Annotated in this window: 108 protein-coding genes and 4 tRNA genes (2 of these 112 running past the window's edge); 49 read left to right on the top strand and 63 right to left on the bottom strand. The window is 66.7% G+C overall.

Annotation, left to right across the window (positions count from 1 at the left end; translation table 11 throughout):
- The 4 genes in view from gpJ to AC4PTB_RS14725 are tightly spaced (at most 9 nt apart) and all read left to right on the top strand, a layout consistent with a single transcriptional unit that may run on beyond the window.
- Window positions 1–319, top strand: the final stretch of a protein-coding gene (gene gpJ / locus AC4PTB_RS14710; RefSeq protein ID WP_492190622.1) for a TipJ family phage tail tip protein. 3,023 nt of this gene lie to the left of the window's left edge; the window shows 319 of its 3,342 coding nt (coding positions 3,024–3,342); its start codon lies beyond the left edge, outside the window; it ends in the stop codon at window positions 317–319.
- Window positions 319–1,338: a pyocin knob domain-containing protein gene (locus AC4PTB_RS14715; protein WP_492190623.1), complete on the top strand. Its 1,020-nt coding sequence runs from the start codon at window positions 319–321 to the stop codon at window positions 1,336–1,338. Before gpJ ends, AC4PTB_RS14715 begins: the two co-directional genes overlap by 1 nt.
- Before the next feature lie 2 nt (window positions 1,339–1,340).
- Window positions 1,341–1,754, top strand: a complete 414-nt coding sequence (locus AC4PTB_RS14720; protein ID WP_492190624.1) for a DUF4376 domain-containing protein — start codon at window positions 1,341–1,343, stop codon at window positions 1,752–1,754.
- A 9-nt stretch (window positions 1,755–1,763) separates the two neighbouring features.
- Window positions 1,764–3,830 (top strand): hypothetical protein, encoded by a 2,067-nt coding sequence (locus AC4PTB_RS14725; protein WP_492190625.1) that lies wholly within the window; start codon window positions 1,764–1,766, stop codon window positions 3,828–3,830.
- A 172-nt stretch (window positions 3,831–4,002) separates the two neighbouring features.
- On the opposite strand, the gene AC4PTB_RS14730 is transcribed toward AC4PTB_RS14725, so the two are convergent.
- The 3 genes from AC4PTB_RS14730 to ybaK all read right to left on the bottom strand — a co-directional run bounded on the left by AC4PTB_RS14730 (window position 4,003) and on the right by ybaK (window position 6,032).
- Entirely contained in the window at window positions 4,003–4,404 is a 402-nt protein-coding gene (locus AC4PTB_RS14730) for a hypothetical protein (protein ID WP_492190626.1), read from the bottom strand.
- A gap of 130 nt (window positions 4,405–4,534) precedes the next feature.
- A complete protein-coding gene (locus AC4PTB_RS14735; RefSeq protein ID WP_492190627.1) occupies window positions 4,535–5,446 on the bottom strand; it encodes a lipid A-modifier LpxR family protein in 912 nt (303 codons plus the stop codon).
- 106 nt (window positions 5,447–5,552) lie between these two features.
- Window positions 5,553–6,032 (bottom strand): Cys-tRNA(Pro) deacylase, encoded by a 480-nt coding sequence (gene ybaK / locus AC4PTB_RS14740; protein ID WP_492190628.1) that lies wholly within the window; start codon window positions 6,030–6,032, stop codon window positions 5,553–5,555.
- A 161-nt stretch (window positions 6,033–6,193) separates the two neighbouring features.
- Here ybaK and AC4PTB_RS14745 point away from each other — a divergent pair, with 161 nt between their 5' ends.
- The 3 genes from AC4PTB_RS14745 to ilvD all read left to right on the top strand — a co-directional run bounded on the left by AC4PTB_RS14745 (window position 6,194) and on the right by ilvD (window position 10,125).
- Window positions 6,194–6,961 carry a 3-hydroxyacyl-CoA dehydrogenase gene (locus AC4PTB_RS14745; RefSeq protein ID WP_492190629.1) on the top strand — a complete coding sequence of 256 codons (768 nt, stop codon included), beginning with the start codon at window positions 6,194–6,196 and terminating at the stop codon, window positions 6,959–6,961.
- An 11-nt stretch (window positions 6,962–6,972) separates the two neighbouring features.
- A complete protein-coding gene (locus AC4PTB_RS14750; protein WP_492192644.1) occupies window positions 6,973–8,145 on the top strand; it encodes an acetyl-CoA C-acyltransferase in 1,173 nt (390 codons plus the stop codon).
- Window positions 8,146–8,289: 144 nt separating this feature from the next.
- Window positions 8,290–10,125, top strand: a complete 1,836-nt coding sequence (gene ilvD, locus AC4PTB_RS14755) for a dihydroxy-acid dehydratase (RefSeq protein WP_492190630.1) — start codon at window positions 8,290–8,292, stop codon at window positions 10,123–10,125.
- Between the two features lie 72 nt (window positions 10,126–10,197).
- Here ilvD and AC4PTB_RS14760 read toward each other — a convergent pair whose 3' ends face one another.
- Entirely contained in the window at window positions 10,198–10,881 is a 684-nt protein-coding gene (locus AC4PTB_RS14760) for an exopolysaccharide biosynthesis protein (protein ID WP_492190631.1), read from the bottom strand.
- A 160-nt stretch (window positions 10,882–11,041) separates the two neighbouring features.
- Complete coding sequence (locus tag AC4PTB_RS14765; RefSeq protein WP_492190632.1) at window positions 11,042–11,485, bottom strand: GNAT family N-acetyltransferase; 444 nt, start codon at window positions 11,483–11,485, stop codon at window positions 11,042–11,044.
- Between the two features lie 111 nt (window positions 11,486–11,596).
- Between AC4PTB_RS14765 and AC4PTB_RS14770 the strand changes: the two genes are divergently transcribed.
- Both AC4PTB_RS14770 and AC4PTB_RS14775 read left to right on the top strand, forming a co-directional pair.
- Window positions 11,597–11,791: a DUF4169 family protein gene (locus AC4PTB_RS14770; RefSeq protein ID WP_492190633.1), complete on the top strand. Its 195-nt coding sequence runs from the start codon at window positions 11,597–11,599 to the stop codon at window positions 11,789–11,791.
- Window positions 11,788–12,066, top strand: coding sequence for a ribbon-helix-helix domain-containing protein (locus AC4PTB_RS14775; RefSeq protein ID WP_492190634.1), 279 nt, complete (start codon window positions 11,788–11,790; stop codon window positions 12,064–12,066). The genes AC4PTB_RS14770 and AC4PTB_RS14775 overlap by 4 nt, the downstream gene beginning before the upstream one ends.
- Here the strand turns inward: AC4PTB_RS14775 and olsA are convergent.
- The 3 genes from olsA to AC4PTB_RS14790 all read right to left on the bottom strand — a co-directional run bounded on the left by olsA (window position 11,991) and on the right by AC4PTB_RS14790 (window position 13,917).
- The gene (gene olsA / locus AC4PTB_RS14780; protein ID WP_492190635.1) at window positions 11,991–12,821 is read right to left on the bottom strand and encodes a lyso-ornithine lipid O-acyltransferase; all 831 of its coding nucleotides are present in this window, start codon (window positions 12,819–12,821) and stop codon (window positions 11,991–11,993) included. The two genes, AC4PTB_RS14775 and olsA, sit on opposite strands and share 76 nt — an antisense overlap.
- The gene (gene olsB, locus AC4PTB_RS14785; protein ID WP_492190636.1) at window positions 12,818–13,597 is read right to left on the bottom strand and encodes an L-ornithine N(alpha)-acyltransferase; all 780 of its coding nucleotides are present in this window, start codon (window positions 13,595–13,597) and stop codon (window positions 12,818–12,820) included. Before olsB ends, olsA begins: the two co-directional genes overlap by 4 nt.
- A 140-nt stretch (window positions 13,598–13,737) precedes the next feature.
- Complete coding sequence (locus AC4PTB_RS14790) at window positions 13,738–13,917, bottom strand: DUF3553 domain-containing protein (RefSeq protein ID WP_492190637.1); 180 nt, start codon at window positions 13,915–13,917, stop codon at window positions 13,738–13,740.
- 40 nt (window positions 13,918–13,957) lie between these two features.
- Here AC4PTB_RS14790 and AC4PTB_RS14795 point away from each other — a divergent pair, with 40 nt between their 5' ends.
- Window positions 13,958–14,590, top strand: a complete 633-nt coding sequence (locus AC4PTB_RS14795) for a histidine phosphotransferase family protein (RefSeq protein WP_492190638.1) — start codon at window positions 13,958–13,960, stop codon at window positions 14,588–14,590.
- 27 nt (window positions 14,591–14,617) lie between these two features.
- On the opposite strand, the gene AC4PTB_RS14800 is transcribed toward AC4PTB_RS14795, so the two are convergent.
- The 10 genes from AC4PTB_RS14800 to AC4PTB_RS14845 form a co-directional block, all read right to left on the bottom strand.
- Window positions 14,618–15,883, bottom strand: coding sequence for a glutamate-5-semialdehyde dehydrogenase (locus AC4PTB_RS14800; RefSeq protein WP_492190639.1), 1,266 nt, complete (start codon window positions 15,881–15,883; stop codon window positions 14,618–14,620).
- A gap of 65 nt (window positions 15,884–15,948) precedes the next feature.
- Window positions 15,949–16,025 (bottom strand) — tRNA-Asp (locus tag AC4PTB_RS14805).
- A 170-nt stretch (window positions 16,026–16,195) separates the two neighbouring features.
- Window positions 16,196–16,272 (bottom strand) — tRNA-Asp (locus tag AC4PTB_RS14810).
- Window positions 16,273–16,404: 132 nt separating this feature from the next.
- Window positions 16,405–17,397 carry a sugar-binding transcriptional regulator gene (locus AC4PTB_RS14815; protein WP_492190640.1) on the bottom strand — a complete coding sequence of 331 codons (993 nt, stop codon included), beginning with the start codon at window positions 17,395–17,397 and terminating at the stop codon, window positions 16,405–16,407.
- Window positions 17,394–19,835 carry a putative bifunctional diguanylate cyclase/phosphodiesterase gene (locus AC4PTB_RS14820; RefSeq protein ID WP_492190641.1) on the bottom strand — a complete coding sequence of 814 codons (2,442 nt, stop codon included), beginning with the start codon at window positions 19,833–19,835 and terminating at the stop codon, window positions 17,394–17,396. The genes AC4PTB_RS14815 and AC4PTB_RS14820 overlap by 4 nt, the downstream gene beginning before the upstream one ends.
- A gap of 173 nt (window positions 19,836–20,008) precedes the next feature.
- Window positions 20,009–20,950, bottom strand: a complete 942-nt coding sequence (locus tag AC4PTB_RS14825) for an FAD:protein FMN transferase (RefSeq protein WP_492190642.1) — start codon at window positions 20,948–20,950, stop codon at window positions 20,009–20,011.
- The gene (locus tag AC4PTB_RS14830; RefSeq protein WP_492190643.1) at window positions 20,940–23,147 is read right to left on the bottom strand and encodes a PepSY domain-containing protein; all 2,208 of its coding nucleotides are present in this window, start codon (window positions 23,145–23,147) and stop codon (window positions 20,940–20,942) included. The genes AC4PTB_RS14825 and AC4PTB_RS14830 overlap by 11 nt, the downstream gene beginning before the upstream one ends.
- 23 nt (window positions 23,148–23,170) lie before the next feature.
- Complete coding sequence (locus AC4PTB_RS14835; RefSeq protein WP_492190644.1) at window positions 23,171–23,638, bottom strand: DUF2271 domain-containing protein; 468 nt, start codon at window positions 23,636–23,638, stop codon at window positions 23,171–23,173.
- 10 nt (window positions 23,639–23,648) lie between these two features.
- Window positions 23,649–24,032, bottom strand: a complete 384-nt coding sequence (locus tag AC4PTB_RS14840) for a hypothetical protein (protein WP_492190645.1) — start codon at window positions 24,030–24,032, stop codon at window positions 23,649–23,651.
- A 135-nt stretch (window positions 24,033–24,167) separates the two neighbouring features.
- Window positions 24,168–24,524, bottom strand: coding sequence for a PepSY domain-containing protein (locus tag AC4PTB_RS14845; protein WP_492190646.1), 357 nt, complete (start codon window positions 24,522–24,524; stop codon window positions 24,168–24,170).
- 132 nt (window positions 24,525–24,656) lie between these two features.
- Here AC4PTB_RS14845 and AC4PTB_RS14850 point away from each other — a divergent pair, with 132 nt between their 5' ends.
- Window positions 24,657–25,316 carry a response regulator gene (locus tag AC4PTB_RS14850; RefSeq protein WP_492190647.1) on the top strand — a complete coding sequence of 220 codons (660 nt, stop codon included), beginning with the start codon at window positions 24,657–24,659 and terminating at the stop codon, window positions 25,314–25,316.
- Window positions 25,313–26,650, top strand: a complete 1,338-nt coding sequence (locus AC4PTB_RS14855; RefSeq protein WP_492190648.1) for an ATP-binding protein — start codon at window positions 25,313–25,315, stop codon at window positions 26,648–26,650. Before AC4PTB_RS14850 ends, AC4PTB_RS14855 begins: the two co-directional genes overlap by 4 nt.
- A 45-nt stretch (window positions 26,651–26,695) precedes the next feature.
- Here AC4PTB_RS14855 and lsrF read toward each other — a convergent pair whose 3' ends face one another.
- Window positions 26,696–27,571, bottom strand: a complete 876-nt coding sequence (gene lsrF / locus AC4PTB_RS14860; protein ID WP_492190649.1) for a 3-hydroxy-5-phosphonooxypentane-2,4-dione thiolase — start codon at window positions 27,569–27,571, stop codon at window positions 26,696–26,698.
- Window positions 27,572–27,815: 244 nt separating this feature from the next.
- On the opposite strand from lsrF, the gene AC4PTB_RS14865 reads away from it, so the two are divergent.
- The 4 genes from AC4PTB_RS14865 to draG all read left to right on the top strand — a co-directional run bounded on the left by AC4PTB_RS14865 (window position 27,816) and on the right by draG (window position 33,792).
- On the top strand, window positions 27,816–30,104 hold the full coding sequence (locus AC4PTB_RS14865; protein ID WP_492190650.1) for a methyl-accepting chemotaxis protein: 2,289 nt from the start codon (window positions 27,816–27,818) through the stop codon (window positions 30,102–30,104).
- A gap of 113 nt (window positions 30,105–30,217) precedes the next feature.
- A complete protein-coding gene (locus tag AC4PTB_RS14870; protein WP_492190651.1) occupies window positions 30,218–31,990 on the top strand; it encodes a cation:proton antiporter domain-containing protein in 1,773 nt (590 codons plus the stop codon).
- A gap of 81 nt (window positions 31,991–32,071) precedes the next feature.
- Complete coding sequence (locus AC4PTB_RS14875) at window positions 32,072–32,896, top strand: NAD(+)--dinitrogen-reductase ADP-D-ribosyltransferase (RefSeq protein ID WP_492190652.1); 825 nt, start codon at window positions 32,072–32,074, stop codon at window positions 32,894–32,896.
- Between the two features lie 11 nt (window positions 32,897–32,907).
- Entirely contained in the window at window positions 32,908–33,792 is an 885-nt protein-coding gene (gene draG, locus AC4PTB_RS14880) for an ADP-ribosyl-[dinitrogen reductase] hydrolase (protein ID WP_492190653.1), read from the top strand.
- Here draG and AC4PTB_RS14885 read toward each other — a convergent pair.
- The 4 genes from AC4PTB_RS14885 to AC4PTB_RS14900 all read right to left on the bottom strand — a co-directional run bounded on the left by AC4PTB_RS14885 (window position 33,747) and on the right by AC4PTB_RS14900 (window position 38,181).
- Window positions 33,747–35,003: a cyclin-dependent kinase inhibitor 3 family protein gene (locus tag AC4PTB_RS14885; RefSeq protein ID WP_492190654.1), complete on the bottom strand. Its 1,257-nt coding sequence runs from the start codon at window positions 35,001–35,003 to the stop codon at window positions 33,747–33,749. The two genes, draG and AC4PTB_RS14885, sit on opposite strands and share 46 nt — an antisense overlap.
- Before the next feature lie 101 nt (window positions 35,004–35,104).
- Window positions 35,105–36,427 carry a TRAP transporter large permease gene (locus AC4PTB_RS14890; protein ID WP_492190655.1) on the bottom strand — a complete coding sequence of 441 codons (1,323 nt, stop codon included), beginning with the start codon at window positions 36,425–36,427 and terminating at the stop codon, window positions 35,105–35,107.
- Window position 36,428: 1 nt separating this feature from the next.
- Window positions 36,429–37,112, bottom strand: coding sequence for a TRAP transporter small permease (locus AC4PTB_RS14895; RefSeq protein WP_492190656.1), 684 nt, complete (start codon window positions 37,110–37,112; stop codon window positions 36,429–36,431).
- A gap of 67 nt (window positions 37,113–37,179) precedes the next feature.
- A complete protein-coding gene (locus AC4PTB_RS14900; RefSeq protein ID WP_492190657.1) occupies window positions 37,180–38,181 on the bottom strand; it encodes a TRAP transporter substrate-binding protein in 1,002 nt (333 codons plus the stop codon).
- A gap of 139 nt (window positions 38,182–38,320) precedes the next feature.
- Here AC4PTB_RS14900 and AC4PTB_RS14905 point away from each other — a divergent pair, with 139 nt between their 5' ends.
- The 4 genes from AC4PTB_RS14905 to AC4PTB_RS14920 are packed head-to-tail and all read left to right on the top strand — an operon-like array spanning window position 38,321 to window position 42,983.
- Window positions 38,321–40,294 carry a sensor histidine kinase gene (locus AC4PTB_RS14905; RefSeq protein ID WP_492192645.1) on the top strand — a complete coding sequence of 658 codons (1,974 nt, stop codon included), beginning with the start codon at window positions 38,321–38,323 and terminating at the stop codon, window positions 40,292–40,294.
- Window positions 40,291–40,884: a response regulator transcription factor gene (locus AC4PTB_RS14910; RefSeq protein WP_492190658.1), complete on the top strand. Its 594-nt coding sequence runs from the start codon at window positions 40,291–40,293 to the stop codon at window positions 40,882–40,884. The genes AC4PTB_RS14905 and AC4PTB_RS14910 overlap by 4 nt, the downstream gene beginning before the upstream one ends.
- 36 nt (window positions 40,885–40,920) lie before the next feature.
- Entirely contained in the window at window positions 40,921–42,150 is a 1,230-nt protein-coding gene (locus AC4PTB_RS14915; RefSeq protein WP_492190659.1) for a putative DNA modification/repair radical SAM protein, read from the top strand.
- Window positions 42,150–42,983, top strand: coding sequence for a TIGR03915 family putative DNA repair protein (locus tag AC4PTB_RS14920; RefSeq protein ID WP_492190660.1), 834 nt, complete (start codon window positions 42,150–42,152; stop codon window positions 42,981–42,983). Before AC4PTB_RS14915 ends, AC4PTB_RS14920 begins: the two co-directional genes overlap by 1 nt.
- Here the strand turns inward: AC4PTB_RS14920 and AC4PTB_RS14925 are convergent.
- The 12 genes from AC4PTB_RS14925 to thyX all read right to left on the bottom strand — a co-directional run bounded on the left by AC4PTB_RS14925 (window position 42,980) and on the right by thyX (window position 54,710).
- Window positions 42,980–43,318 carry a lipoprotein N-acyltransferase Lnb domain-containing protein gene (locus AC4PTB_RS14925; RefSeq protein ID WP_492190661.1) on the bottom strand — a complete coding sequence of 113 codons (339 nt, stop codon included), beginning with the start codon at window positions 43,316–43,318 and terminating at the stop codon, window positions 42,980–42,982. The two genes, AC4PTB_RS14920 and AC4PTB_RS14925, sit on opposite strands and share 4 nt — an antisense overlap.
- A gap of 39 nt (window positions 43,319–43,357) precedes the next feature.
- A complete protein-coding gene (locus AC4PTB_RS14930) occupies window positions 43,358–44,704 on the bottom strand; it encodes an IS5 family transposase (protein WP_492190662.1) in 1,347 nt (448 codons plus the stop codon).
- Between the two features lie 118 nt (window positions 44,705–44,822).
- Window positions 44,823–45,449, bottom strand: coding sequence for a lipoprotein N-acyltransferase Lnb domain-containing protein (locus AC4PTB_RS14935; RefSeq protein WP_492190663.1), 627 nt, complete (start codon window positions 45,447–45,449; stop codon window positions 44,823–44,825).
- Window positions 45,450–45,790: 341 nt separating this feature from the next.
- On the bottom strand, window positions 45,791–46,006 hold the full coding sequence (locus AC4PTB_RS14940) for a formate dehydrogenase subunit delta (protein ID WP_492190664.1): 216 nt from the start codon (window positions 46,004–46,006) through the stop codon (window positions 45,791–45,793).
- A complete protein-coding gene (gene fdhD, locus AC4PTB_RS14945; protein ID WP_492190665.1) occupies window positions 46,003–46,791 on the bottom strand; it encodes a formate dehydrogenase accessory sulfurtransferase FdhD in 789 nt (262 codons plus the stop codon). Before fdhD ends, AC4PTB_RS14940 begins: the two co-directional genes overlap by 4 nt.
- Window positions 46,788–49,664, bottom strand: a complete 2,877-nt coding sequence (fdhF, locus tag AC4PTB_RS14950; RefSeq protein ID WP_492190666.1) for a formate dehydrogenase subunit alpha — start codon at window positions 49,662–49,664, stop codon at window positions 46,788–46,790. The genes fdhD and fdhF overlap by 4 nt, the downstream gene beginning before the upstream one ends.
- Entirely contained in the window at window positions 49,661–51,163 is a 1,503-nt protein-coding gene (locus tag AC4PTB_RS14955; RefSeq protein WP_492190667.1) for a formate dehydrogenase beta subunit, read from the bottom strand. The genes fdhF and AC4PTB_RS14955 overlap by 4 nt, the downstream gene beginning before the upstream one ends.
- A complete protein-coding gene (locus AC4PTB_RS14960) occupies window positions 51,160–51,612 on the bottom strand; it encodes a formate dehydrogenase subunit gamma (RefSeq protein WP_492190668.1) in 453 nt (150 codons plus the stop codon). The genes AC4PTB_RS14955 and AC4PTB_RS14960 overlap by 4 nt, the downstream gene beginning before the upstream one ends.
- Before the next feature lie 83 nt (window positions 51,613–51,695).
- Entirely contained in the window at window positions 51,696–52,142 is a 447-nt protein-coding gene (locus AC4PTB_RS14965) for a molybdenum cofactor biosynthesis protein MoaE (protein ID WP_492190669.1), read from the bottom strand.
- Window position 52,143: 1 nt separating this feature from the next.
- Window positions 52,144–52,392: a molybdopterin converting factor subunit 1 gene (moaD, locus tag AC4PTB_RS14970; protein WP_492190670.1), complete on the bottom strand. Its 249-nt coding sequence runs from the start codon at window positions 52,390–52,392 to the stop codon at window positions 52,144–52,146.
- Between the two features lie 141 nt (window positions 52,393–52,533).
- Window positions 52,534–53,799, bottom strand: a complete 1,266-nt coding sequence (locus AC4PTB_RS14975; RefSeq protein WP_492190671.1) for an AAA family ATPase — start codon at window positions 53,797–53,799, stop codon at window positions 52,534–52,536.
- Complete coding sequence (thyX, locus tag AC4PTB_RS14980; RefSeq protein WP_492190672.1) at window positions 53,796–54,710, bottom strand: FAD-dependent thymidylate synthase; 915 nt, start codon at window positions 54,708–54,710, stop codon at window positions 53,796–53,798. The genes AC4PTB_RS14975 and thyX overlap by 4 nt, the downstream gene beginning before the upstream one ends.
- 233 nt (window positions 54,711–54,943) lie before the next feature.
- On the opposite strand from thyX, the gene AC4PTB_RS14985 reads away from it, so the two are divergent.
- The 4 genes from AC4PTB_RS14985 (at window position 54,944) to AC4PTB_RS15000 (ending at window position 59,280) form a co-directional block, all read left to right on the top strand.
- Window positions 54,944–55,936, top strand: coding sequence for a hypothetical protein (locus AC4PTB_RS14985; protein ID WP_492190673.1), 993 nt, complete (start codon window positions 54,944–54,946; stop codon window positions 55,934–55,936).
- Window positions 55,937–55,942: 6 nt separating this feature from the next.
- Window positions 55,943–57,334 (top strand): tetratricopeptide repeat protein, encoded by a 1,392-nt coding sequence (locus AC4PTB_RS14990; protein WP_492190674.1) that lies wholly within the window; start codon window positions 55,943–55,945, stop codon window positions 57,332–57,334.
- Window positions 57,335–57,387: 53 nt separating this feature from the next.
- Window positions 57,388–57,816 carry a VOC family protein gene (locus AC4PTB_RS14995; protein WP_492190675.1) on the top strand — a complete coding sequence of 143 codons (429 nt, stop codon included), beginning with the start codon at window positions 57,388–57,390 and terminating at the stop codon, window positions 57,814–57,816.
- Window positions 57,817–57,915: 99 nt separating this feature from the next.
- On the top strand, window positions 57,916–59,280 hold the full coding sequence (locus AC4PTB_RS15000) for a hypothetical protein (protein ID WP_492190676.1): 1,365 nt from the start codon (window positions 57,916–57,918) through the stop codon (window positions 59,278–59,280).
- Window positions 59,281–59,282: 2 nt separating this feature from the next.
- On the opposite strand, the gene ychF is transcribed toward AC4PTB_RS15000, so the two are convergent.
- Window positions 59,283–60,380, bottom strand: a complete 1,098-nt coding sequence (gene ychF, locus AC4PTB_RS15005; RefSeq protein ID WP_492190677.1) for a redox-regulated ATPase YchF — start codon at window positions 60,378–60,380, stop codon at window positions 59,283–59,285.
- Window positions 60,381–60,529: 149 nt separating this feature from the next.
- On the opposite strand from ychF, the gene trpA reads away from it, so the two are divergent.
- On the top strand, window positions 60,530–61,321 hold the full coding sequence (gene trpA / locus AC4PTB_RS15010; RefSeq protein ID WP_492190678.1) for a tryptophan synthase subunit alpha: 792 nt from the start codon (window positions 60,530–60,532) through the stop codon (window positions 61,319–61,321).
- A gap of 167 nt (window positions 61,322–61,488) precedes the next feature.
- The gene (locus AC4PTB_RS15015; protein ID WP_492190679.1) at window positions 61,489–62,652 is read left to right on the top strand and encodes an alpha-hydroxy acid oxidase; all 1,164 of its coding nucleotides are present in this window, start codon (window positions 61,489–61,491) and stop codon (window positions 62,650–62,652) included.
- Between the two features lie 29 nt (window positions 62,653–62,681).
- Here AC4PTB_RS15015 and AC4PTB_RS15020 read toward each other — a convergent pair whose 3' ends face one another.
- On the bottom strand, window positions 62,682–63,833 hold the full coding sequence (locus tag AC4PTB_RS15020) for an MFS transporter (protein ID WP_492190680.1): 1,152 nt from the start codon (window positions 63,831–63,833) through the stop codon (window positions 62,682–62,684).
- A 229-nt stretch (window positions 63,834–64,062) separates the two neighbouring features.
- Here AC4PTB_RS15020 and AC4PTB_RS15025 point away from each other — a divergent pair, with 229 nt between their 5' ends.
- Window positions 64,063–64,662 carry a 50S ribosomal protein L25/general stress protein Ctc gene (locus AC4PTB_RS15025; protein ID WP_492190681.1) on the top strand — a complete coding sequence of 200 codons (600 nt, stop codon included), beginning with the start codon at window positions 64,063–64,065 and terminating at the stop codon, window positions 64,660–64,662.
- Window positions 64,663–64,838: 176 nt separating this feature from the next.
- Window positions 64,839–65,525 carry an aminoacyl-tRNA hydrolase gene (gene pth, locus AC4PTB_RS15030; RefSeq protein ID WP_492190682.1) on the top strand — a complete coding sequence of 229 codons (687 nt, stop codon included), beginning with the start codon at window positions 64,839–64,841 and terminating at the stop codon, window positions 65,523–65,525.
- A 15-nt stretch (window positions 65,526–65,540) separates the two neighbouring features.
- Here pth and AC4PTB_RS15035 read toward each other — a convergent pair whose 3' ends face one another.
- From AC4PTB_RS15035 to dnaG, 3 genes are all read right to left on the bottom strand, one after another.
- Window positions 65,541–66,386: a Hint domain-containing protein gene (locus tag AC4PTB_RS15035; protein WP_492190683.1), complete on the bottom strand. Its 846-nt coding sequence runs from the start codon at window positions 66,384–66,386 to the stop codon at window positions 65,541–65,543.
- A gap of 169 nt (window positions 66,387–66,555) precedes the next feature.
- A complete protein-coding gene (rpoD, locus tag AC4PTB_RS15040; protein WP_492190684.1) occupies window positions 66,556–68,580 on the bottom strand; it encodes an RNA polymerase sigma factor RpoD in 2,025 nt (674 codons plus the stop codon).
- 124 nt (window positions 68,581–68,704) lie between these two features.
- The gene (gene dnaG / locus AC4PTB_RS15045; protein ID WP_492190685.1) at window positions 68,705–70,669 is read right to left on the bottom strand and encodes a DNA primase; all 1,965 of its coding nucleotides are present in this window, start codon (window positions 70,667–70,669) and stop codon (window positions 68,705–68,707) included.
- Window positions 70,670–70,966: 297 nt separating this feature from the next.
- Here dnaG and AC4PTB_RS15050 point away from each other — a divergent pair, with 297 nt between their 5' ends.
- Genes AC4PTB_RS15050 through AC4PTB_RS15060 form a run of 3 tightly spaced genes read left to right on the top strand, consistent with a single transcriptional unit; the run spans window position 70,967 to window position 74,167 of the window.
- A complete protein-coding gene (locus tag AC4PTB_RS15050; protein ID WP_492190686.1) occupies window positions 70,967–72,910 on the top strand; it encodes a TadE/TadG family type IV pilus assembly protein in 1,944 nt (647 codons plus the stop codon).
- 59 nt (window positions 72,911–72,969) lie between these two features.
- Complete coding sequence (locus tag AC4PTB_RS15055; protein ID WP_492190687.1) at window positions 72,970–73,473, top strand: TadE/TadG family type IV pilus assembly protein; 504 nt, start codon at window positions 72,970–72,972, stop codon at window positions 73,471–73,473.
- Window positions 73,474–73,480: 7 nt separating this feature from the next.
- Window positions 73,481–74,167 (top strand): hypothetical protein, encoded by a 687-nt coding sequence (locus AC4PTB_RS15060; protein ID WP_492190688.1) that lies wholly within the window; start codon window positions 73,481–73,483, stop codon window positions 74,165–74,167.
- A gap of 13 nt (window positions 74,168–74,180) precedes the next feature.
- Here AC4PTB_RS15060 and AC4PTB_RS15065 read toward each other — a convergent pair whose 3' ends face one another.
- Window positions 74,181–74,768, bottom strand: a complete 588-nt coding sequence (locus AC4PTB_RS15065; RefSeq protein WP_492190689.1) for a TetR/AcrR family transcriptional regulator — start codon at window positions 74,766–74,768, stop codon at window positions 74,181–74,183.
- Between the two features lie 96 nt (window positions 74,769–74,864).
- Here AC4PTB_RS15065 and AC4PTB_RS15070 point away from each other — a divergent pair, with 96 nt between their 5' ends.
- From AC4PTB_RS15070 to AC4PTB_RS15090, 5 genes are all read left to right on the top strand, one after another.
- Window positions 74,865–75,062 carry a hypothetical protein gene (locus AC4PTB_RS15070; RefSeq protein ID WP_492190690.1) on the top strand — a complete coding sequence of 66 codons (198 nt, stop codon included), beginning with the start codon at window positions 74,865–74,867 and terminating at the stop codon, window positions 75,060–75,062.
- A 74-nt stretch (window positions 75,063–75,136) separates the two neighbouring features.
- Window positions 75,137–76,435: a homoserine dehydrogenase gene (locus tag AC4PTB_RS15075; RefSeq protein ID WP_492190691.1), complete on the top strand. Its 1,299-nt coding sequence runs from the start codon at window positions 75,137–75,139 to the stop codon at window positions 76,433–76,435.
- A gap of 162 nt (window positions 76,436–76,597) precedes the next feature.
- Entirely contained in the window at window positions 76,598–77,563 is a 966-nt protein-coding gene (gene glpX / locus AC4PTB_RS15080; protein ID WP_492190692.1) for a class II fructose-bisphosphatase, read from the top strand.
- Window positions 77,564–77,759: 196 nt separating this feature from the next.
- On the top strand, window positions 77,760–79,502 hold the full coding sequence (gene recJ / locus AC4PTB_RS15085; RefSeq protein ID WP_492190693.1) for a single-stranded-DNA-specific exonuclease RecJ: 1,743 nt from the start codon (window positions 77,760–77,762) through the stop codon (window positions 79,500–79,502).
- A 158-nt stretch (window positions 79,503–79,660) separates the two neighbouring features.
- Window positions 79,661–79,735: transfer RNA gene (locus tag AC4PTB_RS15090), tRNA-Glu, on the top strand.
- Between the two features lie 20 nt (window positions 79,736–79,755).
- Here AC4PTB_RS15090 and AC4PTB_RS15095 read toward each other — a convergent pair.
- The 4 genes from AC4PTB_RS15095 to AC4PTB_RS15110 are packed head-to-tail and all read right to left on the bottom strand — an operon-like array spanning window position 79,756 to window position 82,152.
- Window positions 79,756–80,481 carry a tyrosine-type recombinase/integrase gene (locus AC4PTB_RS15095; protein ID WP_492190694.1) on the bottom strand — a complete coding sequence of 242 codons (726 nt, stop codon included), beginning with the start codon at window positions 80,479–80,481 and terminating at the stop codon, window positions 79,756–79,758.
- 22 nt (window positions 80,482–80,503) lie between these two features.
- Window positions 80,504–81,022, bottom strand: coding sequence for a terminase large subunit domain-containing protein (locus AC4PTB_RS15100; protein ID WP_492190695.1), 519 nt, complete (start codon window positions 81,020–81,022; stop codon window positions 80,504–80,506).
- 33 nt (window positions 81,023–81,055) lie between these two features.
- Window positions 81,056–81,424 carry an HNH endonuclease gene (locus tag AC4PTB_RS15105; RefSeq protein WP_492190696.1) on the bottom strand — a complete coding sequence of 123 codons (369 nt, stop codon included), beginning with the start codon at window positions 81,422–81,424 and terminating at the stop codon, window positions 81,056–81,058.
- Window positions 81,424–82,152, bottom strand: coding sequence for a helix-turn-helix domain-containing protein (locus AC4PTB_RS15110; RefSeq protein ID WP_492190697.1), 729 nt, complete (start codon window positions 82,150–82,152; stop codon window positions 81,424–81,426). Before AC4PTB_RS15110 ends, AC4PTB_RS15105 begins: the two co-directional genes overlap by 1 nt.
- Window positions 82,153–82,570: 418 nt before the next feature.
- On the opposite strand from AC4PTB_RS15110, the gene efeU reads away from it, so the two are divergent.
- From efeU to AC4PTB_RS15135, 5 genes are all read left to right on the top strand, one after another.
- Complete coding sequence (efeU, locus tag AC4PTB_RS15115; RefSeq protein WP_492190698.1) at window positions 82,571–83,416, top strand: iron uptake transporter permease EfeU; 846 nt, start codon at window positions 82,571–82,573, stop codon at window positions 83,414–83,416.
- A gap of 4 nt (window positions 83,417–83,420) precedes the next feature.
- Window positions 83,421–84,557, top strand: coding sequence for a cupredoxin domain-containing protein (locus AC4PTB_RS15120; protein ID WP_492190699.1), 1,137 nt, complete (start codon window positions 83,421–83,423; stop codon window positions 84,555–84,557).
- Between the two features lies 1 nt (window position 84,558).
- Entirely contained in the window at window positions 84,559–85,857 is a 1,299-nt protein-coding gene (gene efeB / locus AC4PTB_RS15125; RefSeq protein ID WP_492190700.1) for an iron uptake transporter deferrochelatase/peroxidase subunit, read from the top strand.
- A 15-nt stretch (window positions 85,858–85,872) separates the two neighbouring features.
- Window positions 85,873–86,676: an iron uptake system protein EfeO gene (gene efeO / locus AC4PTB_RS15130; RefSeq protein ID WP_492190701.1), complete on the top strand. Its 804-nt coding sequence runs from the start codon at window positions 85,873–85,875 to the stop codon at window positions 86,674–86,676.
- A 120-nt stretch (window positions 86,677–86,796) separates the two neighbouring features.
- Entirely contained in the window at window positions 86,797–88,896 is a 2,100-nt protein-coding gene (locus AC4PTB_RS15135) for a sensor histidine kinase (RefSeq protein WP_492190702.1), read from the top strand.
- An 81-nt stretch (window positions 88,897–88,977) separates the two neighbouring features.
- Here AC4PTB_RS15135 and AC4PTB_RS15140 read toward each other — a convergent pair.
- Window positions 88,978–89,054: transfer RNA gene (locus AC4PTB_RS15140), tRNA-His, on the bottom strand.
- Window positions 89,055–89,173: 119 nt separating this feature from the next.
- Here AC4PTB_RS15140 and AC4PTB_RS15145 point away from each other — a divergent pair.
- A complete protein-coding gene (locus AC4PTB_RS15145) occupies window positions 89,174–89,398 on the top strand; it encodes a DUF6324 family protein (RefSeq protein WP_492190703.1) in 225 nt (74 codons plus the stop codon).
- Here AC4PTB_RS15145 and AC4PTB_RS15150 read toward each other — a convergent pair.
- Window positions 89,395–89,838, bottom strand: coding sequence for an MmcB family DNA repair protein (locus AC4PTB_RS15150; protein WP_492190704.1), 444 nt, complete (start codon window positions 89,836–89,838; stop codon window positions 89,395–89,397). The genes AC4PTB_RS15145 and AC4PTB_RS15150 overlap by 4 nt on opposite strands.
- Window positions 89,839–89,935: 97 nt before the next feature.
- Between AC4PTB_RS15150 and AC4PTB_RS15155 the strand changes: the two genes are divergently transcribed.
- Complete coding sequence (locus AC4PTB_RS15155; protein ID WP_492190705.1) at window positions 89,936–90,283, top strand: DUF6404 family protein; 348 nt, start codon at window positions 89,936–89,938, stop codon at window positions 90,281–90,283.
- 294 nt (window positions 90,284–90,577) lie between these two features.
- Here the strand turns inward: AC4PTB_RS15155 and AC4PTB_RS15160 are convergent, their stop codons facing one another.
- The 5 genes from AC4PTB_RS15160 to AC4PTB_RS15180 form a co-directional block, all read right to left on the bottom strand.
- Window positions 90,578–90,931: a hypothetical protein gene (locus tag AC4PTB_RS15160; RefSeq protein WP_492190706.1), complete on the bottom strand. Its 354-nt coding sequence runs from the start codon at window positions 90,929–90,931 to the stop codon at window positions 90,578–90,580.
- A gap of 127 nt (window positions 90,932–91,058) precedes the next feature.
- A complete protein-coding gene (gene nusB / locus AC4PTB_RS15165; RefSeq protein ID WP_492190707.1) occupies window positions 91,059–91,556 on the bottom strand; it encodes a transcription antitermination factor NusB in 498 nt (165 codons plus the stop codon).
- Between the two features lie 26 nt (window positions 91,557–91,582).
- On the bottom strand, window positions 91,583–92,098 hold the full coding sequence (locus AC4PTB_RS15170; protein WP_492190708.1) for a 6,7-dimethyl-8-ribityllumazine synthase: 516 nt from the start codon (window positions 92,096–92,098) through the stop codon (window positions 91,583–91,585).
- Between the two features lies 1 nt (window position 92,099).
- Complete coding sequence (gene ribB / locus AC4PTB_RS15175) at window positions 92,100–93,233, bottom strand: 3,4-dihydroxy-2-butanone-4-phosphate synthase (protein WP_492190709.1); 1,134 nt, start codon at window positions 93,231–93,233, stop codon at window positions 92,100–92,102.
- Entirely contained in the window at window positions 93,230–93,820 is a 591-nt protein-coding gene (locus AC4PTB_RS15180; RefSeq protein ID WP_492190710.1) for a riboflavin synthase, read from the bottom strand. Before AC4PTB_RS15180 ends, ribB begins: the two co-directional genes overlap by 4 nt.
- A gap of 211 nt (window positions 93,821–94,031) precedes the next feature.
- Here AC4PTB_RS15180 and AC4PTB_RS15185 point away from each other — a divergent pair, with 211 nt between their 5' ends.
- From AC4PTB_RS15185 to AC4PTB_RS15195, 3 genes are all read left to right on the top strand, one after another.
- On the top strand, window positions 94,032–95,318 hold the full coding sequence (locus AC4PTB_RS15185; protein ID WP_492190711.1) for a capsule polysaccharide biogenesis protein: 1,287 nt from the start codon (window positions 94,032–94,034) through the stop codon (window positions 95,316–95,318).
- 74 nt (window positions 95,319–95,392) lie between these two features.
- Window positions 95,393–96,529 (top strand): polysaccharide biosynthesis/export family protein, encoded by a 1,137-nt coding sequence (locus AC4PTB_RS15190; protein WP_492190712.1) that lies wholly within the window; start codon window positions 95,393–95,395, stop codon window positions 96,527–96,529.
- The gene (locus AC4PTB_RS15195) at window positions 96,529–98,544 is read left to right on the top strand and encodes a capsule polysaccharide biogenesis protein (RefSeq protein WP_492190713.1); all 2,016 of its coding nucleotides are present in this window, start codon (window positions 96,529–96,531) and stop codon (window positions 98,542–98,544) included. The genes AC4PTB_RS15190 and AC4PTB_RS15195 overlap by 1 nt, the downstream gene beginning before the upstream one ends.
- Here AC4PTB_RS15195 and ribD read toward each other — a convergent pair.
- The 8 genes from ribD to AC4PTB_RS15235 form a co-directional block, all read right to left on the bottom strand.
- Complete coding sequence (gene ribD / locus AC4PTB_RS15200) at window positions 98,541–99,632, bottom strand: bifunctional diaminohydroxyphosphoribosylaminopyrimidine deaminase/5-amino-6-(5-phosphoribosylamino)uracil reductase RibD (protein ID WP_492190714.1); 1,092 nt, start codon at window positions 99,630–99,632, stop codon at window positions 98,541–98,543. The genes AC4PTB_RS15195 and ribD overlap by 4 nt on opposite strands.
- The gene (nrdR, locus tag AC4PTB_RS15205) at window positions 99,629–100,096 is read right to left on the bottom strand and encodes a transcriptional regulator NrdR (RefSeq protein WP_492190715.1); all 468 of its coding nucleotides are present in this window, start codon (window positions 100,094–100,096) and stop codon (window positions 99,629–99,631) included. The genes ribD and nrdR overlap by 4 nt, the downstream gene beginning before the upstream one ends.
- A gap of 158 nt (window positions 100,097–100,254) precedes the next feature.
- Entirely contained in the window at window positions 100,255–100,692 is a 438-nt protein-coding gene (locus tag AC4PTB_RS15210) for a hypothetical protein (RefSeq protein ID WP_492190716.1), read from the bottom strand.
- Window positions 100,693–100,836: 144 nt separating this feature from the next.
- On the bottom strand, window positions 100,837–100,947 hold the full coding sequence (gene cydX, locus AC4PTB_RS15215; protein ID WP_013068780.1) for a cytochrome bd-I oxidase subunit CydX: 111 nt from the start codon (window positions 100,945–100,947) through the stop codon (window positions 100,837–100,839).
- Between the two features lie 12 nt (window positions 100,948–100,959).
- Complete coding sequence (cydB, locus tag AC4PTB_RS15220; RefSeq protein ID WP_492190717.1) at window positions 100,960–102,117, bottom strand: cytochrome d ubiquinol oxidase subunit II; 1,158 nt, start codon at window positions 102,115–102,117, stop codon at window positions 100,960–100,962.
- Window positions 102,118–102,121: 4 nt separating this feature from the next.
- Entirely contained in the window at window positions 102,122–103,702 is a 1,581-nt protein-coding gene (locus AC4PTB_RS15225) for a cytochrome ubiquinol oxidase subunit I (protein WP_492190718.1), read from the bottom strand.
- A 222-nt stretch (window positions 103,703–103,924) separates the two neighbouring features.
- A complete protein-coding gene (locus AC4PTB_RS15230) occupies window positions 103,925–104,683 on the bottom strand; it encodes an EcsC family protein (protein ID WP_492190719.1) in 759 nt (252 codons plus the stop codon).
- A gap of 52 nt (window positions 104,684–104,735) precedes the next feature.
- Window positions 104,736–105,221, bottom strand: a complete 486-nt coding sequence (locus AC4PTB_RS15235) for a GNAT family N-acetyltransferase (protein WP_492190720.1) — start codon at window positions 105,219–105,221, stop codon at window positions 104,736–104,738.
- Between the two features lie 77 nt (window positions 105,222–105,298).
- Here AC4PTB_RS15235 and AC4PTB_RS15240 point away from each other — a divergent pair, with 77 nt between their 5' ends.
- Window positions 105,299–105,889, top strand: a complete 591-nt coding sequence (locus AC4PTB_RS15240) for a flavin reductase family protein (protein ID WP_492190721.1) — start codon at window positions 105,299–105,301, stop codon at window positions 105,887–105,889.
- Window positions 105,890–106,112: 223 nt separating this feature from the next.
- On the opposite strand, the gene AC4PTB_RS15245 is transcribed toward AC4PTB_RS15240, so the two are convergent.
- Together AC4PTB_RS15245 and AC4PTB_RS15250 are read right to left on the bottom strand one after the other, a co-directional pair.
- The gene (locus tag AC4PTB_RS15245; protein ID WP_492190722.1) at window positions 106,113–107,354 is read right to left on the bottom strand and encodes a glycosyltransferase; all 1,242 of its coding nucleotides are present in this window, start codon (window positions 107,352–107,354) and stop codon (window positions 106,113–106,115) included.
- Between the two features lie 82 nt (window positions 107,355–107,436).
- Window positions 107,437–108,324 carry a DMT family transporter gene (locus AC4PTB_RS15250; protein WP_492190723.1) on the bottom strand — a complete coding sequence of 296 codons (888 nt, stop codon included), beginning with the start codon at window positions 108,322–108,324 and terminating at the stop codon, window positions 107,437–107,439.
- 123 nt (window positions 108,325–108,447) lie between these two features.
- Here AC4PTB_RS15250 and AC4PTB_RS15255 point away from each other — a divergent pair, with 123 nt between their 5' ends.
- Both AC4PTB_RS15255 and AC4PTB_RS15260 read left to right on the top strand, forming a co-directional pair.
- Window positions 108,448–109,326 (top strand): S-methyl-5'-thioadenosine phosphorylase, encoded by an 879-nt coding sequence (locus AC4PTB_RS15255; RefSeq protein ID WP_492190724.1) that lies wholly within the window; start codon window positions 108,448–108,450, stop codon window positions 109,324–109,326.
- Between the two features lie 3 nt (window positions 109,327–109,329).
- Window positions 109,330–109,860 (top strand): adenine phosphoribosyltransferase, encoded by a 531-nt coding sequence (locus AC4PTB_RS15260; RefSeq protein WP_492190725.1) that lies wholly within the window; start codon window positions 109,330–109,332, stop codon window positions 109,858–109,860.
- Between the two features lie 248 nt (window positions 109,861–110,108).
- Here the strand turns inward: AC4PTB_RS15260 and AC4PTB_RS15265 are convergent, their stop codons facing one another.
- Window positions 110,109–110,818 carry the 3' portion of an FAD-binding oxidoreductase gene (locus AC4PTB_RS15265; protein ID WP_492192646.1) on the bottom strand. The gene runs 700 nt beyond the window's last position, so 710 of the gene's 1,410 nt are visible here — the last part of the coding sequence; its start codon lies off the right edge, out of view; its stop codon occupies window positions 110,109–110,111.

A 110,818-nucleotide genomic window follows, 5' to 3' on the forward strand; every position in this document is an offset into this window, starting at 1 on the left:
AATCTACCGCGTCGGGCTGACCGTCTCCGGTCGCACCGGCGGCACGGTGCAGCCCTGCCTCAGCGGTGGCTCGGATCGCCCCGGCACGGTGATCGTGGCCAATGGCCTCGCCCGCGACCGCATCCAGGCGGTCACCGGCAACGCCACCATCGAGCTGCGCGCGAGCGCAGATTTCGCGGGGGCGGTGGATGATGTCGTGGCCTATCTCGAAACCGGTGCCTGCCTGAGCGCGGGCACCCATCACGTCTGGCTCGAGCCGCAAAACGCCAATGGCGCGCCCGGCCCGCTGTCCGGCCCCTACACGCTGGAGATCATCTGATGAGCGGCGATCGCACCACCCAACTGCCATTGGTTAATCTGGCCGACGAGGTCATCGTCAACCGCACTGGCACCACGGCCCGGATCCCGGTCAAATCGCTGGCCACGCAATTCACTCAGGAGGCCTCGGTCTCGCCCACGATCGCTTCGATCGCCACCCTTGGCACGGCGGCGGGTCGGATGCTCTATTCGACAGCGCCGGATACCTGGGCCGAAGCGGTGATCACCGCTGCAGGCCGGGCGCTGCTGGATGATGCAGACGCAGCGGCGCAGCGCGCGACGCTGGGCCTCGGCGCAGTCACCGCCACCGGCGAGGTGGTTGCGGATCTGGACACGATCACCGCCTCGGGCTGGTCCAGATTTGCGCCCGAGGCCGCAAACGCGCCCATCGCGGACAATGCGGGCTATGTGCTGACCATCACCTCCGGCAGTGTCGGCGTGCAGATGGCCTGGGGGCATCTGGGTAGCGCGGCCGATACATTTGCATGGATACGCTGGAGGGGGTCGAGCGGTTGGAGGCCGTGGGTGCGGCTTTACGGGTCGCAAAGCGAGATTCTGGGGCTGGTAGGGGCGGGGCAGAGCGGCACCGTCGCAACCACATCGGGGTCTGTTATTGACTTTGTCAGCATTCCCGCGGGCGTCAATCGTGTCACGCTCTCCATGCAACGGGTGTCGTTGAGCGGATCGTCATACCCCAAGATCCAACTCGGGGCCGGGGCGGTCCAAAGTGTCGGCTATGATACGATCTCCGGGCTGCCCGGATACTACTCGAACGGTGCGGACGCATTCATCATCCGCGCAGGAAACGCGGCCATAGCGCTCACCGGAGCGATCACGTTCAACCATCTCGGCGGCAACATTTGGGTTGGGAGTGGCGTGATGCAGACGAACGAGCCTGGCACGCAGATTGTGGCCGGGAAGGTCGCCCTGACCGGAACGCTTGACCGGATCAGGCTCCGGTCTGCGAACGGGACTGACACGTTCGATGAGGGGTCCATCAACATCTCCTGGGAGCGATAACCATGCGGCTGCGCGAGATTAATGTTCAGAGCGGCGCGGAAACCGAGCGGGACGCCGTCGCCTCTGAAATCACGACACACCCCATGACGGTGGCGGAGATGCTCAGTCAGCTCAAATCGGCGCGCGACGCGGCCATTGCCCGCGGCATCGAGGTCAACGGCTTGCGCGTGCAGACCGACGATCTGAGCCAGAGCCGCCTCACCGCCGCGGCGCTGGCCGCCCAGCTCGACCCGGGGGCAACCGTGCGCTGGAAGCTCGCGGGCGGGGAATTTGTTGATCTGGCCGCGGCGCAGATCATCGCCCTCGCGCTGGCGGTGCGCACCCATGTGCAGGCCTGTTTCGACCGCGAGGCCGAACTGAAATCCCTGATTGAGGCGGCTGAAGACCCCGGCTCGATCAATTTCACAACCTTCTGAGGAGCCGACATGTCAGTTTTGGAATTCATCGTGCAGTCAACGGGAAAATCGCGCGAAGTGACCGACGCGACACCACTGCCCGTCTCCCCCGGCAACGTGAAGTCGAAGTTCCGGGAGGCGTTCGAGGATTTTGATTCCGTCGCCGTCTGGGCGCAAACGCTGTCCGCGGGGGATATCGTGGCGGTCGACGGGAACACGGTCGCGTCGAGCTATCTTGTCATCTCGAAAGACCCGCTCTCAGCGGGCGTCACGACTGTCGAAACACTCGCCTCCTTCCAGATGCCCTATGAGCTTGCAGTCGGCCTTTCGATGTCGCAACGCACGCTTGGGCAGGAATTTGCCCTTGAAATGGTCTCGACCGATGCGCCGCTCGCCGCGCCGGCGGATCTGGCGATTGCCTCGATCCAGCAAGCCACAACGACGCTCACCGTCACCACGGAGACCGCGCACGGGCTCAAGCCCGGCATGCGCATCGGCATCCGCGACGTGGCGCAGAACAGTGCGCTGAACTATCCCGCTCTCGTTGTCGCCACGGCGCCGAGCGAGACGCAGTTCACAGCGACTGCCGGTCCGGGGGGGAACATCCCGAGCGTGACTTCCGGGCCGTTCGCATCGGGCTTCGTTTTCTTCCGTTCTGCGCTCGGCTACGCGACCGACGGCGCCTCGGTCATCTTCGAAAACGCCTCGGCCACCAACGGCTCCTTCTATGTCCGGTCGCAATCCGGGGACGTTCTCCCCAGCGGCGCCTTGGCGGGGAACCATTCGACGACGCTCGGCAGCACCGCATCGGTGCAGGCGATCAACGCGGCTCTGGCCTACGCTTTCCAGCCGACCACGGAATTCCGGCTTTCGGCGTTCGTGGATGGACTGCAATGGACTGACGGCGCGATCGATGCGGTGACCGGGCTCAGCCACCGGCTGCGTCGGTCTCAGGTGGTTCCAGACCACAACAAGAGCTACAAGCTTCGCCTGCGCGCGACGAACAATCCGAGTCGGACCCAGCCGGTGGCGCAGATCGTCTCGGCGACCAAAACCGGCACGACCACCGCCACCGTGGTCACCGATGTGCCGCACGGGCTCACGACCGGCGATGTTATCGTGTGCTACGGCAACCGGGATGCCACCAACTTCGCCAACCTCACCGCGGCGACCACCGTTGCTTCGGTGGTCAACGCAACCATGTTCACCGTGGTTTGGGGCTCGGCCGTCACCGCGACCGGCTATGGCGGCTATGTCGCGCGCGTGAACGGGGGCAACCTGATGTCGGCGCTCGGCGCGGTGGCGCAGGTGGCCCAGAGCGTGAGCCGGACCGACAATGTCGTCGCGCTCGTGGGCAGCGCCGCTTGGGCTGGGCTGCTGATCGGCGACTATGTGAACCTGATCGGTTGCCGCAGCGCGGTGGATGGCAGCACCATCGGTATCGACGGAGCGTATCGGGTGCGGGACATCCAAACCACGACGCTCTACCTCGACCCCATCGGTTCCACGCCGACCGGGGCGAACATCGGCTCGGTCAACTGCGGCGGTGGCGTGATCAAGCGCACCGATATGCGCGTGAGCTTCGCGCGCATTCTCGACTTCGACCGCCAACGCGTCGAGTTCATGCCGCGCCCGGCAAACGACCTGACGGCCGCGCTGCCGGTTGCGATTGCGAACACGCCGAGTGTCGCGCTGGCAGCCAGCACTAACTTGGCCGCCGATGTCGGCGTTCAGTTCGTCTCGGGTCGGGGCTCCGCGCTTGCTGTCGCGCGCCTTCTGTCCGCTGCGTCGACGACAAACGCCACCTCGGTCAAGGCCTCTGCTGGCAAGGTCGCTAAGATCGTCGGGTACAACGCCGCTGCCGCGGTGCGCTACCTCAAGCTCTACAACAAGGCGAGCGCCCCCACGGTAGGGACGGATACTCCGGTTGCGACGATTGCGCTGCCCCCGAACGCCGCCTTCGATTTCGACCTGGGCGCTGTCGGCCTGATTTTCGCAACCGGCATCGCCTACGCGCTCACCACCGGATCCGCCGACGCCGATACCGCTGCCCTGACCGCAGGCGACATCCTCGGCCTCAACATCTTCTACGTCTGACAGGAAGCACCATGTCGTTCCAATTCTCTACCGCGGTCCGGAGCGCGGTAGAGATCGCATGTAACGTGGCGGCTGAGTTGCGCTAGAGACGAATGCAGATGACGGATCGGGCGGAGTGACCGCGTAGCGTCAGGACGGACGGGCGGGAAAAAGTTTTCCTGCCAAAGCTGGTTCAGTTTCCTGCCAAAGCTGATCGCGCGCTACACAGACGCGCCCGCGCCGCGGGCAGTTCGATCAGCGTGATGTCATGGGCCCGAATGCCGTCGGTCACGGTAAAGCTTTGATCGGGAAGCTCGGGCAGATCGGCCCGGGCGCGAAAGGCGGCGCTGTCGCCGCCCTCGATCGCGACGCCCAGAAGGCGGCGCACCACCCGGGCGGCGCGTTGGCGCAGCGCCTCGCTGCCCTCGGCACCGCTCAGGATCAGCAGGTCGGACGGGCCATCGACCCGCACCGCCTCGCCGCTCCAGCGCCAGCATGCCCCCGTCGCAAGGCTGTCGACCGGGGCCCCTGCGGTGCCGTCGATCTCTGTCTGGTCCCACGCGATCACGAAGGTACCCAGATAGCCCGGCTTCATTGCCTGTATGTCCTGCCTCGTTTTATGGACCCTTCGGTCCTTGATTAAGCAAAACCTAACATGGGTGATTCGCCTTGTGAATCCCCCATTTTGACCCAGATCAAGGAAAGGACGATTTGGCGCGAAAAAGTCAGAAGCGCAGCCGCAACCGGACCGAGCCCAGCAGCTGCCCCTCGGGCTGGCCGACAAACTCGCGCGAGAGCCAGGTGAGGCCGTAAAACAGCCCGACCCGGCCCAGCCGCGTCGAGACCCCGGCGCGCAACCGGCTGCGGGTCTGTTCCGGCTGCACCTCCCAGCCGCCCGGCAGATAGGCGCTGTCGAAGACATGCGCGACATCGGCCCCGACGACAAAGGCGGTGCCGCCCGCATCGGTGCCGCCGATGCCGACATAGCGATGGCCGGTGATCTCGTCGCGCCGCCACAGCGCCCCCCGTTCGCGCTGCCCGAAGGCCAGATCGGCCCCGACGCGCAACAGCTTTTCGTCGCCCGCCCGCGCCTCGAGGAAGGGGCGCAACTCGGCCCGCCCAAGCGCCATCGGCCGGGCGATTTCGGCGCTGACCATCGGATAGACGTGGTTGGGCAGCTGCGTCTGGGCGGCGCGCGGCGGGGGCTCGTCCAGCAGGTCATGCAGCGCCCGCTGCAGATCGGAAATCCCGTTCGCCGGGCCGGTCCAGACCAGACCGAAGCCGAGATCGGCCTCGGTGCCCGCACCAAGGGCAAAGGGGGTGTGGATCGAAAACGCGGCTTTGCCGACATAGCGCCGGTCGCCGCGCAGGCTTTTCAGCCGCGAGGGCGCGATCACCGCCCCGCTCAGCCGGTATTCGAGGATCTCGAAGGGCTGCGCGGGCAGCTGCCCCTGCCACTGCGGACCGCGCAGCCAGGACATCGTGTAAGAGCCGGTCTGCCAGCGGTCACGGCCGTCGCCAAGCACGTCATTGTTGAGAAAATGGCCAAAGCCCAACGGCCGGGTCTCGGCCGGGGCGGCGGGGGCAAGGGCCAGAAGGCCAAGCAGGGCAAAAGCAAGCGGGATGAGACGCGGCATGGGGCTCCAGAAGGCGGAAGGGAGGGGTGAACCTTGGTATCGCGGCGAGGATATCACGGCGAATTCCGGCGAAACTGCGACGCGGGCGTGACATCCGGGGGGGCGATCAGGGCGCGGCGATCAGATCCCGGGCCAGACCGCCCGAGACCGCCAGCGCAGCTTCAGGCGCCAGCCGCACCATCAGGCCCCGCTTGCCACCATTGACGACGATCTGCCCCTGCCCCAGCGCCGCGGCCTCGAAGGCCACCGGCACCCGCTTCTTCTGCCCGAAAGGAGAAATCCCCCCGGTGTGAAAGCCGGTCAGCCGCTCGGCCTTGTCGGCGGGCATCATCGTCGCCGCCTTGGCCCCGAAGGCCGCCGCCACCTTTTTCATCGACAGCGTGCAATCCGACGGGATCACCGCGCAGGCGGGCTTGCCGTCGACCTCGACCATCAGCGTCTTCAGCACTTCGGCGGGATCGGCGCCGATCGCCGCCGCCGCATGCAGACCGATCTTGTCCTGCCCGGCGACGTAATCATATTCGATCCGCTCGAACGCCACCTTGGCGGCCTCGAGCGCCCGGGTGGCGGGGGTGGCTGTGCTCATCGGGCTCTCCTTTGCGCTGTCTTGCCAAGCCCCCTGCCCGCCGTCAACGCCTCATCCGCGCCGCAAATTCCGTTGCGTCGCAACCGCAGGATGTCCCGCCTTTGCCGTTGCCAGACCACCCCCGGCCGATAGGATTTGACGTCAGGGAAAGGGAGGAGAAGATGCAGATTTCAGAGAGGGTCTTTGTCGTCACCGGCGGCGGCTCCGGGCTGGGCGCGGCGGTCGCGCGGATGGTCGCAGAGGCGGGCGGCAAGGTGGTGATCGTCGATCTGAACGCCGAGGCGGGGATGGCGACGGTCTCGGATCTGGGCGCGGGCGCGCGGTTTTGCCGCGCCGATGTGACGCTGGAAGAAGACGGCAGGGCCGCCATCGATCTGGCGGTCTCGGTCTTTGGCCGTCTGGATGCGCTGGTCAATTGCGCGGGCATCGCGCCGGGGGAAAAGATCCTCGGTCGCGAGGGGCCGCACCGGCTCGACAGTTTCGCCCGCGCGGTGACGGTGAACCTTGTGGGCACGTTCAACATGCTGCGGCTGGCGGCCGAAGCGATGGCGAAGAACGCCCCCGGCCCGGGCGGCGAGCGCGGGGTGATCGTCAACACCGCGTCCATCGCGGCCTTCGACGGGCAGATCGGTCAGGCGGCCTATGCCGCGTCCAAGGGCGGCGTCGCGGCGCTGACCCTGCCCGCGGCGCGCGAGCTGGCCCGGCACGGTATCCGCGTCGTCACGGTGGCGCCGGGCATTTTCCGCACGCCGATGATGGCGGGTCTGCCGCAGGAGGTGCAGGACAGTCTGGGCGCCTCGGTGCCCTTCCCGAACCGGCTGGGCGATCCGGCGGAATATGCCGCGCTGGTGCGGCACATCTGCGAAAACCAGATGCTGAACGGCGAGGTGCTGCGGCTCGACGGCGCTTTGCGGATGGCGGCGAAATGACGGGGGAGACGATGGATCCGGTGGTGATCGTGGGCGCAGCCCGCACGCCGATGGGCGGCTTTCAGGGCGCGTTTTCGGATCTTGCCGCCGCCGATCTGGGCGCGGTGGCTTTGGGCGCGGCGCTGTCGCGCTCGGGCGTGCCCGTCGAGGCTGTGGACGAGGTGTTGATGGGCTGCGTCCTGCCCGCGGGGCAAGGTCAGGCCCCGGCGCGGCAGGCGGCGCTGAAGGCGGGTCTACCGCTTGCGGCGGGGGCGACGACGATCAACAAGATGTGCGGTTCGGGCATGAAGGCGGCGATGCTGGGCCATGACCTTCTGCTGGCCGGTTCGGCGCGCGTCGTGCTGGCGGGCGGGATGGAGAGCATGACGAATGCCCCCTATCTGCTGCCGAAAGCCCGCGGCGGGCTACGGCTGGGGCATGGGCAGGTGCTGGATCACATGTTCCTGGACGGGCTGGAAGATGCCTATGACCGCGGCCGGTTGATGGGCACCTTTGCCGAGGATTGCGCCGAAACCTTCGGCTTCACCCGACAGGCGCAGGATGATTACGCCATCGCCTCGCTGACCCGGGCGCAGGCGGCGATTGCCAGCGGGGCTTTCGCGGCGGAGATCGCCCCGGTGGAGGCGGGCCGGGCCGGGCTCATCACCACCGACGAACAGCCCGGCAAGGCGCGGCTGGACAAGATCGCGACGCTGAAACCGGCCTTCCGGCCGGGCGGCACGGTGACGGCGGCGAATTCCTCCTCGATCTCGGACGGGGCGGCGGCGCTGGTGCTGATGCGCGCCTCCGAGGCCGAGGCCCGCGGGCTGACGCCGCTCGCCCGGGTGCTGGGCCATGCGACCCATGCCGATGCGCCGAACCTGTTTCCGACCGCCCCCATCGGCGCGCTGACGAAGCTGGCCGGGAAGCTCGATCTGGATCTGCGCCGGATCGATCTGTTCGAGGTGAACGAGGCTTTCGCCGTGGTGGCGATGGCGGCAATGCGGGCGCTGGATCTGCCGCATGAGCGGGTGAACCTGCATGGCGGCGCCTGCGCGCTGGGGCATCCGATTGGCGCCTCGGGGGCGCGGGTGCTGGTGACGCTGCTGGCGGCGCTACAGACACATGGGCTGAAAACCGGCGTCGCGACGCTGTGCATCGGTGGCGGCGAGGCCACGGCGATGGCGGTGGAGCTGATGGCGTAAGGGCGGGTTCGGGCGGAGAAGGAAAGGCCCCGCCTTTCCCCGCCCGACAGCGCCCGGCTGCGACCATGCCGCAAGGCTTCGGGTTGGCATCGCCCCCCGGCCTGCGCTAGAAGGGCCAAATCCAAGCCAGCCCGGAGACGCCAGATGCCGCAGTATCGTTCCCGCAAATCGACCCATGGCCGCAACATGGCGGGGGCGCGTGGCCTCTGGCGCGCGACCGGCATGACGGATGGCGATTTCGGCAAGCCGATCATCGCCGTCGTCAACTCTTTCACCCAGTTCGTGCCGGGGCACGTGCATCTGAAAGACCTTGGCCAGATGGTCGCGCGCGAAATCGAGGCGGCGGGCGGGGTTGCCAAGGAATTCAACACCATCGCCATCGATGACGGCATCGCCATGGGCCATGACGGGATGCTCTATTCCCTGCCCTCGCGCGAGGTGATCGCGGATTCGGTCGAATACATGGTCAACGGCCACTGCGCCGATGCGATGGTCTGCATCTCGAACTGCGACAAGATCACGCCCGGCATGATGATGGCGGCGATGCGGCTGAACATCCCCGTCATCTTCGTTTCCGGCGGGCCGATGGAGGCGGGCAAGATCAGCCCCGACGTGATCGACCACGACCTTGATCTGGTCGATGCGATGGTGGTCGCCGCCGACGACAGCTACACCGACGAACAGGTCGAGGCGATCGAGAAAGCCGCCTGCCCGACCTGCGGCTCGTGTTCGGGCATGTTCACCGCGAACTCGATGAACTGTCTGGCCGAGGCGCTGGGTCTGGCGCTGCCGGGCAACGGCTCGATGCTGGCGACCCATGCCGACCGCAAGGCGCTGTTCCTCGAGGCCGGGCGGCGCATCGTCGACATCACCAAGCGGCATTACGAGGGCAACGAACCGGGCCTCTTGCCGCGTGACATCGCGACCTTCGAAGCGTTCGAGAACGCCATGAGCCTCGATATCGCCATGGGCGGCTCGACCAATACGGTGCTGCACCTTCTGGCCATCGCCTACGAAGGCGGGGTGAATTTCACCATGGACGACATCGACCGGCTGTCGCGCAAGGTGCCCGTGCTGTGCAAGGTCGCGCCCGCCAAGCAGGACGTGCATATGGAAGACGTGCACCGCGCAGGCGGCATCATGGGCATTCTGGGCGAGATGGGCCGTGCGGGTCTGTTGCATCTGAACGCCCGCACCGTGCATTCCGCCTCGATCGGCGAGGCGATCGCGACCTGGGACGTGATGACGGCGAATGATCCCGCCGTCGACAGCTTTTACCGCGCCGCGCCCGGTGGCGTGCGCACCACCGAGGCGTTTTCGACGCAAAACCGCTACAAGGAGGTCGACCGCGACCGGCAGACGGGGGTGATCCGCTCGGCCGAACATGCGTTCTCAAAGGACGGCGGTCTGGCGGTGCTGTTCGGCAATATCGCGGAAAACGGCTGCATCGTGAAAACGGCGGGCGTGGACGAGTCGATCCTGAAATTCACCGGCACGGCGAAAGTCTTTGAAAGCCAGGACGATGCGGTCTCGGGCATCCTGACCGGCAAGGTCACCGAGGGCGAGGTGGTGGTGATCCGCTTCGAAGGCCCGCGCGGCGGCCCCGGCATGCAGGAGATGCTTTATCCGACCAGCTATCTGAAATCGAAAGGCCTGGGCAAGAAATGCGCCCTGCTGACCGATGGCCGTTTCTCGGGCGGGACCTCGGGGCTGTCGATCGGCCATGTCAGCCCAGAAGCCGAGGAAGGCGGGCTGATCGGGCTGGTGGAAACCGGCGATGTGATCGAGATCGACATTCCGAACCGCAGCATCCATCTGGCCGTGGCCGAAGACGTGCTGGAGGCGCGGCGTGCCGCCAAGGGGCCGCTGCCCTGGACGCCCGCGGCGGCCCGTCCGCGCCATGTCTCGACCGCGCTCAGGGCCTATGCGATGTTCGCGTCCTCGGCGGCGAAGGGCGGCGTGCGCATCCTGCCGAAGTAAGCCTTTGCCAGCCAAAGAAAAAGGCCCCCGCCGCGGCGGGGGCCTTTTGCGTTTCAGGGCGCGACAGGCGCCTCAGGACCAGGTTTGCAGCACATGCGCGGCGGCGGCGATCATCGCCCAGATCACCCCATGCACCAGCGCCAGGGCCAGAAGCCCCGCCACCACCCCGGCCAGCACCCAGACGCCATCGCGCTCAAACAGGCCCAGACCGATCAGCGCCAGCGCAAAGGCCGGGCCGACGTTGCCCAGCGGAATCGGCAGCGTCAGGACGATTGCCAGCACCAGCGCCAGCAGCCCCAGCCCCTGCTCGGCCCAGCGCGAGGACATAAAGCTCAGCCGCGGTTGCAGCATCCTTTCGGCGCGCAACAGCCGCGGCACCAGCACCGCCGCCAGACGGGCGAAATCCGCCCGCGCGATCGAGCGGTTGGCGATGAAGGCGGGAAACCGCGGCGGCCCGCCGATCAGCATCTGAAAGGTCAGGAAGATCAGCGGCAGCCCCAGCACGGCCGAGGTGCCCGGCGGCGTCGGCAGCACGTTCGGCAGCGAAAAGATCACCAGCAGCGGGCCGAAGGCGCGCACGCTGAGCCGGTCGAGCAGATCGGAAAGCGCGATCCGCTCACGGCCCTGATCCTCGGCCAGTTCGGTCAGCAGATCCGACAGCCGCTCGGGCCGCGGCTGACGCGCCAGACGCGCGCGCAGTCTCGCGGCAACGGCCCGGGCGCGGGCGCGGGCGGCGGGGCCGGGCATCCGGCTCATGCGCGGCGCCCCGAGGGACCGCCGGACCGGAAAGCGGGGCACATGGGAAATCGACACGTCATGAGCGGGAATCACAAAGGTCAGAGGAGAGTATCTCGCAGATAGGCCGCCCCTCCCGCGGGCGCAAGTCCGCGGCGGCCGAATGTTGCGACCGGGCGGCTCAGGGGGTGATCGCGTAAAGGATGAAGCCCGAGGCCGGGGCATAGCTGTCATAAAGCGCCCGCGCCGGGGCATTCGTTTCTGCCGTCAACCAGCGCACCGAACTGTAACCGCGGGCACGCGCGAAGGCGCGGACATGGTCGATCAGCGCCCGGCCGACGCCCTGCCCGCGCGCCTGCGGCAGGGTGAAAAGGTCGCTCAGATAGACCACCATCCCGCCCGAAAGCGATCGGTGCATCAGCGAATACTGCACGAGGCCAAGCGCGGTTCCGGCTGCGTCACGGGCGATATCGGCCCAATAGGGTTCGGTTTCGGAGCGGATCCAGTCCCAGACCCGGGCCTCGGCGGCGGTGGCGTCGGTGCGGTAAAACGCGGCATAGGCGCGAAACAGCGCCTCCCGCTCCGGGCGGTCGGTTTCGGTGACGGGGGCAATGGTCAGGGGCATCGGCGGTCTCCTTTGGCACAGGAAAGCGCAGGCGGATGGCTGCGGCAAGCCGCCAAAGCGGGCGATCACCGCCCGGATTGCATGAACCGCGGCCCCGTGCGATGCTGCGCCATGGCCGAGATCGTCAATCTGAACCGTTTCCGCAAGCAAGCCGCCCGCGCCGAGGCGAAGGCCGCGGCCGATGCCAATGCCGCCAAATTCGGCCGCACGAAGGCGCAGAAAAAACTGGAGGAGGCCGAGGCGGCCCGGGCCCGCGCCGTGCTTGAGGCGCATCGGCGCGAGGACACCCCCGGGGACGAGGCGTGAGCGAGGCGCCGCGCAAACATTCGCTGACGCTCGGCGGGCACCGCACCTCGGTCTCGCTTGAGGACGCGTTCTGGACCGGCTTCAAGGAACTGGCCGCCGCCCGCGGGCTTGGCCTGAACGAGGCCGCGCGCGAGATCGACGCCAGCCGCGATCCGGGCACCGGGCTGGCCACGGCGATCCGGCTTGCGGTGTTGCGCCACTACCGCGACCGCTGCACCAGCCCCGAGCGCACCGCCGCCTCGCAGGCCGCCGCCAGATCCTTGCGCGAGGGATAATCCGACACATCGAGCGGCGGATGGAACACCACCTCGGCCGCGCCCTGCCGGGCGACCGAGAGCACCTTGGCCAGATGCGCGCCAAAGGTCATGTCGCGCCACCAGCCGTAAAACCGCGGGTCCTCGCCCTCGGGGGCGGTGTAATTCACCGTGACAGGCTGGATCTGCATCACCTTGTCGAGCCCGTGGGTGTAGAAGGCGGCAAAGAGCGTCGTCTTGAACGGCAGCACCTGCAGCCCGTCGGTCGAGGTGCCCTCGGGGAAGAACAGCAGATGATGGCCGCTGCGGATGCGATCCTCGAAGATCGCCTGCTGCGCCTTCGCTTCGCGCGGATCGCGGCGGATGAAGACGGTGCCGGTGGCGCGGGCCAGCCAGCCGATGAAGGGCCAGTCCGCCACCTCGTCCTTGGAGACGAAATAAAGCCGCTGGCAGGCGTTCAGGGTGAAGATGTCGAGCCAGCCGGTGTGATTGGCGACGACGGCGCCGATATGGCGCATCGGCTCGCCGCGCACGCTGTAGCGCAGCCCGAGGATGGCGATGCAGATCCGGCAGACGGCGGTGGTGATCGCCGGGGTCCAGGGCCGGTGCCCGCCATGCAGGGGCTGCTCGATCAGCCGCAGCGCCAGATGCAGGATCAGCCCGACCAGCAGCACCGCCGCCATCGGCCCGCCGCGCAGGATCAGCCGCGCCCGCCCCGCCAGCGTCGCGGGCGTCTCGGGCGGCGGTTCGTCGCCCATCCAGACCGGCCGGGTCATCCGCGCCCCTCCACCCGCCGGGTGTAGAAGTCCCGGTGCTTTTCCGACATCGCCTGCGTATCCATCAGCAGCATGACATCGGTGGTGTTGAAGGGCCGGTCGACAAAGGCGCCCTCGCCGACGAACCCGCCCAGCCGCAGATAGGCCTTGATCAGATTGGGCATCGCGTCGAGCGCCGCGCGCCGGTCCAGCGCCTGTTTCGGCACCAGATCCATGCGTTGAAACTGCCGCGCGCGCGGGCGCAGCCCCTCGGGCGCCAGATGGTGATGATGCAGCCAGGAGAGCGGCTGTTGCAGCGCCGCGACATCGGTGCCGTGAAACGAGGCGACGCCGAACAGGATCTCGATCTCATGCGCCAGAACGTAATCGGCCAGCGCATTCCACAGCATCAGCATCGCCGCACCGCCGCGATGATCGGGATGCACGCAGGACCGCCCCAGCTCGAGTAGCCGCCGCCCCGAGGCGCGCAGCGGCGTCAGATCATATTCCGCATCGCAATAGAATCGCCCGATCTCGGCCGCCCGGTCCGAGCGCAAAAGCCGGTAAGCCCCCACCACCCGGTCCAGATCCGCTTCGGGTTTCGCCGTGTCGATCAGCACGAGATGGTCATAAAGCGGATCGAATTCATCGGCTTCCAGCCGGTTTTCATGATCGATCAGCGGCCCCGCCCCGCCCAGCTCCTCGACGAAAACGGCATAGCGCAGCCGCTGCGAGGCCCTGATCTCCGCTGCGTCCCGCGCCAATCTGACTTCATAAGAAAGCGGTGCTGCCGCCATGCTCAAGCCTTCCGTCTTCGTTCACATTTAAGCGCCCGCGCGCAAGGCTGCAATGACGCGGACCGCATGCCCCGCACGGCGAAACGGATCAGGGCCGCGACGCGGGGCTGTTAACCAATTTTAAAGCTGTTAACCTTTTATCAACCTTGGTCGGGAATAACGAGGGCAAGCTGCACCCGTCGCCCGTCGATCACCTGTTTACCGGCATGTTCGAAATTGACCGTCACCCTGTCGCCGACGCGCGACTGCACCTGCCCCAGCCCCCAATCGGGGGCCTGGGGGTTCTTCACCAGCATCCCCGGTTCCAGAAACTCGTTCATCCTGCCCTCGCTCCGGCGACCCCCGAAAGGGAAATCCACCATGCCCCATGACGCCTTTGCCACCGCCCCCCTGCCCGAGACCATGCCTTCCGAGGCCGATCTGGTCGCTCTTGTCGGGTCGCGACTCTGCCACGACCTTATCAGCCCTTTGGGGGCGATCGGCAACGGGGTGGAATTGCTGACCATGTCCGGGCTGGCCGACAGCCCCGAGGTGCAGCTGATTTCGCAAAGCGTCGCCGCGGCCAATGCGCGGATCAAGTTCTTCCGCATCGCCTTTGGCCAGGCCTCGGCCGATCAGCGCATCGGCACCCCGGAAATCCTTGGCGTGCTTGAAGAAATCTCGCGCGGGGGGCGGGTGAAATACCATTGGCTTGGCGCGGGCGAGCAGTCGCGCCGGGTGGTGAAGCTGATCTTCCTCGGGCTTTTGTGCCTGGAACCCGCGCTGCCCTGGGGGGGCGAGGTGGTGATCTCGGAAGAAGACGGCGAATGGCGTCTGGTCGCGCAAGCCAAGCGCACCAAACCCGATCCCGAGCTGTGGTCGCGGCTTTCGGGCAGCCTTGCCACGGTCTCCCCGGCGCAGGTGCAGTTCCTGCTGTTGCCGCGCGAGGCCGGGCATCAGGGGCGGCGCGTCGTCTGGGAGGTGGCCGAGACGGGCGCCGAGATCCGGTTCTGATCCCTGCGCCCGGCCCCGGGCGTTACCCTACGCCCGGATCGTGCCGTCGCCGCGCACCAGATATTTGAACGAGGTCAGCTGCTCGGCCCCGACCGGGCCGCGCGCATGCAGCTTGCCCGTGGCGATGCCGATTTCCGCCCCCATGCCGAATTCGCCACCATCGGCGAATTGCGTCGAGGCATTGCGCATCAGAATGGCGCTGTCGAGCCGTTCGAAGAACCGCGCCGCGGTGGCGTCATTCTCGGTCAGGATCGATTCGGTGTGGCTTGAACCATGGCGGCGGATATGGGCGATGGCGCCATCAACCCCGTCCACGAGCTTCGCCGCGCAGATCATGTCGAGGAATTCACGGCCGAAATCCTCCTCCGCCGCGGGTTTGGTGCCGGGGATATGGGCGAGATCGGGGCAGACCCGCATCTCGACGCCCTTGGCGATCAGATCCTCGATCAGCACCGCGCCGTGTTGGGCGTAAAACGCCCGGTCGATCAGCAGGCATTCCATCGCGCCGCAAATGCCCGTGCGGCGGGTTTTCGCATTCACCACCACACGGCGGGCTTTCTCCAGATCGGCCTCGGCATCGGCATAGATGTGGCAGATGCCCTCCAGATGCGCAAAAACCGGCACCCGCGCCTCGGCCTGCACCAGCCCCACCAGCCCCTTGCCGCCGCGCGGCACGATCACGTCGATATGGGCCACGGCGCGCAGCATCTCGGCCACCGCCGCCCGGTCACGGGTGGGGACCAGCTGGATCGCCGCTTGCGGAAGCCCGGCGGCCTGCAGCCCCGCGACCATGCAGGCGTGAATCGCCCGGCTGGAATGGAAGCTTTCCGAACCGCCGCGCAGGATCACCGCATTGCCCGCCTTGAGGCACAGCGCGCCGGCATCCGCCGTCACATTCGGGCGCGATTCGTAGATGACGCCGATCACGCCCAGGGGCGTGCGGACGCGCTGGATGTGCAGCCCCGTCGGCCGGTCCCATTCGGCGATCACCTCGCCCACCGGATCGTGCTGGGCGGCGACGGCGCGCAGCCCCTCGACGATGCCGCGCAGGCGGGTTTCGTCCAGCATCAGCCGGTCCAGCATCGCGGGGGAAAGGCCCTTGTCGCGACCAAAGATCATGTCTTCGGCATTGGCGGCCAGGATCTCGTCCTGACGCGCGGCGACGGCCTCGGCGGCGGCCAGAAGGGCAGCCTCCTTGCGCGGCGCCGGGGCAAAGGCCAGCTCGGCCGCCGCGGCCCGGGCCGCCCGGCCCATGGTGTCGATCAGGGTTTTCGCATCCAGCTCGTCGCGCATCAGAGATCCTCCGTTGGGCGCGTGATACGCCACGAAGGGGGAAGCGTCCAGAGGGAGGGGGAAAGTGGCGCGGTTGACGGGGCTCGAACCCGCGACCCCCGGCGTGACAGGCCGGTACTCTAACCAACTGAGCTACAACCGCGCGATGGGCGGGGTGTAGCGGCTGGGGCAGAGGGCGTCAAGCGGGAAAGCGCAGGTGTCTGGCGGAACCCGACAGCAAGCAGGAACGCCCGCATCCCGATCCGCCCGACACGGGCCGGACAGAGCCGTGGAAAAGCAAAAGCCCCCGCCGGGGCGAGGGCTTTTTGAAAGTGGCGCGGTTGACGGGGCTCGAACCCGCGACCCCCGGCGTGACAGGCCGGTACTCTAACCAACTGAGCTACAACCGCGCATTTCTCCCGGGCCGTAACCTCGGGCGTGGGAGGCTTCTACGCATCCACGCCCCCCCCGTCAAGCGGTGAAACGCGAAAATTTCACCGCGACAGGGCTGCAAATTTTCACCGCAGCCGGGCTGCGGATTTTCACAACAGCAGCGCCGCGAACTCCGCCTGCTCCTCTTCGTCAAGCAAAGCCACCGCCGTACGGCTGTCGGTCACCAGATCCTGCAACAGATGCCCCGCCAGCGCCGCATGCAGCGCCACGACCTTGTCGGTCCCGCCCGCCAGACCGATCACCCGGCGGCGCCGGAAGTCGGCCGCGGCGGGCGCCAGCGTGCGGGCGGCCAGCGCGGAGTGCAGCTCGCGGCCCTCCGCGTCGAAGAATCGGCCCAGAATCTCGCAGGCGGCGCCAAGGCCAACGATATCCGCCAGATCCTCGGCGCCGATCAGGCCGAACTGATGCAGCTGGTTTTCCGGCGCGGCGCGACCGATGCCCACCACCCAGACCTCGGCCTGCAGCGCCATTTCGGCGGCCCGCCTCAGCATCGGCTGGCGCAAAAGCTCCGCCGCTTCCTCGGGCGTGGCGGCGTAAAGCGGGCTTGGAAAGGGAAAGGCCTGCGCCCCCAGCCGCTGCGCGATCTGGCTCATCACCACATTCGGATAGGCGGCATGGGCACAGGTCAGCTCGCCCAGAAGCGAGACGAAGCGCAGGCTGCCCACCCGGATCTCGGGCAGTTGCGCCACCATCGCGGCGATGGTCCGGCCATGCGACACCCCGACGATGCCCGGGGCCGAACGCGCCTGCAGCACCCGCATCAGATGCCGGGCGGCGGCGGCGGCGATCAGCGGCCGCGGCTCGGTCTGCTCGCGCGGCAGCTGCGCGATGCAGACGGTGCCCAGCCCGAACCGGTCGCGCAGGCGGCGGGCAAGACGGCGGATCAGCCGCGCCCCCTCGGCGGCGCCCGGTGCCGAAATCGCCTCGCTCGGGCGCTGATCAAGCAGCGCCTGCACCCGCTCGGCGGGCAGGCCAAGCCGCCAGCCGATCTCCTCGACCGAAAGGCCGCCGATGTCATGCAGCCAGCGCGCCCGCGATTCGGGCGTGTCGGGATGGGGCAGCCGGTGCGGCGGTGCGGTCATGCGCCCGATCCTCCGAGAGCGGCCAGAACGATGGCGCGCGGTCGCGATTCCTTGGCCAGATAGCGCGCCTCGAAACTGCGCAAGCCCAGCGGCCGCCCCAGCAGGAAACCCTGCATCGCCGGGCAGCCCTCCTCCTTCAGGATGGAGAACTGCGCCTCGGTCTCCACCCCCTCGGCGATCGCCCGCAGGCCCAGCGCCCCCGCCATCGCCAGGATCGCCCGCATCAGCGCCCGGGCGCGGTCGGGCTCGGGCCCTTCCAGACCGCGCACGAAGGAGCGGTCGATCTTGATTTCCGCCACCGGCAGGCTTTGCAGCACCCCCAACGCCGATTGCCCGGTGCCGAAATCGTCGATCGCGATCTTGTAGCCGACATCGCGCAGCCGTTCGAGATTGCGCCGCTGCCGCAGCCCCGGCGCGGCCAAGCCGGTCTCGGTCAGCTCCACCGTCACCTGTTCGGGGTCCAGCCCGACGCGCAACAGCCGCTCGGCCAGATCGGCATGGCCCGGCGCATCCAGCGTCGTCGCATTGATGTTCACCGCCAGCGGCAGCCGGATCCCCCGCGCCGCCCAGTCGGCCAGCATCGTCCCGGCCAACCGCATCACCTCGAGGTCGATCGCCGCGACCAGCCCGTCCACCTCGGCCACCGGAATGAATTCCGCAGGCGAGATCGGCCCCAGCTCGGCATCGGTCAGCCGCAAAAGCGCCTCGGCGCCGATCAGCCGGATCCCCTCGCGCACGTCGAATTTCGGCTGCAGATGCAGCTCGAAACTGCCCTCCTCCAGCGCCCGGTGCAACGCCTGCGCCACCGCGGTCCGGCGCTCGAACTGCGCCCCGATCTCGGGCGAGAACAGCGTCACCGTGTTGCGGCCCCGCGCCTTCGACTGATGCATCGCCATGTCGGCCGCGCGCAACAGCGCCTCGGCGCAGCCGCCCGGCCCCTCCTGCAGCGCCACCCCGATCGAGACGGTCAGGAAACATTGCCGCCGCGGCAGCCGCATCGGTCGGGCAAAGGCCCGCACGATGTCCCAGCTGCGCGATTCGGCGGCCAGCGCATCGGCCCCGGGCAGCAGCACGACGAATTCATCCTCGCTGGTGCGCGCCAGCAGCGCCCCCTCGGGCAGGCCCTGCTCCAGCCGCTTCGCTGCCGATTTGATCAGCTGATCCGCGGTCTCGTGGCCCAGCGTGTCATTGATCAGCCGGTGATTGTCGAAACCGATGCACAGCACGGCGATCTTGCCGCCCCCCCCGGCGTCAAGACGGGTCAGGCTTTCGCCCAGACGCCGCATCATCAGATAGCGGTCGGGCAGGCCGGTCATCAGATCATGGGTGGCGATGAAGCGGGCATTGTCGATCGATTTCTCAAGCTGCTGGCCCAGATCATGCAGGGTGGTGATGTCCGACAGCGACAGCAAAAGCCGCCCGTCACCGGGATCGCCCGGCAGCGGCACCACATCGACCTGCAACAGCCGCCAGCGCCCGATCCGGCGCGAGCGGATCAGCACCGGGCCGCTGTGGCCGGGCTCCTCCATCGCCGCGGCAAGATCCGCCCGCCCCTCCTCGATCGGCAGCAGCTCGAACAAGGGGCGGCCGCAGACCTCGCCCGCGCCGCAACCCATCAGCGCGCAGGCCTCGGGATTGGCCAGCACGATCCGGTCCTGCGCATCCAGCACGATCTTGCCGCTGGGCAGCGCATCGAGGATCGTCGTCAGCCGGTCGCGTTCGCGCGCCAGCGCGCCCTCCAGCGTCGAGACCGCGGTCATGTCGAGATCGCAGCCCATCAAAACGCTGATCTCGCCCGCGGGGTCCCAGCGCACGGCACGGCAAAAGGACAGGAAAGTGACCCAATGGCCCAGCCGATGCCGCGAGCGCGACAGACATTGCACCAACGCGCCGCGGCGCAGCCGGGCACGCGTCTCGGGGGAATCGAACTCCGCGACATCCTCTGGGTGGCTCATCCGCGCCCAGTCGTCATGGGTCAGCGGCTCGAACGCCTCGGGGCCGTAGCCAAGCCGGTCCTTCCACCAGGCCGAGACATTCAGCGCGCCGCTGCGCAGATCGACACTCCAGGACGAAATGGGGGTGATGCCGGCGTTTTCCAGCGTGTTGCGCGCCACCTGCAGCGCGGCATCGAGGCGCAACAGCCGCCCCGAGGCCGCAGCGCGCGGGCTGACGGCGGAGCTCGCATCCGGTTCAAGACAGGTCAGGATGAAATCCTCGCCGCCGCCGCCCCAGCGCATCCGCAACAGGATCCCCCGCGCCGAGGAGGTTTCGGGCAGGTCCAGCCCCAGCCGCGCCGGAGCCGGGCCAAAGCTCAGGAAGCGGCACAGATCGGCGCGGTCGTCGGGATGGAAAAGCTGCGCGAAAGCGGCCAGATCAAGGGTCAGATCGCCCGCGGCACGGCCCAGAACGATCAGAGGTCCGGCGGCGCCGCTTCGCAACCGCCAGGGTAGCTCTCCGACACAAGCGGACGCCAAAGCGCCGGATGCCGGATCGAAACGGGGGCTGCGAACGACCAATCCTGTCTCCGGTTTCTCCCTTCTGGCTTAAACCGTAGCATTATTTCGCGCATCGGGCGAGTGCAATCACGCATCCCGGACCCGTCTGCCCCGCGTCAGACCGCCTTTGGCAGCGGGGCGCTGCGGTCGGCCCCGGTCAGGCAGATCAGCTCGGCGCCAAAGCGCGCCGCCAGCGCCCTGCCCCGGCTTTCGCCCAGCACCATGCAGGCGCTGGCCAGCGCATCGGCGCGCATGCAGCTCTCGGCCAGCACCGTGACCGAGGCCGGACCGCCAATCAGCGGCGCGCCGCGGGCGGGGTCCATCGTATGGGCCAGATGGCGGTCGCCGACCCGGACCCAGTGCCGGTAATCGCCCGAGGTGGCGATCGCGATGTCGTTGAGTTCGAACATCGCATGAATGGCGCGCTGGCCGAAATCGGGGCGTTCGAGCGCCACCGCCCAGCCGCGATCGTTTCCGTCGCGGTCCTTGGGCGGTTTGCCGATGGCGCGCAGCTCGCCGTCGATCGCAGCAAGCGCGCTGTCAATCCCCGCCGCGCGGGCGGCCGCGATCAGCCGGTCCACCCCGTAGCCCTTGGCGATGCCGCACAGATCAAGGCTCATCTCGGCATGCTTGCAGGCGCGGCCCTGCGCCGGGTCCAGCTCCAGCACCTCGTAGCTGGGGCGGCGCGACTTTGCCATCGCAGCGCGGATCGCGGTTTCATCCGCGGGCACCGGGCCGAAGCCCCAGGCGCGCACGGCATCGCCCATCGCGATCTCGAAGGCGCCGCCGCTGTCGCGGCCGATGACCAGCGCCTCTTGCAGCACCTCCATCAGCTCGGGCGGCAGATCCTGCCAGACCCCGAGCGGCGCCGCATTGAAGCGCATCAGGTCGCTTTGCGGCTTCCAGGTCGACATCTGCGCATCGATCCGGTCCACCTCGGCCTGACAGGCGGCGCGCAGGGGCGCGGGGTCGAAGCCCGGCGCGGGATGCAGCGTCAGCGCCCAGCGCGTGCCCATCGTGGCGCCGTTCAGCACCAGGCGGGCGGTTTCAGTAGACATCTTCGGCATAGCGTCCCTCGGCTTTCAGGGTGGCGGGCGTCTGCCCGAGCGGGGCCAGGATCTCGGTCAGCGCGTCGCGGACCGCCCCGGCCATGTCGCGCCCGCCGCAGACCATGATCTGCGCCCCCGCCCCGATCAGCCGCGCCAGTTCGGGCGCGTCCGTTCGCAGCGCATCCTGCACATAGGTCTTCGGCCCATGGCGGGAAAAGGCGGTCGTCAGTTTCGTCAGCTGCCCCGCCGCCTGCCAGTCGCGCAGCTCGGCATCATAAAGCAGGTCGCTTTGCGGCGCGCGGGCACCAAAGTAGAGGTGCATCGGCCGGTGACGACGGTTGGCGCGCAAAAAGCCCGCCAGCGGCGCGACGCCGGTGCCCGCGCCGATCAGAATGACCGGCTTGCGGCCCTTTTGCGGCCGGAACGCGGGGTTGCGGCGGACAAAGCCCGCGATCGTCGCGCCCGGGACCAGATCGGTCAGCTGCCCCGAGCACAGCCCGCCCGGATGCCGGCGCACGCAGATTTCCAAGAACCCGTCCCGCGCCGAGGAGGCGAGCGAATAGAACCGCGGCAGGTCCGACCCCCGGGGCAGCACGCCGATCAGATCGCCCGCCTCGAACGTCGCAAGCCCCTGCCCGGTCAGCCGTTGCCACAGCGTCGGGCGCGGCAGGGCAAAGCGCAGGATCGAGGTCGGCGCCTGCACCTCGGCGCCATAATCGCGCCGCGAGATCAGGGTGAGCGTGCTGGTCTTCGGCCGCTCGGGCAGATGCGTCAGATCCAGCGGCAGGTTCAGCGCGGCGCCCAGATCGCGGCTCCAGCGGGCGAAATCCTGGGCCGATTGCCGGTCGACGGTGGCCATCGGCAAGAGCTCCGCCCAGCCGATCCGCGCCGCCGCGGCGCGCAGGCTTTGGGCAAAGCCGCAGAACTGCGGGAAGGTGCGATCGCCAAAGCCAAGCACGGCCACCGGCGCCGCGGGGGCGGTTGTCAGCGCCGCGATGCGATCAAGGACGCCCTTGGCGGCGGTCGGCGCCTCGCCCTCGCCATAGGTGGCCGCCAGGATCAGGAAGCGGCGGGCCTTGGCGTGGCGGGCGGGATCGAACCCGGCCAGCGGCGCGGTGTGAACCTTTTGCCCGGCTGCGGTCAGGCCATCGTGAAGCGTGCGGGCAAAGCCCCAGGTCGTGCCGCCCTCGGAGGCCACAAGCACCACGGTTTCGGCGGCATCGGCCCGGGCATTGTGGCGGATGCGACGGTTGGAGCGCAGACCGGCCCACCAATGTTGCGCCCCGCTCAGCGCCAGCGCGGGCACCGACAAAGACATCAGCCCGAGCAGCAGACCCAGCATCGAGGCCCCCTGCCCCGTATGCAGCATCACCATGATTTCCGTGGCTTTTTCAAAAAACCCGGGGGTGGCCGAAGACAGCATCGCCCCGGTGCCCGGATCGATCAGCGCCGCGCCGCCCTCGGTCACCAGCTTGAACGTGTCGGTCGGATCGTCGGGCGAGGGCAGCGAAAGCTCCCGCAACGCATGGGCGGGCGTGTTGGCCAGCGCCGGGATCTGGTCATAGGGCAGCCGCGGCAGGTTCGCAGTCGCCAGCGCCGGTGCAGGCTCGGCCGCGGCATCGGGCAAAAGCGAGAACATCGAGGCGGTCATCCAGAGCGCGGTGACCGAGGACAGGATCAGCCCGCCCACGGCGAACCGCGCCAGTTCCACATGCAGCCGCCCGGCAAAGGAACCGCGGCTGCGGCCAAACCAGCGGCGCCAGCCGCCCATCCGCCGCGCCACCAGCCAGGCCCCCGAGAGCGCCAGCGCCAGCATCAGCGCCGCGCCCGCCGCCGCGACCAGCCGCCCGGCGTCGCCCGCGAACAGCTCGCGGTGCAGACCGGTCAGGAACCGCGATCCGGGCAGCGGATCGGGGCTGCCGATATCGGCGCCGGTCGCGGGGTCGATCACCGCCGCGCCGGGCCTGCCGCCCTCGAACCACCAGGCCACCACCCGCCCCGAGGGCGCGCGGCGGATCTGTTCCAGACCGGGATGGGCCGAGGCCACCCGTGCCGCCAAATCGGCGACCGTCAGCGTGCTTGCGGCCTGCGGCACGGCGAGCCGTTCCAGCGCCGGATAAAGCGACAGCGCCGCGCCCGAAAGCGCCAGAACGAAAACCAGAAGCGCCGCCAGAAGGCCGGGCCAACGGTGCAGAAATCGCAGCACGGGAGTGCCTCCTTTTCAGGGGTTTACTTGGAGATGGTCAGGCTCTGGACGAAGTATTTCCCCGCCACCGGCTTGCCCAGATTGTCCGAGGTCAGCGGGATGGAGACATCCTTGGGCACGTCCGACATCTTCTCGACCGAACTGTCGACATGCAGGACATAGCCCTGGTCAAACAGCGTGTCGGCCAGATCGAGGGTGATCTTCAGCTCGCGCCCGGCCCCCACCGAGGCCCCGGTGATGCCATCGACCTGCGCGGTATTGCCGCCGGTCGCCGCATACCAGCCGCCGAGGTGGCTGTAGTATTTCGCCTTGCCGCCCGCCATCCAGAGCGAGCCGACATAGGCGCCATTCGCATCGGTGACGTAATAGGCGAGATAGGCGCCATCGCCGCCATAATTGCTCATCTGCGTGGTGAAGGTGACCGGGGTGGCCAGAGCCATCCCCGGAACAAGTGCGGTCGAAAGCGCCAGAGCGGTGTGAAACGGTTTCATCGCGGCCCCCTCAGTTCGTTTGCACTTGCGGTTTCGAACCCGGCGCGAAAAGGCCGTTCGCGGGCGGGGCGACCGTGCTCGCTGCCGCCGGGGCCGCGCCGCAGCCGGTCGCGCCGGGCGGGCAGTTGCGGCCGCCACGGTCATCGTCGTCGTCATCATCGTCATCATCGTCATCGTGATCGTGGTGATGGCCGAACCAGCCGAAGAAGCCGTCGTCAAAATCATGATGATGATCATTGTCGGCCAGCTGCACCGGCTGGGCGGCCGGGGCGGCGGCAGGGGCGGCGGGGGAGCCGGCCAGAAGCGGCGCATCGATCGGCGCGGCCGAAAGCGCGCCCACCACGGTCGAAGACAAAAGCGCGGCCAGCGCGATCAGGGGAAGAGAGGATTTCATCTGCGATTTCCTTTGGTTGCATCAGGAACAAGAGCACCCGTCCCGGACTTCGGGTCCGGGGCAAAGGGGATTTCGGAAAAGTGGGCGGCGGCTCCGACCAAGGAAAAACCGCCGCCCTGCCCGGGCGGACCCGGATCAGTCGTCGTGATGGGAGGAACGATCCTGGTCGTCGTGGTCATCGCCGCGACGGCGGTGATGGTCGTCGTCATCATCATCGTCGTCGCCGCGGCGCAGGATCATCAGCGAGCCGGGGTCGAGCCGCATCCGCACCCGCTGTCCGGTCGCATCCCGCGCATCGACTTCGTAACAGCCGTCGTCGATCTTGATGCGCCGCACCGTCAGGCCCTGCCGCTCCACCAGCGCCTGCACCGCCTCGCGCGGTTGCCAGTCGGCCATCGGCACGGTGCAGTCATTGTCATGCGCGGCGGCGGCGGGGGCCTGTGCCAGCACCACCAAGGCGGCGAAAGCGGGCAGGAAGCGGGAAGCGGTCATGAGGTTCTCCAATCAGGATGAGGCGCTTTTGACCCCCGAGTCTGACAACAAGCTGAAGCTTTCGAAAAACCTGCTTCAGCTTCCCGTCAGCTTGGCACAGGATAGGGCAAGGGTGAACAAGGAGCCCCCCGCATGCGTATCCTCATCGTGGAAGACGACACCGTTCTGGGGGCCGCGGTGCGCGATCAGGTAGCGGCCGACGGCCATTCGGTCGATTGGGCGATGCGGCTGGATCAGGCCGCGGATGCGCTGGCGGTGGCGGCCTATGATCTGATCCTGCTGGACCTCATGCTGCCCGACGGCCGCGGCATTCCGTTTCTGAAAACCCTTCGCACGCAAGGGGTTGCGACGCCGGCGATCATTCTGACCGCGCTCGATCAGGTCTCGGACCGGATCGAGGGGCTGAATGCCGGGGCCGATGATTATCTGGTCAAGCCCTTCGATCTGGCGGAACTGACGGCGCGGATCGGCTCGGTGGCGCGGCGCTATGCGGGCAATCCCAATCCGGTGCTGACACTGGGCGAGCTGACGATCGATCTGGCCGCGCGCGATCTGCGCCGGGCGGGCAAGGCCGTCGCGCTGACGGCGCGGGAATGGGCGCTGTTCGAGCTGCTGTTGTCGCGCCCCGGGCAGATCTTCCCGAAACGCGACCTCGAGGACCGGCTTTACAGCTTCGACGACGAGATCGGCTCGAACACGCTGGAGGTGCATGTCTCGCGGCTGCGCAAGAAACTGGGCGCGCGCGTGATCGAGACCGAACGCGGCCTTGGCTACCGGCTGGTGCGCGGATGAAACGGCGGTCGCTGCAATCGCGTCTGGCCATCACGGTCGGGCTTCTGGTCACCGTGCTGTGGATCGCGGCGGCCAGCTTCACCGCCTACAGGCAGCGGTTGCAGATGGATACGATGTTCGACGCCTCGCTGCAGGAAACCGCGCATCGGGTCTTGCCGCTCGTCGTTTCCGACATCCTGAGCCGCGGCGATCTGGTGACGGGCACGCAACAGGTGCCCGCGGTGCGGCCGCATGACGACAGTTTCAGCTACATCGTGCGCGACGACAAGGGCGCGATCCTGATGATCTCGCATGGGGCCGATCCGGGGGCGTTCCCGGCCTGGGACGGAACCGGCTTTCGCTCCACGCAGGCCCTGCGGCTTTACAATGATGCGGCGCTGCAGGGCACGGTGCGCATTTCGGTGGCCGAGCCGATGGAGCATCGCAGGCGCATGGCTTTCGAGGTGCGGATGGGGCTTCTGGCGCCGATCGCGCTGGTGCTGCCCCTGACGCTGGCCGGGATTGCCGGGCTGATCCGCTACGGTTTTGCGCCGCTGCGGCAGTTCCGGCTGCGGCTGGCCCGGCGCGGGGCGGCCGATCTGACGCCGGTCGACGCGAGTGCCCTGCCCGCCGAGGTGCAGCCGCTGGCGCAGACGCTGAACGCGCTCCTGACCCGGCTGGACGACGCCTTTCAGGCCGAGCGCAGCTTTGCCGCCAATGCCGCGCATGAGCTGCGCACGCCCTTGGCCGGGGCGATCGCGCAGGCGCAACGGCTGCGCGCCGAAACCACCGATCCCGCGGTGATCGCGCGGGCGCGCGACATCGAAACCGTGCTGAAGCGGCTCACCCGCCTGTCCGAGGGGCTGATGAGCCTTGCCCGGGCCGAGGGCGGACGGTTGCGCCGGGACACGGCACAGGATCTGCGCCCGGTGGTGCGGATCGTCACCGAGGATGCGGTGCGGCTGGCGGGCGGGGCCGGGGTGGCGCTGGATCTGCCCGAGGTGCCGGTGCTCTCCGATCTCGACCCGGATCTGTTCGGCATTCTGGTGCGCAATCTGGTCTCGAACGCGCTGCGCCACGGCGCCGCGGGGGCCGAAGTGCGGCTGCGGCTGGAACCGGGGCTTCTGCGGGTCGAGAACGACTGTGACCCGCTCGCGCCCGAGGATCTGGCGCGGATCGGCGCACGGTTCGAACGCGCCCCGGGCGCCGGGCGCGGCGGTGCGGGACTGGGGCTGGCGATCGTGCAGACGATCCTGGCCCGCGCCGGGGGCCGGTTGCAACTGACCTCGCCGCTGCCCGGAACCGACCGGGGTTTTGCCGCCGAAGCCCGGTTCGCCCCCCGCCAGCAGGCATGAAAAAGCCCCGGTCCGCGACCGGGGCTTTCGGAATTCCGTGCCGGATCAGCCCTTGAGATCAAGGAAAAGCTGATAGGCCTCCTTGGCGGTGTAGTTTTCATGCACCACCTTCGCCACCGCCTGGATCATCGCCACCGGGGCTTCCGACTGGAAGATGTTGCGGCCCATGTCGACCCCCGCCGCGCCCTGATCGATGGCTTTATACGCCATGTCGAGCGCCTCGAGTTCCGGCAGCTTCTTGCCGCCCGCGATCACCAGCGGCACCGGGCAGCCCGCCGCGACCTTCTCGAAGCCCTCTTCGACGAAATAGGTCTTGACGTAATGCGCCCCGAGTTCCGCGGCGATCCGCGTCGCCAGACCGAAGTAGCGGGCGTCACGCGCCATGTCCTTGCCGACCCCGGTCACGGCCAGCGTCGGGATGCCGTAGCGGGTGCCGGTGTCGATCAGTTTCAGGACGTTGGTGATCGATTTGTGCTCGTATTCCGAGCCGATATAGACTTGCGCCGCCATCGCGCAGGCGCCCAGACGGATCGCATCCTCGATCTCGACCGCGACGGTTTCGTTCGACAGTTCCGTCAGGATCGAGTTGCCACCCGAACAGCGCAGCGCCACCGGCTTGGTGTTCGTCGGCGGCACGGTCGAGCGCAGGGCGCCGCGGGTACACATCAGCACATCGGCATGATCGGCAAGCGGCAGGATGTTCAGATCCATCCGCTCGAGCCCCGTCGCCGGGCCCTGGAAATAGCCGTGGTCAAAGGCGAGCATCACCGTGCGGCCAGTCTTCGGGTTGAAGATCCGCGACAGCCGGTTCTTCATCCCCCAGTCATAATGGGCCGCGCCCTTGAGGAAGAAGCCCTGCAGATCGGCCGGTCGGTCGAGCCCGAAATCCTTGCCTTCCTTGATGTCGTCGAGATCGGCCATGGTCGTTCCTTTCATTTCAGACCGGAGCCGGACCCCGGCCCCGGAGGGGGCAGACGGGGCCGCCCCCGCCTGCGATCGGCGGCAAGATACCGTGCCCCCCGCGAATGTCCCAGCGAAGCAGCAGCCCCGCAGCCGACATATTGCCGCATGTAAAAATGGCAAAAAAATCTATCCGAGGCGCCGTTTACGCAATGTTTCCGCTTCTGCCCTAAGGTCAAAGCCTCTTGGAAGGGAACAAAAACCGATGAAACACCCGCTGAAATCCGTCTCAGGCAAGCTTGGTCTGGCGGCGGGCCTCGCAATTTCTCTGATTGTTCTGGGCTATACGGCCTATAACGGCTGGAAGACCTCGGCCCGGGTCGAGGCTCAGGTGATCGAGACGGCGACCGGCAAGGCCCGATTCGCCGCCGGCGAAGTGGCCCGACAGATGACCGAGGCGGTCGCCACCGTCGAGGCGATCAGCGGCATGATCAGCGGCGACATGCGCAATGGCAAGGCCGACTCGGCCGAGATCATCGCGATGCTGGAACAGGTGCCGATGCGCTACGACAACCTGTTTTCCGCCTGGATGTCGGCGATCCCCGGCGGGCCGACCGACAACTTCCTGACCGGCACCGGGGGGCGCAACGCGGCGGGCGAGTTCTCGCCCTACTGGACCAAGGACGGCAAGGGCGGGCTGACCTTCCAGACCTTCCCGATCGTGCCGGAGGAAATGTGGTTCGACGTGCCGACGAAAACCGGCAAGAGCGTGGCGACAGAGCCCTATATGACCACCGAAGGCTATGTCGTCACCTCGATCCCGGTGCCGATCAAGATCGACGGCCAGCTGGTCGGTCTGGTCGGCGTCGACATCACGCTGGCAGAGATGTCGGAAATCATGGGGAAGATGGAGACCTTCGAGGGCGGGCGGATGATGCTGGTCGATGCAGCCGGCAAATGGATCGCCCATCCCGACAAGGCGCTGTTCACCAAACCCTATGAGGGGATCGGGGCCGATCTGGTCAAGGCCGCGCTGGCCGATGGCAAGCCGCGGGTGATCGAGGGCTTGGCGGATGGCACGCGCCGACTGGTCTATCCTTTCTCCGCCAAGGGGATGAATGTCACCTGGGCGACCGTTCTCGACGTTCCGGGCGCGGTCTTCACCACCCCGGTTCACCATGAGGTGCTCGCGACCACGCTGAGCGGGCTGGCGATTCTGGTGATGACGCTGGGGGTGATCTATCTGGCGGCCTCGGCGCTGGTGCAGCGCCCGCTGGCGCGGATGCTGGCGGCGGTGAACGGGCTGGCGGCGGGGGTCTATGACACCCCGGTTCCGGGCAGCGAGCGGCGCGACGAGATCGGCGCCATGGCCGCCTCGGTCGAAACGCTGCGCCATGTGCTGGCCGACCGCAAGCGGCTGGAGGCCGAGCAGGAGCGGCTGCGCGCCGAAGCCGAGACGCAGCGGCTGCAGCGCGAGGCCGAAGCGGCGCGGATGCGCGACGAACGCGAGGCAAACCGTCTGGCCGAGGCCGAACGCGACCGCCGCGAGGCCGCCGCGCGCGAAGAAGCCCGCCGTGCCGAGGAGGCGCAGCGCGAGGCCCATGCCAAGGAACAATCGCAGGTGGTCGAAAACCTGGCCGCGGGCCTGCGCGATCTGGCGCAGGGCGATCTTTCGGTGGCGATCATGACCCGCTTCCCGCCTGCCTATGAACAGCTGCGGATCGATTTCAACGAAACCGTGGCGCGGCTGTCGGAGGTGATGGGCTCGATCGATGCCGCGACGCGCTCGATCACCGGCGGCGTCGCCGAGATCACCGGCGCGACCACCGATCTGTCACGGCAGGCCGAAACCGCGGCGGCGACGCTGGAAGAAACCGCGGCGGCGCTGAACGAGCTGACCGCCTCGGTGCAATCGGCGGCACAAAGCGCGCGGCAGGTCGACACCATCGTGCGCGGCGCCACGGAAAAGGCGCGGGCCACGACCCAGGTGGTGGAGGAAACCGTGACCGCCATGGGCGCGATCCAGACCTCGTCGGAACAGATCTCGCGGATCATCACCGTGATCGACGACATCGCCTTCCAGACCAACCTGCTGGCGCTGAACGCCGGCGTCGAGGCCGCCCGGGCGGGCGAGGCGGGCCGCGGCTTTGCCGTCGTCGCCTCGGAGGTGCGGGCGCTGGCGCAACGCGCCTCGGAAGCGGCACGGGAAATCGGCGCGCTGATTTCCAGCTCGGGCGATCAGGTGACCACCGGGGTCGCCCTTGTCGGCCGCGCCGGCGAGGCGCTGCGGGTCATCGTCGAGGCGGTCGAGACGATTGCCGGCCATGTCGGCGAGATCGCGGCTTCGGCGGATGAACAGGCCTCGGGCATCGGCGAGATCAATTCGGCGATGAACCAGCTTGATCGGACGCAGCAGCACAATGCCGCCGCCTACGAGGAAACCGCCGCCGCCTGCATGACGCTGAGCGGGCAGTCCCGCGGCCTTGAGGAAATGGTCAACCAGTTCCGCTTCAGTGCCGCAACGCACGACGCGCGCGACAACGCCGCCGCCTGAGCCCCCGCCTGACCGGGCGGACCTCTCCCTGCGGTCGGGTGTCCGGGCGGACGCTCTGCCGCAGGTTTCACGTCGCCTCTGGTGTCCGCGGCGCGGGCGTGGTTGAACGTCGCATGTCCATTGCATCCGAAATCGGCCTCTACCGCGAGGCGCTCGTGTTTCTCGGCACGGCCGGGGTCATCATTCCGCTGATGACCCGGTTCCGCATCAGCCCGGTGGTTGGCTTTCTGGTCGCAGGTCTGCTGCTCGGCCCGAATGCCATCGGCCGCTTTGCCGAGACCTTCCCGCCGCTGGGCTGGATCACCATCAGCTCGCAGGAGGCGGTCGATCAGCTGGCAGAGCTGGGCGTGGCCTTCCTTTTGTTCACCATCGGGCTTGAACTCTCGCTCGACCGGCTCTGGACGATGCGCCGCTCGGTCTTCGGGCTGGGCATGGCGCAGGTGGTGCTGACCACGGCGGCGATCGCCGTGACCGCCTTTGCCTTCGGCAACCCCATCGACGCCTCGCTGGTGATCGGCGCCTGTCTGGCGCTGTCCTCGACCGCGATCGTGGTGCAGCTTCTGGCCGAACAGCACCGGCTGACCTCGGTCGCGGGGCGCAACATCTTTGGCGTGCTTCTGGCGCAGGATCTGGCGGTGGTGCCGATCCTGTTCCTGATCGTCGTCTTCGGCGAGGCCGGAAAGGGCGGCACCGAAACGATCACCCTGCAAACGGTGCTCTCGGGCCTTGGCATCGCGGTCCTGCAGGCCGTCGCCGCGATCAGCCTGATCGTCGGCATCGGCCGGGTGATCCTGCGCCGCCTGTTCCGCTCGGTGGCGCGCACCCACAACCGCGAACTGTTCATGGCGGCGATCCTGTTCGTCGTCGTCGGCACCTCGCTGATCACGCAATTCGCGGGGCTGTCGATGGCGCTGGGGGCCTTTCTGGCCGGGCTTCTGCTGGCCGAGACCGAATTCCGCCGCCAGGTCGAGGTCGATATCGAGCCCTTCAAGGGCCTGCTGCTCGGGCTGTTCTTCATCTCGGTCGGCATGCGCATCGACCTTGCCGCGGTGGCGCAACACCCGGTCATGCTGGCGATGTCGGTGATCGGCATGACCGCGCTCAAGGCGGCGGTGATCGCACTGCTGGCGCGGCTTTTCGGTCTGGCCTGGCCCATCGCGCTCGAGGCCAGCCTGCTGCTGGCGGGCGGCGGCGAATTCGCCTTCCTCGTGCTCAGCCTGGCCAGTTCCTCGGGGCTGACCACGCTTGAGGTGGAACAGTTCATGCTGCTTGTGGCCTCGGGCACGATGCTGGCGACGCCGGTTCTGGCCCGGATGGGGCGCAGCCTTGGCCAGCGCAGCACCCGGGCAAACGCGCCCACCGACATCCCCGCCGACACGCCCGAAACCGGCGCCAACCGTCCGCTGGTGATCGGCGGCGGCCGGGTCGGCAAGCTTGTCTGCGACGTGCTGGCCAGCGAGGGCTACAATTGTCTTGTCATCGACCGCGACGCCGAGCTGGTGGCGCGCGGCCGGGCCGAGGGGCGCGACATCATCTTCGGCGATGCCCAGCGCCCCGGCATCTTGCGCAAATGCGGCATCGAGACCGCGCCGATCGCGGTGGTCACGCTGCATGACGCGGCAATGACCGAACAAGTGGTGATGCTGCTGCATGTGCTGCGCCCCGATCTGCCGGTGATCGCCCGCGCCCGCGACGCCGAGCATGCGGTGCGGCTGTTCTCGATGGGCGCGGTGCAGGTGATCCCCGAGGCCTTCGAGACCGGGCTGGATTTGGCGGGCGTCACGCTGCGCCGCCTTGGCGCCCCGGCCGAGCAGACCCATGCGCTGCTGGAATCCCGGCGCGAGGCGATGCTGCGGCTGTTGCGCAGCGAGCCGGTGCCGCGCTGAGCGGGCAGGAAACGGGCCAGCCCGCGCCTGCGCGCAAACGCACCCTTTCCAGACCCGGAACAAGGCCGCATCATCCCGGGCATGGATGACACCCCGGCACAGAACGGACCCGGCAGCGGCCATTCGACCAATCTGGTCGGGCGGCCCTCGGCCTTTCTGGCCAGCCCCGGCTTCAACGATGCGCCGGTCGCGCTGCAGATCTGGGGGGTGCGGGAAATGAACCCGGCGCTCTTCGCCATGCTCGACCAGGCGGAAACGCTGGCCGAGGCGGGCGAGGCCTTTCTTTCCTATATGGTGGCGATGTTCGGCATCGACCCCGAGCAGCGCGCGGCGGCGGCGGGCAGCCGCAAGCGGTTCCGCTCGTCCTTCCTGCGGCTCATTCAGGGCTGGGGCTTCGACAGCAACGGCCCCGAGGGCGCGGTGCTGAAAGGCTGGGTCGAAAGCCGCTTCGGCATTCCGCCCGGGTTTCACAAGGAGATCATCGCCGACATCCACGGCCCGGTCTGGCAGGCCTATGTGGCGGAACGGATGCAAAGCCGCTTTCATGACAATGCGATCCTCGTGCAGCTCGATCTGCTGTTCGAATTCTGCCAATGGGCGATTTCCCGCTTCGCCTTTCCGGGGCAAAGCCATCTCACGCTTTACCGCGGCATCAACGCGGTCGACCGGCACGGCATTCTGGAACAGCGCAGCCCGCGCGAGGCGGTGATCCGGCTCAACAACCTTGTCTCGTTTTCCTCTGACCGCGAGGTGGCGGACTGCTTTGGCGACCGCATCCTGACGGCCCGGGTGCCGCTGACCAAGGTGCTGTTCTTCCCGGGCCTGCTGCCCGCGCCGCTGTTGCGGGGCGAGCGGGAATTTCTGGTGCTGGGCGGCGCGTTTCGGGTCAGTATCGAGGATATCTAGGGGGTTGCGCGATGGGCGATGTGCAGGATCGGGCGATGGCGGCCTTTCTCGGCTTTGCGCTGGGCGATGCGCTGGGGGCGACGGTCGAATTCCTGACCCCGCGCGAGATTGCCGCGCGGCACGGCCTGCACCGCGAGATCACCGGCGGCGGCTGGCTGAAGCTGAAGCCCGGTGCGGTGACCGACGACACGCAGATGGCGCTGGTGCTGGGGCGCTCGCTGATCGCGCGGCAGGGCTTTGACGCAAGGGACATCTGCGCCGGTTTCGCGGCCTGGCTGAAATCGGGTCCGGTCGATGTCGGCAACACCTGTCGGCGCGGCATCCGGCGGTTTCTGGAGAAAGGCACGGTCGAAGGCCCCTATGCCGAGGATGATGCGGGCAATGGCGCGGCGATGCGGGTGCTGCCGGTGGCGCTGGCGACGCTGGGCCATCCCGAACGCGCCGCCGCCTGGACCGTGGCGCAGGCGCATGCGACACATAACCACCCGCTCTCTGACGCCGCCTGTGTCGCGCTGGTGCGGATGGTGCAGGGGCTGATCCTGGGCGCAGGCAGCGCGGTCATCGCGCAGGAGGCCGAGGCGTTGATCACGCAACACCGCGATTTCCGCTTCACCCCCTATCGCGGGCGCTCCTCGGCCTTCGTGGTGGAGACGCTGCAGACGGTGCTGCATTACACGCTCTCGTCCGAGAGTTTCGAGGAGGTGCTGACCGGCACCGTCAATCAGGGCGGCGATGCCGATACGACCGGGGCGCTGGCGGGGATGCTGGCCGGCGCGCGCGGCGGGATGGCGGCACTGCCGGAGCGCTGGCTGGCGGCGCTTGACCCGGCAGTGACGGCCGAGATCCGCGCTCAGCTGCCGCAGCTGCTGGCGCTTGCGGGGATCAAGGACAGCTGACGCGCCAGATCGGCCTTGCGGGCCAGAAGCTTCTCGGCCAGTGCCGCGCGGCCGTGATGGCGGGCGACGACCTTGCGGATCGCGGCCTCGGGCAGGTCGATCACCACGGTCAGCGCGGCGCGGAGCGCATCCGGCGGCATCGGCCCGAAAAGCTGCGCAGCAAAGGGGTTGTCGGGATCGCTGCGCAGCCGCGTGACCTCGGGCACTTCGGGGCCGAAGGCGCTCCCCTTGGGGTTGCCCTGCGCCCGGAACTCCAGCGCGCCGCCGACATCAAGCGTCGTCACCACCCCGCCGATCACGCCCTGATTGTCGCCCTGAAACCCGGCGGCGTCCCAATTGGCCAGCCAGCAATGCACGCCAAACCAGCGCCAGGCCTGCGCGCGCTCGGCCGCGGTCAGCTGCGACAGCCGGGATTTCTCCAGATCGACGAAAACCGTCGCCACCTGATCGGGCGCCGCGCAGGGCAGATAAGACAGCACCGGCGCCCCGGCCAGACGGTAAAGCGCCGCCGCCAGATATTCGTTCCGCGCCTGCGCCGGGCTTTCCAGCTCCTTGACGTAATACCGCCCGCCCGCCGCATCGGCCCAGATCCCGCCGGGGTTCGAGCCAAGTCGGCCACCCACACGGGTCAGCTGCGCCGGATCGATCCGCGCAGGCTCGGCCAGCGGGAGCGTGGCTCGCACCAGCGCCAGCTGCGCGGGTGTCTCGATCGCGCCGGGCCGGGCCGTCCGCACCGCCTTGACCGCGGTCTTCGGATCCGCACCCAGTTCCACCAGCAGCCGCGCCGCGATCATCCCCGCCCGCCCCAGCCCGCCCTTGCAATGCACGACGACATCGGCGCCACCGCGCAGGGCGGCGCGGATCACCCGCCCCTCGGCCTGCCAGCGCGCCTCGAAAGCCGGGGTCGGCACGGAGTAATCGGCGATCGGCAGGGGATGCCAGTCGATCCCGCGCGCACGGACCTGCGTTCCAAGGTCCGGCACCTTGAGCATGCCCAGTTCCTGCGGCTCGACCAGCGTCACGACATGGGTGGCGCCCCAGGTCGCAATCGCATCGAGGTCAAGGCCCAGATCGCGCGCCCAGGCGCCCGACATCGCGGCGCGGTCGTGCTTGCCGGGGCAAAAGGTGATGCCGATGCGGCCCATGCCCGGTCCGGCCGGAACCTCGGCGATCTGCAGCGGATGGGTAAGGCTGGTGCGGGCGCTGGCCATGATCCCCTCTCGGACGGATCGGCGCAGGATAGGGGCGCGGCCCGGGGCGCCCAAGGCCCGGAACGTCGCAGGGCCGGGAAATCCCCGGCCCTGCGCGAAAGTTACATGCCAAGCAGATTGGGCAAGGCGAGGCTGATCGCCGGGACGTAGGTCACCAGCACCAGGAAGGCGAGCATGGTCAGAAGCCAGGGCCAGACCGCGATCGTCAGTTCGGTGATCCCCATCTTGGTGATGCCGGAAGCGACGTAAAGGTTCAGACCGACCGGCGGGTGGCACATGCCAACCTCCATGTTCACGATGATCATGATGCCGAAATGCACCGGGTCGATGCCCAGCCGCACCGCGACCGGAAACAGGATCGGCGCCATGATCAGCACGATCGACGAGGGCTCCATGAAGTTGCCCGCGGCGAGCAGCAGGATGTTGACGATGATCAGGAACATCCACCACGAGAGGCCCGCGTCGACCATCCATTCGCCCAAGGCCTGCGGAATGCCTTCATGTGCCATCAGGAAGCTGAACAGCACCGCGTTGGTGATGATGTACAGCAGCATCGCCGACATGTTGGCCGAGGACAAAAGCACGCGCGGCACGTCGCGGAGCGTCAGGTCCTTGTAGACGAAGACCGAGATCACGAAGGCATAGACGGCGCTCATCGCGGCGGCTTCGGTGGGGGTGAAGACGCCCGCATAGATCCCGCCGATGACGACGACGATCAGCATCAGCCCCCAGGCGGCCTCGCGGAAGGCGGTCCAGCGTTCGCGCAGGCTGGCCCGGGGCAGGCGCGGATAGCCGAATTTGCGCGCCCGGTTCCAGGTGGTGAAAGCAAGGAAGCCCGCCAGCATCAGGCCGGGAACGACGCCCGCCATGAACAGCTCGCCCACCGAGGCCGAGGAAACGGGTTCCCCGTTCGGCCCCGTCACCACCATCCCCGAGGTGGCGACGGCATACATCACCATCACGATCGAGGGCGGAATGAGAATGCCAAGCGCGCCGGAAGTGGTGATGACGCCCGCGCCGAACTGCTTCGGAAAGCCCTGCTGCACCATTGCGGGCAGGATCACCGAACCGATGGCGACGACGGTGGCGGGCGAGGAGCCCGAGACGGCGGCGAACAGCGCGCAGGCGATCACGCCCGCAAGGCCAAGCCCGCCGTGCCAGTGCCCGACCATCGCGGTGGCGAAGTTGATCATCCGCTTCGCCACCCCGCCATGGGTCAGGAAGTTCCCGGCGAGGATGAAGAACGGGATCGCCATGATCTCGAATTTCTCGATGCCGGTGAAGAGCTTGAGCGCCACCGTGTCGATCGGAACCTGGGTCATGGTGAACAGGAAGGTCAGCACCGTCAGGCCGAGCGAGATCGAGATCGGCATGCCGGTCAGCATCAGCGCGATGAGCAGACCAAAGATGATAAGGGCGCTCATGTCAGTTGTCCTTCGGTTTTTCGACAAGGTCGCGCGGCGTCAGCGGCGAATGCAGCAGGCCATCGCCCTCGACATCGATGCCATCGTGACCGGCGTCGACGCCATCGACATGGCCGTGGTCGTGATGCGGCAGCTCGCCGGTGTGGGCGAAGGACCAGGCCACCTGCAGGAAGCGGAAGCACATCAGCGCAGAGCCCAGCGGGATCGCCAGATAGACCAGCCACATCGGCAGTTCGAGATCGGGCGAGGTCGAGGAGGCGTGATACATGTGCAGCACGAAATTCGCGCCCAGCGTCGCGATGATGCCGGTGAACAGCGCCCCGGCGCCCAGACCCAGCAGGATGAAGAACCCCCGTTTCGGCGCGTCGAGCCGGTTGATCAGCACGTCGATGCCGACATGGATGCCGGTGCGCACCCCGTAAGCCGCGCCGAATTTCGCCATCCAGACGAACAGGATGATGCACAGCTCCTGCGCCCAGACGAGGTTGATGCCGCGCAGCGTCGTGTAAAGGCTTTTCGCGGCGGCAGCGGCCCCGACCATGCCGTGGCTGCGGAAGAAGCCGACGAAATCGGCGACGAAGCCAAGGGTGAAACGATGGGTGACCGAGACGAAGATCAGCACCGTCGCCGTCGCGATGAGCGCGGCGATCAGCACCTCCTCGGCCCGGTCGAGGATGCGCAGCATGGCGGCCCCCGCTTAGGTCGTGAAAGGAAAGGGAAAGGGCGGCCCCGATTGGGGCCGCCCGCAGGTCTTACTCAGCCGTTGCGGCCTTGACGGCAGCGATGGTCTCGGCGCCGATGCGCGCGGCCATTTCGTCATGCACCGGGGTCAGCGCGGCCTCCCAGGCGGCGCGTTCTTCGGCAGTCAGCTCGTGGAATTCGGTCGTGCCGGCGTCTTTCATCGCCTGCAGGGCCTTTTCGTTCTCTTCCTTGGCGATGCCGTTCGCGTAATCGGTCGATTCCGCCATCGCCTTTTCCAGCCCGGTGCGGACATCGGCGGGCAGGCCGTCCCAGAACTGCTTGTTCACGATCACCGCATAGCCCAGATAGCCATGGTTCGAGACGGTGGCGTGTTTCTGCACCTCGTTCATCTTTTGCGTGAACATGTTCGAGGGCGGGTTCTCGGTGCCGTCAACGACGCCGGTCTGCAGCGCCTGATAGACTTCCGAGAAGGCCATGACCTGCGGCACCGCGCCCAGCGCGTTCATCTCGGCTTCCAGCACCTTCGAGGACTGGATACGCATCTTCAGGCCGAGGAAATCATCGGGCGTCGTCAGCGGCGTGTTCGCCGACATGATCTTGAAGCCGTTGTCCCAGAAGGCCAGCCCGGTGATGCCCTTGGCTTCCAGTTTCGAGAGCAGCATCTTGCCCGTCTCGCCCTTGGTCACCTTGTGCAGGGCCTCGTAATCCTTGAAGATGTAGGGCAGGTCGAAAACCTCGAAATCCTGCACGCCAAGCGGGCCGAATTTCGCCAGCGAGGGGGCAAGCATCTGCACCGCGCCCAGTTGCAGCGCCTCAAGCTCTTCCTTGTCCTTGTAAAGCTGGCTGTTCGGATAGACTTCCACGTCCACCGCGCCGTTGGTGTATTTCTCGGCCAGTTCCTCGAATTTCGCGGCCCCCTTGCCCTTGGGCGTGTCGGGGGCGACGACGTGGCTGAACTTGATCACGATCGGCTCGGCGAGCGCCGGAACCGACAGCGCCAGGCTGAGCGCGGTGGCGCCGACAAGGGCGCCCAGAATACGACGGGTCAACATGTGATTCTCCTCCGGTGCCCGCTCTCCACGGCGGGCCGCGGCTTTCATGCGCAAGAATCTTGCGCAACGCTATTGCGGCTTTCCGCAATCGAAAGACATGTTATGACCAAATGAACGGGAGGGATGTGCCATTTCCAAGCTGCGCGACACCATGGGCGACCCTGCGGGGGAGGCGGTCTGGACCGTTCCGGGCCTGCTTGACGCGCGCAAGCTCGACCTTCTGGCGCTGATCCCGCTGGTGGCGATCGTCGCGCTGATGACGCTGGTCGGCGCGCTGCTGTTTGCCGTCGGACAGGCCGATGCCGGCCGCGCCCGGGCGAAACTGGCCACCGATGCGCTTTGGGTCGAACAGACGCTGCGCTTTCAGATGGCGGTGGACGAGGATGTGCTGGTGCGTCTGGCACTGGATGCCAGCGCCGGGGCCTCGCAACAGGCGCTCTCGGCCCGGGCCCGGCTGCATCTGGCGGCGAACCCGGAAACGCTGGGGCTGCGCTGGTATGATGCGAAAGGCCGTCTGGTCGCCGCCGTGCCCGAAGGTCCGGGGGCGGCCGAGGAGGCGCTGGCCCGAAAACTGCTCGCCTCGGGGGCGCTGCCGCCGCGACCGGTCTATGGGCCGGTGCGGGATGGCCGGGTGGTGCTGGCGGAACGGGTCTCGGCCTCGGGGGGGGTGGTGGTGGCGACGGTCTCGCTGCCGATGATGCTCGAACGCCATCTGCCCTGGTGGATCGCGGAACAATACGGGGTGCGGATTTCCGACACCTCGGGGGTGCTCGCGGAACGCGCGCGCCGCCCGATTGCCGCCGAGGCGCCGCGGCACGGCATCAGTTTCGATCCGCCGCTGGCCGGCACGACGCTGGAGATCATGGCCTATGACGCCCCCAATGCCTTTGGCAATGCCGCGCTTCTGGCGGCGATCGGGGCGCTTTCGGTCTTTGCGGTGCTGGCGATGGTGGTGCTGCACAGGAACGCGCTGCGCCGCCGCATGGCCGAGGACCGGCTGCGCGCCGAGATGGCCTTTCGCCGCGCGATGGAGGAAAGCCTGACCGTGGGCATGCGCGCCAAGGATCTGTCGGGGCGCATCCTTTACGTCAACGGCGCGTTCTGCAAGCTGGTCGGGCTGGCGGCCGAGGATCTGGTGGGGCGCCCGCAGCCGATGCCCTACTGGGCGCCCGACATCCTGGAGGAGACCCTGGCGCGGCAGCGGCAACTGATCGAGGGCCAGCCGGTGCCGCAGGCCTTCGAGACCCGGTTCCGCCGCTCGGACGGCTCGGAAATCGAGGTCCAGGTCTTCGAGGCGCCGCTGATCGACGCGGGCGGCAAGCATCGCGGCTGGATGGGCTCGGTGATCGACATCACCCAGGCGAAACAGGCGGCACGGCTGGCCCGCGCGCAGGACGAAAACCTCGCCCGCACCGGGCGGCTGGTGACTTTGGGCGAGATGGCCTCGACGCTGGCGCATGAGCTGAACCAGCCGCTGGCCGCCATCGCCTCTTATGCCGCCGGGGGGCTGAACCTGTTCGACCAGCCCGAGCCGAACCTGACGATGCTGCGGCAAGCCTTTGAAAAGATGGGGGCGCAGGCGCGCCGGGCCGGGCTGGTGATCCGCCGGATACAGGATTTCGTGAAAAAGCGCACGCCGCAGCTGGCGGCGCTGGACCTGTCCGAGGTGCTGGCCGAGGCGCTGTCGATCACCGCCCCGGTCGCGCGCGAGCATCGGGTGAAGCTCGCCTCGCTGATCGAGGGCCGCATCCCCGAGGTGCAGGCCGACCGCATCCTGATCGAACAGGTTCTGGTCAATCTGATCCGCAACGGTGTCGAGGCGATGGCCGAGGGGCCGCGCACCGGCGACGATCTGACCGTGCGGCTGGCCCGGGCGGGGTCCACGGTCACCATCGAGGTGATGGACCGCGGCCCGGGCATTTCCGAGGCTGTCGCGGCAAGCCTGTTCGACCCCTTCACCTCGACCAAATCCGAGGGCATGGGAATGGGGTTGAACATCTGCCGCTCGATCGTCGAGATGCATCACGGCAGCCTGTCGCACGGCCCCCGTGCGGGCGGCGGCACCCTCTTCACCGTCACCCTGCCCGTCCCGCAGGAGGAGGCCCCGGCATGAAGTTCACCGTTCATATCGTCGATGACGAGGAAAGCCTGCGCGACAGTCTGGGGTTTCTGTTCGCCTCGCGCTCGATTGCCACGCGGACCTGGGCCTCGGGGGCGGATCTCTTGGCGGAATGGCCGCTCTCTGATTGCGGCTGCCTGATTCTGGACGTGCGGATGGAGGGGATGTCGGGGCCGCAGCTTCTGGATGCGCTGCAGGCAAGGCCCGAGGGGCTGGTGCCGCCGGTGATCTTTTTGACCGGCCATGCCGATGTGCCGCTGGCGGTGCAGTCGCTGAAGGCGGGAGCCTTTGATTTCGTCGAAAAACCCTTCAACGACAACCACATCGTCGATATCGCGCTGGCCGCGATAGCCGCCCATGAGGGCCGTCTGGCCGAGGCCCAGGCGCGCGAGGCGGTGGCGGCGCGGCGGGCAAGCCTGTCGGCGCGCGAGGCCGAGGTGATGGCGCTGATGCTGGAAGGGCTGATGAACAAGCAGATCGCCGAGCGGCTGGGCATCGCGATGCGCACGGTCGAGGTGCATCGCTCGCGCGTGCTGGCGAAGATGGGGGCGCGCAACATCGCCGATCTGGCCCGGATGACCTGACTTGCTTTCGGCAGAGCGTGAACATAATGTGAACACATGGTTCAACGCACCCTGCCCGAGAAACTGTCGATTCTGGCCGACGCCGCGAAATATGACGCCTCCTGCGCGTCCTCGGGCGGCGAACGGCGCGGCTCGCGCGATGGCAAGGGGATCGGCTCCACCACCGGCGCGGGGATCTGCCACGCCTGGGCGCCCGATGGCCGCTGCATCTCGCTGCTGAAGATCCTGCTGACGAATTTCTGCATCTACGACTGCGCTTACTGCATCAACCGGGTGTCGAGCCGGGTCGAACGGGCGCGGTTCAGCGTCGAAGAGGTGGTCAGCCTGACGCTGGAATTTTACCGCCGCAATTACATAGAGGGGCTGTTTCTGTCCTCGGGCATCATCCGCTCGCCCGACGAGACGATGGCCGAGATGGTCCGCGTCGCCCGCAGCCTGCGCGAGCGCGAGCATTTCCGCGGCTACATCCATCTGAAAACCATCCCCGATGCCGCGCCCGAGCTGATCGCCGAGGCGGGGAGATGGGCGGACCGGCTTTCGATCAATGTCGAACTGCCGACCGAGGCCGCGCTGACGCAGCTCGCCCCCGAGAAATCGGTGCAGACGATCCACGGCGCGATGGCCGAGGTGAAGGCCCGCGGCGAGGCCGCGAAGGACCGCACCGCGCGCGGCACAAGGGCGCCGCGCTTTGCGCCCGCCGGGCAATCGACGCAGATGATCGTTGGCGCCGATGCCGCGACCGATGGCGAGATCCTGCGCAGATCCTCAAACCTTTACAATACTTTCGCGCTGCGCCGCGTCTATTACTCGGCGTTTTCGCCGATCCCCGATGCATCAAGGATGCTGCCCTTGATCCAGCCGCCCCTGGTGCGCGAACACCGGCTGTATCAGGCCGACTGGCTGATGCGGAATTACGGCTTTGACGCCACCGAAATCGCCCCGCCCACCGGCATGCTCGATCTGCAGATCGACCCGAAACTGGCTTGGGCGCTGGCGCATCGCGGGCTTTTCCCGGTCGATGTGAACCGCGCCCCCCGCGAGATGCTGTTGCGCATCCCCGGCATCGGTCCGCGCAGCGTCGAGCGCATCGTGACGGCGCGCCGCCACCGCACCCTGCGCTACGAGGACCTGCTCGCCATCGGCTGCGTTTTGAAACATGCCGAGCCCTTCATCACCCTGCCCGGCTGGTCGCCCCGCGCGCTGCCCGATGATGCGAACCTGCGCGCGCGGTTTGCCCCGGCGCCGGAACAGCTGAGCCTGTTCTGATGCAGATCGCCCTGCCCCGCATCGGCACCGTCACCGCCTGGCGGCAAGAGGTGCGCAAGCTTGCCGCTGCGGGCATCGATCCGGCGGCGGTGATCTGGTCGGTGGGCGAAACGGCGCCCGATCTTTTCGCCACCGCGCCCCCTGCCCCGGGGCCATCGACGCAGCTCATGCTCTCGCGCGAGGCGGTGGAAGGGATCGAGATGGCCTTGATGCATTCCGACCCCGAGCGGTTTTCCCGCGCCCATGCGCTGGTGCTGCGGCTCTCGCGGCGGGAGCTGCGCTGGGGGGATCGGTCTGACCCGTCCTTGCGGCGGCTGCTCGATCAGCAAAAGGCGGTCGGGCGCGAGATCCACAAGATGCATGGTTTCGTGCGCTTTCGCGAGGTGACGCCGCCCGGGGCGAACCGCCGCGCCTTTGCGGCCTGGTTCGAGCCCGACCATCACATTCTGGAAGCCGCAGCGCCGTTCTTTGCCCGCCGCTTTGGCGACATGGACTGGCTGATCGCCACGCCGACCCTGACCGCGCGCTGCGAGGCGGGCGAGATGCGGATCGAGGAAACCGCGGCACGGCAACCGCCGCCTGCGGACGCGACCGAGGAGCTGTGGCGGGTCTATTTCGCCGCGATCTTCAACCCGGCGCGGCTGATGGTGAAGGCGATGACATCGAACATGCCGCAGAAATACTGGAAAAATCTGCCCGAGGCCGATCTGATCCCCGGGCTGATCCGGGCCGCCGAAACCCGGGTGCGGGCGATGCACGACCCAGACACGCTCCCCCCCGAAGGCCCGCCCGGCGGCCGGTTGCGCCGCAAGGCACCGGCAGTCAGGGGCTAGCGCCCCCGGATCAGATCGGAAAAGGGTTTCGTGCCGTCGAACCGCTGCCCAAGCGGGGTGATCAGCGCCGCCGCGTCGCGTTCGGCGGCCGGGGCGGCGGCGATCACGCCCAGATCGGTCAGGTAATCGGGCAAACGGCCCGACAGAACCAGACGCCGGTCCAGCGGCAGATCGGGTTTGAGGCTGCGCGCCAGCCGCCAGACCGCGGTGGTGCAATTCGAGGTCAGGGTGTTGTAAAACCGCGGTTCCTGTTCCAGCTCCTGCGCCAGCGCAAGATAGGACAGGAACATGTCGCGGATCTGCGCGGGCGTCAGATCGACCCGGTAAAGCCGCACCTGTTCCTTGCGGTAATTGGTTCGCCCTGAACAACCCGATCACGCGACCAAGGTGATCTGATCGCGGCCCTCGTCGCCCCTCATCGCCGCGATGACCAGCGCGATCAGGTGCGCCAAAACCGTCCGCAGCCAAGCCAGGATCTTGCGGATATTGTGCCCACAACCGCACAGCACCGCGAAGAGCGCATCACCGATCGTGCCTTTCAGCGGGCTTCGGGCAAGTCGACCATCGGTCTTCATGTGGCCGATTTCGGGCTCGATCGCCGCGCGTCGCCTCAGATCAGCGGCCAGAGCCGGGGTCAATCCGCGTCGGGTGCCGCTGATCAGAACCTGGGTCTTGTCGACGCCGTGGCCGCGATAGCCGCGGTCGACGACCACCAGTTCGGGCAGGCGCTCGGTCAGGATTTCCACCTGTTCGAGCGCAGCCCCCAGCGTGTGGCCGTCGTAGGGATTGCCCGCGAAACTGCGCATGCCGACGACAATACCCTCGTCGAGCGTCGTGGCGATGCTGACCTTGCAGCCAAATTCATACCGCACCCGCGCCTTGCCCTTGGAGATGCAATCGACCTCGGGCTCATGCAGGGCATAGATCTTGTCGCGCCCCTTCGGCTCCTGGCTCAGCAGTTTCGAGACCAGAACAAGCCGGTCCAGGATGCGTTCGCGCAACTCCCCTTCGGGGATGTCATCAAGCTGCCGGCGCAGGTCCCGAAGCACCCGGCCAGTATAACCCTTCAACGTTCTCAATGCCTTGCGCATGCGCTTGAACTGCTTGGCATGGGCATAACGCCCCACCCGCACCGCCAGCCGCGGGGCAAGGCGGGCATAGCTCTGGCGCAGCGACACCCCGGCCTCGGCGGCCAGAGCCACCAGCTGCGCCCGCGCCCGCTCGTAAAGCCGGGCGTCGGTCGGGTGGGCGATGGTCTTCTCCATCACGGTGGTATCGACAGCCACTCGCTTCAAGCTGCCCGGCTCGAGCGCCCCGGCCTTCTGCCCGGCCAGGATCGTCTGCGTCAGCATCCATTCGACACCTTCTTCGCCAATCCGCTGCCGCCAACGGGTCAGCGACGAGGGATCGATCGGCGGGCGATGCTGAAAGAAGGTCTCGCCGGTGAAGTGTTGGTAGTAAGGGTTCTCGACCCAACGCGCGACCACGGCCTCGTCCGACAGCCGAAACGCGTGCTGCAGATAGAGCAGCCCGGCGACCATCCGGGGTGGCGTGGCGGGGCGGCCGGTGCCCGAGGGGAAGAACCCGGACCATTGCTCCTCGAACACCTCCCAGTCGATCAGCGCGGCGAGTTTCACCAGCTCGTGGCGCGGGTCGATCATGTCGATCAGACGCGGGCGCAGCAGGTCGTCTTGTTCCGGCGGGCGGGAGCGATGCTTCATGCGGCGAACCGAAATTGCAGGGTTTCGAGCGGAATCATACGAAACCCTGCAGGGGATGGCGAGGAAAACCGCCTGTTCTGAGCGCGAAATCAAGGGATTCGCGATTGTTCAGGGTGAACTAATTGGTGCGCAGCTTGACGATATCGTCCTCGGTGGCGGCGATCAGCACCTGTTCGAACTGCCGGAAGAAGCCGCCGATCTCGTTGAACTTTTCGCCCTTCTCGCGGCGGATCTCGACCGAGAACACCAGCTGCTGGCCACTGGAAAAGCCGAAGCTGACCAGCAGATGCGCGATATCGGGGCGCGACCAGACCGAGGTGAACATGTCGAGGCTTTCGAGCTGGCGCAGGTCATAGGCCTGCGTGATCCAGCGCGGTGTCGCCGCGGTCTCCGAGGTCCAGTCGAAATCGCGGATGTTCGAGAGCGTCACCCGCTCTCCCTCGATCCGCGCAGTCACGCCGCGGGCAACGTCGATCTCCCAGTCGCGGTCCTGCCGCGGCGTGATCGTCTGATACCAGAGCCCCACCGTGACCGCGGTCAGCCCGACCAGCGCCAGCGCCAGCCCGCGATGATCGCCAAACCAGAGCCCGAGCGCGGAAAGCGCCGACAGCCCCAGAAGCGCCAGCGCGATCAGGCGCACGGGGCCGGAGAGCTGCAGCCAGACCGCCGTGGCGGCCCAGGCGGTGCCCGCGAGGATCAGCGCGACGACAAGGACATGGCCCAGAACATGCAACAGACGGAACATCATGGGTCTCCCAAGGCGGTGGGGCGGGGTCTCCCCGCCGGGGTCGGTTACAGGGGGGCTTGCCCGAAGCTTCGGCCAGCAGACGCCCGGTCCGGGCGTCTTCCGGCATGTTGCAGATCCGCTCGGCCTCTTCCCTGTCGCGCAGGGCTTTCGACAGCGCGGCAGTGGCATAGACCAGCATCAGAGCAGCCATCGCATCGTATCCCTAGCCATCGCATAATATCCCTTGGCGGAAAAGCTGGCTTCGAGCGACCAGATCGCCCCGGCCATCATCCCCGCGGCGATGGGGAACATGATACGGGTGACAAGGGTCCGGCGGTCGAGACCTGCGGGAGGCGCGTTTACGCCCCGACCGAGCGGATCTGCGGCGCGGCGGCGATCACCAGCGGATCGAGCCCGGGGCAGCCCGCCACAACATGCGCCAGCAGCGCCGCCCGCATCGGCGGCGACCAGTTTTCGGAAATATGCGCGGCGATCGAGCCGGCCCTGTCGCCCGGTTGCACCGCAAAGAAATCGGCGATCTGGTTCGCCATCCGGATGATCTTGTCGTCGCTCATTCTGCCTCCGTGTCCGTGTAGAGGGTCGGCCCGCCGGGGCCGCGGGCGATCAGCGCAAGGCCTGCGGCCTGCGCCTCGGCCACGGCCAGCGCGGTGGGGGCCGAAGGCGCGATCAGCACCCGCGCGCCGATCATCGCCGCCTTCTGCACCAGATCGACCGACAGCCGCGAGGTCAGCACCAAAGCCCCCGTCGCCGCGTCGACCCCCTGCCCCGCCAGCGCCCCCGCCAGCTTGTCCAAAGCGTTGTGCCGCCCGACATCCTCGCGCAGCGCCAGCATCTTCGCCCCGTCCCAGAACCCCGCCGCATGCACGGCCCGGACCGCATCCTGCAGGCTCTGCCCGGCCCGCAAGGCCGCAAGCGCGCCATCGGCCAGGGGGGCGGGGGCGCCAAGCGCCAGCTTGGCGCCCCCGCCCCGGGGCGCCCGCGGCAGCGGGCGCAACACAGCCGCCAGGCTGTCGATGCCACAAAGCCCACAGCCGACCGGACCGGCCATCGCCCGCCGCCGCGCGGCAAAGCGCTGCCCGGCAGGCGCCGCCAGCCAGCCCCGCACCTCGATCCCCTGCCCCTGCCGCACCACCTCATGACGCAACAGCTCGGCGCGATCGGCGATCATCCCCTCGGTCAGGGCAAAGCCCAGCAGGAAATCCTCAAGATCCACCGGCGAGGCCATCATCACCGCCTGCGTCACGCCCTCAAAGACCAGCGCCACCGGGACTTCCTCGGCCAGCACCGCCCGGTCGCCACCCGGCAGGGGGACCGTGACGGCCCCGTCGGGCAGGCTCATTCGGCCGCCTCGATCCGCCGCGCGGCCGCCGCCTGCGCCGTATAGTCCCGCTGCCAGTCCGAGGGCCCGTTCGACGCCGCCACCTGCACCGCCGTCACCTTGTATTCCGGGCAGTTCGTCGCCCAGTCGGAATTGTCGGTGGTCACCACATTCGCCTGCGTGTCGGGGTGGTGGAAGGTTGTGTAGACGACCCCGGGCGAGATCCGATCCGTCACCCTTGCCCGCAGCGTGGTTTCCCCCGCGCGGGAGGCCAGCCGCACCCAGTCGCCGTCGCGGATGCCCCGCGTCTCGGCATCGCTCGGGTGGATTTCCAGCCGGTCCTCGTCATGCCAGACGATGTTTTCCGTCCGCCGCGTCTGCGCGCCGACATTGTATTGGCTCAGAATCCGCCCCGTCGTCAGCAGAAGCGGAAACCGCGGCCCGGTCCGCTCGTCGGTCGGCAAGTAAGCCGTGCGGATGAACCGGCCCTTGCCGCGCACGAAGCCCTCGACATGCATGATCGGTGAGCCCTCGGGCGCCTGATCGTTGCAGGGCCATTGCACCGAGCCGCGGGCGTCGAGCATCTCATAGGTCACGCGCGCAAAGCCCGGCGTCGTCGCGGCGATTTCGGCCATGATTTCAGACGGGTGCGTGTAATGCCAGCCCGCCCCCAGCGCATTCGCCAAAAGCTGCGTCACCTCCCAATCGGCAAAGCCCGCCTTCGGCGCCATCACCTTGCGCACCCGGTTGATGCGGCGTTCGGCATTGGTGAAGGTGCCGTCCTTTTCCAGAAAGCTCGAGCCGGGCAGGAAAACATGGGCGTAAGTCGCGGTCTCGTTCAGGAACAGGTCATGCACGATGACCAGATCCATCGCCGCAAGCCCCGCCGAGACATGCCGGGTATCGGGGTCCGATTGCAGGATATCCTCGCCCTGAACGTAAAGCGCCTTGAACCGCCCCGCGACCGCGGCATCAAGCATGTTCGGGATGCGCAGCCCCGGTTCCGAGGAGAGCCGCACCCCCCAGGTCCGTTCGAACAGACCCCGCGTCGCATCGTCGGAGACATGCCGATAGCCCGGGAATTCATGCGGAAAACTGCCCATGTCGCAGCTGCCCTGCACGTTGTTCTGCCCCCGCAGCGGGTTCACGCCAACGCCCGGCCGCCCGATATTGCCGGTCATCATTGCAAGGTTCGCAATCGCGATGACGGTGGTCGAGCCTTGGCTGTGCTCGGTCACGCCCAGCCCATAGTAGATCGCGGCATTCGGCGCCGCCGCATAGGCCCGGGCGGCCTCGCGCAGCAAACCCGCCGGAACCCCGGTCAGGCTTTCCACCGCCTCGGGCGCGTAATCCGGGTTCGCGACGAAGTCGGCGTAATCCGCCCATTCGTCCCAGTCGCAGCGTTCGCCGATGAAGCGGCTGTCGAAAAGCTGCTCGGTCACGATCACATGCGCCATCGCGGTCATGACGGCCACGTTCGTCCCGGGCTTCAGCTGCAGATGCCAGGCCTCGCCCCGGTGCGGCGTGTCCAGAAGATCGATCCGGCGCGGATCGACGACAATGAGCTTCGCCCCCGCCCGCAGCCGCTTGCGCAGGCGCGAGGCAAAGACCGGATGGCCGTCGGTCGGGTTCGCGCCAATGACCAGCGCCAGATCGGTTTCCTCGACCGAGTCGAAATCCTGCGTCCCGGCCGAGGTGCCAAAAGTCTGTTTCAGCCCGTAGCCGGTGGGCGAATGGCAAACCCGCGCGCAGGTGTCGGTGTTGTTGGTGCCAAAGACCGCGCGGGCCAGCTTTTGCACGAGGTATGTTTCCTCGTTCGTGCAGCGCGAGGAGGTGATGACGCCCAAGGCATCGGCGCCGTGGCTGTCGCGCAGCGCCCGCAGCCTTGTGGCGGTGAAGTCAAGCGCCTCGGTCCAGTTCACCTCGCGCCAGGGGTCGGTGATCTTGTCGCGGATCATCGGTTTCAGGATGCGGTCGCGATGCATCGCATAGCCATAAGCGAAGCGCCCCTTGACGCAGCTATGGCCGTGGTTTGCCGCGCCGCCCTTCCAGGGCACCATGCGGACGAGCTGATCGCCCAGCATATGCGCCTCGAAGCTGCAGCCCACGCCGCAATAGGCGCAGGTGGTGACGACTTTCCGTTCCGGCGTGCCGATCTGTTCGACCGATTTTTCAACCAAGGTCGCGGTCGGGCAGGCCTGCACACAGGCGCCGCAGGAGACGCACTCCGAGGACAGGAAATCCGGTGCCGCGGGCGAAATCCTTGCGTCAAAGCCGCGCCCCATCACCGTCAGCGCGAAAGTGCCCTGCACCTCTTCGCAGGCGCGCACGCAGCGCATGCAGACGATGCATTTCGCCGGATCATAGCTGAAATAGGGGTTTGAGGTGTCCTTCGGAATGTAGCGCGGGTTCGGCCCCGTGGCGTCGCGGCGCGCGAAATGGGTGTCTTTCGCCTGATAGCGGACCTCGCGCAGACCGACGGCGCCCGCCATGTCCTGCAATTCGCAATCGCCATTCGCCGCGCAGGTCAGGCAGTCGAGCGGATGGTCCGAGATATAAAGCTCCATCACGCCGCGGCGCAGGTTCTGCAACTGCGGCGTCTGCGTATGCACCCGCATGCCAGGCGCAACCGGGGTGGTGCAGGAGGTCGGCATGCCCTTCATCCCCTCGATCTCGACCATGCAAAGCCGACACGACCCCACCGGCTCCACGCTGTCGGTGGCGCAAAGTTTCGGAATGGAAATCCCGGCTTCCGCCGCCGCCCGCAGCACCGAGGTGCCCGCCGGCACGGTGATCTCGACCCCATCGATGGTCAGATGCACCGGCGCGCCCTCGCGTTTCGGCGTGCCCATGTCCTGCGTCCAGTCGAGCGGGGGAATGATCAGGTCTTTCATTCGGCGGCCTCGCTTGCGCAGGGGAAATCGGCGGGGAAATGGCGGATCGCGCTTTGCACCGGATAGGGGGTGAAACCGCCCAGCGCGCAAAGCGAGCCAAGTTTCATCGTCTGGCACAGATCATCCAGCAGCTGCATCGCCGAGGCATCACCCGCGGCGATGCGGTCGATCACCTCGACCCCGCGCACGGCGCCGATACGGCAGGGCGTGCAGGTGCCGCAGCTTTCAATGGCGCAGAATTCCATCGCGAAGCGGGCCAGTTTCAGCATGTCGGCGCTGTCGTCATGCACCACCAGCCCGGCATGCCCGACCAACCCGCCCTGCCCCGCGAATTGTTCATAGCAAAAGCGCAGGTGGTAATCGGTGATCGGATGATAGGCGCCCAAGGGCCCGCCCACCTGCACCGCCTTGACCGGACGGCCACTGGCGGTGCCGCCGCAGATCTCCTCGACCAGTTCCCCAAGCGTGAGACCAAAGCCGGTCTCAAACAACCCGCCGCGTTTGACATTGCCGCCGATCTGCAACGGGATCGTGCCGCGGGAACGATCCATGCCGAAGCTTTCATAGGCCTTCGCGCCATGGGCGATGATCCACGGCACCGCGGCGAGCGACAGCAGGTTGTTCACTACGGTGGGCTTGCCGAACAGCCCCTTCAGCGCGGGCAAAGGCGGTTTCGCGCGCACCGTGCCGCGCTTGCCTTCAAGGCTGTTCAAAAGCGAGGTTTCCTCGCCGCAGACATAGGCGCCCGCACCGACGCGGACCTCCATCTCGAACCCGGCCCCCACCAGAACAGGTTTCGCCAACGCGACCGCCGCGCGCATCACCGCGATCGCATCGGGATATTCCGAGCGGATATAGACATAGCCGCGTGTCGCGCCGACCGCGTGACCGGCAATCGCCATGCCCTCGATCAGGCAAAAGGGGTCGCCCTCGATCAGCATCCGGTCCGCAAACGACCCGCTGTCGCCCTCGTCCACATTGCAGACGATATATTTCTGATCGGCCTGCGCCGCGGCGACGGTGCGCCATTTGATGCCGGTGGGAAAGCCCGCGCCGCCGCGGCCCCGCAGACCCGAGGCAAGCACTTCCTCGACCACCTCGGCGGGGGTCATTTTCAGCGCCTTGCGCAGCCCGGCCCAGCCTTCCGCGGCGGCGAATTGCGCCAGCGACAAAGGCTCGATCCTGCCGCAGCGGGCAAAGGTCAGCCGCGTCTGGCGCTTGAAAAAGGGGATTTCCTCGACCAGCCCCAGGGCTTTCGGATGGCTGTCGGGCGCGTCGAACAGGCCGGGCACATCGGCAGGCGTCATCGGGCCGAAACCGATCCGGCCCGCGGGGGTTTCCACCTCCAGCAAAGGTTCGAGCCAGATCATCCCGCGCGAGCCGTTGCGGGCGATCTCGAGCCGCACACCGCGGTTCTCGGCCTCAAGCCGCAGCGCGGCCAGAACCGCCTCGGCACCGCAGGCTTTCGCGGCAGCATCACAGGGCAGCCAGATCTTCATGCGCCCACCTCTGCCAAGATCCCCGCGACCGTGGCCGCATCGAGCCGCCCGACCAGCCGGTCATTCACCATCGCCGCGGGGGCACAGGCGCAGAGGCCCAGACAATAGACCGCCTCCAGCGTCACTTCCGAGGTGCTTTGCCCCAGCCGCAGACCCAGCGCCGCTTCAAGCCGCGCCTGCACCGCATCCACGCCCATCGCCTGGCAGGCCTCGGCCCGGCAGAGCTTGATCACATGCCGCCCCGCAGGCGCCTTGCGGAAATCGTGGTAGAAGCCGACCACCCCCGCCACCTCGGCCCGGGTCAGCCCCAGTTCGGCGGCGATGGGCGCATAGGTGTCGTCGGGAATGAACCCAAAGGCCGCCTGCACATCCTGCAGGATCGGCAAAAGCGCCCCTTCCCGGCCGCGATGGGCCGCAAGAATGGCGCGCAGGCGCGCGGTATCGGTCATGTCGTCCTCCCGCCTTCAGCCTGCGGCGAAAGGACACACAAGGCAATGCGGTTTCCGACAGGTGATGGCGGTTTTGCGAAGGATCAGCCCTGCCAGCGGGCCAGCGCGGCCTCGTCGGCGTCCTTGGCCGCGACCCAAATGGCGCCGTCGCGGCGGATTTCCTTCTTCCAGAACGGCGCGCGGGATTTCAGATAATCCATCAGGAATTCCGCCGCCTCAAACGCCGCGCCCCGGTGCCGCGCGGCGGTGGCGACCATCATGATCGGCGCCCCGACCGCAAGCCGTCCGTGCCGGTGAATCACCAGCGCCTCGGCCAGATCCCAGCGCCCCCGCGCCTGATCGACCATCGCCGCAATCGCGCTTTCGCACATGCCGGGGTAATGCTCGATCTCCAGCGCCTGAAGCGTGCCGGTATCGTCGCGCACAAGGCCGAGGAAGCCCACCACCGCACCGACGTTTTTGCGGTTTTCGGAAAAGGCGGACAATTCCGAACCGAAGTCGAAAGCGGCCTCCTGCACCCGGACCGGCATCTCAGCCCCCTGTCATCGGCGGAAAAAACGCCACCTCGCGCACGCCTGCCAGCGGCGCATCAAACCCGGCCAATTGCTGATCCAGCGCCACCCGCAGCGCCGAGATATCGGCAAAGGCGGCGTCATAGCGCGGTTCGCGGGCGCGCAGTTCGGCCACAAGGTCAAGGACGGTGGCGGCCGAGGTCTCGACCCGCTCCCGCGGCAGACCGATGCGCTCGCGCAGCCAGGCGAAATAGACGATGTCGAGCATGTGTCCCCCGGTGGTGGTTCGGGGTGAGCCTAGCGAGACCGGGGGGCGGAGACAACCGGGGGAGGCGGTGGGTCAGAGGGCAGCGAAGCATTGGGCGCGACTTCTGGTCGCCAACGCGACAATCAACAGAAATAGGCGAGCTTACCTTGGGAAACTCTCGTCACCCAGCTCCACCCCTTCGCTGTAGGCTACCATTCTGACATAAGCGCGAAACATCGGATCACGGAATCTATACCAGCCTGTTTGCAGACGCTCGACAACCGATCCATTTGACGCCTTGCACAGGGCATTAACATGATTTCTCAGAGTTTGATCTTTATCTATGGGCTCACGTCCAATCCTTTGCGACATGATTGAATAATAGTCCTTGGAGATATCTTTATACTGACGATCCTTTATATGAGGCCCATGAGCGATTGCCCAGAGAACCTCAACATATCGATCAGTACCCTTCAGAGTTGCAGCCTCATATGCACCTTGCAAATGTGTTGCTGCGCTTGCGGCCGCACGGCGCATCGCCTCATTGAAAATTGCCTGACTGATAACTCTTCCACTCAACCTTTCTTGGAATGCAACATTTAACACCTCGTCAACAATCAGGTGTGCGAAAGTGGGATATCCGCAGGCCACTTGCCCAACGCGAATCTGCTGACCACGCGGCATCTCCAAGCCAAACTGGAGAAGAATATTAACTATTACACTCCAAATCTGATCATCAGAAAGAGGCTCGAGCTTAACCGCAGAGATATATCTTCCGACAGATTCGTGAGAGCCAATTAAAGACTCAAGATTTGAGGCAACTCCACAGAAAAGTAACTTCACGCCCAAACCATCTACAGACATTTGCTTTGCAAGCGAGGTCAGAAAATCAATCGTATCCTGACTTTCCAACTGATCAAACTCATCAATGATAATAACATCCTTTTTCCCATTTTCAAAATCCATCGGGAAAAGAGATCCAAGCAATTCGGAGGCGTGATTGACGGAGCTAATCTTTGTTTCGGGCCGAAATCCACCCATTTGCCCCTCAACAGAAAGGCCTAACGCCTCTAGCTTCAACTTAAGTGAAGAATTCCCAAAGAGTTTTGGATTCCGAGCGATCGCTCTGCGAGCAATGTCTTGAAAAAGGCTTTCTGGCGTTGAACGTTTTTCACAGGCTATCGCGGGGCCTTCCCTTGCGATATCCCAGAACTTCGCCACAGCAGAGTGCGCAAGTGACGTCTTTCCGACTCCTCTGCGCCCCCAAACAAATATATTTGAGCCTTCTCTCTCAATAGCGCTTTGAACAAGTGACAGAGGCACATCCCGACCAACAAGCTGGTCAGGTTGAGACACCTCACTTGAGGGGTGGACAAATTGTTTTTTTAAGTCAACGAAGGTCTTTCTGTCGAGCTTATCAAAATTCATCCCCACTCCTCCACAAACTCCCGCCACTCGCCCTTGCTCATGCCGGAGGTCTCCGCCGTCACCACCTCGCCCGCCAGACGACGTTTCAACACCTCTTTCGCCTTAGCAGACAGGCTCACCGCGCCCAGACGGTAATCCTCGAAGGCCTCGTAGGCCTGCGGCACCCAGTCTTTCACGATGTCGCACATGATCTGGGCATAGACCCGGATTTCATATTGCGCATGCACATCCGCCCGCAGCCGCAGGAAGTGGAACAGATTGTGCAGGTCGATCTTCCAATACCATTGCGTATAGACATTCGCGGGCAGGTTCATCCGCGCCAGTTCCCGCGCCAGACCCAGCTTGCCGGTGTCGGCATCGGGGGTCAGCATGTCCTCGTAATGGTCATAGGCGCGCATCGCATCTTCGCGCAGAAGATCCAGCACCCGGGCCGCCTCGGCGCCTTCCAGAACCTGACCGCGGCCCTGATTGTTGACCGTCGATTGCGCCGCCAGATGCTCGGGCGCGGGGATGTAGAATTCGCGGTCCATCACCGAATAGCGCGCGGAATATTCGTTCACATTGGCGGTGCGGTGGCGGATCCACTGCCGGGCGACGAAGATCGGCAGCTTGACGTGGAATTTCACCTCGCACATCTCGAAGGGGGTCGAGTGCCAGTGCCGCATCAGATAGCGGATCAGGCCGCGGTCATCCGACACCGCCTTGGTGCCGCGGCCGTAACTCACGCGGGCGGCCTGACAGATTGCGGCATCGTCGCCCATGTAGTCGATGACCCGGATCAGCCCGTGATCCAGCACCGGATGGGCCTGATAAAGCCGCGCCTCCATCCCCGCCGAGGTGGCACGCAGCGTGGTCTGGCTGCTGGCGCGCTGGGCGGCGATCTCGGCAAGCTGGTCTGGGGTAAGCGACATGGGGGCCTCCGGGCTAGAATCGCCGCGACTATATCTGGCAAAGCAGGCCGCCGAAACCGCGAGATACGGTGGGACCTTCGGCAGAGCTGTCGCAGCCCGGGCACGGCTGCCCGAAGCACCGGCCCGGGGGCCGTTGCAAATTGACTTTTTTGCAATTTTTCGGCACCTTTTGAGGCAACGAGCAGTCAACGAAAGTTTTCATTATGCGCAAACTGGTTGTACCAGTGATTTTGATGGGATGCCTTGCCGCCTGCAGCGGGGCGGCTGTGGTCAAGGGCGGGTCCGACTCGAACCCCGGCACCGACCCGAATCCGCCGATCGACAGCGACGGCACCTTGCCGCCGGGCACCACAAGCCCCAAGCCCGCGACCGGCATCGTGCGCTATGAACCCAAGGACGACAAGGGCAACGGCTACGCCACCGGCTTCAAATATGACAGCACGAACGACACCTTCTCGGTCGACAACCTGGCGTTTGACGGGGCGGACAAGCCCTATACGCGCGACCGGAAGGTCGGCAGCCTTGGACAACGCTTCGCCGTCTATGAGGGGCCGGAAAGCTACCCCGACGACGTGACGGACGTTCCGATCCGGCAATTCCAGCATCGCGCGATCTACGGGGTCAGCCAGAGCGGTCAGGTCGAACTGGCGATCGTGCGTACCGGCTCCTATATCAACTACGGCTTCGGCGGCTTCATCTATCAACGCAACGGCGGGGTGGATCTGCCGACCAAGGGGATTGCCACCTATTCGGGCGAATATGCCGGGCTGCGCGACTTCTCGGGGCGTGCGGGTCTGGAATATGTCAACGGCGACATGACCATGGACATCGACTTCGGGGCCTTCGACAAGGCCGGTGCGGTGCGCGCCGCTGTCAACAACCGGCGCGTCTATGACGTGGACGGGAATGACATCACCGCGGATATCACCGCGGCCCTCGGCACGAATGGCACCGTGCTGCCGACGATCACCTTCGATGTCAGCCCGGGTGCGATGACGAAGAACGGGGAAATCACCGGCAAGGCGCGCTCGTCTGTGACGGATGCGAACCAGGTGATTACCCCCTTCGAGCAAGGCAAGTACTATGCCATCGTCTCGGGCATGGGCACGTCGGCCAGCGGCGATGGCGCGACCGAAGTCGTCGGGATCGTCGTGATCGAGGCAGCAGACCCGCGCGGCGCTTACACGACGCGCGAGACGGGCGGTTTCCTGCTCTCGCGCCCGTAGACGATCATGTCGCTGTGGCGCCTGGCGCGAAGTGCGATCATGGCGGCGATGCTTTCGGGCCTCGCCGGCAACCAGGTTCATGCCGAAGGGCCAGAGCCGGGGCACCGCCCACGCGCACTTTCGCCCGAGGCGCTGCGGCAGGTGGCGCTGATGGCTCTGCGGGCCGAAAGACCGGCCCTGGCCCGGGATGCGGCGCAGGCGCTGCTTGCGCGCGACCCGCAGGACCTGCGCGCCGCCCTGATCCTGTCGCAAGCGCAACGAGACTTGGGCGCCTATGATGCCGCGGTCCGCACCGCGCGGCAGGTCTGGCGGCAGGCGGAGGATGACGGTCTGAAGATGGGGGCTGCCTTCGCCGCGGCGCAGGCGCAATCCTCTGCCGGGCGCCGCACCATCGCGCAATTCTGGCTGCGCCGCGCCGTGCAGGTCGCCCCGACCCCGCAGGCGAGGGCCGTGGCGATCCGCGACTTTCAATATGTGCGGGCGCGGAATCCCTGGAGCCTGACGCTGGATGTCGGCGTCACGCCGTCCTCGAACATCAACGGCGGCACGGATGTCGACAAGATCTGGGTGTACGGGCTTCCCTTCACCCTGTCGGGCGACAGCCGGGCGCTTTCGGGGTATGAGACCCATGCCGCGCTTTCGGCGCAGCGCACCGTAGCCGAGTCGCAGACCCATCTGTATCGGCTGGGAACGAACCTGGTTGGGAAGGCCTATCGGCTGTCCTCCGAGGCGCGCGATCTGGCCCCGAATGCAAAGGGCTCCGATTACGCCTTCTGGGCCAGCGAGGTATTTCTGAACGGGCGCATCCGCGCGGGGCGCGGCGCGGATGAATGGGATCTGCGCTTCGTCCTTGGCCACAATGATTATGGCGGTGCGGCGCTTTCGAACTATGGCAGCCTTGGCCTTGGCCGGGGTTTCGACTTCGGCAAGGATCGCAGCCTGCATCTTGGCGGCTATATCGAACGGCAATGGCGTCTTGATTCCGATGATCGCTCTGCCGTGCTGCGCTTTGCAAATGGCGCCTGGAGCCAGAAGATGGGGCCAGGCACCGCCTCGCTGTCGCTGACCTTCGGTGCGGTCGATTCAGATGCCCGCGATGTCAAGCACATCCGCAAGGGCGTCACCTTGGCTTACGACTTCCAGAAGCCAATTCTGGGCGCCGGTCTTGGCGTCAGTCTCGGATACGAGCGGCGCGATTATGGCCGGGTGTCCTCGCTTCTGGACGAGGACCGCACGGACGAAACGCTTGCGCTGGGCGTCGAAGCGCTGCTGCACGATCGGCAATTCATGGGTTTCGCGCCCGAACTTGACCTCAGCTACAAGAACACCGACTCGAACTGGGCGCTGGGATCAAGCAACGACCTCAGCCTGTCGCTGCGGATCAAGTCGGCGTTCTGAGCTTGTGCCCTGCCGCGGCTGCGCTATCCTTCGCGCGGAAACGGAGACCTCCCATGCAGATACGCTACCTTCACACCATGCTGCGCGTGCTGGATTTGCAGCGCACGATGGATTTCTTCGCGCTTCTGGGCCTTTACGAAACCCACCGGATCGAGAACGAGCAGGGCCGCTTCACGCTGGTCTTCATGGCCGCGCCCGGGCAGGAAGACACCCCGGTCGAGCTGACCTACAACTGGGATGGCGACCCCGCCCTGCCGTCGGACAGCCGCCATTTCGGCCATCTCGCCTATGGGGTCGAAAATATCTACGAGATCTGCGCGCATCTGCAGGCCAATGGCGTGACGATCAACCGCCCCCCGCGCGATGGCCGCATGGCCTTCATCCGCAGCCCCGACAATGCCTCGGTGGAGCTGTTGCAGATCGGCGAAGCCCTGCCCCCCGCCGAGCCGTGGATCTCGATGCCCAATATCGGGCATTGGTAAGGCTGCGCGATTATCACCCAGCCGCGGGGCGTTTCGCTCTGCGGCAACTTCGGCTAGAGCGGGGCGGCGGGATCAATCCCGCGCAAGACCGAGGATGCCATGCCCGCCAAAGACCCTGTCACCGCCGACCTGATCCGCCGTCTGGAGGCGCAAGACGCCCCCGCGCCGCTTGTGCAGGCGCTGGCGCAGGAGTTTGCCACCGGGCGCTTCCCCGACCCCGAACTGGCGCTGAACGGGCTGCGCGCGGCCTTGGCGGCGGCGGCGGAAACCGCGGCTCTGGCCGCTGAGCACGAGACGCTGAAACAGGTTGCAGCCCTGAATGCCGCGGGCGATCGCGCCGCCGCGGCGGCGCTGCTGGACGGCGCGACCGAGGAGCCGCTGCTTTCGGCCGCCTTCCGCCAGGACCGGATCTGCAACGCCCCCGAACGGGCGGCGGCGCGGCAGATCGAACGGCTCAAGGCCGCCGCCCCCGCGGGGGGCGTGTTCCGCGCCTCGGTCGATCTGCTTTATGAAAAGCTGGAAGCCGGGGAAAAGGCGGGCGATCCCTTTGACATGCTTCTGGCGCTGGAACTGGCCAAGGCGCTTTACAAGCGCGCCAAGGGCGGCGAGCTGGGGCAGGCGCAAACAAGCCTTGGCAATTGCCATCAGATCATCGGCCAGTTCCGCCCCGGTCGCAAGCATCTGGACCTTGCGGCCGAGCTGTTCACCGCCGCCGCCAAGGCCGTGGCGCGGACGAAACAGCCGGAAAACTGGGCCTTTTCGCAGCACAATCTGGGCGGCATCCACGAGCTGATCGGCCTGCGCCATCGCGACGGTGCAATGCTGAAAAAGGCGATCAAGGCCTATTCGGCAGTGCTGGAGGTGTTCAATTCCCAAGGCTCGCCGCTGGAATGGGCGAACAGCACCGCGGCGCGGGCGAATGTGCGCGCCGCTTTGGGCCGGATGACGGGCGAAGCCGCGCTGATCGAAACCGCGCTGGCAGATCTGGACGCGGTGCTTGAGGTGCTCAAGCAAGACGAGCATCCGGCCGAATGGGCCTCGGCGCGGGCGACGCGGGCACTGGCGCGGCGGCATCTGGCCGAGGTGACGGGCGATGCCGCGCACCTGCCCGCCGCGCTCGCGGAATTCGAGCAGGCCGATGCGGTTCTGGCCGGGCTCGACGCGCCCGCCGAGCGGGCAAGGTTGCTGCACAATCTGGGCCTGACGGCGCTGGCCCTGCCCGGAGGCGCCGGGCTTGACCGGGCCGAGCAGGCCTTTGCGGCGGCGCTGGCGCTGGGCCGTCGCGATCACGCCGATTACCGCTGGGCGGAAAGCCTGACCGGGCTGGGCGAGGTGGCGCTTTTGCGCGGCGATACCGCCACGGCCAGGGCGCATCTGAGCGAGGCCAAGGCAGTTCTGGCGCTTGATCCGGCCAGCGCCGCGCTGGAACGCTGCGCGGATCTGCTGGCCGGGATCGGGGCCTGAGATCAGGCGTTGAACAGGAAGTGCAGCACGTCGCCGTCCTGCACTTCGTAAGTCTTGCCCTCGACGCGGAACTTGCCCGCCTCTTTCGCGCCGCTCTCGCCGCGGTATTGCACGTAATCGTCATAGGCGACGGTTTCGGCGCGAATGAAGCCGCGCTCAAAGTCGCCGTGAATGACCCCCGCGGCGGCCGGCGCCAGCGTGCCCTTGCGGATCGTCCAGGCGCGCGCCTCTTTCGGGCCGACGGTGAAATAGGTCTGCAGGCCCAGAAGGTCGTGACCGGCGCGGATCAGACGGTCGAGCCCGGCTTCGTGCAGGCCGAGTTCTTCCAGGAACATCGCGGCTTCATCGGCGGCCAGCTGGCTGATCTCTTCCTCGATCTTCGCCGAAATCACCACCGTCGCCGCACCGCTCGCGCGCGCCATTTCGGCCACGCGCGCAGATTGCGCATTGCCCTTGGCGGCGTTTTCTTCCTCGACGTTGCAGACGTAAAGCACCGGTTTCGCGGTCAAAAGCTGCAGCATCCCCCAGGCCTTGCGGTCATCGTCCGCCACCTTGACCGTGCGCGCCGGGCGGCCCGCCTCCAGCGCCTCTTTCGCGGCCAGCATCAGCCGCGCGTCTTCCTTGGCCTGCTTGTCGCCCGCATTGATCTTGCGCGCGATGTTGTTGAGCCGCTTTTCCAGGCTTTCCAGATCGGCAATCATCAGCTCGGTCTCGATCGTCTCGGCATCGGCCAGCGGATCGACGCGGCCCTCGACATGGGTCACGTCGCCGTCTTCAAAACAGCGCAGCACATGGGCGATGGCGTCGGTCTCGCGGATATTGGCCAGAAACTGGTTGCCCAAGCCCTCGCCCTTCGAGGCGCCTTTCACCAGACCCGCGATATCGACAAAGGTCATCCGCGTCGGGATGATCTGTTTCGACCCGGCGATCTCGGCCAGGGTGTCAAGGCGCGGATCGGGCACGGCCACCTCGCCGACATTCGGCTCGATGGTGCAAAAGGGGAAATTCGCCGCCTGCGCCGCGGCGGTTTTCGTCAGCGCGTTGAACAGCGTCGATTTGCCGACGTTCGGCAAGCCCACGATCCCCATGCGAAAGCCCATGTCACTCTCCTTGATGATTGCGCGCCTCTTACGCGGCCCGCGCTTTGCGCGCAAGCTTGCAGGGGCCGCAAAGCACGCCGCGGCCCTTTCGCCATTGATTTTCTGCGCTGCTTCCCGCAAACCCGCACGGACATTCGAAGGGGACCGCCATGACTCGCATCGACGCCAAATTCGCCGCCCTGAAGGCCGAGGGCAAGAAGGCCTTCGTCGCCTATATCATGGCGGGCGACCCGGATCTGGCAACCTCGGCCGAGATCCTGCGGGGCCTGCCCGCGGCGGGGGTGGATATCATCGAGCTGGGCCTGCCCTTCACCGACCCGATGGCCGATGGCACGACGATCCAGCTCGCGGGGCAACGCGCGCTGGAGGGCGGGCAGACGCTGCAACGGACGCTCGAGATGGTGGCGGCGTTTCGCCAGACCGATGACACGACGCCGATCGTGATGATGGGCTATTACAACCCGATCTACAGTCGCGGCGTTCAGACCTTCCTGAAAGACGCAAAAGAGGCGGGAATTGATGGGCTGATCGTCGTCGATCTGCCGCCCGAGGAAGATAGCGAGCTGTGCCTCCCGGCGGCCGAGGCCGGGATCAATTTCATTCGCCTCGCGACGCCGACGACCGATCACAAGCGCCTGCCGAAGGTGCTGCAGAACACCAGCGGATTTGTCTATTATGTTTCCGTGACCGGCATCACCGGCTCGCAAGCCGCGCAGGCGGCCGATGTCGCGCCGGAAGTGGCGCGGATCAAGGCCGCGACCGATCTGCCGCTGATCGTCGGGTTCGGCATCTCGACCCCCGAAGCGGCGCGGACGATTGCCGCGGTGGCCGATGGCTGCGTTGTCGGATCGGCCATCGTCAAGGAGATCGGCGCGGGGAAAAGCCCGGCCGAAGTTCTGGCCACCGTAGCGGCGCTGGCCGCGGGCGCGCATTCGGCCTGAGCGCCCCTTCTGCAACGGCGAAGGGGGGCGCTGCCCCCCGTCCCTCGGACTCCCCCCGGGATATTTTTGGCAAGATAAAACAGGCGGCCTTTGGCGCGGCCTGACCAGTTGCTTGCAATTGCACCAAGGATTGGTAAGTTCACTTGACCAGTTGGAGGAGGGGCCCCGTGACCGTCATTACCTGCATCGACGATCTGAAGGCATTGCACCGCGCGCGCACGCCGAAGATGTTCTACGATTATTGCGAGAGCGGCTCTTACACCGAGCAGACCTTCCGCGAGAACACGACGGATTTCGCGCAGATCCGGTTGCGGCAGAAGGTGGCGGTGGACATGTCCGGCCGCTCGGTCGCGACCACGATGGCGGGGCAGAAGGTGGCGATGCCGGTGGCGCTCGCCCCGGTCGGGCTGTTGGGGATGCAGCGGGCAGATGGCGAGATCAAGGCGGCGCGGGCGGCGGCGAAATTCGGCGTGCCCTTTACCCTTTCCACCATGTCGATCTGTTCGATCGAGGATGTGGCGGCGCAGTCCCCCGATCCGTTCTGGTTCCAGCTTTACGTGATGCGCGACGAGGAATTCGTCGATGCGATCCTTGAGCGGGCGAAGAAGGCGCGCTGCTCGGCGCTGGTTCTGACGCTGGACCTGCAAATTCTGGGCCAGCGCCACAAGGATCTGAAGAACGGCCTGACCGCGCCGCCGAAGCTGACGCCGGCCAATCTGCTCGACATGGCGACGAAGCTGACCTGGGGCCGCGAGATGCTGGGCACGCCGCGGCGCTTTTTTGGCAATATCGTCGGCCATGCCAAGGGGGTGGGCGATGCGGCGTCCTTGATGAGCTGGACCTCGGAGCAGTTCGACCCCTGTCTTGACTGGAAAAAGATCGCCCGCATCCGCGACCAATGGGGCGGGAAATTCATTCTGAAAGGCATTCTGGATGCCGAGGACGCCCGCGCCGCCGCCGATTTCGGCGCCGATGCGATCATCGTGTCAAACCACGGCGGGCGGCAGCTGGATGGCGCGCTGTCCTCGATCCGCATGCTGCCCGAGATCGTCGCGGCGGTGGGCGACAAGACCGAGGTCTGGCTCGACAGCGGCATCCGTTCGGGGCAGGACATCCTGAAGGCGCTGGCGCTGGGCGCCAAGGGCACGATGATCGGCCGCGCCTATGTGCATGGCTTGGGCGCGATGGGCGAGGCGGGGGTGACAAAAGCGCTTGAGGTGATGCGCAAGGAGCTGGATATCTCGATGGCGCTGTGCGGCGAAAAACGGGTGCAGGATCTGCGCCGCGACAACCTGCTGGTGCCCGAGGGCTTCTTCACCACCTATCGCTGAGCCTGCGCGGCCCGGGGGCGCCCGGGCCCTCAGGCCCGCCGGATTCGCCGCAGCGCCCAAAGCCCGGGCAGGATCGCGGCCAGGATCAGCGCCACCGCAACAAAGGCCGCGCGCAGACCAAAGGCCTGCGCCAGCGCCCCCACCACCACCGGGCCGATGAAAAAGCCGGTAAAGCCGATCATCCAGGCGCGCGAAATCGCCAGTGCCCGCTCCGAGGGTGCAACCCGTTGCCCCAAAAGCGAATTGGCCGAGGGCACGACGACGGCGACGCCCATGCCGATCAGGCCGATGCCGAAAACGGCCAACGCCTGCACCGGGGCCAGCGCCGTCACCAGCGCGCCAAGGCACCCCAGAACGGCAGAGAGCGCCACCAATCGCGCCTCGCCCAGACGCGCGGCCAGCAGCTGACCGCCGAACCGCCCCGCCGCCATCGTCAGGCCCAGCATCGCCGGGCCGAAGGCGCCCTCGCCCGGGGCGCCGCCCAGATTGCGCTCGATATGCAGTGCCGACCAGGTCTCGGTGGCGTTTTCGGCGACGAAAGCGGCAAACAATATCGCCGCCGCGGCCAGCGCCGCCGCCCAGGGCGTGCGGGCGGCGGCTTTCGCCGCGGCCTCCTCGGCGCTGGCGGGCCTGCGCTGCGCCTCGATCATCGCCACGGCCATCGCGACAAGGACGAGCGCCAGCACCGGCTGCACCGCCTCGGGCGCAAGGCCCACCCGCCGCGCCATCCCGGCGAGCGCCGCCGAGACGGCGAAGCCCGCCGAAAACAGCGCATGGTTCCAGTTCATCAGCGGCAGGCCGGTGTCATGCTCCAGCTCGGAAATCCGCACATTCGCCGCCAGATCGAGGCTCGACATCGCCACGCCCATGACGACCAGCGCCAGCGCCAGCGTCGGACCCGACTGGATCAGCAGCGGCAGCAAGGCCGCCAGCGCCAGAAACGCCCCGGTCAGCGGCAAGACCCGCAGTCCCAGCCAGCGCCCGACCTGCGGCGCCAGCGCCATCGCCGCCATCCCCCCCAAAGCCGAGCCGAGCAGGAGCACGCCGAAAAGCCCGTCCCCGACCCCGGCCCGGTCCTTGAATTCGGGCATCTGCGCCGCGAAAGCGCCCCAGAACATCCCCAGCGCACAAAGCCCGATCCCCGTCGCCCGGCTTACCCCGGCCACCTGCCGCAATGCCATTGCCGCCCCCTCAAACCGCTTTGAAACCGGCTAGCACAGCCCACGGCGCGCGCCCATCCCCGGGGGAAAAGGCATCGGCACGGTTTCGCCGGGGCTGTTACCAAAGCGTGATGAAACCCCTGCAAAACAAGGCGCGAATCTGCTGGACAAGCGGGGGTATCCTGTCTATCTCCCCCCCTCCATAGGCCCCACCCTTGGAGGGGGCCTCAATTTGCATTGGAGAGAGCAAATGGCGAAAGAGATCGAAACTCTCGTAGCCGAGGTGCGCACGGGGACGGGCAAGGGGGCCGCTCGCGCAGCACGTCGTGAGGGCAAGGTTCCCGGGATCGTTTATGGCGACGGCAAAGAGCCGCTGGCCATCAACCTCGACTACAACAAGCTGCTGACCCGCCTGCGCAAGGGCCGGTTCCTGTCGACGCTGTTCAACCTGCATATCGAAGGTCAGGACGACGTGCGCGTGATCTGCCGCGGCGTGCAGAAGGACGTGGTGAAGGATCTGCCGACCCATGTCGACTTCATGCGCACCCACCGCGCCTCGCGCATCAACCTGTTCATCCACGTGAACTTCGACAATGCCGAAGCCAGCCCTGGCCTGAAGCGTGGCGGCACCCTGACGATCGTGCGTCCGGAAGTCGAACTCGAAGTGCTCGCCGGGGACATCCCGGACCACATCACCGTCGACCTGACCGGCCGCAACATCGGTGACGTCATCCACATCAACGACATCCCGCTGCCGGAAGGCTGCAAGCCCACGATCGACCGCAACTTCGTCGTTGCCAATATCGCGGCGCCCTCGGGTCTCGTCTCGGCCGATCACGCCGAAGAGTGATCCTTTCCGCAAGGAAACGGGAAACGCCGGGCCTCTGCCCGGCGTTTCACATTCTGCCTCCGGCGGAGGTATTTGTGGCAAGATGAAACACCCCTTCATCTTGCCACAAATACCTCGGGGGTGCGGGGGCTGGCCCCCGCACCCCCGAGGTTTGAGACCGCCACGGGAGAGATGCGATGCAGCTTTGGGTCGGCCTTGGCAATCCGGGGGCGAAATATGCCGCCAACCGGCACAATATCGGCTTCATGGCGGTCGATCGCATCGCCGCCGATCACGGTTTCGCGCCCTGGAAGAAGGCGTTTCAGGGCTGTGTCAGCGAAGGCCGCTTCGGCTCGGCGCGGGTGATCCTTCTGAAGCCCGAGACCTTCATGAACCTGTCCGGCCAATCGGTGCGGGCGGCGGCGGATTTCTACAAGATCCCGGTCGGGGCGATCACCGTCTTTCATGACGAGCTTGACCTTGCCCCGGGGAAATGCCGGCTGAAACAGGGCGGCGGCCATGCCGGGCACAACGGGCTGCGCTCGATCCATCAGCACCTGGGCGAGGCCTATGCCCGGGTGCGGCTCGGCATCGGCCATCCGGGCGACAAGGACCGGGTGGCAGGCTATGTGCTGTCGGATTTCGCCAAGGCCGAGGCGGTCTGGCTGGACGATCTGCTGCGCGGCATTTCCGACGGGGCGCCAGCGCTCGCCGCGGGCGAGGGGGCGAAATTCCTCAATGCCGTGGCGCTGCGCACGGCGCCGCCGCGCCCCTCGACCGGCACCCGACCGGATGCTCCCCCTGCCCCGGCCACGAAGACCGCCGCCGCCGAGACGGATACGCGCTCGCCGCTCGAGAAGCTGGCAGATCGTTTCAAGCGCTGAGCACGGCGACCCGGTTCAGGCGGACAGCCGGGCGGTGTCACCGGCACGCCGCCCCGCGCGAAGCGCCGCCCCGGCCGGGATCGCCTCGATCGGCGCGGCCCCGGAGGCCAGCGGTTGCGCCTGTGGCCGGTCCTGCGCGGCCAGCGTCTTGCGGATCGCCTCCATCCGCGCCAGATGCTTGGCGAAATGCGCCTCCAGCCCGCCATCCAGCGCGATTTCCCGCCGGATCAGATCGACCGCCGCATCAAAGGGCAGCGCCGCGACATCGGGCAGATGCGCCAGCGTATCATGCGAGTCGAGATCGGCCCAATCGTCGAACATCGAGCTGATGTCGCACAGCATCACCGCGCCACGGTCGGTCACCACAAGCTCGGGACGCTCGAACAGGAAGCGATAGAGCACCGCCTTCGGCCCCGGGTTCACGGTGGTCACCTGCGGCAACAGGCCCATCACCTTGGCGGGCACCAGAAGCAGGCTCTTGCCCAGTTCCCGCGCCGCCAGATCGCTTTGCAAAAGCAGGCATTGCTCGGGCGCGACGAAGCGGCTGCGGGTATTGCCGAACAGACCCGCAGGCAGGCTGAGCGGCCAGAACCGATGCGGCATCGGATGGCGCAACCGCGCCAGCGGAAAGCGCTCGACCGTCAGCACCGGGGCCAGACCGCCGGTGAAGGTGCGCAGCTTCTCGCCCTCGAGGATCGACGCCGCCCGCCGCAACCCGCGCGCGGTCTGCAACACGGTCTCGTCATAGAAGCCCTGCGCCAGATCGAGAAACTCGTCCGTGCGCCGCAGCTGCTGCCCCGTCGTCGCCATGCGATCATCGAAATGGAACACATCGGCGAACGTATCCCGAAATCTGGTCATCTTGCGCCCTCCATCTCCCACCGAGTCCAGTCTGGGGCAAGAATGTTAAGGCGCCGTTGATGAAATCCGAAAAAAGCAATCTGAAATACAGATTTTCAACCGCAACGTGTTCCGGCCGCGGAAAGAAAAATGCGCCCCGGTTCGGGGCGCATTCAAAAGGAGCGGCGGCTTACTGGTCGAGGAAGCTGCGCAGCTTGCGCGAGCGGCTCGGGTGCTTGAGCTTGCGCAGCGCCTTGGCCTCGATCTGCCGGATCCGTTCGCGGGTCACGCTGAACTGCTGGCCGACCTCTTCCAGCGTGTGATCGGTGTTCATGCCGATGCCGAAGCGCATCCGCAGCACCCGTTCCTCGCGCGGGGTGAGCGAAGCCAGAACCCGCGTCGTGGTTTCCTTGAGGTTTTCCTGAATCGCCGAATCCAGCGGCAGGATCGCGTTCTTGTCCTCGATGAAATCGCCCAGCTGGCTGTCTTCCTCGTCGCCGATCGGCGTTTCAAGGCTGATCGGCTCCTTGGCGATCTTCATCACCTTGCGGACCTTTTCCAGCGGCATCTGCAGCTTTTCGGCCAGTTCTTCCGGCGTCGGCTCGCGGCCGATTTCATGCAGCATCTGCCGCCCGGTCCGCACCAGCTTGTTGATCGTCTCGATCATATGCACCGGAATGCGGATGGTGCGCGCCTGATCGGCGATCGAACGCGTGATCGCCTGCCGGATCCACCAGGTCGCGTAAGTGCTGAACTTGTAGCCGCGGCGGTATTCGAACTTGTCCACCGCCTTCATCAGACCGATGTTGCCTTCCTGAATGAGGTCCAGGAATTGCAGCCCGCGGTTGGTGTATTTCTTGGCGATCGAGATCACGAGGCGCAGGTTCGCCTCGACCATTTCCTTCTTCGCCTGCCGGGCCTCTTTCTCGCCCTTCTGCACCTGGTTCACGATGCGGCGGAATTCCGAGATGTCGACGCCGACATACTGCCCCACCTGCGCCATTTCGTGACGCAGGTCTTCCACCTTGTCGCGGCTTTTCTCGAACAGCGTCACCCAGGCGCGGGCGGGCTTCGCCGACATCCGGTCCATCCAGGTCGGGTCAAGTTCATAGCCGCGATATTCGTCGATGAATTCGCGCCGGTTGATCCGCGCCGCATCGGCCAGCTTCACCATGCCAGAGTCGATCGACATGATCTTGCGGTTGATGCCGTAAAGCTGGTCGATCAGCGCCTCGATCCGGTTGTTGTGCAGATGCAGCTCGTTCACCAGCAGCACGATTTCCGAACGCAGCTTCTGATAGGCGGCCTCTTCGGCGACGGTGAAGGTGCCGTCCTCGTTCAAGGTTGCCGACATCCGCAGATCCTGCATCTCGGCCAGCCGGGCATAGTCGCGCGCGATCAGTTCCAGCGTCTCCAGCACCTTCGGCTTGAGCGCGGCTTCCATCGCGGCAAGGCTCATGTTCGAGCTGTCGTCGTCGTCCTCTTCCTCGTCGATGCGCGAGATCGGGTTGCCGTCAGCGTCATATTCCGGCTCGTCCGAGGCCGGACGGCGGGCGGCGGGGGCGGCCCCTTCGGCGTTTTCCAGATCCAGCCCCTCGACGACCGGACCCTCGATCCCCTCCATGCCCTCCATGCTCTCGTCGCCATCGAGCGAGCGGCCGAACGTGGCTTCAAGGTCGATCACGTCGCGCAGCAGGATTTCTTCGGACAGAAGTTCGTCGCGCCAGATCGTGATCGCCTGGAAGGTCAGCGGGCTTTCGCACAGCCCGGCGATCATCGTGTTGCGGCCCGCCTCGATGCGCTTGGCGATGGCAATCTCGCCCTCGCGCGAGAGCAGCTCGACCGAGCCCATCTCGCGCAGATACATCCGCACCGGGTCGTCGGTGCGGTCCAGCGTCTCGCCCGCCGCGCCCGCCACCGCGATCTCGCGCGAGCCGGAGCCGGTCTCGACGACCGCGCCGCCTTCGCTTTCCTCGACCTCTTCACCCTCGACGACGTTGATCCCCATTTCGGAGAGCATCGACATCACATCCTCGATCTGCTCGCCCGAGACCGTTTCGGGCGGCATCACCGCGTTGAGCTGGTCGATGGTGATGTAGCCGCGTTCCTTCGCCTCGGCGATCATCCGCTTGACGGCGGCCTGGCTCATGTCGAAGGAAGCGTCCTCGTCGGCGGCGGTGTCGGGCTTGGTGTCGTCGATGTCCTTGGCGGCCATGGGCGCTCCTCGTCGGGCTGCATCGGGGCTGCGCACGCGTTGGCGCGCAGCGAGTCGAATCGTTTATCGCCGTTTTATCGAATCACGGCGGCGAATCACAGGGGCGAATCAAAGGCGGAAATTCTCATCCGCCGCCGTGCTTGTCGAGCAGGGACTGCAGGAAATCCGACATCGCGGCCCGGTCCTCGCCCAGATCTCCCGTATCTTCAAGTTTCGACTTTCCGGCACGGTGAAAGGCTTTCGTCGCTTGGCTGATCCGCCAGGTCACACCCTCGTCGGCCAGGCCTTCAAGGGCTTCCGCGGCTTCCTCGGTTTCCGCCCGCACCGCCCGCGCCGCCTGCAACTTGGCCAGTTCCTCGGCCAGACACATGCGGGCAAAGTCCCTGTCGTCGCGGCGCAAAACCGGAGGGGCCGAGCGCACATGGGGATGACGCATCAGGGTTTCAAGCACCCCCGGATTTTCCCGCGCCAAAGCCGCGGCCAAAGCGTCGGGGGGCTGATGCGCCTGCATCAGCATGGTGTCGCGCAGCGCCGCCAGACCGGGGTCCGAGAATCGCAAGCGGTCGATCTGGCTTTCGAATTCCGCCACCAGCGCGGGATGCGCACAAAGAATCGCCAGGATCATCGTCTCGCGCAGCTGTTCGGCCACCGCCTCGCTGCCCGCCGAGGCCAGAAGCGAGGCCCGGGTCGCCGACAGCGGCAGCGCCGGCGGCTTCGCGCCGCGCCCGCCCGCGCCCGGACCGCGCGGCCCCGGACTGAATGACCCCTGCGGCATCGTCCAGCGCGGTGCCTGCCCGCCGCGGGACAGGCCGAACAGCTCTTCGCGCAACCGCTTGATATCCTCGCCGTAATGGGCACGGATCGAGGGATCGGCGATCTTCTTCAGCGCAGCCCGCAAACTCTTGTCGAGCGCCGCCTTGCGTTCGGGGCTGTCAAAGACCTTGCCCTCGGTTTCGCGTTGCCACAGCAGATCGACCATCGGCCTGGCGCTGGCCAGAACCCGCTCCATCGCCTCGCGGCCCTCGGCCTTGATCAGATCGTCCGGGTCCTGCCCGCCGGGCAGGATGGCAAAGCGCAGCGCCTTGCCCGCCTCCAGCAGCGGCAGCGCCAGATCGACCAGCCGCAACCCGGCGCGCAGCCCGGCCGCATCGCCATCAAGCGCAATCACCGGCTCATCGGCCACCCGCCACATCAGGCGCAGCTGATCCTCGGTGATCGCGGTGCCAAGGGGGGCAACGGCGCCGGTGAAGCCCGCCTCGACCAGCGCGATCACATCGACATAGCCCTCGGCGACGATCAGGGGCTTGCCCTTGCCACAAGCCTCGCGCGCGGGGCCAAGGTTGTAAAGATTGCGGCCCTTGTCGAACAGCTCGGTTTCGGGGCCGTTGAGGTATTTCGCCCGGGCATTCGGGTCCATCGCCCGGCCACCCAAGCTGATCGCCCGCCCCCGGGCATCGCGGATGGGAAAGATGATCCGGCCGCGGAACCGGTCATAGGGCGTGCCGCCGTCCTCGGGGCGGCTGCACAGCCCGGCATCGACGATCAGATCCGGGGCGATGCCTTTGCCGGTCAGCGCCTGATAAAGGCCGTTGCGGCTGTCGGGGGCGAAACCGATTTCGAAGCGTTCAAGCGCCGCGGCCCCGAGCCGCCGCCGCGCCAGATAATCCCGCGCGCCCGCCCCGGCCTGGGTGTTCAGCTGCAGCCGGAAATACTTCACCGCCTCTTCCATCACCCGCGCCAGTTCGGTGCGCCGGTCGGCCTTTTGCGCCGCCTGCGGATCGCGGGCGGGCATCACCATGCCCGCTTCCCGCGCCAGGATCTCGACCGCCTCGATGAAACCGACATTCTCGGTTTCCTTGACGAAGCTCACGGCGTCGCCCTTGGCGTGGCAGCCGAAGCAGTAATAGAAGCCCTTGCGGTCATCGACGTGGAACGAGGCCGACTTTTCGGTGTGGAACGGACAGGGCGCCCAGAAATCGCCCTTGCCGCGGTTCGACTTGCGCGGATCCCAGATCACCTTGCGGCCGACCACCTGCGACAGCGGCAGGCGGTTGCGCAATTCGTCAAGGAAACCGGGAGGCAGGGACATGGCACCTATATCGGGATTCGAAACGCCGGAGTCGAGGGGCCGAAGGGCGAATCGTTACACCAGGCAGATTAACACCCCCCTAACAGCGCCGGGAAAATCGATGCTTCGTCAAAAGATTGTCCCGAATCGCGCCATCTTCCCCGCCGCGACGAGCAGAGTGTTGCGAATTCCCGCACAATCAGCGCCCTGCGTCACCGATGCGCCACATTTCCGCCCGCTTCCGGCGCCAGAAGGAAGATGGAACAGTCCGGTCCGCGACAGTCGGGGCCGGGCCGCGCACCGAATCGGAGACAGGCGATGGAACGGGGCAGTCGGGACGAGAAGGCTCGGAACGGGAGAGCCCGGGGCGGGATGCTGCACCGGCTGCTGCGCAACGAGGATGGCGCCCTGATCATCCTGTCGCTGCAGATCTTCCTGATCATGATGATCACCACCGGGCTTGCGATCGATGTGATCCGGGTCGAGGAACGCCGCACCCTGATCCAGAACACCATCGACCGTGCGGTGCTGGCCGCCGCCTCGCTGACGCAAAAACGCGATCCCACGCTGGTGGTGAAGGATTATCTGACCAAGGCCGGGCTGGGCTATATTGCCAAGGATTCCAGTTTCACCCCGAAAGTCGAAGGCAGCGTCGCGCTGGGCTGGCGGCGCGTCACCGTCAAGGTCAACGACAGGATGCCGACGATCTTCGGGCCGCTGATCGGGAACGACAGCTTTGCCGCCATCGGCGACACCCAGGCGATGCAGGCGGTCGGCAATGTCGAGATCTCGCTTGTGCTCGACCTTTCGGGCTCGATGACGGACTATGTCAAGGACAACCCGAGCTGCACCAGATACTGCACCAAGTCGAAAACCCGGTTCCAGTATTTGCAGGTCGCGGCGAAAAGCTTCATCAACACGGTCTTCGCCTCGTCAAACGGCGGCTTGGCCGCCGGGCGCACCAGCGTCAGCGTCGTGCCCTATTCCAACAACGTCTATCTGGGCCCGGAAATGCAGGAAGGCTACGCCCTGTCGAATGATTTCAGAGTCACCGGATCCGGCCATGTCATGCCGCAATGCGCCGATTTCGTCGCCGCCGACTATGACACGATGGTCATTGACGGTAGCGGACCGCTGACCCGGACGATCTACGGAACCGCCTACAAATATTCCGACAGCCTGTCCACGCTCGCCAGTAAATATTGGACCACGAACACTCCCGACGACCTGGCAGACTACAGTTGCATGGACCAGCCGGAAAACAGGGTGATCCCGCTCTCCAGCGACCCCACCTTCCTGGCCGCCGACACCACGGGCTTCATCGAGAAGCTGACCCCGGGCGGCTGGACCTCGATCGACGTCGGCACGAAATGGGGCCTGGCGCTGCTCGACCCGTCGGCGCGCGACGAAGTGGCGAAGATGACCACGGTCAGCAGCGCGTTCCGGGACACCAAGCCGCGCCCGATCGATTATGACGGCGACACGATGAAGGTGTTGGTGCTGATGACCGATGGCGCGAACACCGCCAACTTCTCGACCCTGCCGGGCTATCGCACCGGGCCTTCGGGGATCGTCTCGACCTTCGGGGTCGACAACCTCGGCGGCTTCGGCCCCTCGGCAACGCGGGCAAGCGGGATCTACTATTACGACGAAGCGCGCAGCACCACGCCCTATTTCAGCTACGAGGCCCGCAGCTGGGTTCCGCGCAGCGCGATCACCGTGACCACCCCGCAGCAGCAGGTCCAGACCGCAACCTGCACGCAATATCGGGACTACCGGGGGACATGGCGCTGGAACAGCTGTTCGGTGGGGACCAGCGATTGCACGCTGACCGGCACCACCCAGACCCAGCGCACCTACACCTGCAAAAGGACCGTCACCGTCAATGTCACCACCGAGGCGCCGCTTTTTGACGTGAGCTATGAGCATCTCTATCAGACGGAAAACTGGAACCTGAACACCGTGGCGGGGCTTGTCGGCATCCCCTATGGCCGCAGCGCCGGGGCGCAATATGACCTGATGGCGAATGCGGTCTACGACACCGCCGTCAAGGACGCGCGGACGAAGAAGCTTTGCAAGATGGCGAAGGACAAGGGGATCTACATTTTCTCCGTCGCCGCCGACGCCCCGAGCGAGGGCAAGTCGCTGCTCAAGTATTGCTCCAGCGGCACCAGCTATTACTACGAGGTGCAGGGCAGCGATCTCGCGACCGCCTTCGCCTCGATCGCCGCCTCGATCTCCTCCTTGCGGCTGACGAACTGAGGCCCGCGATGAAAGCTCTGCGCCTCTCCTTGCGATCTGTCCCGGGCCTCGGACCTTTCTTGCGCTCCGAAGAGGGGGCAGCCTCGATCCCGGCGGTGTTCTGGATGCCGTTCTTCGTGATGATGATCGTGGCCTCGGTGGAAATGTGCATGCTGGGGTTCCGGCAGACCCTGCTGGATCGCGGCGTCGATCTGAGCACGCGGTCGCTGCGGCTGGGCGCGGCCTCGATGCCCAGCCACGACCAGCTCAAGCGGTCGATCTGCGGCAACATCGCCTTCCTGCCCGATTGCATGCAGGATCTGACCGTCGAGGTGTTTCAGGTCAACCGCGCCACCTGGAGCTCGGGGATCGACGGCAGGGGCGTGCTTTGCGCCGATAGGATCACCGAGACCAACAAGCCGATCGTGCAACCCGGTGTCCCGGGCCAGCTGATGATCCTGCGCGCCTGCCTGCGCGTCTCGCCGATGGAGAAGCTGAACCCGCTGTCTCAGGCGCTGGCCCAGGATGCCGACGGGCGTTATGCACTGATCACCACCACCGCCTTTGTCAACGAACCGAAATAGGGCCCCGATGACCGCAATCCGCCGCCCAGAACGACCGGAGGCAAAGCGCAGCGGCGCGGCCGGGCTGATGCGCCGTCTGCGCCGGCTGTCGCGCGACGAGCGCGGCTCCGTGCCGATCGAGGGGCTGATGGGCGCCCTGCTGATCCTGAGCTGGTATGCCATCGCCTTTCAGTTCTTCGACGCCTTCCGCATCAAGTCGCAGGCGCTGAAGGCCAGCTACACCGTCGCCGACATGATCTCGCGGGAGGAAACGCCGATCGGCCCCACCTATATGGCGGGGGCAAAGCGGATGTTCGATTTCATCCTGAACAGCGATGCCAGCCGCAGCTGGATGCGGGTCTCGATCATCTACTGCCCCAGCGACGGCAAGGCCGATACGGTGATCGATTGCAACGGCGGCACCTACAAATTCGCGCTCGAGAAATCCTGGGCGACAGGCACGATCCCGGCGCATACGGCAACCACGATCAATGCCGAGAAAGACCGGATCCCGCTGATGTCCGAGGGCGATTACGCGGTGGTTCTGGAAACCTCGCTCGGCTACAACCCGATCTTCGACATCGGCGAAAAGTCCCTGACGCTGGACGGCGGCAAGACCTGGATCCGCGAGGGCCTGTCCTCGCAGCTGCGGTTTTCGAATTTCATCGTCACCCGCGCGCGCGGAGTGCGCAACACCTGGAGCGACGCCAGCTGACCGGCAAAGGCGCTCAGGCGCCGACCGCCTTGCGCACCATGTCCCAATAGATCGTTTCGACGGTCTCGCGGCTCAGCCGCCCGCCCTCGCGATACCAGGTCGTGACCCCGGTCAGCATCGCGATGATCGCCATCGCCGCCAGTTTCGTGTCCGGCAGGGCAAAGACCCCCTCGGCCTGACCGGCCTGCAAGATCGTCTCCAGCTCGGTCTCATAGGCGCGGCGCAGCGCCTCGATGACGGCGAAATTCCCCTCCGAGAGATTGCGCAGCTCCATGTAGCTCAGAAACACCGCCTCGGCCCGGGGCAGGTTGTGGCGGATGTGAAAGCGCACGAAGCTTTCCAGCCGCGCCAGCGCCCCCGGCCCCTGCGGCTCTTCGGCCCAGGCGGCCAGAAGCTCGTCCATATGCGTCTTGAGCAGATCGAACAGCAGCGCTTCCTTGTCGGGGGTGTAAAGATAAAGCGCCCCCGCCTGCACCCCCACCGCCGCCGCGATCTGCCGCATCGACACCGCGGCAAAGCCGTGCCGGGCAAACAGACGGCTGGCCTCGGCGCGGATGCGCGGCCCGGTGATGTCGGAATGAGACCCTGTCTTGCGTGCCATGCCCCCAGATTATCTGAACGCGCGTTCAATATCAAACCGGCTCTGGCGGCGGAGGGCCGGGTTCCTTATGCTGGTGCCACACCACCCGGAGCCCCCATGCCGCGCCCTGCCTTGATCCTGCCGCTTGCCCTTGCCGCCTGTGCAGCCACGCCCGGGGCGGATTTCCCGAAGCTGGTCCCCGCCGAGACGCTTCTGATCGAGGAACCGCTCTCGCCCTCGCCCGCGCCCGGGCTGGAAACCCGGGCCGAGGCGCTGCGCGCCCGCGCCGAGGCCCTGCGTGCCGAGACCCCGTGACGCAAGCCGCGCGTTGCTTTGCGCGCCGCGAAAGGCTAACAGGGCGCATCTGATCGCCAAACCATGAGGTTCCCATGACCGCCGCCGCCGCTCGACCGCTTCGCCTTGGCATCGCGGGGCTTGGCACCGTCGGCATTGGCGTGGTGAAGATCGTGCAGCGCCATGCCGATCTGCTGGCGGCGCGCTCGGGCCGCCCGGTGGTGATCACCGCCGTCTCGGCGCGCGACCGCACGAAGAACCGCGATGCCGATCTGTCGGGCTACGCCTGGGAAACCGACCCGGTGGCGCTGGCGCTGCGCGAGGATGTCGATGTGCTGGTCGAGGTGATGGGCGGCCATGAAGGCCCCGCCCGCGCGGCGACCGAGGCCGCGCTGAAGGCGGGTAAGGATGTCGTCACCGCGAACAAGGCGCTTTTGGCGCATCACGGTCAGGCTCTGGCCGAACTTGCCGAGGGGCTGGGCCGGGTGATCCGCTTCGAGGCCGCCGTCGCGGGCGGCATTCCGGTGATCAAGGCGCTGACCGAGGGGCTGGCGGGCAACCAGATCCGCCGGGTGATGGGGGTGATGAACGGCACCTGCAACTACATCCTGACCCGGATGGAAACCGCGGGCCTGCCCTATGACACGGTCTTCGAAGAGGCCCGGCAGCTGGGCTATCTGGAAGCCGACCCGCAACTGGATGTGGGCGGCATCGACGCGGGCCACAAGCTCTCGATCCTTGCCGCCATCGCCTTTGGCACCAAGGTCAGCTTTGCCAATGTCGTGCTGGAAGGCATCGGCTGCATCTCGATCGACGACATTCTCCGCGCCGGCGACATGGGCTACAGGATCAAGCTTCTGGGCGTGGCGCAAATGACCGGCCGCGGTCTCGAACAGCGGATGATGCCCTGCCTTGTGCCCGCGGCCTCGCCGCTTGGCCAGCTGCAGGGCGGCACCAACATGGTGGTGATCGAGGGCGACTCGGTCGGCCAGATCGTGCTGCGCGGCGCGGGGGCGGGCGAAGGCCCGACCGCATCCGCGGTGATGGGCGACGTGCTCGACATTGCGCGCGGGCTGCGCCTGCCGACCTTCGGGCAACCGGCGACAAGCCTCGCCGATCCGATCCCGGCCGTGGTCTCGGCCCCCGCGCCCTATTACCTGCGTCTTGAGCTGATGGACAAACCCGGCGCGCTGGCCAAGGTCGCCGCCGTGCTGGGCGAGGCGGGCGTCTCGATCTCCCGCATGCGCCAATACGGCCACGAGGACACTTCGGCCCCGGTCCTGATCGTGACGCACAAGACCACGCGCGATGCGATCGACGTGGCGATCGCGGCCCTGCCCGCCACCGGCGTCGTGCTGGACGATCCGGTGGCGCTCCGGATCGAGGAAGTCTGACCGGACCTGCCCCGCTGCGGTGCATCTGCGCACCGCAGCGGGCGGGGAACCGCCGTCGCTCTCGACAGATTGAACGCAGTTTCAGATCGTTAGCGCTGTCAGACTTGTCAAGGCGGCGCGTCTCTGGCCTAGCTGTGCCAACCCAAAAGCACAGGATATGCCATGACTCCCCCCACCGATTTCAATGATCGTCTGCTCTCGCTCGGCCTTGCGCGCGTGTCGGAAGCCGCCGCCCATGCCTCGGCCCGGCTGATCGGACACGGCGACGAAAAGGCCGCCGACCAGGCCGCGGTGAACGCGATGCGCGAGCAGCTCAACATCCTCGATATCCGCGGCGTCGTGGTGATCGGCGAGGGCGAGCGCGACGAGGCGCCGATGCTTTACATCGGCGAGGAAGTCGGCACCGGCGAAGGCCCGGCGGTGGATATCGCGCTTGACCCGCTCGAAGGCACGACGCTGACCGCCAAGGACATGCCGAACGCGCTCACCGTGATCGCGATGGCGCCGCGCGGCACGCTTTTGCACGCGCCCGATGTCTACATGGAAAAACTCGCCATCGGGCCGGGGTTCGAAAAGGACGTGGTCAGCCTCGACATGACGCCGTCGGAGCGCATCCATGCGCTGGCCAAGGCCAAGGGCTGCGCGGCGCATGACATCACCTGCTGCATCCTCGAACGTCCGCGCCACGAAGAGCTGATCGCCGAGGTCCGCGCGACGGGCGCCTCGATCCGGCTGATCACCGATGGCGACGTGGCGGGGATCATCCATTGCGCCGAGCCCGACGTGACCGGCATCGACATCTACATGGGCTCAGGCGGCGCGCCGGAAGGCGTGCTGGCGGCTTCGGCGCTCAAATGCATGGGCGGGCAGATGTGGGGCAAGCTCTTGTTCCGCAATGACGACGAACGCGGCCGCGCGAAAAAGGCCGGGATCACCGATCTCGACAAGGTCTATGCCCGCGACGACATGGTCCGCGCCGACGTGATCTTTGCCGCGACCGGGGTGACGAACGGCTCGATCCTGCACGGGGTGAAGCGCAACCCGAAATTCATCGAGACCGAAACGATCCTGATGCGGTCGAAAACCGGCTCGGTGCGCCGGGTGATCTATCGCAACCCGATCCGCTGAGGCGCGGTCACGCGAAAGTCGCGGGGGGGCTGCCGCCCCCCCGCACCCCCCCGCGCGCGTATTTTGCCAAGGAAAACGCAGCCGTTTCACCTTGCTTGAAATATCCCGGGGATGAACTGCCATCAGGCAAAGAGGGGGCGGCGCCCCCTTCCGCCCGCCACTGGCGGGCGTTGCGTTTTTTCGCTAAAGCTGCGCCATGACCAGCTTTCTGAATGTCGATGCATCCCTGACCGGGCGGCGCTGGGTCGGCCCCAGCCTTGAAGCCGACCGTCTGGCCGAGGCGATGGCGCAAGCAACCCGCCTGCCCTTGCCGCTCGCCCGGGTGCTGGTCGCCCGCGGCGTGACACCCGAGGCGGCGGCGGGGTTTCTGGAACCGACCCTGCGCGAGCTGCTGCCCGATCCGCAGCGGCTGAAGGACATGGAAAAGGCGGCGGCGCGGTTTCTGCGCGCCGTGAAAAGCCGCGATAAGATCGCGATCTTTGCCGATTACGATGTCGATGGCGGCTCTTCCGCCGCGCTGCTGATCTGCTGGCTGCGCGCTTTCAACCAGACCGCCACGCTTTATATTCCCGACCGCATCGACGAGGGCTATGGCCCGAACGTCCCCGCGATGCAGGCGCTTGGCCGCGAGCACGGGCTGATCGTCTGCGTCGATTGCGGCACGCTGAGCCACGAGCCGGTCGCCGCCGCCGCCCCCGCCGATGTCGTCATTCTGGACCACCATCTGGGCGGCGAAACCCTGCCACCCGCGCATGCCTGCGTGAACCCGAACCGGCAGGACGAGCCGGGCGATCTGGGCCATCTTTGCGCCGCTTCGGTGGTCTTCCTGATGCTGGTCGAGGCGAACCGGCAACTGCGGGCCGAGGGCGTCAAGGGCCCCGATCTGATGGCGATGCTCGATCTTGTGGCGCTGGCGACGGTGGCCGATGTGGCGCCGCTTCTGGGCGTGAACCGGGCACTGGTGCGGCAGGGGCTCAAGGTCATGGCCCGGCGCGAGCGGCCGGGGCTGGTGGCGCTTTCCGATGTGGCCCGGCTCGACAAGGCGCCCACCGCCTATCATCTGGGCTTTCTGCTCGGGCCACGGGTCAATGCCGGGGGCCGGATCGGCGCCGCTGATCTGGGGGCGCGGTTGCTTGCCACCGACAGCGCCGCCGAGGCCGCGGCCCTGGCCGAGCGGCTCGACCGGCTGAACAGCGAACGGCGCGAGATCGAGAATCGCGTCCGCGATGCCGCGCTGGCCCAGGCCGAGGCGCGCGGGCTGGATGGCCCGCTTGTCTGGGCGGCGGGCGCGGGCTGGCATCCGGGCGTCGTCGGCATCGTCGCGGCGCGGCTGAAGGAGGCGACGAACCGCCCCGCCGTGGTGATCGGGCTGGAAGGCGGGATCGGCAAGGGCTCGGCGCGCTCGGTCGCGGGGGTCGATCTTGGCGCCGCGGTGCAGCGCGTCGCGGCCGAGGGGCTTTTGCTCAAGGGCGGCGGACACCGCATGGCCGCGGGTCTGACCGTGGCCGAGGCGCAGCTGGAACCCGCGATGGCGCGGCTTGCCGAGCTGCTCGCCCGGCAGGGCGCGGGCACGGGCGGCCCGGCCGATCTGCGGCTCGACGGTCTGTTGATGCCCGGCGCCGCGACGCCCGCGCTGATCGAGGATCTTGACCGCGCCGGCCCCTATGGCCAGGCGGCGCCCTCGCCGCGCTTCGCCTTTGCGTCGGTGGCGATCCTGAACGCCCGGCGGATCGGCGAAAGCCATCTGCGGCTCAGCTTCGGCGACGGGCTGGGGGCGAAGCTTGACGCCATCGCCTTTGGCGCCTTCGACGGCCCGCTTGGCCCGGCGCTCTCGGCCGGAGGGGCGGGGCGGTTTCATCTGGCAGGCAAGCTTGAACTGGACAGCTGGGGCGGCCGGTCCAAGGTGCAATTGCGCCTTGACGATGCGGCCCGGGCCTGACGGCTTCGCTTCAAGCCCCTGTTTTCCTGTTCTTTTTGAAGTTTTTTCGGGGCGGATGAAGAAAGTTTCAAAAAACTGCAAAATCCCTCTTGCGAGTCACCGGCGCCTGGCCTAAACACCCCTCACGCCGCGCAGCACAGCTGACAAAGCGAAAAGGTGGTCCGTTCGTCTATCGGTTAGGACACCAGGTTTTCAACCTGGGAAGAGGGGTTCGACTCCCCTACGGACTGCCAACTCTCCACGCAAAGCGTTGTTATTCATAGGTTTTTACCGCCTTTCCGTCCAACTTCATAACCGAGTTGGACACGCTTCCAAGCTTCGCAAACCCACTGTCGGCCAGCTTCGAACGGTTGGCCTTCTTGGTGTAGGTCGCAGCCTCTTTCGTGTCCTTGTGGGCGAGGTAAGACGCCACTTCCCATTCGCTCGCCCCGGCATCAGCAAGGCGCGTTGCCCCGGCCTTGCGCAGCCCGTGCAATGACCCCGGCACGCCCGCTTCGGTGCAGCGATCGCGAAACCAGTTGCCCAGAGTCTCGGGCTTGTAGCCGATCGGGCGCTTGTCCTGGGTGATCAGAAGCAGCCTGTCCTTCGGCAGTTTCGCCAGCTCTTCGGCCAGCTCGGGCAGGATCGGCAGATCCGCCGCGACCGAGGTTTTGCCCCGCCGATAGGCGATTCGGTCAGTCCCGTCTCGCGTGTCGATATGCTGCCAGCCGACGCCGCAGAGGTCTTGCCGCGCCATGCCGGTGTTGAGCGCCAGAAGCAGCACCAGCCGCGCCTTTGTGCCCGGCCCGTGGCGGGCAAGGAAGCGGTCAACCTCGGCATCGGTCCAAGTGTGATAGCCGTCCGGGTTGGTCTTCAACCTGTCGGCCAGCTTCGCCGGGTTCGAGCCTTTGTAATTCAGCTTCTTGGCCGCGAAGTTGAACAGCATCGAGAGGTTCTTCTTTACGGTGTTCGCCGCAGCCGGGCCGGTCTTCTTGGCCATCAGGGCTTCGACGTGACGGACTTCAAGGCGGGCAAAGGGCAGATCCCCGGCCTTGTCGCGCAGCCACCCGCGCCTCGATCTCGGGGAATTCTTCGAGGATTGCCACGATCTCGTTGAAGGTCTTGCCCGACTGGAAGCGATCATTGGCGGCGGCATAGACTTCGCCGCGTTGCTCGGCCTCGGGGCCAAGCAAGTGGCACAGGGCGAGGCCCGCGACGATCTGGGTCTTGCCGTTCTTGCGGGGCATCGACAGCACGGCGGTTCGCACCGGGCGGGTGCCTTCATCGTCTTCGGTGTAGACGGCTTCGAGGAAATCCCGCTGCCACGGGCGCACCCGCAGCTTTTGCCCCGCCAGCTTGCCCTGGGTGATCGGCAGGCTTTCGAGGAAGGCAATCACCCGATCGACGCGGCTCAGGCCCGGCGCTTCCCACGGCATCGGCGCGGCCTGCGGGCGGTATCCATCGGGGTTGAACAGATCCGGCCCGCGCCCTTCAACGAGGTGCAGGTGCTTCGGCTTCGCTCCAATTCCACGCTGGCCCATTTCGCTAAGTCCCTGTTTTAATTAAGTCTACGTTCATCTTCGGGTGTCGGTCCGGGGCTTGGCATTTCCCGTCCTCGAAGGCCCCCCGCCCCCGTGCCATGCATCGAAAGGGTCGATCGGGTTGCCGTCAGCATCGAAACCCTTGAAGCGGCGCCGGAAGGCTTGACCGCCGGGCCGGTCGAAAGCGGCGGTCTTCTCGTTGTGGCAAGACAGGCAGAGCGACAGCAGGCCCGAGAGCGGCGGGAAGGGATGCCCGCCTTGGTTCACGGGCTTGAAGTGGTCCACCGCCACGGCATCCTCGATCTCGCCACGCCGCGCGCAGATCTCGCACAGCGGCGTCTCGGCAAGCTTGGCCTCTCTCAGCCTTGCCCACTTCGAGGTGTTGTAGGGCCAGTGAGCCATCAGCGCAGCCCCACCACGTCGAGACGATGGGACACGAACCGCAGCGTCACCCGAGTTTCGACAGCATCGCCGGGAGCGGGCGGCATGCGATAGGTCCAATCGAAGCCGATCCCGTCGCGATCACTCGCTTTCTCGGCAATGTCCTGCACTCGCTGGCTGATGCCATTCGCAGCGAGCCAAGCATTCCAAGCTTCGAGCCGATGCCCGTAATGGACCACCGCACGCTGTTGGGGCTGGCGGTTATCGCCCGGCTCGTCGCCTTGCGCACGCGCCTTTTGGTTATTGGTTGGTTTATCTTTATTAGGGGGTGTGGGGGGGATGTCAGGATTGTCACCCTTTCGCGTCAGGATTGACACCCTTTCAGGCTCGTCGTGCGTCAAGGTTGTCACCCTTTCGGGCGTTTGCCGCGTCAGGTTTGTCACCTTTTCGGGGGCTTGGCGCGTCAGGTTTGTCACCCTTTCCGAAGCGGAAAAGGCGTCAGGATTGTCACCTTTCAAGAACAGGAATTCGTTCCGCTGGCCGCGGCCAAGCGCGGCGGCAACCTCGATCCAGCCCGCCTCCCGAAGCTCTGCGATAGCCCGCTGCACCGTCCGAACGGACTTGCCCACGGCCTCGGCCAGCGTGTCGAGGGCCGGGTTACAGAAGCCGGTTTCGTGGTGCGCGAAGTCATCACAGAGCGCCGCAGCAAGCACCTTGGCCGCGTCTGAAAGCCCCGCATCGCGCCGCACGGCCCGCTTCCAATCCCACCGCTGAACCTGCCAGTTCGGCAGCTGCGCGACGTGTTTCGCAGGCGGGCAGGCGTTGGACTTCGCGCAATATTCCCCTTTGTTTTCAACGGGGGGAGGTTCAGCAGTTGGACACCCTAAACGCTTGATTTGTTTAAAGTAACGCGCCCCCCTACGGACTGCCAAATCTCCTCACATCGCCGCAAAGATGCGCTTGCTGAAAGCGACCTGAGACCGGTTTCCGGTTCCTTCGCCACAGGTCATCGCAAGCCCACCGCGGCCCTCCCCCCCTTCCTGCCATTCGACCGAAGCGAAGCGGTCCACCCCCCGGCCCATTCGCCGACGGGCGGCGCAAAAGATGTATCTTGACTATTTTTATCAGGCCACATATCCGACAAAATAAATAAGGATATGGAAGATCATGCTTGCCCCGCTTCTGATCATGCTGCGCGAAGGGCTTGAAGCCGCCCTTGTCGTCGTCATCATCGCCGCCTATCTGCGCCGCACCGGGCGGGGCGCTTGGATCGGGGCGATCTGGGTCGGCGTGCTTTTTGCCGTCGCCCTGTCGCTTTTCGTCGGCGCGGCGCTGCAATTCCTGCAGGCGGGCTTCCCGCAAAAGACCCAGGAAGGCTTCGAGGCCGCGGTGGCGCTGATAGCGGTCGCCGTGCTGGTCTGGATGGTGTTCTGGATGCGCGCCGCCGCCCGCTCGATCCGCGACACGCTGGAACAGGGGGTCGAGGCCGCTTTCGACACCGCCCCCGGCCAGGGAACGGTCTGGGCGCTGATCGCGATGTCCTTCTTTGCGGTCGCCCGCGAGGGCCTCGAATCGGTGTTCTTCCTGCTGGCGATCTTCCAGCAAAGCCCGGGCCCCGCCGCCCCCCTCTCGGCGCTGGCGGGCATCGCACTTTCGGTCGCGCTCGGCTTCGGGCTCTATTCGGGCGGCATGCGGCTCGATCTGCGCCGGTTCTTCCGGCTCTCCGGCCTCTTCATCCTGTTCGTCGCCGCCGGGCTGCTTTCGGGGGCGCTGCGCAGCCTGCACGAGGCCGGGCTCTGGAATGCGCTGCAGACCCCCGCCTGGGATCTGAGCCAGACCCTGCCCAATGCCTCGATCGCGGGCACGGTGCTTTCGGCGCTTTTCGGCTATCACGACAGCCCGACGCAGGGCGAGGTCGCCCTCTGGGCCGCGTTCCTCGCCGTGACCCTGCCGCTGTTCCTGCGCCCCGCCCCAACCCCTCTTCCGCAAAAGCCTCTTCCGCAAAAGGCCTGATCCGATGCCCCCCCCTGTTTCTGCGCCGTCCGGGCGCCTCCTGCCGCTGCTTCTGGGCACCGGCGCCCTGCTTGTCCTTGGCGGCGTCGCGCTGTTCTGGCTCGCCTCGGCGCAGAACCAGCCGCAGACCGCGGGCGCCGTGCCGGTGACCGTCACCGCCACCGCCTGCGAGCCGATGGCGCTGGAAGTGCCCGCGGGCGCGGTCAGTTTCCTGATCCGCAATGCCTCGGACCGGCCGGTGGAATGGGAAATCCTGAACGGCGTCATGGTGGTGGCCGAGCGCGAGAACATCGCCCCCGGCTTTTCCTCGGTGCTGAGCGAGCGGCTGAAACCCGGCGTCTATGACATCACCTGCGGGCTGCTGTCGAACCCGCGCGGCAAGCTGACGGTGCTGGCCACCGCCGAAAGCGCCGCGGAGACCGCCGCGCCGCCGCTGCGCGAGCTGATCGGGCCGCTCTCGGAACGCAAGGTGCAGCTGATGAAGGCGGCGGCGAAATTCACCCGCGCCACGCAGGCTTTGGAACAAGCGATCGCGGCGGGCGATCTGGCGACGGCGCAGACCGCCTGGACGCAGGCCGCGGCGGAATGGGCGCGCCTTGGAACCGTCGCCCCGCAGGCGGCCGATCTGCAAAACCGCATCGCCCCGCAGGCCGCCTGGCTTGCCGGACGCGAGGAGGACCCGGCCTTCACCGGCCTGCACCGGATCGAATACGGGCTTTTCGCCCGCGCCGCGCTGGACGGTCTGGCCCCGGTGGCCGCGGCGCTGAGCCGGGATGCGACGGAGTTTCAGGCCCGCGTCAAGGCGCTTGACGGCACGCCCGCGGGCATCGCCGGTGATGCCGCCCGCTATGCCCGCACGCTTGCCGATGCGACCGCCGCCGGGACCCTGACGCCCTATGCGGCGGATGACACTGTGCTTTTGGGGGCCGCACTTGACACGCTCGACCGCGCCCGCGCCGTGCTTGACCCGTTGCTGAGCGCCGCCGATCCGGCGCAATCGGCCCGGGTCAAGGACCGGCTTGACGCCGCCCATGCCGCGGCAAGTGCCGTTCCGCAAGATCGCAAGGCCACCGCCGCGGCGCTGACTGCCGCGGCCGAGGCCCTGGCCGGGATCAATGCCACGCTTGGACTGGAGCCCTGAGATGACCCATTCCCCCTCGCGCCGTGCCGTTCTGGGCGGGCTTGGCCTCGGCCTTGCCGCCTGCCCGTTCAGCCTCGGTCTGGCCCGGGCCGAGACCGCGCCGCAGGCCCCGGCGCTGACCGCCGCGCCGCAGGCGGGCGCCAGCTCCGCTGCCGACCGCATCGCGCCCTTCGGCCGGTTTCAGGCCGGCATCGTCACGCCCCGCCCGGCCTGGGGGCTGGTCGCCGCTTTCGACGTGATCGTCGACACCCCCGCCGATCTGGAGCGGCTGTTTCGCCGCCTGACCGGGCGCATCGCCTTTCTGACCAGCGGCGGCAAGGTGCCCGAGCTGGACCCGGCCCTGCCGCCCGCCGACAGCGGCATCCTTGGCCCGGTGCTGCGCCCCGACGCGCTGACGGTGACACTGGCGCTGGGGGCCTCGCTTTTTGACGCGCATCCCTGGCTGGCCCGGCAGCGTCCGGCGCAGCTGGTGCGGATGACCGGCTTTCCGAATGACGCGCTCAACCCCGATCTGTGCCATGGCGACATCGCGATCCAGATCTGCGCCAATACGCAGGAAACCATCATCCATGCGCTGCGCGATCTGATCAAGACCCTGCCCGACCAGCTGGTGCTGCGCTGGAAGCAGGAGGGCAACGTGCCCGTCATTCCGCCGCAAGCCCCGGGCGTGGTCGAAAGTGCGCGCAATTTCCTCGGCTTCCGCGACGGCTCGGCCAATCCTGACAGCGCCGATGCGGCGCTGATGGAGCGCGTGCTCTGGGTGCATGACCCCGCCGAACCCGGCTGGGCAAAGGACGGCAGCTACATGGCGGTGCGGCTGATCCGCAATTTCGTCGAACGCTGGGACCGCACGCCGCTGGCCGAGCAGGAGCGCATCTTCGGCCGCACCCGGATCACCGGGGCGCCGCTTGACAAGCGCGACGGCACCGAGGCCGACGTGCCCGATTACGCCGCCGACCCGGAGGGCACGGCAACGCCGCTCGACAGCCATATCCGGCTGGCGAACCCCCGCGACGCGGGCGAGCGGCATCTGATGCTGCGCCGTCCGTTCAACTATTCGAACGGGGTGACGAAATCGGGCCAGCTTGATCAGGGGCTTCTGTTCATCGCCTGGCAAGCCAGCCTGAACGACGGTTTCCTCGCCGCCCAGACCCGGCTGAATGGCGAACCCCTTGAAGAATATATCAAACCCGTGGGCGGGGGCTATTTCTTCGCCCTGCCGGGCTTTGGCCCCGGGCCCGATGATTACCTCGGCCGTCAGCTGATCGACGCCATCGGCCACGCCCCGCAGAAGACGTAAGAAAGGACGAAACCGATGAAGATGCTGTCCCTGGCCGCCACTTTGGCCGTGCTGGCCACCCCCCTTGCCGCCGCCGATGCGACGCTGGATCTTGTCGCGCCGATTGCCGACTACAAGCTTTACGTGTCGGAAAACACCGAAGCTCTGGTGACTGACACCCAGGCTTTCGTCGCCGCGGTGAAGGCGGGGGAGATCGACAAGGCGAAGGCGCTGTTTGCGCCGACCCGGCTGTCTTACGAAAAGATCGAGCCGGTGGCCGAGCTTTTCGCCGATCTTGACGCGCCGATCGACGCCCGCGCCGATGACTACGAAAAAGCCGAGGCCGATCCGGCCTTTACCGGCTTTCACCGGCTCGAATATGCGCTTTGGGTCGAGGGCAAGACCGATCACGTCACCGCCATTGCCGACAAGCTCGAAGCCGATGTGACCGAACTGGCCAAGCGCATCGACGGGCTGACCTTCCCGCCCGCAGTGGTGGTGGGCGGCGCCTCGGTGCTGATGGACGAGGTCGCGGCGACGAAAATCTCGGGCGAGGAAGACCGCTATTCCCGCACCGATCTTTGGGATTTTCAGGGCAATTTCGACGGCGCGAAGAAGATCGTCGATCTCTTCGGCCCGATGGTCGAGGACCGCGCTTTCATCGCCTCGGTCGAGGGCAATTTCGCCAAGGTCTATGAAACGTTGGACAAATACCGCGAGGGCAAGGGCTTCGTCAGCTACGAAAAGCTGACCGACGAAGACCGCAAGCGGCTTTCGGCGCTGGTCAACACGCTGGCCGAAGACCTCTCGACGCTGCGCGCCCGGCTCGGCCTGAGCTGACCCGGACCGCCCCCCGGAGCGATCCGGGGGGCTTCATTCCGCCGCAGCCCCCGGAGTTTCAACGTTTTGGAACCGCATCGGTTTATAACGGGACGACTCAGGCAACCCGGATGACCGAGGATGACGGCGGCGGCACAGGACCAGGCGGGCGGCAAAGGCCCCGACACCGGCGCAATCCCGCTGAAGGCGTGGCTCTGGCGGTCCTATCTCAAGGCGGCGCTGATCCCGCTTCTGCTGATCGAATTCGGCTTCGTCGCGATCTACTGGGCCACGAGCCAGGTGGTCTACGACCGCTCTGCCGCAGCGATCCGAGAGATTTCGACCGAGACCGTACGCGATGCCGCCCAGCGCGAGGCGCATATCATCGCGCATCGGCTGGCGTCGATTTCCGCCATGACCCGGATCTATGCCGAGGAAACCGGCCGCGCCCTGCAAAGCCCGGCCACGGTCTCACCCGCGGAAAAGGCCAATCACGCACACAGCCCGGAGGGCGCCTTTCACAGCCTGCGCGACGGCGGCGGCGCGGCCGTGTTCTATTCCGGCATCGTCCCGGTGGGCGCGGCGGAACAGGAAAAGGTCTGGCGCACGGCGCGGCTTGATCCGCTGATGCGCGCGATCAAGGACAGCGACCCCCTGATCGCGCAGATCTATCTGAACACCCATGACAGCCTGAACCGGATCTATCCGTGGCGCGACGTGCTGCAGCTCTATCCGCCAAAGATGGATATCCCGCGCTACAATTTCTATTACGAGGCCGATGCCGCCCATAACCCGGACCGCAAGCCGGTCTGGACCGACGCCTATGTCGATCCGGCGGGCGGCGGCTGGATGGTCTCCTCGATCGCGCCGGTCTACGGCCCCGACCGGCTTGAAGCCGTCGTCGGCATCGATGTGACCATCGGCACCATCGTGCAGCGCGTGCTGGACATCCACATTCCGGGCGAGGGCTATGCCGTGCTGGTCGGCCGCGCAGGCACGATTCTGGCGCTGCCGCCAAAGGGCGAGACCGATCTGGGCCTGAGCGAGCTGGTGACCCACAGCTACGACGACGCGATCTTGCAGGACAGGTTCAAGCCCGCGGAATTCAACATTTTTCAACAACCGATGCTGACCGGGCTGGCCGGGGCGATGCGCACCGCCCCCGAGGGCGTGCGGCGCATCGATCTGGGGCGGCCGATGATCGCCTCCTGGGCGCAGGTGGCGGGGCCGGACTGGTCGCTGCTCGTGCTCGCCAGCGAAGACAGCGTGCTGGCCGCCTCCCGCGATCTGCGCAGCCAGCTTGCCTTCGTCTCCAAGGGGATGATCGGCATCCTTCTGGTCTTTTACATCGGCTTCTTCGCCTTCCTGTGGCGGCGCTCCGCCGCGATGAGCGCCCGGGTGGCCGAGCCGCTGGCCGATCTTGAACGCCGGATGGCGGTGATTTCGGACGGCGGCACCCTGCCCCCGGCGCCGCCCTCGGCGATCGGGGAATTGCAGAAGGTGGGCGAGCATCTGGTGCGGATGGGCGCCAAGATCGATGCCGCGAATCGGGCCAAGGCGACTTTCCTGTCGGCGATGAGCCATGAGCTGCGCACGCCGCTCAATGCGATCATCGGCTATGCCGATCTGCTCGAAGGCTGCGCGGGCGAACGGCTGGAGGGGGCGCGGCTGGATCAGCTGCGGGCGATCTCCGCGGCGGGCTGGGATCTGGTGCGGCTGGTCGATGTGGTGCTGGATCTGAGCCGGATCGAACGTCAGGAGCTGGCGCCGGTCCGCGAACCGCTGGCGCTGCGGCCGCTGCTGGAGGAGGCGCTGGAGCGCCACCGCGCCGAGGCCGGGAAACACGGGATCACGCTGGAGCTGCTCTGGCCCGAGGGCCCGCTGCCGCCGCTGCGGGGCGATGCGAAGATCCTGAGCCGGATCCTCGACGAGCTGTTGTCGAATGCGGTGAAATACAACCTGCCCGGCGGCCGGGTGACGTTGCAGGTCGCCCCCGAGGCTTCGGGCTTCCTGCCGCTGCGGATCATCGACACCGGCGTCGGCATCGGCGCCGAGCATCGCGACAGCGTGTTCAAGGCCTTCCACCGGCTGGGCCATGAAAACAGCGCGATCAGCGGCGCGGGCATCGGCCTTGCGATCGCGAAGCGCTTCGCCGAGGTCTCGGGCTGCGGCCTCGATTTCGACAGCGCGCCGGGCGTGGGCAGCACCTTCACCCTGCGCATCCCCTGCCGTCCGGAGTGACGGACGGCACAAGGCCCCGGCAGAAATCCACAAAAGAAAGGCCGCAAATTCTGCGGCTGTCGTGTCATCTTATGTGGGAGGTGGTACCGCCTCCCCGGCTCGAACGGGGGACCTCTGGATCCACAATCCAGCGCTCTAACCAACTGAGCTAAGGCGGCACTGAGGGGGCATTTAGCGGGCGGCGCGGGGGAATGCAAGGGGGGAAACGCGCTCTTTGCGCCTGGCCGCTTGCCCCGCCGTCGCAGTTTGGCTAGGCACGGGCAAAATGGAGGCTCCGATGGGCATCAACGACGAAAACGACATGGCCGGCGATCTGCAGATCGGCCCCACCGATCAGGGGATGGTGCGAATCTTCGTCTCGGGCGAGGGATTCGAGCTGCCCTTCGATTTCGACCCCGAAGAGGCCGAGGAAATCGCCCGCGAATTGATCGATGCGGCCGGGATGGCGCGGGCCATCGCCGAGGGCGGCGCAAAGGGCGGCAAGCCCCGGGGCAAACGCTAGGCCTGAAACGCCATACCGGGATCGGCCCGCCCCGCCAGCCGCAGCGCGGCGGTCCGGGCGAATCCCTGCAGCACCAGCTTGCGCCGCGGCGCGGCCAGCTTGGTTTCGGGGGCCATGCGCAGGATCTCGGCGCCGAAGCGGTCGGCCAGAATCAGCCCCGTCCCTTCGGGCAGGATCTCGGCCGGGAAATCGGTGTCCACCGCCCAGAAAAACCGGTCGGCATAGTCCAGATAGCCCTGCCATTTCCGGTCCGAGGTGAAATCGGCGCGCGAGGACTTGCACTCGACCACCCAGATTTCGCCCTTGCGGCCCAGCGCCATCACGTCTACCCGCAGACCCGGACGGGGCACGACCTCGGGCAGACAGGCGAAGCCGTGATCCATCAGGCAGCGGCACACGCCGCGCGCCAGAAGCTGACCGGGGGGAAGATCGTTTGCCATGCGCAAGATATGAACGAAGCATGAACACCTGTCGAGAGGGTTGACGCGCCCGCTCCGCGTGGCAAACATGCACCGCAAAACCATCAAAGGTTGCACCATGGAAGACTACCAACGCCGCCTCGCCGCCGCTCGGGCCGAACTCGAATCGCTGGGATTGCGGGGCTTGCCGCATCCGATCCAGGACCGGGTGATGCGGCTTTTCGGCGGTGAGGCGCGGCCCTGGCCCTATCTGCCGCTCGGCGTGCGGATGAGCGTCTATGCGATCCCCTATGCCTTCATCTGGACCACGGCGAATTTCTTCCTGCGCTGGAAAGACCGGCCGATCGAGCCGGGCGAGGCGGTGGTCTCGACGGTGATGACGGTGGCGCTGTTTTCGATGCTGATGCTCGGCTATGAGCTGCGGCGCTGGCAATCGGTGAAGCTGAGCCGCTGGGAAGATCTGTAACCGCCCTTGCCGCCGCGGCCCCCTGCCCCTATCTTGGCCTTGGCGGTTACTGCTCTTCGCGTGAACGGGGCCTTTTTCCAGTGGCCGATAACCATTTCCGAGGGAGCTGGCTCTGCTTTGGCCCTGGCCTCTGTATCTGGCACCCACCTGACTTGTCAGGCTCTCGGGAAATTTCGCCCCCACGGTCGCTGCGGTTTCCGCCACCTCATCCCAGCCGGAAACGGAAAACCCCCCACCTTGCGGCAGGGGGATTTTCGTCGTCCGGAGGTCTTCGGGAAACTGTTACAAGACACCTCAGCGCGGGCTGCGGCCCAGCTGACGGCGGGCACGGCTTTCGACGCGCACGGGGACCGGAATCGCGACCAGCCCGGCCGCCATGTCATCGCGCAGGATCGCATCGCGCTTGCCGCCGCCGGGGGGCGTTTCGGACTCGGCCATGTTCATCACGGCGATCCCGAATTGCACCGCCGAAAACACCACGGTGTTGAAGGTGAACAAAAGCGCAACAGCAATATAGCCGATGTCGGAGCCAAGGATCAGATGCCGCAGATGCGCGACATCAAAGCCCAGAAGCAGAGCCACGAACAAGGCCGAGAGCCCGGCCCCGATGATGACGTTGCGGATGTAAAGACGAACGAGTTCCGGCATGACGATTCCTCCGTCGTTGGAATCATTCTAGCGCAGTCTGGCGGAATTCAAACCGCAAATTTGCCGTTTTGCCGCAGTTCCGTCACAAAATATTGGTGAACCGGCGCATGCGGGCACAGCGACTCGGTCAGAACGCCTCGGGGCGGACCTCGCGGGCCATGTGATCAAGCACGGCATTGACGAATTTCGTCTCTTTCCCCTCGGGGAAGAAGGCGCGGGCGACCTCGACGAATTCGTTGATCACCACCTTGATCGGCGTCGCCGGATTGACCATTTCCGCCCCCGCGGCACGGAACAGCGCGCGCAGCACCGGGTCGATGCGCTCGATCGGCCAGGCGGCAACCAGCGCGCGGTCGGTGGTCTGGTCGATCTTCGCCTGCCACATCACCGCATCGTCCAGAAGACGGCGGAACAGGTCGTAATCGCCCTCGGCCAGTTCCTCGCCCTCGTCGGTGACCATGCCGAAGCGGAAGGTTTCGAATTCGCGGGCGACGCGATCCACCCCCTGCCCCGCCGCTTCCATCTGGAACAGCGCCTGCACGGCATAAAGCCGGGCGGCCGAGCGCATCCGGCGTTTTTCTTCCGGGCTCGGCTTGCGGGGCTTTTCGGAGGTGGTGTCGGTCATGTCATGCGATCCTTGGGGCTGCCCGGTCAGTTGCTCTCGCCCTTGGGGCGGAAGCCGATTCCCTGCGTGCGGGTGGCCCATTTGCGCGAGAGCGCGATCAGATGCAAGGCCGCAGCAGCCGCGCCACCGCCCTTGTCCTGATCTTCGGGCTTCGCCCGGGCCTCGGCCTGCGCCCGGTTTTCCACCGTCAGGATGCCGTTGCCGATGCAAAGCCCCTGCAGACCCAGCATCATCAACCCGCGCGAGCTGTCATTGCAGACCGTGTCATAATGCGTGGTTTCGCCGCGGATCACGCAGCCCAGCGCCACATAGCCATCGTAATCGCCCAGCCGCTCGGCCATGCCGATGGCGGTCGGCACTTCCAGCGCGCCGGGCACTTCGACGATCTCGACCTCGGCCCCGGCCTTGGCGGCAACCGCTTTCGCCCCGGCGATCATCCAATCGGCAATGTCGCGGTAATAGGGCGCGACGACGATCAAAAGCTTCACCGGCTTGTCGAAGACCGGCAGCGGCAGGGTATAATGGTTCTCGTTCGCCGCCATCTCAATACCCCCGCGTCTCGTCGATCGAAAGCCCGTAACCCTCAATGCCAACGACCTTGGGTTTGGGCGAATTCGTCAGCAGTTTCAGATGGCTGAGCCCCAGCGCCAGCAGGATCTGCGCGCCCAGACCATATTGGCGCAAGGTCTGCGGCGAGGCCTCGCCCGGCATCGGCATCTTCGCCGTGGTTTCGCGCAACAGCACCACGACGCCGCGGCCCTCGGCGGCAATCGCCTGCATCGCGCGGCCCAGATCGTTGCTCTTGCCCGGACGCAGCCCCAGCACATCGGCCAGCGGATCGAGCGCATGCATCCGCACCAGCACCGGCTCGGGGCCGGAAATATCGCCCTTGGTCAGCACGATATGCTCGGCGCCCTCGGTCTGGTCGGCAAAGATCCGCATCGACCAATCGCCGCCGAATTCCGACTGCACGGCGCGTTGCGCGGTTTCGCGCACCAGATGGTCATAACGGCGGCGATAGGCGATCAGATCGGAAATCGTGCCGATCTTCAGCCCGTGTTTCTGCGCAAAGGCGATCAGATCGGGCAGACGCGCCATCGTGCCGTCTTCGTTCATCACCTCGCAGATCACGCCCGAGGGGTTCAGCCCCGCCAGACGCGAGATATCGACCGCCGCTTCGGTATGGCCGGCGCGGACCAGCACGCCGCCGTCGCGGGCGCGCAGCGGGAACAGATGCCCCGGCGTCGCGATGTCCTGACGGCCCTTGCTCGGGTCGATCGCCACGGCCACGGTGCGGGCGCGGTCATGCGCCGAAATCCCGGTCGAGATCCCCTCGCGCGCCTCGATCGAGACGGTGAAGGCGGTCTCGTGACGGCTGGAATTGCTCGAGGCCATCAGCGGCAGGCCCAGCGCCTCGACCCGCGCGGCCGTCAGCGCAAGGCAGACCAGACCCCGGCCATGCATCGCCATGAAATTGATCGCATTCGGCGTCGCCATCTGCGCCGGAATGATCAGATCGCCCTCGTTCTCGCGGTCCTCGTGGTCGACCAGAATGAACATCTTGCCGTTGCGCGCATCCTCGATGATCTCCTCGATCGAGGACATCGCATCGCGGAAGCTTTGCTCCACCGGGCCCGGGATTTCGTGATTGCCAGCTTTGTCGACCGGGTTCGTCATGCCTTCCACTCCGTCAGCCGGGCCACGTAGCGGGCCAGCGTGTCTATTTCCAGATTGACCTTGTCGCCCACCCGGGCGGTGCCGAAGGTGGTCACCGCCTTGGTATGCGGAATGATATTGATGCCGAAGCTGCAGCCGTCCACCTCGTTCACCGTCAGTGACGCACCGTCAAGCGCGACCGAGCCTTTCGGCGCGATGTATTTCGCCAGCGCCTCGGGGGCGCGGAAGCTGAAGCGGGTGCTTTCGCCCTCGTCGCGCAGCGCGGTGATTTCCGCCACGCCATCGACATGGCCCGAGACGATATGGCCGCCCAGCTCGTCGCCCACCTTCAGCGCGCGTTCCAGGTTGATCCGCTTGCCCACCGTCCAGCCGCCAAGGTTGGTCTTCGAAACCGTCTCGGCAGAAATCTGCACGTCATACCAGTCGGCGCCGGTGGCGATGACGGTCAGACAGACCCCCGCATGGGCGATCGAGGCGCCGATCTCGACCGTGCCCATGTCATAGCCGCAACGGATCCGCGCGCGCAGATCGCCGGTGTTTTCAAGGGCGATGATCTCGCCCAGATCGGTGACGATTCCGGTGAACATGGCTTTCCCTACCGTGATTTCTTCCTGCCTAGCCCGCAAGGGTCCGGCACGCAAGGCTTGCTCCCGACGCATCGGGGCACAGCCGCGGCGCGAAAATGCGGCCCGCCGTCGCGGTGCCGCGGTTTTACCGCCAAAACACCGGGGCGGCACGCAATTTGCGTGACACCCGGCAAGCGAGGGGCCAAAAGGGGGCGTTTTCACCGTGAGTCCGATGACCAGTTCCCGCCCCCGCACCTTCCTTCTGCTGCAAGGCCCGCACGGGCCGTTCTTTCGCCAGCTCGGCGCGATGCTGCGCGCTGCCGGGGCCGGGGTCTGGCGGCTGGGCTTCAACCGCGGCGACGAGCTGTTCTGGGCCGATCCCGCCAGCTACATCCGCTTTGACGCCGCCCCGGAACTCTGGCCCGCGCGGATCAAGACGCTGCTGGCAGAAAAATCCGTCACCGATCTGGTGCTTTACGGCGACACGCGGCCGGTGCATGCGCAGGCGATCGCCGCCGCCAGGGCCGCGGGCGTCACCGTGCATGTCTTCGAGGAAGGCTATCTGCGCCCCTATTGGATCACCTATGAACGCGGCGGCGCCAATGGCCATTCGCGGCTGATGACGCTCTCGGTCGCGCAAATGCGCGCGGCGCTGGCGCATAGCAAGATCGACTTCCCCGAGGCCCCGCCGCGCTGGGGCGACATGCGCCAGCATGTGTTCTACGGCGCGCTATATCACTTCCTCGTCATGGCGCAGAACCGGCGCTATCGCAATTTTACCCCGCACCGGGGCGTGCCGGTCTTTGACGAATTCCGGCTTTACCTGCGCCGTCTGGTGCTGATGCCCCTGCAGGCGCTGGAACGGATGCGCGCCACGCGGCGGGTGCGGCGCTCGGGCTATCCGATCCATCTGGTGCTGTTGCAGCTTGAACATGACGCCTCGTTCCGCATGCATTCGCCCTTCGCCAGCCAGACCGAATTCATCGATCTGGTGATGGCCGGGTTCGCCGCCGGCGCCCCCCGGCATCATCACCTTGTCTTCAAGGCGCATCCGCTGGAAGATGGTCGCGCGCCGATCGCGCAGACGATCCGGGCCGCCACCGCCCGGCACGGGCTGGCGGGCCGGGTGCATTTCATCCGCGGCGGCAAGCTGGCGGAACTGCTGGCGCAGGCGCGCTCGGCCGTCACGGTGAATTCGACCGCAGCGCAGCAGGTGCTCTGGCGCGGGCTGCCGCTCAAGGCCTTTGGCCGCGCCGTCTTCGACAAGCCGGAATTCGTCTCGACCCAGCCGCTGCCCGAATTCTTTGCCAACCCGCAAAGACCGGATACGCGGGCCTATCGCGCCTATCGCCACTACCTGCTCGAGACCTCGCAAATTCCGGGCGGCTTTTATTCGGCGCGCGGCCGTCGCATCCTGATGCGGCAGGTGGTCGACATGATGCTGTCGCCCGACGATCCCTATGACGCGCTGAGCGCGGGCAAAGCGGCACCACGGCAACAGTTGCGCGCGCAGACGTGATCGCGCTGGAAATTTTGTCGCCACATCGCTATCGTGACCGAAAAACAAGGCAATCCCCAAGAGGAGCCCGAGCAGTGAGCGTGACTATTCCCCGCAGGACCCTGTTGCTGGGTCTTTCGGCGGTGCTTCTTGGCACTGCCTCCTGTGGCCTGCCCCGGCCCGGTCCGAACCGGCGCGAGATCTTCGCCGGGTCGGTGATGCGCAAGGGCGATGCCTTTGTCGTCACCGTCGATGACCATGTGGCGCGCGCGACCGCGGTGCAACCGGCGCTTGGCTTTTCCTCCAGCTTCCAGTCTGCGGGTGTTGTCGGCTCGGACACGATCAACCCCGGGGATACGCTGCAGCTGACGATCTGGGAAAACGTCGATGACGGGCTTCTGGCGCAGGAAGGCACGACCGCGACGCAGCTGACGGAGGTGCAGGTCGATGGCGCGGGCTATATTTTCGTGCCCTATGCCGGCAAGATCAAGGCAGCGGGCAATTCCCCCGATGCGTTGCGCAAGCTCATCACCGAAAAGCTGGACGCGCAGACCCCCGACCCGCAGGTGCTGATCACCCGCACGGCGGGGGACGGCTCCACCGTCTCGGTCATGGGCGCGGTTGGCGGTCAGGGCGTCTATGCGATCGAACGGCCGACGCGGACGCTCTCGTCGATGATCGCGCGGGCGGGCGGCGTGACGATCAAGCCCGAGATCACCAAGATCACCATCAAGCGCGGCAGCAAGCAGGGCACGGTCTGGCTGACCGATCTTTACAAGAACCCGAAAATGGACATCGCCCTGCGTCCGGGCGACGTGATCCTGGTCGAGGAGGACACCCGCGCCTTCACCTCGCTCGGCGCCACCGGGGCGCAGGCCCGCGTGCCGTTTGAATCGCAAACGCTCTCGGCGCTCGAGGCCATCGCCACCGTGGGCGGGCTGTCGTCCAGCACCGCCGATCCGAAGGGGGTCTTCGTCTTCCGCAATGAACCGGCGGAAATCGCCCGGGTCGTGCTGGGGCGCAACGATCTCGTCGGCGATCAGCGCATGGTCTATGTGCTGAACCTGACCGAACCGAACGGCATGTTCCTTGCCCGCGATTTCGTGATCCGCGACGGCGACACCGTCTATGTCACCGAAGCGCCCTATGTGCAGTGGCAAAAATCGCTTTCGGCGCTGACCGGCTCGGTCTCGACGGCAAATTCGCTCGACAGTCTCGCCACCGGGAAGTGATGCCGAAGGAGGATCCCTCCCGGCGGCTCTTCCCCTATACGGCCGGGTTTCTGTGGCAACCGCGGCTGCGCGCGATCCTGCGTGCGGCGGGCTACAGCCTGCATGCGGGCCTGCCCGGTCCCCGCGATCGCGTCGTGGTCTGGGGCCGCTCGCCCCATTCCATGCGCGGCGAGGCGGTGGCGGCGCGGCGCGGCGTCGGTCTTGTGCGGCTTGAAGATGCCTTTTTGCGCTCGGTCCATCCGGGGCGGGCGCGGGGCGCGGGCGGGCCGCTGGGCCTCTTTATCGACCCGTTCGGGGTGCATTTCGACGCCTCCCACCCTTCGCTGCTGGAGCGTCTGCTGGCAAAGGAGCCGCTTGACGACACCGCGCTTCTGGATCGCGCCCGCGACGGCATCGCCCGGCTGAAGGCGCTGAACCTGTCGAAATACAATGACTTCGATGAAGGATTGCCGCCCCCCGCCCCGGGTTATGTGCTGGTGATCGACCAGACCCGGGGCGATGCCGCGATCGCGCATGGCGGCGCGACGGCGGCGACCTTTCGTGAAATGCTGGCCGTGGCGCAGATCGAAAACCCCGGCGCGCGGATCGTGATCAAGACCCATCCCGAGACCCGGGCGGGCCTGCGCCCGGGCCATTATGGCGCGGAAGATGAAACCGCCCGGACAACGCTTCTGACCGATCCGGTCGCGCCCTGGGCGCTGCTCGAAGGCGCCATCGCGGTCTATACCGTGTCGTCATTTCTGGGCTACGAGGCGATCCTCGCCGGTCACAGGCCACGCGTCTTCGGCCAGCCCTTCTATGCAGGCTGGGGGCTGACACAGGACGAAGCCCCGGTCGCGCGACGGCAAAGGCGGCTCACCCGGGCGCAGATCTTTGCGGTCAGCCACATTCTGGCGCCAAGCTGGTTCGACCCCTGCCGCGGTCGGCTCTGCGGCTTCGAGGAAGCCGTCGATCAGCTGGAAGCCGAGGTCCGCGCCCATCGCGCCGACCGGGCGGGCCATGTCGCCACCGGCATGCGGCTGTGGAAACGCCGCCCGTTGCAGCAGTTTTTCGGTCGCGAAAAGCCACTGCGCTTCATCGATCCGCCCGAGCGCGCCGCGGCGCTGGCGCAGGCCAGCGGTCGCAGCCTGCTGATCTGGGCAAGCCGGGAACCCGCGGGCTTCACCGCCCCCGCGCTGCGGGTTGAAGATGGGTTCCTGCGCTCGAAAGGGCTTGGCGCCGATCTGGTGCCGCCCTTGTCGCTGGTCACCGATGCGCAGGGGATCTATTTCGATCCGACCCGGCCTTCGGATCTGGAAGATCTGATTGCCAGCCCCCCACCGCCCGGCGGCCTTGCCCGGGCAGAGCGTCTGATCGCAGCGCTGCGCAGGGACAAATTGTCAAAATACAACCTGGACGCGGATAGTCCTGATCTGCCGCAGGGCTATCGGATTCTCGTTCCGGGGCAGGTGGAGGATGATGCCTCGATCCGCCTTGGCGCGGGCAAGACTTGCACAAATCTGACCTTGCTGGCCCTTGCAAGGCAGCAAAACCGCGACGCGATAGTCCTTTTCAAACCTCACCCGGATGTCGAGGCGGGTCTGCGTCCGGGCGCCGTGCCCGAGGCGGAAGCCCTGCGCTTCGCCAACCGGGTCCTGCACAAATCGAACCCCATCGCCTTGATCGAGGCCGTCGACGAGGTCTGGACGATGACCTCGCTTCTGGGGTTCGAGGCGCTGCTGCGTGGCAAGAAGGTCACGGTGACCGGGGCGCCCTTTTATGCGGGCTGGGGGCTCACCCGCGACCTTGGCCCTGTGCCCGAACGGCGCAAGGCGCGTCCCACGCTGGCGCAGCTCGTTCATGCCGCGCTGATCGCCTATCCGCGCTATGTCGATCCGCTGACCCGCCGCCCCTGCCCGCCCGAGGTGGTGATCGAGCGGCTGGCCCATGGCCCGCTGCCCCGCCCGGGTCCGCTGAACCGAGGCCTTGCCAAACTGCAGGGCGTGTTTTCGGGCTTTGCGTTTCTCTGGCGTTAGGCACGCAGCCAGCGCGCCAGCAGATCGGGGCCGATCGGTTGCAGACTGTCCAGCCGATAGCGCGGCGCCTCGGCCAGCCGCGTCAGGCCCAGATCGCCGATCCCCGGCCGCGCATCGCCGCCCAGCACCAGGCCCGCGGTGAAGCCGATCAGCTCGTCGACCAGACCCGCCGCCATCAGACTGGCCGCAAACTGCCCGCCGCCCTCGCAAAAGACCCGCGTCAGTCCGCGCCCGGCCAAAGCCGTCAGCAGCGCCGCCGGATCCAGACCTGCAGCCGCCACCGGAACCTCGATCAGCTCGGCGCCGATCCCGGCCCAGAAGGCCCGCGCCTCCTCGGGCGCCTCGGCCCCGTGCAAAAGCCACAGGGGCGCCTGCCCGAGCGATCCCGCCAACCGCCCGCGCGGCAGATCCAGCCGCCGCGACGCCACGACCCGCACCGGCGCCCGCAAGGGCTTGAAATTGCGCACCGTCAGCAGCGGATCATCCGCCCGCGCCGTGCCGCCGCCGACCAGAACCGCATCGAACCGCGCCCGCAAGGCCTGCACCTGCGCGCGCGCCTGCGGCCCGGTGATCCACTGGCTTTCCCCATTCGCCAGCGCAATCCGGCCATCGAAACTGGCACCCAGTTTCAGCGCCAGCCAAGGCCGCCCGCGCTCGATCCGGCTTAAAAACCCCGCCTGCGCCACCCGCGCCTCGGCCGCCAGAACGCCGGTGTCGACCGCAATCCCCGCCGCGCGCAGCATCGCATGGCCGCGCCCCGAGACCCGCGGATCGGGGTCTTCCAGCGCCGACACCACCCGCGCCACCCCCGCCGCGATCAGCGCCTCTGCGCAGGGCGGGGTCTTGCCGTGATGGGCGCAGGGCTCCAGCGTCACATAGGCCGTGGCCCCGCGCGCCGCCGCCCCGGCCTGATCCAGCGCCCGGCGCTCCGCATGCGGCCGCCCGCCCGGCTGGGTCCAGCCCCGCCCGACGATCCGTCCGCCCTGAACGATCACGCAGCCCACCGCGGGATTGGGCCAGACATTGCCCAATCCGCGCCCGGCCAGCCCCAGCGCCAGCCGCATGAAGCGGCTGTCGGCCTCGCTCACTCGGTATCTCCGGGATGCGGCCGCAGCTCCGACACGAATTTGTCGAAATCGTCGGCGGCCTGGAAGTTCTTGTAAACGCTGGCAAAACGCACATAGGCAACGGTGTCGATCCGGGCCAGCGTCTCCATCACGATCTCGCCGATCGCGCGCGAGGGAATGTCGGTCTCGCCCAGGCTTTCCAGCCGCCGCACGATCCCCGAGATCATCTGGTCGATCCGCTCCGGCTCGATCGGGCGTTTCTGCATCGCAATGCGGATCGAGCGCTCCAGCTTGTCGCGGTCAAAATCCTCGCGCCGCCCCGAGGTCTTGATCACCACCAGATCGCGCAGCTGCACGCGTTCATAGGTGGTGAAACGACCGCCGCAGGCAGCGCAGAACCGCCGCCGCCGGATCGCCACATGATCCTCGGCCGGACGGCTGTCCTTCACTTGCGTATCGACATTTCCGCAAAACGGGCAGCGCATGGCGTCCCCCCTCTCATGTTACCGCCTCATTTGGGGTCTGTCGCCCCGGTTATCCACAGGACTATAGGGGCAGGCCGAGGCATCGGGTAGCGCAAATGTCACACCACCAGATACGGGGGGCCGCAACTGTGGCGGCGCGGACTCAGCCCGCGACCGGCTCAGGCCCTGGGCGCGGCAGGTGTCGGGGCCGGGGCGGTCATCCGCGCCGCCGGTTGGGCGGCGGACCGGTCCCGGGCATAGACGGCCAGACATTCGGGCATGATGCCCAGCACCTGCACCTCTTTCGCGAAGGCGGCATCGACGGCCTCGGCCGACATCGGTTTTGACTTCTGCCCCAGCGGCGCCAGCGTGCCATCGCCCTTGCCGCTCACCAGCGCGAAAAGCCCGCCGGGCTCGGCGGTGACATAGGCGAAACAGGTGCCCTTTTGCGACATCCGCGGCGCCTTCGGATCGGCGGGCAGACCCTCGACACAGGCACTCAGAAGCAGCGGCAGTATCAGCAGGCAGGCGGGACGGAGGGAAGCAAAGGACATGGCAACCTCAAGAAAATCCTGCCCCACGGTAGCAGCCTGCACGGTGGGGGCAAGGTCGATCACAGCGACAATATTGTTTTTCCTGGTGCAAATACGCCGGGGGTCCGGGGGCGGAGCCCCCGGCGGGTCGCCGCGCAACGCGCGGCGAAATCTCTTGCCCCAAGCGAAAAGGGCGGCGATCAATCCCGCCGCCCCCCGATCAAGACCTCAGACCTCTCCGTCGCGGCGTCGGTCTTCCTGCATCTCGAACCACATCGCGTTCAGCACACCGAACATCACCGCCACCGGCAGACCCAGAAGCCAGGCAAAATACCACATGTTGCGTCTCCCTCAGTAGGCGTTCGGATTGCGGGCGATGTCCTCGGGGCGCACCTTGCCCCAGAGCACCTTGTAGACCCAGGAGGTGTAAGCCAAGATGATCGGCATGAAGATCACCGTCGAGACCAGCATGATGAACAGCGTCATCTGCGAGGACGAGCTGTCCCAGACCGTCAGCGAGGCCGAGGGATTGAGCGACGAGGGCAGGATGAAGGGGAACATGCTCAGCCCCACCGTCGAGATCACGCCGAAGATGCCGACCATCGAGGCCGTCACCGCCCAGCCGCTCCAGAGCCGCATCAGCACCACCGCCCCGCCCAGACCCAGCACCGCCAGCGCGGGCGCAATCGCGATCCAGGGCCGGGTCTGATAGGCGTCAAGCCAGGAGCCACCCCGCACCACCTCGGACAGAAGCGGGTTCGAGGGGCCGAAGTGATCGGGCTCGGTCACGAACTGATAGGCCGGGATGCCGAAAGCGAGCCAGACCCCCGCCAGGGCAAAGGTGACGATGGTCAAGACCCCCGCCCAGCTGCCGATCCGCCGCGCCCGCGCCTGCACCGCGCCCTCGGTCTTCAGCACCAGCCAGGCCGCGCCATGGGCGATATGCATCGCCAGCGACACCACGCCGACGAACAGCGCAAAGGGGTTCAGAAGCCCCAGAAGCTTCGTCAGCGGATTGCCCGGATAGACCGGCAACAGCGTCTCGTCGAGTGTGAAGGGCACGCCCTGCAGCACGTTGCCGACCGCCACGCCAAAGATCAGCGCCGGCACCGCGCCGCCGATCACCAGCGCCCAGTCCCAGCGCGTGCGCCAGACATGGCTTTCGCGCTTGTTGCGGTATTTGAACCCCACCGGCCGCAGGATCAGCGCCGCCAGAACCAGGAACATCGCCAGATAGAAGCCCGAGAAACTGACCGCATAAAGCGGCGGCCAGGCGGCAAAGATCGCCCCGCCGCCAAGGATCAGCCAGACCTGGTTGCCCTCCCAGACCGGGCCGATGGTGTTGATGACGACGCGCCGCTCGGCGTCGGATTTCGCCACGAAGGGGTTCAGCGCCGCCACCCCCATGTCGAAGCCATCCGTCGCGGCAAGCCCGATCAAGAGCACGCCCAGCAGCACCCACCAGATCACGCGCAGGATTTCGTAGCTCAGAAGTTCATGCAGGATCATGGTCTTACTCCGCAGGTTTGGCCAGGGGGCGGTGCTTGGCGGCCCAGGCTTCGACCGCCTCGATATCATGCGTCGGCCCCTTGCGGATCGCCGCCAGCATCAGCTTGATCTCGATCACCAGAAGCACGGTGTAAAGCGTCACGAAGCCCACCAGCGTCAGCACCACATCCCAGATCGACAGGTTCGAGACCGAGAGCGCGGTGGGCAAAAGCCCGTCCACCGTCCAGGGCTGACGGCCGAATTCGGCGACGAACCAGCCGGTTTCGGCGGCAATCCACGGCACCGGGATCGCGAAAACCGCGACGCGCAGCGCCCAGGTCGGGAAACGCCCGCCACGGAAGTTCGAGGTGAAGAACATGTAGCCGATCAGGGCCAGCATGAAGAACCCGGCGCCCACCATGATGCGGAAGCTCCAGAACAGCGGCGCCACCTGGGGCACCGTCTTCCAGGCCGCTTCGCTGATCTGCGCATCCGTCGCCAGTTTCGGGTCTTCGACCACCGTCGTCAGCAGCATCGCATAGCCAAGATCGGCCGAATGCGCCTCGAACGTCGCCTTGACCTCGGGGGCGACATTGCCCTTGGCGGCGCGGATCTGCATCAGCGCGTCATAGGCGATCACGCCCGAGCGGATGCGGGTTTCGGCCTGCGCCACCAGATCCTTGATGCCGGGCATTTCGGTGGTCAGCGAGCGGGTGCCGATCAGCCCCATCACATAGGGGATCTGGATCGCATATTTCGTCTCGCGCGCTTCCTGATCGGGGATGCCGAACAGGTTGAACGAGGCGGGGGCTTCCTCGGTTTCCCACATCCCCTCGATCGCGGCCAGTTTCATGCGCTGGTTATGCGTGGCCTCATAACCAGACTCGTCGCCCAGCACGATCACCGAAAGGCTCGCCGCCAGACCGAAGGCCGAGGCGACGGCGATCGAGCGCCGGGCAAGGTCGATGTGACGGCCGCGCAGCAGATACCAGGCCGAGACGCCGATCACGAAGATCGAGGCGGTCACATAGCCCGCCGAAACGGTATGGACGAATTTCGCCTGCGCCACCGGGTTGAACAGAACGGCGTAGAAATCGACCAGCTCCATCCGCATCGTCATCGGATTGAAGACGGCCCCCACCGGGTTCTGCATCCAGCCATTCGCGATCAGGATCCACAGCGCCGAGAAGTTCGAGCCGATGGCAACACCCCAGGCCACCAGCATATGCGCCCGCGCCGTCAGCTTTTCCCAGCCGAAGAACCAGATCCCGACCAGCGTGGCTTCCAGAAAGAACGCCATCAGCCCCTCGATGGCGAGCGGCGCGCCGAAGATGTCGCCGACGTAATGGCTGTAATAGGCCCAGTTCATCCCGAACTGGAACTCCATCGTGATCCCGGTCGAGACGCCCAGCACGAAGTTGATCCCGAACAGGGTGCCCCAGAATTTCGTCATCTGCCGCCAGATCGGGCGGCCGGTCATCACATAGACCGTCTCCATCGTGGCGACGAGGATCGACAGACCCAATGTCAGCGGCACGAAGAGGAAGTGATACATCGCTGTCGAGGCAAATTGCAGCCGTGACAGCTCGACTAATCCGAACTCCATCGTTCTCTCCAAGGTGGTGCGCCCGCAGCGTCCCTTGCGGGCATGTGGCTCAGCTATGGCCAAACCCGGTGCGGACCACCCCTGCGCGGCCTGTCGCAGGTGGACAAATTGTCACAGCGGCATTCCGGCAGGGCAGCGGACCGGGGTCTCGGTCGGCGGCACCTTGGCACCTCCACAGGTGCAGTTCAATGAATATGTTCGGCGCAAATGCAGGTTTGCCGCTCAGCGCCGGGTGATCCGCATCACCAGCTCCTCGCGCAAAAGACCCTCGTCCTCGCCGCTGTCGCGGGCCAGCCGCTTGAGACCGAAATGCACCCGGGCGATGTCCTGATAATAGCTGGTGAAGGCATAGTTCACCGCCGCCCCCGCCACCGCGCCCAAGATCGGCACCGCCTGGGTGGCCAGTTTCTGGCCCAGCACGGCGGCCAGCCGCGGCGCGACGCGGGCGATCAGGCTGTTCAGCCCCGGCCCGGTGATCGTCAGCCGCGCCGCCAGAAAACCCATGTCGGCGCCGTCATCGCGCGCCAGCGGCCCCGCGGCGGCAAAGACGCGCAGACACTCAAGCCGCACCTCCTCGCTGTCGGGGTCAAAGCCATGTTCGGCGGCGATGCCCTGAATGGCGCGCAACAGCATCGTCACGGTGAAGGGCAGTTCGGCAAGCGCCCCGGGCAGACCGCCGACGCCGCCCGCCGCGCCCATCGCCGTCGTCAGCGCGGTGTTGATCCAGTCGGGCCGGTCCGCCACCACCTCGCGCGAGCGGGTGGCGACGGTGAAGGCGGTTTCCAGCGCCCGTTCGGTGGCGCCCTCCAGCCGGTCGCGGACCGGGGTGGCCAGCTTGCCCAGAACCGTCTCGGCGCCGGTGCCAACCAGCGTGATCACCTGCATCATCGGCCCCGAGGCGGCGCGATGCCGCCGCGCCAGCAGGTCAAGTTCATCCGTCAGGCGTTTGTCGGTGACCGGATACAGGATTTCAGGTTGCATGGCTCCCCCTTGGCTGCCCCGGATATGGGAAGGCCGGGCCGGGGGCGAAAGATCAGGGCAGGAACTTTTCCACCGCGCCGCGCACCCCCTCCCAGGCGCCGGGGACCAGCTCCAGCGCCAGAACCCGGTCGGGGTTGGTGGGGGGCGGCATCTCCACCCCCTCGATCTTTTCAAAGCCGAAGCGGTTGTAATAGGGCGCGTCGCCCACCAGCAGCACCCTTTCCCAGCCCAGGCGCCGCGCCTCGGCCAGGCTTTCATGCATCAGAAGGCCGCCCAGCCCCTCGCCCTGCCGCGTCGGGTGGACCGCCACCGGCCCCAGCAGCAGCACGCGCTGCCCGCCGACCCTGACCGGCCAGTAGCGGATCACCGCCGCCAGAACGCCGTCTTCGCGCAGCACAAGACACAGGGGGGCGACCTTTTCGACACCGTCGCGCAGCCGATAGGAAGACAGCGCCGTGCGGCCCGGGGCGAAACACAGGTCATAAAGTGCCTCGACCTCCCACCAGTCGGCTTCGGTCTCTTCCTCGAGCTGATACATGCCCCGACCCTTTGCGATTCGCCCTCGAAAGGCGCCTAACACGCGGTTATGTCAGGTTCAAATCAAAGGAGCCGCGCATGTTCTACCGCCCCGACAAGGGTCACGACCTGCCCCATGATCCGTTCCACGCCATCGTCGCGCCGCGCCCCATCGGCTGGATCTCGACGCGCGGGCAGATGGGCGACAATCTGGCGCCCTATTCGTTTTTCACCGCCGTTTCGGCCAGCCCGGCGCAGGTGGTCTTTGCCTCGACCGCGGCAAAGCCCGACCGCGGCGACACGAAAGATACGGTGACGCAGATCCGCGAAAGCGGGGTGTTTTGCGTCAATCTGGTCAGCTCGGATCTGGCGGCGCAGATGAACGCGACCTCGGCGATGCTGGCGGCGGGCGCGGATGAATTTCTGGCCGCCGGGCTGGAAAAGGCCCGCTGCGAGGTGATCGATTGTGCGCGCGTGGCGGCGGCCCCGGCGGCGCTCGAGTGCCGTCTGGTGCAGATCGTGCCGCTTCTGGGGCAAAGCAACTTTCTGGTGCATGGCGCGGTGGTCGGCGTGCATATCCGCCCCGATTGCCTGATTGACGGCCGCTACAGCCCGCCCGACCGGCTGAGCCGTCTGGGCTACATGGATTACGCGACGGTGACCGAAACCTTCGAGATGGCGCGACCCTGAGGCGGTCTGGCCGAGGCCACGCGCGACATTTGCCCCGCGACAGCCGGGGGCCCAAAGGCCCTCGGCCAGCGCCCGCCCCGCCCATGGCGGGCGCTTCTCGCCCGCCGGGGCTGGGCGCTGGCCTATGTTCCGCTTGGGGCAGACGGTCTTGGGGCGACCGGATCGCTGCGGGCGGGGAAAGGCGGTGCCTTTCCTTTTCCGACCGAACCGGCCCTCGGCCGGATCAGCCCCCGGCCCTCCGCCGCCTGCCCGTCTCGATCGCCTGCTCGAACAGCGCCATGTAGCGCGGCGCGACCTGATCCAGATGATAGGCCCGGCCGCGTTCCGCCGCCGCCGCCCCCAGCCGCGCGCGCAGCGCCGGATCGGTCGCCAGCCGCTCGATCGCGGCGATCCACTGATCATCCTCGCCATTCTCGCCCACCGGCAGAAGCACGCCGTTCACCCCGTCCTCGATCATCTCGGGGGCAAAGGTGGCGTTCGAGGCGATCACCGGCTTGCCGCGGGCAAGGATCTCCATCAGCCCCCAGTTGCCCACCCCGAACCGCAGCGGGTAGAGGAACAGATCAACCTGCGCCAGCGCCTCGACGAAGGTGTCATAGGGCAGCTTGCCCGGAAACAGGATGCGCTCGCCCCCGGCGGGATAGCTGCGCACCAGATATTCGGCAAAGCTCGCATCCTTGCGGAAATGGCGCTCGACCCATTGCTGTTCATAGCCATAGGTGCTGGCTTTGGGATCGCCGATCGCGGCGAAGCGGATGCCAAGCCGATCCGCCGTCCCCTCGCGCACCAGCCGGTCGACCAGCCGCACGAAAATGTCGAACCCCTTGCAATTCGACAGATCGCGGGCGGAAAATCCGATGGTGAAGGGACCGGGCGGCGCGGGCGGCAACGGCTTGATCTCGAAGCCTTCGAACTGCACCGCCACGCGCGGCTGCAGCTCGGCGGGCAAAAGGCTGCGCGCATAGGCCGAGGGCACGATGGTCAGATCCGATTTCAGGATCTGATGGAAGCTCAGCATCTCCATGTTGCGGTCGGAGAGCCGCTGGCTTTGATCGGGCGGATAGCGCGGATCCCAACCATGCGCGGCATAGCTGGGAAACTCGATATAGGAAGCGATGGCGGCGTCAATCTCGTCGTAGAGGAACATCGGCGCCCCCCAGAGCCCATGGGCGAAGACCAGATCGATCCGGGTGGTCTTGCGCAGCTCGGTCAGCGCGCTCAGCACGCCGCGCGAAATCCGCGCCGACCGTTCGGTCTTGTCGGAATAGTAATAGCTTTGCGGCGCGATGATCTGGCCGTCCGGGGTGAAGGGCAGCAGGCGCTTGTAGGTTTCACCATGAGTTTTCGCATGGCCCGCGGTGGTGAGATACCAGCTCTCGGCCAGACCGGCGGCATGCAGATATTCGGCAAGGCCATTGAACTGGCCCGGGGTGACGGCGGAAACGAAGACGATCACGGGTTTCATGCGCGCAGGGTAGGCGCGGGGAAATGGCGGTGCAAGCGGGGCTCTGCCCCGCACCCCGAGGTATTTCGGGCAAGATGAAAGATCAGCGTTTCAGCCGGCTTGCGCCCGCCAGAAGCGTGTAGACGCCCGAGCCGACGACGAGGGCCGCGCCCGCAAGCGTGGCGGCATCAAGGCTCTCGCCGAAGACGAAAAGGCCAAGCGCCAGCGCGAACAAAAGCCTTGTGTAGCGGAAGGGCGTGACGACGGCGACCTCGCCCAGGCGCATCGCCTTGGTCAGCGCCCAATAGGCGGTGACGCCGAACAGGGTCGCGCCAAGGACGGGCAGCAGGTCCGCGAGGGTGGGCAGCACCGCGCCGCCGGTGACCGCAAGGATGATCGCTCCCGCCGGAATGAGCGCGGCAAAGCCGTAAAAGCCGAGCTGGAAATTCGTCAGCACCTTGGGCGCGGCGCGGGTGGCCAGATCGCGCCCGGCAAAGCCCAGCAGCCCCAGCACCGTCCAGAGCGCCGCAGGCACGAAGCCCTCGAGCCCCGGGCGCAGGATCACCAGCACGCCCAGAAAACCGACGCCGACCGCCACCCAGCGCGCCGCACCAACCCGTTCGCGAAAGATCAGCGCCGCGCCCGCCACGACCACAAGCGGCGTCGCCTGCAAGATCGCCGAGGCGTTCGACAGGGGCGTCAGCGCGATGCCCAAAGTGTAGCCCAGCCGCCCGGTGATCTCGAACCCGGCCTTGACGCCCATCAGCCGGCTTGCCACCGCCGGATGCCAGAGACCCTGCCCCGAGGCCAGCGCCAGCACGGCAAAGCAGATCATCCCGCCCAGCCCGAACAGCATCAGCACCTCGCCCACCGGCAGCGCCTTCGCCGCCTGTTTGACGAACATGTCCTCCAGCGCGAAAAGCGCCATGGCGAGCGTCATCAGCCCCGCGCCGCGGATATTCTCGGCGCCCAGTTCGCTGCGGTGATCCATGCTCTCTCCCTGCCCCCGAAGTGTAAATATGACGCGGAGCGGCAGAGTTCTATGGTCTTTTCCGTTCCGCCCCGCCCGCCTAAGCTGCGCGCGGCCGCGAAGGGCCAGGGCGAGGACTTTGGAATGACTGCAGACCGGATGATCGGGGTGATGGGCGGCTCGGGTGTTTATGACATCGACGGGCTGGAAGAGGCGACATGGCAACCGGTGGAGACCCCCTTTGGCGCGCCCTCGGACGAGATCCTGACCGGGCGGCTCCATGGGGTGCGGATGGCGTTTCTGCCGCGGCACGGACGGGGGCACCGCTTCACCCCCTCGACGGTGAACTACCGCGCCAATATCGCGGCGATGAAGATGATGGGCGTGACCGATCTGGTCGCCGTCTCGGCCGTGGGCTCGCTGAAAGAAGAATACGCGCCCGGCGATTTCGTCATCATCGATCAATATATCGACCGCACCTTTGCGCGGGTGAAGAGCTTTTTCGAGACCGGGCTGGTGGGTCACGTCTCGGTCGCGCATCCGGTTTGCGGGCGGCTGTCGGCCCATTGCGCCGAAGCGGCGCGGGCGACCGGCGTGACGGTGCACGAGGGCGGCACCTATGTCGCGATGGAGGGGCCGCAATTCTCGACCTTGGCCGAAAGCCGTCTTTACCGCAGCTGGGGCGCCGATGTGATCGGCATGACCGGCATGCCCGAGGCGAAATTGGCGCGCGAGGCCGAGCTGTGCTATGCCTGCGTCGCGATGGTGACCGATTACGATTGCTGGCACCCGGACCATGACGCCGTCGATGTGGCCCAGGTGGTGGCCACGGCAATCGCCAATGCCGGCAAGGCCCGCGCGCTTGTGGCCGCCCTGCCCGCGCTCCTCAAGGGTCCGGCCATTCCTTGCGAAAAAGGCTGCACCCATGTGCTGGATGGCGCGATCATGACCGCCCCCGCCAAACGCGACCCCGAAGTGATTGCCCGACTGATGCCCGTGATGGGCCGCGTCCTGAAAGGCTGACCCATGAAGACCGTCAAGGATTACATCCGCACCATCGCCGATTTCCCGCATGAGGGGATCTTGTTCCGCGATGTCACCACGCTGTTCGCCGATCCGCGCGGCTTCCGCATGGCGATCGACCAGCTTCTGCACCCCTGGGCGGGCGAGCAGATCGACAAGGTCGTCGGGCTTGAGGCGCGCGGCTTCATTCTGGGCGGCGCCATCGCGCACCAGCTCTCAAAAGGCTTCGTGCCGATCCGCAAGAAGGGCAAACTGCCCGGGCAGACGATTTCGCAATCCTACAAGCTCGAATATGGCGAAGCGGTGATGGAGCTGCATGACGACGCGATCCAGCCGGGCGAAAAGGTGCTGGTGGTCGATGATCTGCTGGCAACGGGCGGCACCTGCGAGGCGGCGATCAAGCTGGTCGAGCGTCTGGGCGGCGAGATTGTCGGCTGTTCCTTCATCGTCGATCTGCCGGAACTGGGCGGGCGCAACCTGCTGCGCGATCTGGGCATGCAGGTGCATGTCCTGTGCGAATTCGACGGCGCGTAAGGCGCTGCGACATCCCGCAAAGGCGCCCTTCGGGGCGCCTTTTCTTTTGCTCCCCCGGATCGGCGGTCTTTCGGCAGGACTTTCCCGGGTGCAGAGAAGATAAATCCTCAAGGTTACTTCGGTTAACCTTTTGACAACCCGAATCGCGGTACTCAGAGCGGGCCTGATGGTTCGGCTGCTTGCAACACGTGAACCAAAAGTGCAGCGCCCTGCCTACCCCGGCAGGGCGCATTCCTTTCCGCCCCGCCTCAGCCCGCGGCGGGCAGGATCACCCCGGGATTGAGGATGCCGCGCGGATCCAGCGCCGATTTGATCGCCCGCATCATCGCCATCTTCGCCGGGTCCGCGCTGCGCGCCAGCTCGCCCACCTTCAGCCGCCCGATCCCGTGTTCCGCCGAGATCGAACCGTCAAACCGCTCGACCACCAGCCGATGCACCGCCTCCATCACCCCGGAGCGGATCGCCTCATACTCCTCGCGTCGCCGCCCCGCGGCGGGGAAGACGTTGAAATGCAGGTTGCCGTCGCCGACATGGCCGAAACAATTGATGCGAAAATCGCCCATATCGGCCAGCCGCTCGGTCGCGGCGGTGATGAAGGCGGGAATGTCGGCCACCGGCACGGCGATGTCATGGCTGGAAATCGCGCCGATGCGCCGGTTGGCCAGCGGGATCGATTCGCGCATCGCCCAAAGCGCTGCCGCCTGCGCCCCCGATTGCGCCACGACCGCATCGCTCACCAGATCGCCCGCCGCCGCATAAAGACCGGCGAAGGCCGCCTCGGCCTCCATCCCGGCGGGCAGGCCCAGCTCGATCAGCACCGACCAGTCGGGATCGGTGGCAAAGGGCAGCGCGACCTCGGGGCCGACTTCGCGCAAGAACGCCAGCCCCTGCCCGGAAATCAGCTCGAAGGCGGAAACACAGCCCGCAAACCGCGCCTGTGCGAGGCCGAGAAGCTGCA

Source organism: Rhodobacter sp. 4.3.4 (genome assembly GCF_058724655.1).

Coding starts and splice junctions, on each gene's coding strand:
- AC4PTB_RS14985 (WP_492190673.1), top strand. CDS start 54,944: ATGGGATGCCTTGCCGCCTGCAGCGGGGCGGCTGTGGTCAAGGGCGGG.
- AC4PTB_RS15050 (WP_492190686.1), top strand. CDS start 70,967: ATGGAACGGGGCAGTCGGGACGAGAAGGCTCGGAACGGGAGAGCCCGG.
- AC4PTB_RS15135 (WP_492190702.1), top strand. CDS start 86,797: ATGACGGCGGCGGCACAGGACCAGGCGGGCGGCAAAGGCCCCGACACC.
- AC4PTB_RS15035 (WP_492190683.1), bottom strand. CDS start 66,386: ATGACCAGATTTCGGGATACGTTCGCCGATGTGTTCCATTTCGATGAT.
- AC4PTB_RS15235 (WP_492190720.1), bottom strand. CDS start 105,221: ATGTATCAGCTCGAGGAAGAGACCGAAGCCGACTGGTGGGAGGTCGAG.
- AC4PTB_RS14750 (WP_492192644.1), top strand. CDS start 6,973: ATGGATCCGGTGGTGATCGTGGGCGCAGCCCGCACGCCGATGGGCGGC.
- glpX (WP_492190692.1), top strand. CDS start 76,598: ATGACTCCCCCCACCGATTTCAATGATCGTCTGCTCTCGCTCGGCCTT.
- thyX (WP_492190672.1), bottom strand. CDS start 54,710: ATGTCGCTTACCCCAGACCAGCTTGCCGAGATCGCCGCCCAGCGCGCC.
- AC4PTB_RS15185 (WP_492190711.1), top strand. CDS start 94,032: ATGACCAGTTCCCGCCCCCGCACCTTCCTTCTGCTGCAAGGCCCGCAC.
- olsB (WP_492190636.1), bottom strand. CDS start 13,597: ATGGCGGCAGCACCGCTTTCTTATGAAGTCAGATTGGCGCGGGACGCA.
- AC4PTB_RS14845 (WP_492190646.1), bottom strand. CDS start 24,524: ATGACCGCTTCCCGCTTCCTGCCCGCTTTCGCCGCCTTGGTGGTGCTG.
- AC4PTB_RS14865 (WP_492190650.1), top strand. CDS start 27,816: ATGAAACACCCGCTGAAATCCGTCTCAGGCAAGCTTGGTCTGGCGGCG.
- AC4PTB_RS14770 (WP_492190633.1), top strand. CDS start 11,597: ATGGCCGAGATCGTCAATCTGAACCGTTTCCGCAAGCAAGCCGCCCGC.
- nrdR (WP_492190715.1), bottom strand. CDS start 100,096: ATGCGCTGCCCGTTTTGCGGAAATGTCGATACGCAAGTGAAGGACAGC.
- cydB (WP_492190717.1), bottom strand. CDS start 102,117: ATGATCCTGCATGAACTTCTGAGCTACGAAATCCTGCGCGTGATCTGG.
- AC4PTB_RS14835 (WP_492190644.1), bottom strand. CDS start 23,638: ATGAAACCGTTTCACACCGCTCTGGCGCTTTCGACCGCACTTGTTCCG.
- AC4PTB_RS14930 (WP_492190662.1), bottom strand. CDS start 44,704: ATGAAGCATCGCTCCCGCCCGCCGGAACAAGACGACCTGCTGCGCCCG.
- AC4PTB_RS15150 (WP_492190704.1), bottom strand. CDS start 89,838: ATGGCAAACGATCTTCCCCCCGGTCAGCTTCTGGCGCGCGGCGTGTGC.
- AC4PTB_RS14735 (WP_492190627.1), bottom strand. CDS start 5,446: ATGCCGCGTCTCATCCCGCTTGCTTTTGCCCTGCTTGGCCTTCTGGCC.
- AC4PTB_RS15225 (WP_492190718.1), bottom strand. CDS start 103,702: ATGGAGTTCGGATTAGTCGAGCTGTCACGGCTGCAATTTGCCTCGACA.
- trpA (WP_492190678.1), top strand. CDS start 60,530: ATGACTCGCATCGACGCCAAATTCGCCGCCCTGAAGGCCGAGGGCAAG.
- AC4PTB_RS14915 (WP_492190659.1), top strand. CDS start 40,921: ATGGTTCAACGCACCCTGCCCGAGAAACTGTCGATTCTGGCCGACGCC.
- AC4PTB_RS14790 (WP_492190637.1), bottom strand. CDS start 13,917: ATGAACGAGTTTCTGGAACCGGGGATGCTGGTGAAGAACCCCCAGGCC.
- AC4PTB_RS14825 (WP_492190642.1), bottom strand. CDS start 20,950: ATGTCTACTGAAACCGCCCGCCTGGTGCTGAACGGCGCCACGATGGGC.
- olsA (WP_492190635.1), bottom strand. CDS start 12,821: ATGACCCGGCCGGTCTGGATGGGCGACGAACCGCCGCCCGAGACGCCC.
- AC4PTB_RS14940 (WP_492190664.1), bottom strand. CDS start 46,006: ATGAGCGACGACAAGATCATCCGGATGGCGAACCAGATCGCCGATTTC.
- AC4PTB_RS15020 (WP_492190680.1), bottom strand. CDS start 63,833: ATGGCATTGCGGCAGGTGGCCGGGGTAAGCCGGGCGACGGGGATCGGG.
- AC4PTB_RS14815 (WP_492190640.1), bottom strand. CDS start 17,397: ATGACCGCACCGCCGCACCGGCTGCCCCATCCCGACACGCCCGAATCG.
- AC4PTB_RS14910 (WP_492190658.1), top strand. CDS start 40,291: ATGAAGTTCACCGTTCATATCGTCGATGACGAGGAAAGCCTGCGCGAC.
- AC4PTB_RS15170 (WP_492190708.1), bottom strand. CDS start 92,098: ATGGCGGCGAACGAGAACCATTATACCCTGCCGCTGCCGGTCTTCGAC.
- AC4PTB_RS14840 (WP_492190645.1), bottom strand. CDS start 24,032: ATGAAATCCTCTCTTCCCCTGATCGCGCTGGCCGCGCTTTTGTCTTCG.
- AC4PTB_RS14765 (WP_492190632.1), bottom strand. CDS start 11,485: ATGCCCCTGACCATTGCCCCCGTCACCGAAACCGACCGCCCGGAGCGG.
- AC4PTB_RS14975 (WP_492190671.1), bottom strand. CDS start 53,799: ATGAATTTTGATAAGCTCGACAGAAAGACCTTCGTTGACTTAAAAAAA.
- efeB (WP_492190700.1), top strand. CDS start 84,559: ATGACCCATTCCCCCTCGCGCCGTGCCGTTCTGGGCGGGCTTGGCCTC.
- AC4PTB_RS14870 (WP_492190651.1), top strand. CDS start 30,218: ATGTCCATTGCATCCGAAATCGGCCTCTACCGCGAGGCGCTCGTGTTT.
- efeO (WP_492190701.1), top strand. CDS start 85,873: ATGAAGATGCTGTCCCTGGCCGCCACTTTGGCCGTGCTGGCCACCCCC.
- AC4PTB_RS14855 (WP_492190648.1), top strand. CDS start 25,313: ATGAAACGGCGGTCGCTGCAATCGCGTCTGGCCATCACGGTCGGGCTT.
- AC4PTB_RS15255 (WP_492190724.1), top strand. CDS start 108,448: ATGACTGCAGACCGGATGATCGGGGTGATGGGCGGCTCGGGTGTTTAT.
- ilvD (WP_492190630.1), top strand. CDS start 8,290: ATGCCGCAGTATCGTTCCCGCAAATCGACCCATGGCCGCAACATGGCG.
- AC4PTB_RS14730 (WP_492190626.1), bottom strand. CDS start 4,404: ATGAAGCCGGGCTATCTGGGTACCTTCGTGATCGCGTGGGACCAGACA.
- ychF (WP_492190677.1), bottom strand. CDS start 60,380: ATGGGCTTTCGCATGGGGATCGTGGGCTTGCCGAACGTCGGCAAATCG.
- AC4PTB_RS15260 (WP_492190725.1), top strand. CDS start 109,330: ATGAAGACCGTCAAGGATTACATCCGCACCATCGCCGATTTCCCGCAT.
- AC4PTB_RS14850 (WP_492190647.1), top strand. CDS start 24,657: ATGCGTATCCTCATCGTGGAAGACGACACCGTTCTGGGGGCCGCGGTG.
- AC4PTB_RS14795 (WP_492190638.1), top strand. CDS start 13,958: ATGCCCCATGACGCCTTTGCCACCGCCCCCCTGCCCGAGACCATGCCT.
- AC4PTB_RS14890 (WP_492190655.1), bottom strand. CDS start 36,427: ATGAGCGCCCTTATCATCTTTGGTCTGCTCATCGCGCTGATGCTGACC.
- AC4PTB_RS15060 (WP_492190688.1), top strand. CDS start 73,481: ATGACCGCAATCCGCCGCCCAGAACGACCGGAGGCAAAGCGCAGCGGC.
- AC4PTB_RS15000 (WP_492190676.1), top strand. CDS start 57,916: ATGCCCGCCAAAGACCCTGTCACCGCCGACCTGATCCGCCGTCTGGAG.
- AC4PTB_RS15100 (WP_492190695.1), bottom strand. CDS start 81,022: ATGGGCCAGCGTGGAATTGGAGCGAAGCCGAAGCACCTGCACCTCGTT.
- AC4PTB_RS14760 (WP_492190631.1), bottom strand. CDS start 10,881: ATGAGCCGGATGCCCGGCCCCGCCGCCCGCGCCCGCGCCCGGGCCGTT.
- AC4PTB_RS15250 (WP_492190723.1), bottom strand. CDS start 108,324: ATGGATCACCGCAGCGAACTGGGCGCCGAGAATATCCGCGGCGCGGGG.
- AC4PTB_RS14960 (WP_492190668.1), bottom strand. CDS start 51,612: ATGACCGATACCGCGCGCCTGCGCGCCATTCTTGCGGCCCATCGCGGC.
- AC4PTB_RS14715 (WP_492190623.1), top strand. CDS start 319: ATGAGCGGCGATCGCACCACCCAACTGCCATTGGTTAATCTGGCCGAC.
- AC4PTB_RS15095 (WP_492190694.1), bottom strand. CDS start 80,481: ATGGCCAAGAAGACCGGCCCGGCTGCGGCGAACACCGTAAAGAAGAAC.
- AC4PTB_RS15075 (WP_492190691.1), top strand. CDS start 75,137: ATGACCGCCGCCGCCGCTCGACCGCTTCGCCTTGGCATCGCGGGGCTT.
- AC4PTB_RS15145 (WP_492190703.1), top strand. CDS start 89,174: ATGGGCATCAACGACGAAAACGACATGGCCGGCGATCTGCAGATCGGC.
- rpoD (WP_492190684.1), bottom strand. CDS start 68,580: ATGGCCGCCAAGGACATCGACGACACCAAGCCCGACACCGCCGCCGAC.
- ribB (WP_492190709.1), bottom strand. CDS start 93,233: ATGACGAACCCGGTCGACAAAGCTGGCAATCACGAAATCCCGGGCCCG.
- dnaG (WP_492190685.1), bottom strand. CDS start 70,669: ATGTCCCTGCCTCCCGGTTTCCTTGACGAATTGCGCAACCGCCTGCCG.
- AC4PTB_RS14745 (WP_492190629.1), top strand. CDS start 6,194: ATGCAGATTTCAGAGAGGGTCTTTGTCGTCACCGGCGGCGGCTCCGGG.
- nusB (WP_492190707.1), bottom strand. CDS start 91,556: ATGACCGACACCACCTCCGAAAAGCCCCGCAAGCCGAGCCCGGAAGAA.
- AC4PTB_RS15240 (WP_492190721.1), top strand. CDS start 105,299: ATGTTCTACCGCCCCGACAAGGGTCACGACCTGCCCCATGATCCGTTC.
- recJ (WP_492190693.1), top strand. CDS start 77,760: ATGACCAGCTTTCTGAATGTCGATGCATCCCTGACCGGGCGGCGCTGG.
- pth (WP_492190682.1), top strand. CDS start 64,839: ATGCAGCTTTGGGTCGGCCTTGGCAATCCGGGGGCGAAATATGCCGCC.
- moaD (WP_492190670.1), bottom strand. CDS start 52,392: ATGCTCGACATCGTCTATTTCGCCTGGCTGCGCGAGCGCATCGGTCTG.
- AC4PTB_RS15195 (WP_492190713.1), top strand. CDS start 96,529: ATGCCGAAGGAGGATCCCTCCCGGCGGCTCTTCCCCTATACGGCCGGG.
- AC4PTB_RS14935 (WP_492190663.1), bottom strand. CDS start 45,449: ATGTTCCGTCTGTTGCATGTTCTGGGCCATGTCCTTGTCGTCGCGCTG.
- AC4PTB_RS14800 (WP_492190639.1), bottom strand. CDS start 15,883: ATGCGCGACGAGCTGGATGCGAAAACCCTGATCGACACCATGGGCCGG.
- AC4PTB_RS14900 (WP_492190657.1), bottom strand. CDS start 38,181: ATGTTGACCCGTCGTATTCTGGGCGCCCTTGTCGGCGCCACCGCGCTC.
- AC4PTB_RS14995 (WP_492190675.1), top strand. CDS start 57,388: ATGCAGATACGCTACCTTCACACCATGCTGCGCGTGCTGGATTTGCAG.
- AC4PTB_RS15155 (WP_492190705.1), top strand. CDS start 89,936: ATGGAAGACTACCAACGCCGCCTCGCCGCCGCTCGGGCCGAACTCGAA.
- AC4PTB_RS15160 (WP_492190706.1), bottom strand. CDS start 90,931: ATGCCGGAACTCGTTCGTCTTTACATCCGCAACGTCATCATCGGGGCC.
- cydX (WP_013068780.1), bottom strand. CDS start 100,947: ATGTGGTATTTTGCCTGGCTTCTGGGTCTGCCGGTGGCGGTGATGTTC.
- AC4PTB_RS14955 (WP_492190667.1), bottom strand. CDS start 51,163: ATGAAGATCTGGCTGCCCTGTGATGCTGCCGCGAAAGCCTGCGGTGCC.
- fdhD (WP_492190665.1), bottom strand. CDS start 46,791: ATGAGCCTGCCCGACGGGGCCGTCACGGTCCCCCTGCCGGGTGGCGAC.
- ybaK (WP_492190628.1), bottom strand. CDS start 6,032: ATGAGCACAGCCACCCCCGCCACCCGGGCGCTCGAGGCCGCCAAGGTG.
- AC4PTB_RS14965 (WP_492190669.1), bottom strand. CDS start 52,142: ATGCCGGTCCGGGTGCAGGAGGCCGCTTTCGACTTCGGTTCGGAATTG.
- draG (WP_492190653.1), top strand. CDS start 32,908: ATGGGCGATGTGCAGGATCGGGCGATGGCGGCCTTTCTCGGCTTTGCG.
- AC4PTB_RS15105 (WP_492190696.1), bottom strand. CDS start 81,424: ATGGCTCACTGGCCCTACAACACCTCGAAGTGGGCAAGGCTGAGAGAG.
- AC4PTB_RS14990 (WP_492190674.1), top strand. CDS start 55,943: ATGTCGCTGTGGCGCCTGGCGCGAAGTGCGATCATGGCGGCGATGCTT.
- efeU (WP_492190698.1), top strand. CDS start 82,571: ATGCTTGCCCCGCTTCTGATCATGCTGCGCGAAGGGCTTGAAGCCGCC.
- AC4PTB_RS14920 (WP_492190660.1), top strand. CDS start 42,150: ATGCAGATCGCCCTGCCCCGCATCGGCACCGTCACCGCCTGGCGGCAA.
- AC4PTB_RS15180 (WP_492190710.1), bottom strand. CDS start 93,820: ATGTTCACCGGAATCGTCACCGATCTGGGCGAGATCATCGCCCTTGAA.
- AC4PTB_RS14875 (WP_492190652.1), top strand. CDS start 32,072: ATGGATGACACCCCGGCACAGAACGGACCCGGCAGCGGCCATTCGACC.
- fdhF (WP_492190666.1), bottom strand. CDS start 49,664: ATGAAAGACCTGATCATTCCCCCGCTCGACTGGACGCAGGACATGGGC.
- AC4PTB_RS15120 (WP_492190699.1), top strand. CDS start 83,421: ATGCCCCCCCCTGTTTCTGCGCCGTCCGGGCGCCTCCTGCCGCTGCTT.
- AC4PTB_RS14895 (WP_492190656.1), bottom strand. CDS start 37,112: ATGCTGCGCATCCTCGACCGGGCCGAGGAGGTGCTGATCGCCGCGCTC.
- AC4PTB_RS14720 (WP_492190624.1), top strand. CDS start 1,341: ATGCGGCTGCGCGAGATTAATGTTCAGAGCGGCGCGGAAACCGAGCGG.
- AC4PTB_RS15025 (WP_492190681.1), top strand. CDS start 64,063: ATGGCGAAAGAGATCGAAACTCTCGTAGCCGAGGTGCGCACGGGGACG.
- AC4PTB_RS15070 (WP_492190690.1), top strand. CDS start 74,865: ATGCCGCGCCCTGCCTTGATCCTGCCGCTTGCCCTTGCCGCCTGTGCA.
- lsrF (WP_492190649.1), bottom strand. CDS start 27,571: ATGGCCGATCTCGACGACATCAAGGAAGGCAAGGATTTCGGGCTCGAC.
- AC4PTB_RS14885 (WP_492190654.1), bottom strand. CDS start 35,003: ATGGCCAGCGCCCGCACCAGCCTTACCCATCCGCTGCAGATCGCCGAG.
- AC4PTB_RS15245 (WP_492190722.1), bottom strand. CDS start 107,354: ATGAAACCCGTGATCGTCTTCGTTTCCGCCGTCACCCCGGGCCAGTTC.
- AC4PTB_RS15230 (WP_492190719.1), bottom strand. CDS start 104,683: ATGCAACCTGAAATCCTGTATCCGGTCACCGACAAACGCCTGACGGAT.
- AC4PTB_RS14725 (WP_492190625.1), top strand. CDS start 1,764: ATGTCAGTTTTGGAATTCATCGTGCAGTCAACGGGAAAATCGCGCGAA.
- AC4PTB_RS15065 (WP_492190689.1), bottom strand. CDS start 74,768: ATGGCACGCAAGACAGGGTCTCATTCCGACATCACCGGGCCGCGCATC.